Annotated in this window: 98 protein-coding genes (1 of these 98 only partly in view); 37 read left to right on the forward strand and 61 right to left on the reverse strand. The window is 64.5% G+C overall.

All coding sequences use genetic code 11. The annotated features are described in order from the left end of the window. On the reverse strand, positions 1–203 hold the start of the coding sequence (gene gcvA, locus EN852_RS19630; RefSeq protein ID WP_127876525.1) for a transcriptional regulator GcvA. It extends 718 nt beyond the left edge of the window; only the first 203 of its 921 coding nucleotides appear in the window; its start codon is at positions 201–203; its stop codon lies off the left edge, out of view. Between the two features lie 131 nt (positions 204–334). On the opposite strand from gcvA, the gene EN852_RS19635 reads away from it, so the two are divergent. Together EN852_RS19635 and EN852_RS19640 are read left to right on the forward strand one after the other, a co-directional pair. Next, positions 335–598: a hypothetical protein gene (locus tag EN852_RS19635; RefSeq protein WP_127876526.1), complete on the forward strand. Its 264-nt coding sequence runs from the start codon at positions 335–337 to the stop codon at positions 596–598. 76 nt (positions 599–674) lie between these two features. Further along, positions 675–1,073: a GFA family protein gene (locus EN852_RS19640; RefSeq protein WP_127876527.1), complete on the forward strand. Its 399-nt coding sequence runs from the start codon at positions 675–677 to the stop codon at positions 1,071–1,073. 63 nt (positions 1,074–1,136) lie between these two features. Here EN852_RS19640 and EN852_RS19645 read toward each other — a convergent pair whose 3' ends face one another. Beyond that, positions 1,137–1,670, reverse strand: a complete 534-nt coding sequence (locus tag EN852_RS19645) for a L,D-transpeptidase (RefSeq protein ID WP_246694331.1) — start codon at positions 1,668–1,670, stop codon at positions 1,137–1,139. A gap of 149 nt (positions 1,671–1,819) precedes the next feature. Here EN852_RS19645 and EN852_RS19650 point away from each other — a divergent pair, with 149 nt between their 5' ends. Next, positions 1,820–2,503, forward strand: coding sequence for a response regulator transcription factor (locus EN852_RS19650; protein WP_127876529.1), 684 nt, complete (start codon positions 1,820–1,822; stop codon positions 2,501–2,503). Positions 2,504–2,765: 262 nt separating this feature from the next. Next, on the forward strand, positions 2,766–3,221 hold the full coding sequence (locus tag EN852_RS19655) for a cyclic nucleotide-binding domain-containing protein (protein ID WP_127876530.1): 456 nt from the start codon (positions 2,766–2,768) through the stop codon (positions 3,219–3,221). A gap of 54 nt (positions 3,222–3,275) precedes the next feature. On the opposite strand, the gene xth is transcribed toward EN852_RS19655, so the two are convergent. The 6 genes from xth to tesB form a co-directional block, all read right to left on the reverse strand. After that, complete coding sequence (xth, locus tag EN852_RS19660) at positions 3,276–4,082, reverse strand: exodeoxyribonuclease III (RefSeq protein WP_127876531.1); 807 nt, start codon at positions 4,080–4,082, stop codon at positions 3,276–3,278. A gap of 217 nt (positions 4,083–4,299) precedes the next feature. Continuing rightward, positions 4,300–4,968, reverse strand: coding sequence for an outer membrane lipoprotein carrier protein LolA (locus tag EN852_RS19665; RefSeq protein ID WP_127876532.1), 669 nt, complete (start codon positions 4,966–4,968; stop codon positions 4,300–4,302). A gap of 174 nt (positions 4,969–5,142) precedes the next feature. Continuing rightward, entirely contained in the window at positions 5,143–7,830 is a 2,688-nt protein-coding gene (locus EN852_RS19670) for a DNA translocase FtsK (protein ID WP_127876533.1), read from the reverse strand. Positions 7,831–8,326: 496 nt separating this feature from the next. Beyond that, the gene (locus tag EN852_RS19675) at positions 8,327–9,679 is read right to left on the reverse strand and encodes an ammonium transporter (RefSeq protein WP_127876534.1); all 1,353 of its coding nucleotides are present in this window, start codon (positions 9,677–9,679) and stop codon (positions 8,327–8,329) included. Between the two features lie 31 nt (positions 9,680–9,710). After that, the gene (locus tag EN852_RS19680) at positions 9,711–10,049 is read right to left on the reverse strand and encodes a P-II family nitrogen regulator (protein ID WP_027169082.1); all 339 of its coding nucleotides are present in this window, start codon (positions 10,047–10,049) and stop codon (positions 9,711–9,713) included. A 249-nt stretch (positions 10,050–10,298) separates the two neighbouring features. After that, the gene (gene tesB / locus EN852_RS19685) at positions 10,299–11,162 is read right to left on the reverse strand and encodes an acyl-CoA thioesterase II (RefSeq protein ID WP_127876535.1); all 864 of its coding nucleotides are present in this window, start codon (positions 11,160–11,162) and stop codon (positions 10,299–10,301) included. A 104-nt stretch (positions 11,163–11,266) separates the two neighbouring features. Between tesB and EN852_RS19690 the strand changes: the two genes are divergently transcribed. Further along, positions 11,267–12,544, forward strand: coding sequence for a ubiquinone biosynthesis hydroxylase (locus tag EN852_RS19690; protein ID WP_127876605.1), 1,278 nt, complete (start codon positions 11,267–11,269; stop codon positions 12,542–12,544). On the opposite strand, the gene EN852_RS40890 is transcribed toward EN852_RS19690, so the two are convergent. The 4 genes from EN852_RS40890 to EN852_RS19705 form a co-directional block, all read right to left on the reverse strand. After that, entirely contained in the window at positions 12,524–12,688 is a 165-nt protein-coding gene (locus EN852_RS40890) for a hypothetical protein (protein ID WP_189546061.1), read from the reverse strand. The genes EN852_RS19690 and EN852_RS40890 overlap by 21 nt on opposite strands. A gap of 79 nt (positions 12,689–12,767) precedes the next feature. After that, positions 12,768–13,298, reverse strand: a complete 531-nt coding sequence (locus EN852_RS19695) for a hypothetical protein (RefSeq protein WP_127876536.1) — start codon at positions 13,296–13,298, stop codon at positions 12,768–12,770. Between the two features lie 134 nt (positions 13,299–13,432). Then, on the reverse strand, positions 13,433–13,789 hold the full coding sequence (locus EN852_RS19700) for a YciI family protein (RefSeq protein WP_127876537.1): 357 nt from the start codon (positions 13,787–13,789) through the stop codon (positions 13,433–13,435). Further along, positions 13,786–14,004, reverse strand: a complete 219-nt coding sequence (locus tag EN852_RS19705; RefSeq protein ID WP_127876538.1) for a hypothetical protein — start codon at positions 14,002–14,004, stop codon at positions 13,786–13,788. Before EN852_RS19705 ends, EN852_RS19700 begins: the two co-directional genes overlap by 4 nt. 341 nt (positions 14,005–14,345) lie before the next feature. Between EN852_RS19705 and EN852_RS19710 the strand changes: the two genes are divergently transcribed. Then, a complete protein-coding gene (locus EN852_RS19710; RefSeq protein WP_127876539.1) occupies positions 14,346–14,771 on the forward strand; it encodes an OsmC family protein in 426 nt (141 codons plus the stop codon). A gap of 209 nt (positions 14,772–14,980) precedes the next feature. Here the strand turns inward: EN852_RS19710 and EN852_RS19720 are convergent, their stop codons facing one another. From EN852_RS19720 to EN852_RS19750, 7 genes are all read right to left on the reverse strand, one after another. After that, positions 14,981–15,613 (reverse strand): DUF480 domain-containing protein, encoded by a 633-nt coding sequence (locus EN852_RS19720; protein WP_127876541.1) that lies wholly within the window; start codon positions 15,611–15,613, stop codon positions 14,981–14,983. 233 nt (positions 15,614–15,846) lie between these two features. Continuing rightward, positions 15,847–16,626, reverse strand: a complete 780-nt coding sequence (locus EN852_RS19725; RefSeq protein WP_127865993.1) for a succinate dehydrogenase iron-sulfur subunit — start codon at positions 16,624–16,626, stop codon at positions 15,847–15,849. Continuing rightward, entirely contained in the window at positions 16,626–17,060 is a 435-nt protein-coding gene (locus EN852_RS19730) for a DUF3052 family protein (RefSeq protein ID WP_127876606.1), read from the reverse strand. Before EN852_RS19730 ends, EN852_RS19725 begins: the two co-directional genes overlap by 1 nt. A gap of 2 nt (positions 17,061–17,062) precedes the next feature. Beyond that, positions 17,063–18,898 (reverse strand): succinate dehydrogenase flavoprotein subunit, encoded by a 1,836-nt coding sequence (gene sdhA, locus EN852_RS19735; RefSeq protein WP_127876542.1) that lies wholly within the window; start codon positions 18,896–18,898, stop codon positions 17,063–17,065. 4 nt (positions 18,899–18,902) lie between these two features. Then, positions 18,903–19,298: a succinate dehydrogenase, hydrophobic membrane anchor protein gene (gene sdhD / locus EN852_RS19740; RefSeq protein ID WP_127876543.1), complete on the reverse strand. Its 396-nt coding sequence runs from the start codon at positions 19,296–19,298 to the stop codon at positions 18,903–18,905. Then, entirely contained in the window at positions 19,298–19,720 is a 423-nt protein-coding gene (gene sdhC / locus EN852_RS19745) for a succinate dehydrogenase, cytochrome b556 subunit (RefSeq protein WP_127876544.1), read from the reverse strand. Before sdhC ends, sdhD begins: the two co-directional genes overlap by 1 nt. A gap of 227 nt (positions 19,721–19,947) precedes the next feature. Next, positions 19,948–20,481, reverse strand: a complete 534-nt coding sequence (locus tag EN852_RS19750; protein WP_246694332.1) for a hypothetical protein — start codon at positions 20,479–20,481, stop codon at positions 19,948–19,950. Positions 20,482–20,802: 321 nt separating this feature from the next. On the opposite strand from EN852_RS19750, the gene EN852_RS19755 reads away from it, so the two are divergent. Continuing rightward, on the forward strand, positions 20,803–21,159 hold the full coding sequence (locus EN852_RS19755) for a hypothetical protein (RefSeq protein WP_127876545.1): 357 nt from the start codon (positions 20,803–20,805) through the stop codon (positions 21,157–21,159). Here the strand turns inward: EN852_RS19755 and EN852_RS19760 are convergent. Together EN852_RS19760 and EN852_RS19765 are read right to left on the reverse strand one after the other, a co-directional pair. Then, the gene (locus tag EN852_RS19760) at positions 21,143–22,345 is read right to left on the reverse strand and encodes a GGDEF domain-containing protein (RefSeq protein WP_127876546.1); all 1,203 of its coding nucleotides are present in this window, start codon (positions 22,343–22,345) and stop codon (positions 21,143–21,145) included. The two genes, EN852_RS19755 and EN852_RS19760, sit on opposite strands and share 17 nt — an antisense overlap. 80 nt (positions 22,346–22,425) lie before the next feature. Continuing rightward, positions 22,426–23,622 carry a GGDEF domain-containing protein gene (locus tag EN852_RS19765; RefSeq protein WP_127876547.1) on the reverse strand — a complete coding sequence of 399 codons (1,197 nt, stop codon included), beginning with the start codon at positions 23,620–23,622 and terminating at the stop codon, positions 22,426–22,428. A 164-nt stretch (positions 23,623–23,786) separates the two neighbouring features. Here EN852_RS19765 and EN852_RS19770 point away from each other — a divergent pair, with 164 nt between their 5' ends. After that, positions 23,787–24,092 (forward strand): hypothetical protein, encoded by a 306-nt coding sequence (locus EN852_RS19770; RefSeq protein WP_127876548.1) that lies wholly within the window; start codon positions 23,787–23,789, stop codon positions 24,090–24,092. 335 nt (positions 24,093–24,427) lie between these two features. Here EN852_RS19770 and leuC read toward each other — a convergent pair whose 3' ends face one another. The 7 genes from leuC to rplS form a co-directional block, all read right to left on the reverse strand. After that, positions 24,428–25,837 carry a 3-isopropylmalate dehydratase large subunit gene (leuC, locus tag EN852_RS19775; protein WP_127876549.1) on the reverse strand — a complete coding sequence of 470 codons (1,410 nt, stop codon included), beginning with the start codon at positions 25,835–25,837 and terminating at the stop codon, positions 24,428–24,430. Between the two features lie 283 nt (positions 25,838–26,120). Further along, the gene (locus EN852_RS19785; protein ID WP_127876550.1) at positions 26,121–26,771 is read right to left on the reverse strand and encodes a class I SAM-dependent methyltransferase; all 651 of its coding nucleotides are present in this window, start codon (positions 26,769–26,771) and stop codon (positions 26,121–26,123) included. Positions 26,772–26,829: 58 nt separating this feature from the next. Next, on the reverse strand, positions 26,830–27,639 hold the full coding sequence (locus EN852_RS19790) for an amino acid ABC transporter permease (RefSeq protein WP_127876551.1): 810 nt from the start codon (positions 27,637–27,639) through the stop codon (positions 26,830–26,832). Positions 27,640–27,907: 268 nt separating this feature from the next. Then, complete coding sequence (locus EN852_RS19800; protein WP_127229062.1) at positions 27,908–28,705, reverse strand: transporter substrate-binding domain-containing protein; 798 nt, start codon at positions 28,703–28,705, stop codon at positions 27,908–27,910. 165 nt (positions 28,706–28,870) lie between these two features. Then, positions 28,871–29,371 carry a MarR family winged helix-turn-helix transcriptional regulator gene (locus EN852_RS19805; protein WP_127876552.1) on the reverse strand — a complete coding sequence of 167 codons (501 nt, stop codon included), beginning with the start codon at positions 29,369–29,371 and terminating at the stop codon, positions 28,871–28,873. After that, entirely contained in the window at positions 29,368–29,802 is a 435-nt protein-coding gene (locus EN852_RS19810; protein WP_127866007.1) for an organic hydroperoxide resistance protein, read from the reverse strand. Before EN852_RS19810 ends, EN852_RS19805 begins: the two co-directional genes overlap by 4 nt. Before the next feature lie 307 nt (positions 29,803–30,109). Further along, a complete protein-coding gene (gene rplS, locus EN852_RS19815) occupies positions 30,110–30,631 on the reverse strand; it encodes a 50S ribosomal protein L19 (RefSeq protein ID WP_042645484.1) in 522 nt (173 codons plus the stop codon). 367 nt (positions 30,632–30,998) lie between these two features. Between rplS and EN852_RS19820 the strand changes: the two genes are divergently transcribed. Beyond that, positions 30,999–31,751, forward strand: a complete 753-nt coding sequence (locus EN852_RS19820; protein WP_127876553.1) for a sulfite exporter TauE/SafE family protein — start codon at positions 30,999–31,001, stop codon at positions 31,749–31,751. Here EN852_RS19820 and trmD read toward each other — a convergent pair. Then, on the reverse strand, positions 31,733–32,437 hold the full coding sequence (gene trmD, locus EN852_RS19825; RefSeq protein ID WP_127876554.1) for a tRNA (guanosine(37)-N1)-methyltransferase TrmD: 705 nt from the start codon (positions 32,435–32,437) through the stop codon (positions 31,733–31,735). The genes EN852_RS19820 and trmD overlap by 19 nt on opposite strands. Then, positions 32,434–33,030: a ribosome maturation factor RimM gene (gene rimM / locus EN852_RS19830; RefSeq protein ID WP_127876555.1), complete on the reverse strand. Its 597-nt coding sequence runs from the start codon at positions 33,028–33,030 to the stop codon at positions 32,434–32,436. Before rimM ends, trmD begins: the two co-directional genes overlap by 4 nt. Before the next feature lie 97 nt (positions 33,031–33,127). On the opposite strand from rimM, the gene EN852_RS19835 reads away from it, so the two are divergent. Then, positions 33,128–34,066 carry a tyrosine recombinase XerC gene (locus tag EN852_RS19835; RefSeq protein WP_127876608.1) on the forward strand — a complete coding sequence of 313 codons (939 nt, stop codon included), beginning with the start codon at positions 33,128–33,130 and terminating at the stop codon, positions 34,064–34,066. A gap of 326 nt (positions 34,067–34,392) precedes the next feature. Then, a complete protein-coding gene (locus EN852_RS19840; protein ID WP_127876556.1) occupies positions 34,393–35,457 on the forward strand; it encodes a TraB/GumN family protein in 1,065 nt (354 codons plus the stop codon). Positions 35,458–36,071: 614 nt separating this feature from the next. Here EN852_RS19840 and EN852_RS19850 read toward each other — a convergent pair. The 15 genes from EN852_RS19850 to EN852_RS19920 all read right to left on the reverse strand — a co-directional run bounded on the left by EN852_RS19850 (position 36,072) and on the right by EN852_RS19920 (position 52,677). Then, complete coding sequence (locus tag EN852_RS19850; protein WP_127876558.1) at positions 36,072–37,730, reverse strand: acetolactate synthase large subunit; 1,659 nt, start codon at positions 37,728–37,730, stop codon at positions 36,072–36,074. 176 nt (positions 37,731–37,906) lie between these two features. Continuing rightward, a complete protein-coding gene (lpdA, locus tag EN852_RS19855; RefSeq protein WP_127876559.1) occupies positions 37,907–39,313 on the reverse strand; it encodes a dihydrolipoyl dehydrogenase in 1,407 nt (468 codons plus the stop codon). A 23-nt stretch (positions 39,314–39,336) separates the two neighbouring features. Then, entirely contained in the window at positions 39,337–40,092 is a 756-nt protein-coding gene (locus EN852_RS19860) for an SDR family oxidoreductase (RefSeq protein WP_127876560.1), read from the reverse strand. Then, positions 40,089–40,610: a hypothetical protein gene (locus EN852_RS19865; protein WP_127876561.1), complete on the reverse strand. Its 522-nt coding sequence runs from the start codon at positions 40,608–40,610 to the stop codon at positions 40,089–40,091. Before EN852_RS19865 ends, EN852_RS19860 begins: the two co-directional genes overlap by 4 nt. After that, entirely contained in the window at positions 40,610–41,014 is a 405-nt protein-coding gene (locus EN852_RS19870) for a hypothetical protein (protein ID WP_127876562.1), read from the reverse strand. The genes EN852_RS19865 and EN852_RS19870 overlap by 1 nt, the downstream gene beginning before the upstream one ends. Positions 41,015–41,198: 184 nt before the next feature. Further along, complete coding sequence (odhB, locus tag EN852_RS19875) at positions 41,199–42,473, reverse strand: 2-oxoglutarate dehydrogenase complex dihydrolipoyllysine-residue succinyltransferase (protein WP_127876563.1); 1,275 nt, start codon at positions 42,471–42,473, stop codon at positions 41,199–41,201. Between the two features lie 45 nt (positions 42,474–42,518). Then, positions 42,519–45,506, reverse strand: a complete 2,988-nt coding sequence (locus tag EN852_RS19880) for a 2-oxoglutarate dehydrogenase E1 component (protein WP_127876564.1) — start codon at positions 45,504–45,506, stop codon at positions 42,519–42,521. Positions 45,507–45,633: 127 nt separating this feature from the next. After that, positions 45,634–46,536 carry a succinate--CoA ligase subunit alpha gene (sucD, locus tag EN852_RS19885; protein ID WP_127229075.1) on the reverse strand — a complete coding sequence of 301 codons (903 nt, stop codon included), beginning with the start codon at positions 46,534–46,536 and terminating at the stop codon, positions 45,634–45,636. A gap of 12 nt (positions 46,537–46,548) precedes the next feature. Then, entirely contained in the window at positions 46,549–47,040 is a 492-nt protein-coding gene (locus EN852_RS19890) for a DUF1579 family protein (RefSeq protein ID WP_127876565.1), read from the reverse strand. A gap of 3 nt (positions 47,041–47,043) precedes the next feature. After that, a complete protein-coding gene (locus tag EN852_RS19895) occupies positions 47,044–47,415 on the reverse strand; it encodes a cupin domain-containing protein (RefSeq protein WP_127304088.1) in 372 nt (123 codons plus the stop codon). Between the two features lie 4 nt (positions 47,416–47,419). Continuing rightward, positions 47,420–48,613 (reverse strand): ADP-forming succinate--CoA ligase subunit beta, encoded by a 1,194-nt coding sequence (sucC, locus tag EN852_RS19900; RefSeq protein ID WP_127876566.1) that lies wholly within the window; start codon positions 48,611–48,613, stop codon positions 47,420–47,422. A 23-nt stretch (positions 48,614–48,636) separates the two neighbouring features. Beyond that, positions 48,637–49,605, reverse strand: coding sequence for a malate dehydrogenase (gene mdh, locus EN852_RS19905; protein WP_112128699.1), 969 nt, complete (start codon positions 49,603–49,605; stop codon positions 48,637–48,639). A gap of 489 nt (positions 49,606–50,094) precedes the next feature. Next, positions 50,095–51,297 (reverse strand): cell division protein ZapE, encoded by a 1,203-nt coding sequence (gene zapE / locus EN852_RS19910; protein ID WP_127876567.1) that lies wholly within the window; start codon positions 51,295–51,297, stop codon positions 50,095–50,097. Positions 51,298–51,484: 187 nt separating this feature from the next. Continuing rightward, positions 51,485–52,030 (reverse strand): protease inhibitor Inh/omp19 family protein, encoded by a 546-nt coding sequence (locus EN852_RS19915; protein ID WP_112129086.1) that lies wholly within the window; start codon positions 52,028–52,030, stop codon positions 51,485–51,487. Between the two features lie 209 nt (positions 52,031–52,239). Continuing rightward, positions 52,240–52,677: a VOC family protein gene (locus tag EN852_RS19920; protein ID WP_127876568.1), complete on the reverse strand. Its 438-nt coding sequence runs from the start codon at positions 52,675–52,677 to the stop codon at positions 52,240–52,242. A 126-nt stretch (positions 52,678–52,803) separates the two neighbouring features. On the opposite strand from EN852_RS19920, the gene EN852_RS19925 reads away from it, so the two are divergent. From EN852_RS19925 to EN852_RS19960, 8 genes are all read left to right on the forward strand, one after another. After that, positions 52,804–53,811 (forward strand): MBL fold metallo-hydrolase, encoded by a 1,008-nt coding sequence (locus EN852_RS19925; protein WP_127876569.1) that lies wholly within the window; start codon positions 52,804–52,806, stop codon positions 53,809–53,811. 61 nt (positions 53,812–53,872) lie between these two features. Next, positions 53,873–54,034 carry a DUF1328 family protein gene (locus tag EN852_RS19930; RefSeq protein ID WP_095820293.1) on the forward strand — a complete coding sequence of 54 codons (162 nt, stop codon included), beginning with the start codon at positions 53,873–53,875 and terminating at the stop codon, positions 54,032–54,034. 107 nt (positions 54,035–54,141) lie between these two features. Further along, positions 54,142–55,026, forward strand: coding sequence for a diaminopimelate epimerase (gene dapF / locus EN852_RS19935; protein WP_127876570.1), 885 nt, complete (start codon positions 54,142–54,144; stop codon positions 55,024–55,026). Further along, positions 55,026–56,351: a tRNA (N(6)-L-threonylcarbamoyladenosine(37)-C(2))-methylthiotransferase MtaB gene (mtaB, locus tag EN852_RS19940; RefSeq protein ID WP_127876571.1), complete on the forward strand. Its 1,326-nt coding sequence runs from the start codon at positions 55,026–55,028 to the stop codon at positions 56,349–56,351. The genes dapF and mtaB overlap by 1 nt, the downstream gene beginning before the upstream one ends. 15 nt (positions 56,352–56,366) lie before the next feature. Next, positions 56,367–58,277, forward strand: a complete 1,911-nt coding sequence (ftsY, locus tag EN852_RS19945) for a signal recognition particle-docking protein FtsY (RefSeq protein ID WP_127876572.1) — start codon at positions 56,367–56,369, stop codon at positions 58,275–58,277. Between the two features lie 63 nt (positions 58,278–58,340). Then, a complete protein-coding gene (locus EN852_RS19950; protein WP_127876573.1) occupies positions 58,341–58,997 on the forward strand; it encodes a septation protein A in 657 nt (218 codons plus the stop codon). 68 nt (positions 58,998–59,065) lie between these two features. Continuing rightward, positions 59,066–59,686 (forward strand): pyridoxamine 5'-phosphate oxidase family protein, encoded by a 621-nt coding sequence (locus tag EN852_RS19955; RefSeq protein WP_127876574.1) that lies wholly within the window; start codon positions 59,066–59,068, stop codon positions 59,684–59,686. 38 nt (positions 59,687–59,724) lie between these two features. After that, complete coding sequence (locus EN852_RS19960) at positions 59,725–60,273, forward strand: NADPH-dependent FMN reductase (protein WP_127876575.1); 549 nt, start codon at positions 59,725–59,727, stop codon at positions 60,271–60,273. Between the two features lie 215 nt (positions 60,274–60,488). On the opposite strand, the gene EN852_RS19965 is transcribed toward EN852_RS19960, so the two are convergent. Continuing rightward, on the reverse strand, positions 60,489–60,695 hold the full coding sequence (locus EN852_RS19965) for a 4-oxalocrotonate tautomerase family protein (protein WP_112128709.1): 207 nt from the start codon (positions 60,693–60,695) through the stop codon (positions 60,489–60,491). 159 nt (positions 60,696–60,854) lie between these two features. After that, positions 60,855–61,775, reverse strand: coding sequence for an SMP-30/gluconolactonase/LRE family protein (locus tag EN852_RS19970; RefSeq protein WP_127876576.1), 921 nt, complete (start codon positions 61,773–61,775; stop codon positions 60,855–60,857). Between the two features lie 293 nt (positions 61,776–62,068). Between EN852_RS19970 and EN852_RS19975 the strand changes: the two genes are divergently transcribed. Further along, entirely contained in the window at positions 62,069–62,233 is a 165-nt protein-coding gene (locus EN852_RS19975; RefSeq protein ID WP_245431577.1) for a hypothetical protein, read from the forward strand. A 219-nt stretch (positions 62,234–62,452) separates the two neighbouring features. Here EN852_RS19975 and EN852_RS19980 read toward each other — a convergent pair whose 3' ends face one another. From EN852_RS19980 to ccmA, 4 genes are all read right to left on the reverse strand, one after another. Then, positions 62,453–63,031 carry a DsbE family thiol:disulfide interchange protein gene (locus EN852_RS19980; protein ID WP_127876577.1) on the reverse strand — a complete coding sequence of 193 codons (579 nt, stop codon included), beginning with the start codon at positions 63,029–63,031 and terminating at the stop codon, positions 62,453–62,455. After that, a complete protein-coding gene (gene ccmD / locus EN852_RS19985) occupies positions 63,028–63,201 on the reverse strand; it encodes a heme exporter protein CcmD (protein ID WP_127866037.1) in 174 nt (57 codons plus the stop codon). Before ccmD ends, EN852_RS19980 begins: the two co-directional genes overlap by 4 nt. A 261-nt stretch (positions 63,202–63,462) precedes the next feature. Further along, positions 63,463–64,128 carry a heme exporter protein CcmB gene (ccmB, locus tag EN852_RS19990; protein ID WP_112128713.1) on the reverse strand — a complete coding sequence of 222 codons (666 nt, stop codon included), beginning with the start codon at positions 64,126–64,128 and terminating at the stop codon, positions 63,463–63,465. 193 nt (positions 64,129–64,321) lie between these two features. Continuing rightward, positions 64,322–64,930, reverse strand: coding sequence for a heme ABC exporter ATP-binding protein CcmA (gene ccmA / locus EN852_RS20000; protein ID WP_127876578.1), 609 nt, complete (start codon positions 64,928–64,930; stop codon positions 64,322–64,324). Between the two features lie 283 nt (positions 64,931–65,213). On the opposite strand from ccmA, the gene acnA reads away from it, so the two are divergent. Further along, the gene (gene acnA, locus EN852_RS20005) at positions 65,214–67,904 is read left to right on the forward strand and encodes an aconitate hydratase AcnA (RefSeq protein WP_127876579.1); all 2,691 of its coding nucleotides are present in this window, start codon (positions 65,214–65,216) and stop codon (positions 67,902–67,904) included. A 47-nt stretch (positions 67,905–67,951) separates the two neighbouring features. On the opposite strand, the gene EN852_RS20010 is transcribed toward acnA, so the two are convergent. After that, a complete protein-coding gene (locus EN852_RS20010; RefSeq protein WP_127876580.1) occupies positions 67,952–68,623 on the reverse strand; it encodes a ceramidase domain-containing protein in 672 nt (223 codons plus the stop codon). A 184-nt stretch (positions 68,624–68,807) separates the two neighbouring features. Here EN852_RS20010 and EN852_RS20015 point away from each other — a divergent pair, with 184 nt between their 5' ends. Together EN852_RS20015 and EN852_RS20020 are read left to right on the forward strand one after the other, a co-directional pair. Next, on the forward strand, positions 68,808–69,596 hold the full coding sequence (locus EN852_RS20015; protein WP_127876581.1) for a thioredoxin family protein: 789 nt from the start codon (positions 68,808–68,810) through the stop codon (positions 69,594–69,596). A 788-nt stretch (positions 69,597–70,384) separates the two neighbouring features. After that, complete coding sequence (locus EN852_RS20020; protein WP_040988010.1) at positions 70,385–70,771, forward strand: DUF2794 domain-containing protein; 387 nt, start codon at positions 70,385–70,387, stop codon at positions 70,769–70,771. Between the two features lie 94 nt (positions 70,772–70,865). On the opposite strand, the gene EN852_RS20025 is transcribed toward EN852_RS20020, so the two are convergent. The 4 genes from EN852_RS20025 to EN852_RS20040 form a co-directional block, all read right to left on the reverse strand. After that, complete coding sequence (locus tag EN852_RS20025) at positions 70,866–71,441, reverse strand: GNAT family N-acetyltransferase (RefSeq protein WP_127876582.1); 576 nt, start codon at positions 71,439–71,441, stop codon at positions 70,866–70,868. Between the two features lie 117 nt (positions 71,442–71,558). Then, positions 71,559–72,299: a Bax inhibitor-1/YccA family protein gene (locus EN852_RS20030; RefSeq protein WP_127876583.1), complete on the reverse strand. Its 741-nt coding sequence runs from the start codon at positions 72,297–72,299 to the stop codon at positions 71,559–71,561. Positions 72,300–72,539: 240 nt separating this feature from the next. After that, entirely contained in the window at positions 72,540–75,080 is a 2,541-nt protein-coding gene (locus EN852_RS20035) for an ABC transporter permease (protein ID WP_127876584.1), read from the reverse strand. Beyond that, a complete protein-coding gene (locus EN852_RS20040; protein ID WP_127876585.1) occupies positions 75,080–75,778 on the reverse strand; it encodes an ABC transporter ATP-binding protein in 699 nt (232 codons plus the stop codon). The genes EN852_RS20035 and EN852_RS20040 overlap by 1 nt, the downstream gene beginning before the upstream one ends. Before the next feature lie 82 nt (positions 75,779–75,860). On the opposite strand from EN852_RS20040, the gene EN852_RS20045 reads away from it, so the two are divergent. Both EN852_RS20045 and thpR read left to right on the forward strand, forming a co-directional pair. Further along, positions 75,861–76,523 carry an arylesterase gene (locus EN852_RS20045; protein ID WP_127876586.1) on the forward strand — a complete coding sequence of 221 codons (663 nt, stop codon included), beginning with the start codon at positions 75,861–75,863 and terminating at the stop codon, positions 76,521–76,523. Positions 76,524–76,641: 118 nt separating this feature from the next. Further along, the gene (gene thpR, locus EN852_RS20050) at positions 76,642–77,235 is read left to right on the forward strand and encodes an RNA 2',3'-cyclic phosphodiesterase (protein ID WP_127866048.1); all 594 of its coding nucleotides are present in this window, start codon (positions 76,642–76,644) and stop codon (positions 77,233–77,235) included. On the opposite strand, the gene EN852_RS20055 is transcribed toward thpR, so the two are convergent. Continuing rightward, a complete protein-coding gene (locus tag EN852_RS20055) occupies positions 77,142–77,657 on the reverse strand; it encodes a low molecular weight protein-tyrosine-phosphatase (RefSeq protein ID WP_127876587.1) in 516 nt (171 codons plus the stop codon). The two genes, thpR and EN852_RS20055, sit on opposite strands and share 94 nt — an antisense overlap. A 103-nt stretch (positions 77,658–77,760) precedes the next feature. Between EN852_RS20055 and EN852_RS20060 the strand changes: the two genes are divergently transcribed. The 4 genes from EN852_RS20060 (at position 77,761) to EN852_RS20075 (ending at position 79,704) form a co-directional block, all read left to right on the forward strand. Continuing rightward, positions 77,761–78,054 carry a 4a-hydroxytetrahydrobiopterin dehydratase gene (locus EN852_RS20060; protein ID WP_127876588.1) on the forward strand — a complete coding sequence of 98 codons (294 nt, stop codon included), beginning with the start codon at positions 77,761–77,763 and terminating at the stop codon, positions 78,052–78,054. A 267-nt stretch (positions 78,055–78,321) separates the two neighbouring features. Continuing rightward, a complete protein-coding gene (locus tag EN852_RS20065) occupies positions 78,322–78,684 on the forward strand; it encodes a YkvA family protein (protein ID WP_127876589.1) in 363 nt (120 codons plus the stop codon). 253 nt (positions 78,685–78,937) lie between these two features. Then, positions 78,938–79,444 carry an invasion associated locus B family protein gene (locus EN852_RS20070; RefSeq protein WP_127866051.1) on the forward strand — a complete coding sequence of 169 codons (507 nt, stop codon included), beginning with the start codon at positions 78,938–78,940 and terminating at the stop codon, positions 79,442–79,444. Between the two features lie 11 nt (positions 79,445–79,455). After that, on the forward strand, positions 79,456–79,704 hold the full coding sequence (locus EN852_RS20075; protein ID WP_127876590.1) for a hypothetical protein: 249 nt from the start codon (positions 79,456–79,458) through the stop codon (positions 79,702–79,704). 22 nt (positions 79,705–79,726) lie between these two features. On the opposite strand, the gene EN852_RS20080 is transcribed toward EN852_RS20075, so the two are convergent. Together EN852_RS20080 and EN852_RS20085 are read right to left on the reverse strand one after the other, a co-directional pair. Then, positions 79,727–81,073, reverse strand: coding sequence for a chloride channel protein (locus EN852_RS20080; protein WP_127876591.1), 1,347 nt, complete (start codon positions 81,071–81,073; stop codon positions 79,727–79,729). 185 nt (positions 81,074–81,258) lie between these two features. Beyond that, positions 81,259–81,558: a hypothetical protein gene (locus EN852_RS20085; RefSeq protein ID WP_127876592.1), complete on the reverse strand. Its 300-nt coding sequence runs from the start codon at positions 81,556–81,558 to the stop codon at positions 81,259–81,261. Positions 81,559–81,805: 247 nt separating this feature from the next. Between EN852_RS20085 and rlmN the strand changes: the two genes are divergently transcribed. The 4 genes from rlmN to EN852_RS20105 all read left to right on the forward strand — a co-directional run bounded on the left by rlmN (position 81,806) and on the right by EN852_RS20105 (position 85,457). Continuing rightward, a complete protein-coding gene (gene rlmN, locus EN852_RS20090) occupies positions 81,806–83,038 on the forward strand; it encodes a 23S rRNA (adenine(2503)-C(2))-methyltransferase RlmN (RefSeq protein ID WP_041003093.1) in 1,233 nt (410 codons plus the stop codon). A gap of 2 nt (positions 83,039–83,040) precedes the next feature. After that, positions 83,041–83,439, forward strand: a complete 399-nt coding sequence (locus tag EN852_RS20095; protein WP_127876593.1) for a hypothetical protein — start codon at positions 83,041–83,043, stop codon at positions 83,437–83,439. Between the two features lie 56 nt (positions 83,440–83,495). Further along, positions 83,496–83,963 carry a hypothetical protein gene (locus EN852_RS20100; protein WP_127876594.1) on the forward strand — a complete coding sequence of 156 codons (468 nt, stop codon included), beginning with the start codon at positions 83,496–83,498 and terminating at the stop codon, positions 83,961–83,963. A 249-nt stretch (positions 83,964–84,212) separates the two neighbouring features. Further along, a complete protein-coding gene (locus EN852_RS20105) occupies positions 84,213–85,457 on the forward strand; it encodes an MFS transporter (RefSeq protein WP_210238250.1) in 1,245 nt (414 codons plus the stop codon). 34 nt (positions 85,458–85,491) lie between these two features. Here EN852_RS20105 and EN852_RS20110 read toward each other — a convergent pair whose 3' ends face one another. After that, positions 85,492–86,133, reverse strand: a complete 642-nt coding sequence (locus EN852_RS20110; protein WP_127876595.1) for a LysE family translocator — start codon at positions 86,131–86,133, stop codon at positions 85,492–85,494. A gap of 179 nt (positions 86,134–86,312) precedes the next feature. Here EN852_RS20110 and EN852_RS20115 point away from each other — a divergent pair, with 179 nt between their 5' ends. Both EN852_RS20115 and EN852_RS20120 read left to right on the forward strand, forming a co-directional pair. Next, a complete protein-coding gene (locus EN852_RS20115; RefSeq protein ID WP_127876596.1) occupies positions 86,313–87,536 on the forward strand; it encodes an argininosuccinate synthase in 1,224 nt (407 codons plus the stop codon). A gap of 162 nt (positions 87,537–87,698) precedes the next feature. Beyond that, positions 87,699–88,286 (forward strand): hypothetical protein, encoded by a 588-nt coding sequence (locus tag EN852_RS20120; protein ID WP_189546066.1) that lies wholly within the window; start codon positions 87,699–87,701, stop codon positions 88,284–88,286. 109 nt (positions 88,287–88,395) lie between these two features. Here the strand turns inward: EN852_RS20120 and EN852_RS20125 are convergent, their stop codons facing one another. Beyond that, the gene (locus EN852_RS20125) at positions 88,396–89,193 is read right to left on the reverse strand and encodes a lytic transglycosylase domain-containing protein (protein WP_127876597.1); all 798 of its coding nucleotides are present in this window, start codon (positions 89,191–89,193) and stop codon (positions 88,396–88,398) included. 301 nt (positions 89,194–89,494) lie between these two features. On the opposite strand from EN852_RS20125, the gene EN852_RS20130 reads away from it, so the two are divergent. After that, positions 89,495–90,574, forward strand: a complete 1,080-nt coding sequence (locus EN852_RS20130; RefSeq protein ID WP_127876598.1) for a putative zinc-binding metallopeptidase — start codon at positions 89,495–89,497, stop codon at positions 90,572–90,574. A gap of 186 nt (positions 90,575–90,760) precedes the next feature. Beyond that, positions 90,761–91,366 carry a DUF1236 domain-containing protein gene (locus tag EN852_RS20135; protein ID WP_127866061.1) on the forward strand — a complete coding sequence of 202 codons (606 nt, stop codon included), beginning with the start codon at positions 90,761–90,763 and terminating at the stop codon, positions 91,364–91,366. Positions 91,367–91,670: the final 304 nt, after the last annotated feature.

Here is a 91,670-nt window from a genome sequence, read left to right on the forward strand (position 1 = left end):
AAGCTGCCCGCTTCGGTCAGCCGGATGGTGCGGCTGGTGCGCGTGAACAGCACCAGGTCGAGCTGATCCTCGATTTCCTTGATCTGGTGGCTGACGGCCGCCGGCGTCAGGCCAAGCTCGTCGGCGGCGCGGGTGAAGTTGAGGTGCCTGGCGGCCGCCTCGAATGTCCTCAGAGCGCGCGTCCCGGGCAGCAGCTTGGACATCCCATCTCCAAATAAAACTTGATGATCAGAAAAGAACTACTCGTTTCTCGTTTGTTTTTCAATCCGGCATGATGGCTTCATCGAAACACTATCAAACCGGATTTGATATCCGGAGAAACACGGATAGAGCCATGTCTGAGATCGCCCTGAAGCCCTGCACCACCCTGGAATCGCCTTCCGGCGTAGCCCTTTGGCTGCATTCGGCACGCGATTGGCTGCGCCAGGCCCGCGTCGCAGCCCGACTTTCGCAGGAGTCGGTCGAAGACCTCTCCGACAGCCAGTTGCGCGACATCGGCGCCGAACGCCGGGATATCTCCAAGAGAATGGACAGGGAGCTCGGCCGCATCGGCTTGCTGGACGCCGGCTGGCAGCGTCCGCGTCGGTCCCATCGCTAATGCATACACCGCTGGCGCTTTCACCGGCATGACGGGCTTTAGCGCCAGCGGGTCGATCAGCTGAAGGAGAATTCACATGCGTGGCCACTGCCTATGCGGCGCTATTGCTTTCGAAGTCGATGGTCCGCCACAGGCCTGCGTAGTCTGTCATTGTGAAAGTTGCCGGCGGCAATGTTCTGCGCCGATGACCGCCTACATCGGCGTCCTGGACGACCAATGGCGGTGGCTCGGCAAGCCGCCAAAGGTTTTCAATTCTTCTCCCGGCGTGGAAAGAACATTTTGCGATCACTGCGGCACGCCGCTGTCCTTCCGCTCGAAGAAGATGTCCGACGTCATGCATTTCTTTGCCGCGGCAATGGAGGAGCCGAAGAAGTTCGCGCCCACGCTGCATGTCGCTTTTGAAGAGAAGCTCCCCTGGTTGAAACTCGCCGACGGCCTGCCGACGCGTGTTGGGCCTGACTACACGAAAGGCTAGGCACCGGAGTCGCGAAGCGGCCAAACTCGGCGGCTTCCGAGACCGCCGTTTGCCGGCCTCACCCTACCTCACCACCTTCACCACCGTCCTGTCCGACAACAACGGAAGCAGCCTCGCCATGGTCCGCGCCGTCACCGCCACGCAGCCTTGGGTCGGCGTGAAGCCCGGCCGCGCCAGATGGAAGAAGATCGCGCTGCCGCGCCCGCGCAAGCGCGGCGCGATGTTCCAGTCGAGCACCAGGCAGAGATCGTAGAGCCGGTCGTCGCGCTTCATCCGCTCATGGCTCGCGCCATATGGGATCTTCACCGGGCGGTTGTAGTTGCGGTCGTCCGGCACCTCGCACCAGCCGAGATCCGGACCGATCGGCGCCATCGGCAGCCTCGTCCTGCGCCCGCCCGCGAAATGATCGCACCGAAAATAGCCTGACAGGATGCGCATCGACGCCAGCGGCGTCGCGCCATCCCCTTCATGCTTGTTGGCGGTAATCCCGCCGCGCCCCAGGGCGCAGGGAAACACCGTTTTGCCGGCTTGCAGGAAGCCCTGTGCGGGGTTGCCGGGCCTCGCGCGCACCACCAAAACGCGCAAGCCCTTCGGCAAAAATGCGCCCGCCTCATTGCGCGCGCGTTTTTTCTTGTATGATCGTGTCACGGAACAAATCACTGTGATCGGCTGTTGCGCCGGTGAGCTTCCGCATAAATGGGGGGAGGTCAACTGAATATTCTTTTTAAAACAACGGATTGATATCCATGACATCACGCACCATCCTGATCGTCGATGACGACGACGACCTGCGCTCCACCCTGGTCGAGCAGCTGGCGCTCTACGAGGAATTCGACGTCCAGCAGGAATCGACCGCCGCAAAAGGCGTTGCCGCCGCGCGCAGCGGCGTTGTCGACCTGCTCATCATGGATGTCGGCCTGCCCGACATGGATGGCCGTGAGGCGGTGAAGATCCTGCGCAAGGGCGGCTACAAGGCGCCGATCATCATGCTGACCGGCCACGACACCGATTCAGACACGATTCTGGGTCTCGAGGCCGGCGCCAACGATTATGTGACCAAGCCCTTCCGCTTCGCCGTGCTTTTGGCGCGCATTCGCGCCCAGCTTCGGCAGCATGAGCAGAGCGAGGACGCCACCTTCTCGGTCGGACCCTACACGTTCAAGCCCAGCCAGAAGCTGTTGGTCGATCCGCGCGGCGCCAAGGTGCGGCTGACCGAGAAGGAAGCCTCGATCATCAAATATCTCTACCGCGCCGACCAGAAGGTGGTGACGCGCGACGTGCTTTTGGAAGAGGTGTGGGGCTACAATTCCGGCGTCACCACGCACACGCTGGAGACCCATGTCTATCGGTTGCGCCAGAAGATCGAGCGCGATCCTTCCAATGCCGAAATTCTTGTGACAGAAAGCGGCGGCTACAAGCTGGTTCCTTAAACATTTCATGATCTAAGCAATTCCAGGAAAACTACGAAACGGTTGAGCTTGGCGGCTTCGCCGTAGCCTTCCGTCCGGAATTGAGCCAAAAGAGACAGAGCGGTCGGGCGGGACCGCCTCGGGTACGATCCTGGTGCTGGAGGGTGATGGATCGGCTCGTTGCAAGCATCGCACGATGCATGGCGGAGCGTTTTTCGCGTGCCCAGGAGGGCGCGCCGCTCCAAAGGAGGGACTGGACTGACCGCTCGGGGACACAGCTAGGATGGCGCTGGATGACGACATCCGCATCCTGTCCGGTGTGAAGCTTTTCCAGGGCTTCACGCAGGAACAGCTGCGCCTGCTCGCCTTCGGCGCCGAGACCACCGTGCTGCAGGCCGACCACAAGCTCTACCGCGAGGACGACGTCGCCGACTCTGCCTACATCGTGGTCAGCGGCTTGATCACGCTCTACCGGGAGCTAGGGGGCGAACGCGTCCCGATCGGCACTGCGGGTCCGGGCACCATGCTGAGCGAACTGGCGCTGATCGCCGACACCAACCGGCTGACCAGCGCCTCCGCCGCGGTCGATTCGGAAGTGATCCGGCTGAGCCGCAAGATGTTTCACCGAATCCTGGAAGAATATCCCGAGATCGCGGTCCTGTTGCATGAGCGCATCCTGGAAGAATTCCAGCAGATGATCGCCCGGATCGAGGAACTGGCGCCAAGGTTTACGGGGTAGCACGCGAGGAGCGGATCAGCGGCGGCCGCGAGGCAGGCGCCCCACCCGTCGTCGTCAATCCAAATCAAAACGCGCGATCACCGGCACATGATCCGACGGCTTCTCCCAGCCGCGCGCCGCCTGCAGGATCTCGTAGCCTTTGAAGCTCGGCACCAGATTTGCCGACGACCAGACATGGTCGAGGCGGCGGCCGCGGTTCGACGCCTCCCAGTCTTTCGCGCGATAGCTCCACCAGGTGTAGAGTTTCTGCTCGGCGGGCATGTTGAGCCGCATCAGGTCGACCCAGCCGCCGGCCTTGCGCATCGCTTCGAAATTTGTCGTCTCGACCGGCGTATGGCTGACGACGTTGAGCAATTGCTTGTGCGACCAGACGTCGTGCTCCAGCGGCGCGATGTTCAGGTCGCCGACCAGGATCGAGGCTGACGATTCGTCGCCGCTCGCCGGCACGGAGTTCATCTCGTAAACGAAGTCGAGCTTGTGACGGAATTTGCGGTTGATCTCCGGATCCGGCTCGTCGCCGCCGGCCGGCACATAGAAATTATGCACCAGCACCGATTTGCCGCCCGCCTGGACCCTGACCGAAAGGTGCCGGCTATCGTCGATTTCGCAGAAGCGCCGCTTCTCGACCAGCTCGATCGGCCGGCGCGCCACGGTGGCCACGCCGTGATAGCCCTTCTGGCCGTGGAACAGGATGTGCTCGTAGCCGGCCTTGCGGAATGCCTTCTCCGGAAAGAGCTCGTCCGGCACCTTGGTTTCCTGCAGGCAGAGCACGTCCGGCGCGTGCTCCTTCAGCAGCCGCTCGACGATCGGCATGCGCAGGCGCACGGAGTTGATGTTCCAGGTGGCGATGGTGAAAGGCATTCAGGCGGGTCCGGAAAGGAGTCGCCGAACTAGTGCCAGCCGCGCGCCGGAAAGACAAGCCAACCTTTGCGGCTGCGCTCGCTTCCATCAGCGACCCCGATTCAGGTCAGGCCGAGTCGAAAATGGTGGTCTCCGAGAACCGGAGCGGAGCGTACTTAAAGTACGTGAGCACCGGAAGCGCAGGAGACCGCCATTTGCAGGCCGGCCTCACCTGAATCTACCGCGTCTTCGTATTCAGCTCGCGGTTCGCCGTATAATCGATCGCGAACGTGTCGGGCGGGAAGCTGACGCCTTCCTTGGTGTTGAAGATCATCACCGTGGTGTCTTTCCCTTGAGCGTCGGTGATCGTCCACTGGCGCAGATCGTAGGTCTTCGGGTCGAACATCATGGTGATCATGGCATTGCCGAACACCGACTTGTCGGAAAGCTTGATCGTGGTGAGGTCGTCCTCTTCCTTGACGGCCTTGACGCGCCCGCCGGAGAGGTCGATCCGGTCGTCGAGCAGCAATTTCAGTGGCGTTTTCGACAGCGGGTAGAGGTCGGATGTGTTGAGCTTCTTATTGAGGATCACCACCGACTTGCCGTCGGAGATGACGCGGAAGTTCGACGAACCGTCATAGTTGAAGCGGATCTTGCCCGGACGCTCGAGAAAGAACTTGCCGCCCGTCTGCTCGCCTTTAGGACCGAACTGGACGAATTCGCCGCTCATCGACTTCACCGAGGAGAAATGATCGGCGATCTTCTGTGCCGCCGGCGGTACCGCCGCCTGCGCGGCTGCCACAAGCTGGTATCCAGGCACAAGGTTGAGAGCGGCAGCTCCGCCAAACATCAAGCCGAGGCCGAGGAGTTGGCGGCGGGTGATGGCGAATTCGGTCTGGGTCTTCATGCCGGTCACTTCCTGTGATTCGTGTCGTGGCAGTATCTGGACTCCCACTGGGGCCTAAGTTTGGCGGGTGCGCGACAACTTCGCACAAACGCGCCAGACGATTTCCGGTTGCCGGCTGACCCGGTTGGCACGTCGCCGGGCCAAGAGTTTGCCGATATTCAGGTCAGGCCGGCCTCACCTGAATGTCGACAAACCCTCGTCCTCGGTCGGCACCAGAATCTCGCGTTTGCCGGCATGGTTGGCCGGGCCGACAATGCCTTCCTTCTCCATCTTCTCGATGATCGAGGCGGCGCGGTTGTAGCCGATGCCGAGCCGCCGCTGGATGTAGCTGGTCGAAGCCTTGCCGTCGCGCAGCACCACCGCCACCGCCTGGTCGTAGGGATCGTCGGAATCCTCGAAATTGCCGCCCCCACCGCCGCCGGAACCGCCCTTGCCGGACGGACCGTCCTCGTCCTCTTCCTCGTCGTCCTCGGTGATGGCGTCGAGATATTCCGGCACGCCCTGCAGTTTGAGATGCGCGACGATCCGCTCAACCTCGTCGTCCGAGACGAACGGACCGTGGACGCGCTGGATGCGCCCGCCGCCGGCCATGTAGAGCATGTCGCCCATGCCGAGCAGCTGCTCGGCGCCCTGCTCGCCGAGGATGGTGCGGCTGTCGATCTTCGACGTCACCTGGAAGGAGATGCGGGTCGGGAAATTGGCCTTGATGGTGCCGGTGATGACGTCGACCGAGGGACGTTGCGTCGCCATGATGACATGGATGCCGGCGGCACGCGCCATCTGCGCCAGGCGCTGCACCGCGCCTTCGATATCCTTGCCGGCCACCATCATCAGGTCGGCCATCTCGTCGATGATGACCACGATATAGGGCATCGGCTCGAGATCGAGGTTCTCGGTCTCGTAGATCGCCTCGCCGGTCTGGCGGTCGAAGCCGGTCTGCACCGTGCGCGAGATCTTCTCGCCCTTTTTCTCCGCTTGCTGAACGCGTGCGTTGAAGCCGTCGATGTTGCGCACGCCGACCTTGGACATCTTGCGGTAGCGGTCCTCCATCTCGCGCACGGTCCATTTCAGCGCCACGACCGCCTTCTTCGGATCGGTGACGACCGGCGTCAAAAGATGCGGGATGCCGTCATAGACGGAAAGCTCGAGCATCTTGGGGTCGATCATGATCAGCCGGCATTCCTGCGGCGTCATCCGGTAGAGCAGCGACAGGATCATTGTGTTGATGGCGACCGACTTGCCCGAGCCGGTGGTGCCGGCGACCAGCACGTGCGGCATCTTGGCGATGTCGACGATAACCGCCTCGCCATTGATCGTCTTGCCGAGCGCCAGCGCCAGCTTTGCCTTCGTCGTCTCGAAGTCGCGGCTGGCCATGATCTCTCTGAGATAGACCGTCTCGCGCTTGGCGTTGGGCAGCTCGATACCGATGGCGTTGCGGCCGGGCACCACCGCGACGCGGCAGGCGATCGCGCTCATCGAGCGGGCGATGTCGTCGGACAGGCCGATGACGCGCGAGGACTTGATGCCTGGCGCCGGCTCCAGCTCGTAGAGCGTGACGACGGGACCGGGGCGGACATGGATGATCTCGCCCTTGACGCCGAAATCCTCCAGCACGCCCTCGAGGAGCCGCGCGTTCTGCTCCAGGGCGTCCTTCGACAGGCTTGGATCCTTGGCGACGTTCTTCGGCTCGGACAGGAAGTGCAGCGACGGCATCTCGAACGTGTCGGAACCGATCAGCGAGGTCTGCGCCTCGCGCTGGACACGGGCGCCCGGCACCGGCCGCGCCGCCGGCGCCTCGACGCGGGTCTCGGCATCGGAGCGGAAGTTCCGCACCCTGGGCGCCGCGCCGCGCCGCTGGGCAGGCGCCTCGTCGTCGAAGTCGTCGAGGTCGACGTCCTCGTCCTGCTCGTCGTCGAAAATATCCTGGTCCGCCGGATCGACCGAGACGCTGCGGTCATTGACCATGGCGGCGAAGAATTCCGGCTCGACACGGGCGCGGCCGCCCGGGCTCATCCGGCTTTCGGCGAATTCGGCCGATTCGACGCGCTCGGCGGCGCGCCGCCAGGCGCTGGCCTTGGGCTCCATCGGCGGCTCGAACTCGTCGCGCTCCCGCCTGCGGCGCGCGGCGCGGCGGTGCAGGAAGGCGCGGAACGACAGCCACCAATGGGTGACGGCGCCGAGCGCGAGTATTCCCTCATCGCCCTCGTCCTCATCCTCGTCGAACAGCATCTCGTCCTGCTCGCGCGGATCGGGCGCGGCGCTGCGCTCCATGACGGCGAAGCCGTTCTTGCGCGCGATCAGCGCCGACCCATAGGCAAACAGCCATAACATCGGCGCGGCGAGGACGACCGCGATGATGCTGGCGAAAAGCCCTTTCGGATAGCCGCCGACCGCGATACCGGGGATCTTCAGCACCATATCGCCGAAGACGCCGCCGAGTCCGGTCGGCAGCGGCCAGGTGTTGGGCGGCGTCACGCAGCCGGCGATAGCCGCGGCCAGAAGCGCGAAGCCGAACCAGGCGAAGCCGCGCTTCGGCAATTTATCGACGCCGCGCGCGGTGAAAAGCAGAAAGCCCCAGATCACCGCCGGCACCAGCCCGGCGACGGCGGCAAGGCCGAAGAACTGCATGGCAAGGTCGGAGAACACAGCACCCGCATAGCCCATGGCGTTGGTGACGACGTTGCTGGTGGCGTGCGAGAAGCTCGGGTCGGCAACGTTCCACGTGGCCAAGGCCGCGATGCCGAAGGCGGTGAACAGGAACAGCCCGGCGCCGATCAGCCGCCCGACCTGGCGCCGCGCGAATGCCTGGATGCCGTGCCCCGTATCGGTCAGCGCGAGCGGTGCTGAAGCGCCTGAACGCATGCCTCTTCCCCGTGATCGTTGCCTGGCCGGGCGCTTGGCGCACCCCGGCAGATTCGAACGCCAGACTATCGGGGGGAAGGTTAAGGCCGCATTAACCATGGCCTTTTACCGAACCTCATCTGCAACAAAGGATGGCGGGCTTGCGGCCCGCCATCCTTTGCGTAAACGGCGAAACGTCAGGCCCCACAGCAATTCCAGGAAAAGTGTGAGCGGTTAGGTTCGGCGCGTTCGCCATAGCCCTCCGTCCGGAATTGCGTAAAAGCAAAGGGATGGAGCGGATCGCCGTTTCCGTGAAACGGTGAAACGCTCTGGACAAAAAAGGAGGCCCGGAAGGGTGTTCCGGGCCTCAAGGCGTGAGCCCCTTTCGAGAGCGTCACGACGGGATCTTGGGAGGAATTCCGGGCCGGCGGGAGGAGGATCCGCCGGCCCGCGGGGCAATTCCAGGAAAAGTGTGAAACCTTCCGGAACTGCGCCCTGGTAAGGGGCAAAGGCAGCCTTACGGCACCACCTCGCCGTGCTGGGTGACGTCGAGACCTTCGACCTCTTCCTGGGTGGACGGACGCAGGCCGACCAGCGCCTTGACGATGTAGAGGATCACGAAGGTGGCGATCGCCGTCCACAGAATGGTGAAGATGATGCCGTAGATCTGCTTGCCGACCGAAGCATCCTTGCCGAGCGCGTTGATCGCCGGATCGGCGAGCGCGCCGGTGAGCAGGGCGCCGACGATACCGCCGATACCATGCACGCCGAAGGCATCGAGCGAGTCGTCATAGCCGAGCGCATGCTTGAGCTTGACCGCCGAGAGGTAGCAGATGACGCCGGCGACGATGCCGACGACGAAGGCGCCGGTCGGGTTGACGAAGCCGGAAGCCGGCGTCACCGCGACGAGGCCGGCGACGGCGCCCGAGATGATGCCGAGCACCGAAGGCTTCTTGGCGACGATCCATTCGGCGAACATCCAGGCCAGCGCTGCCGCAGCGGTGGCGACCTGCGTGTTCATCATCGCGGCGCCGGCGAGGCCGTCGGCGGCAAGTTCCGAACCGGCGTTGAAGCCGAACCAGCCGACCCACAGCAGCGAGGCGCCGATCACCGAATAGACGAGATTGTGCGGCGCCATGTTGGTGGTGCCGTAGCCTTCGCGCTTGCCCAGCACCAGCGCGCAGACCAGACCCGCGACACCGGCGTTGATGTGGACGACCGTGCCGCCGGCGAAGTCGAGCACCCCAGCGGCGCCGAGGAAGCCGCCGCCCCACACCCAGTGCGCGATCGGCGCGTAGACGAACACCAGCCACAGGCCCATGAAGAGCAGCAGCGCCGAGAATTTCATGCGCTCGGCGAAGGCGCCGGCGATCAGCGCCGGCGTGATGATTGCGAAGGTCATCTGGAACATCGAGAAGACGAATTCAGGAATGTTCGAGACGCCCGGCAGCCAAAGCGTCGAGACGGTGATGCCGTGGTGGAAGAAGCGCGAGAAGCCGCCGATATAGGCATTCATCGATGCCGATTCATTGGTGGTGAAGGCGAGCGAATAGCCGAACATGAACCACAGCACCGTCACCAGGCAGGTGATGGCGAAGCTCTGCATGATGGTGGCGAGCACGTTCTTCTTGCGCACCATGCCGCCGTAGAACAGCGCCAGGCCCGGAATGGTCATCATCAGCACCAGCGCCGTCGAGGTCAGCATCCAGGCGGTATTGCCGGTGTCGAGAACCGGGGTCGGCGCGGCGGGTGCCGCAGGCGCCGCCGCCGGAGCAGCCTCCTGCGCGAAGGCGGCGGCGGTGCTCAGCGCTACGAGAGCGAGCGAAGCGGCCGCGCGTCCCGTCGTCTTCAAGGTGGAAGGAATATTCATTGAACTCTCCGTTGGAATGGATGGTCGCCGCTCAGAGCGCATCGGTGTCTGTTTCGCCGGTACGGATGCGCACCGCCTGGTCGATGCCGAAGACAAAGATCTTGCCGTCGCCGATCTGGCCGGTCTTGGCGGCCGAGGTGATGGCTTCGACGGCCTTGTCGACCATGTCGGCGCCGACCGCGACCTCGATCTTGATCTTGGGCAGGAAGCTGACCGCGTATTCCGCGCCGCGATAGATTTCCGTGTGCCCCTTCTGACGCCCGTAGCCTTTGACTTCGGTGACGGTCAGGCCCTGGATGCCGACGGCGGTGAGCGCTTCGCGCACCTCGTCGAGCTTGAACGGCTTGATGATTGCCATCACGATTTTCATAAGGTTTCACCCTTTGCTGTTGCGGTCCCCCGCGATTGCACACCTACACCGATCCCGAGGAGAGCCGGAGAGTGCCCGACAGGATTCAAGCTCCGTGCCAATTGCCGAAGCAGGGTGTTAACCTGTTGTAAACAAAGGGGCAGAGCGGCCCGCGCACATCTTTTGTGCGCGGCCGCATCGGGCGTTACGATTAAAAAATAGGCAAAATTTCGAAAATGCCTACTTGGCGGGCATCAACCAGAAGCCGGCTCAGCGCTTGAGTCGGATCAGGCCTTCCTGGGCGACCGAAGCGATGAGCGTTCCGTCCCGCGCGAACAGCGAACCGCGCGTGAAGCCACGCGACCCTTGCGTCGACGGGCTGTCCTGATTGTAGAGGATCCAGTCGTCCAGCGAGTGGCTGCGGTGGAACCACATGGCATGGTCGAGGCTGGCCGCCTGGATGTCGCGGTCGAAGATGGCGCGGCCATGCGCGAAGGTCGAGGTGTCGAGCAGCGTCATGTCCGAAAGATAGGCAAGCACCGCCGCCTGTATCGCGCGGTTTTCGGGCACCGGGCCGGTGGTGCGGATCCAGATGTTCTGCTGCGGATCCAGCTTCTCGCGGCTGGTATAATGCTTTAGCATCACCGGCTTCATCTCGATCGGCCGGTCGCGCTCCCAGTAACGCCTGATGCCTTCCGGCACCGCCTCGCCGAATTTGCCGAGCAGCTCGCGCTGGGAGAGCAGCGTGTCGGGCGCCGGCACGTCGCGCGGCATCGGCATCTGGTGCTCCAGCCCGACCTCGTCCTGCTGGAACGAGGCCTCCAGCGAGAAGATCGCCTGGCCATGCTGGATCGCCACCACCCGGCGCGTTGTGAAGGAGCCGCCGTCGCGGATGCGGTCGACCTCGTAGACGATCGGCAGCTTGGTGTCGCCGGGCCGCATGAAATAGCCGTGCAGCGAATGCACATGGCGTTCCGGCTCCACGGTGCGCTGCGCGGCGACCAGCGCCTGCGCGATGGTCTGGCCGCCGAAGACGCGCTGCCAGTCGACCTTTGGGCTGCGACCACGATACAGATTGTGTTCGAGCTGCTCGAGGTCGAGAATGTCTAGAAGCTCGTCCATGGCCGCCGTCATGTCTGAAAATCCTTCAAGGATGCGCCATGGCCGGTTTCGGACAGGATGTGCGGCCAGTCAAGGCCGCAAGCGGCGGCCCGACGAAGCCGCGAAAGGATGATGCCATGGTCGACCGCAAGCCGGATGGAGCAAAGGCCGATGCTGACCGCGAAGCTCCGCTCGACGTGCTCATCGCCGGCGCGGCCTATGTCGGCCTCACCGCGGCCGTGTCGCTGAAGCAGGCGCGGCCGGGCCTCGCCATCGCCGTCGTCGACGCCGCGCCTGCAGGCGTCTGGCAGCGGGACGGCCGCGCCTCGGCCATCGCCGCGGCCGCCGGCCGCATGCTGGAGCAGCTCGGCGTCTGGGACGAGATCGCGCCGGAAGCGCAGGCGATCACCGAAATGATCATCACCGACTCGCGCGCCGCCGACCCGGTGCGCCCGGTGTTCCTGACCTTCGACGGCGAGGTGGCGCCGGGCGAGGCTTTCGCCCACATGGTCGCCAACCGCGACTTGAACGGCGCGCTGCGCCGCCGCGCCGAAAAGCTCGGCATCGATATCATCGAAGGCATCGCGGTCAGCGCCTTCGACGTCAACGGCGCCGGCATCACGGTGCACCTGGCCGACGGCGCGACGCTGAAGGCGCGGCTGCTGATCGCCGCCGACGGCGTCAACTCCAGGCTGCGCGACATGGCCGGCATCAAGACCGTCAAATGGGAATACGGTCAGTCCGGCATCGTCTGCACGGTGGCGCATGAGCGCCCGCACAACGGCCGCGCCGAGGAACATTTCCTCCCCGCGGGCCCCTTCGCCACGCTGCCGCTGAAGCCAGACAAGGATGGAACCAACCGTTCGTCGATCGTCTGGGTGGAGCGCACGCAGGACGCCAAGGCGCTGGTCGAGGGCGACGAGTTTGTCTTCGAGCACGATCTGGAGCAGCGCTTCGGCCTGAAGCTCGGCGAAATAAGGGTCGTCGACAAGCCGCGCGCCTGGCCGCTCGGCCTGACGCTGGCCCGCGCCTTCGTCGCGCCGCGCATCGCGCTCGCCGGCGACGCCGCGCACGGCATCCACCCGATCGCCGGCCAGGGTCTCAATCTCGGCTTCAAGGATGTCGCCGCGCTCGCGGAAGTCATTGTCGAGGCCGACCGTCTCGGCCAAGACATCGGCGCCCTCGACGTGCTCGAACGCTACCAGCAGTGGCGCCGCTTCGACACGCTGCAGATGGGCATCACCACCGACGTGCTCAACCGGCTGTTTTCCAACGACATCGGCCCGCTGCGCGCCATGCGCGATCTCGGCCTCGGTCTCGTGGAACGCATGCCCCGGCTGAAGGACTTCTTCATCCGCCAGGCCTCGGGCCTGTCCGGTGACACGCCAAGGCTATTAAAGGGCGAGGCGATCTAGCAGCCAAACGAGATAATAGAGGATTACGACTGCGAGTAGCATGCCGAGCACCAACTTGCCGGCCCTGGATTTGCGCAGCCAGTCGCCAAACAGCGTCTCAATCAGCTCGGCCAATCCGGCGGCTACGTAGGCAATCGCTTCCATCTGTCCTTTGACGGTTCGGTGCGCTCACTGCTGATGTAGGCACAACTGCCTCTCGTTCACAGATCGATGGCCGCCGGGATCAATTGACCTCAAACCCCAGCTTCTGCCGCAGCCTCAGCATCCGCTGGTCGGTGATCTTCAGGCTCTGCTCGCCGCCTTGCGCGACACGGTTCAGCATCCTGAGCAGATCGTCGCGCTCATGCGGGTCGAGGCGGCCACGCAGGAAGGGCGCCAGCTTGTCGATGACGATCGTCGTGTCGTCGACCTGCGCGGCAGCCCATTTTGCGTAGACGACCGCCTCGTCCGTCTTCTTCGGGCTTTCCGCGATCTGCGAGATGACGTCCCGGATGACGGCCTCGCGCTTAGGCAGCACCGGCCCTTGCTCGGCAACGATCGCGGTGATCAGCGTCGCGGCCGCCACCACCGGATCGTCGATCGCCGTCAGCGGCGAGAGCGCGGCCTGCTTGCGCAATTTCTTGCGCCGTATGTTGCCCTGAACGCGTCCGACGACGTCGGCGACTTCACGCGCGGCGTCACTCATATATTTCAGCCGGTACCACCAGATCGCGGCCGCCCCAAGCAGGCCAAGTATCGCGATAAGAATAGGCATGCCGAATTCCCCCGAAATCGCGGCGACGATAAGAGAGATGCGGCGTTGCTTCAACACGCAACGGTTGCGTCCGTGAAGAAACCCTGAACATGTTTCCCGCAAGAGACAGCTGCAACGCCGCGCCCACCTGGCGCCTATGATCCCGGTATGTCGTAGATTGCCCTGACCTCGACCGTGCCGAGCTCGGCCAGCGGGATGCCTTCCGCGATCTTCAGCGCCTCGGCAAGGTCGGCCGCCTCGACCATGACGAAGCCGAGCAGCTGCTCCTTGGTCTCGGCGAATGGCCCGTCGGTCACCAGCGCCTTGCCCTTGCGCCGCCTCAGCGATTTCGACGTCTTCACCGACTGCAGCGCCTGCGCGATGACCAGCTTGCCTTGCCGCTCGAGTTCCCTGTCATAGGCAAGCGAGTCGGCGTCGAGCCTGGCCGCCCGTTCCGGGGTAAGCGCGTAAAGGTCCTTCTCCTCGCCATAGACCAGCAGGACATATCTCATCTCGAGCTCCCTTCGGTGGCCTCGTTATAAGAGGCAGAGGCGGCGGTGTCAGTTCTGCTTGCCGTGGCCATGTGGTCGAGCAGGCATGCCGCGACACCGACAATAGCGATGGCCGCAGCCAGTCGACCGAGACCGGGCGCCGGCGGATCCAGCCAGAACTCTTCCGGTCGCCGGACCCCCGGCTTGCCCCAGATCGCAAGAAACAGATTGTCCATCTCAAATCTCCATCGGCCATGAGTGACCGCCCGCAGGACGGCCGGGCCGTTGGCAAGTCGACATTTTGCGCGGACATTTTTTGGGAATTGCCTACCCACCAACGTCGGCGGCGAAGGCGTGTTGAGATTCGGGTCAGGCCGAGCCGAAAATGGCGGTCTCCGAGAACCGGAGCGGAGCGTACTTAAAGTACGTGAGCACCGGAAGCGCAGGAGACCGCCATTTGCAGGCCGGCCTCACGCGAATCTCAGCATGCCGTGGATGGTCTTCCGCCGCGGCCGCGCTATAGTTCAGGAGAACGCCGGCAGCCGCCGGCGCTACCCCGACAGATCAGGAGGACTCCATGGACCGCACCGCAAACGCCGTCTGGAAAGGCAACCTGAAGGAAGGCAAGGGCACGCTAGACACCCAGAGCGGCACCTTGAAGGGCACGCCCTATTCGTTCAAGGTGCGCTTCGAGGACGAGAGCGGCAAATCGGGCACCAATCCGGAGGAGCTGATCGCGGCGGCGCATGCTGGTTGCTACGCCATGCAGCTCTCGCATTTCCTCGCCGAAAACGGCACGCCGGCCGCCGAGCTCGACGCCAAGGCGGTGGTGACGCTGGTGCCCGGCACCGGCATCACCGGCAGCGCCATCACCCTGGTCGGCAAGGTGCCGGGCATCGACGCGGCGAAATTCAAGGAGCTGGCCGAGAAGGCGAAGGCCGAATGCCCGGTGTCGAAGGCGCTGGGTGCGATCAAGGTGTCGCTGGATGCCAGGCTGGGGTGATTGGTTTTAGAAGGCGGCGATCCTTCGCCCCCCTCTCTGCCCTGCCGGGCATCTCCCCCTCAAGGGGGGAGATTGGCAGCTTCGCCGTTGGCGCTCCGCTTGCGGCGTTGGAGATTGGCGAAACCCGCCGTGACATCTGATCTCCCCCCTTGAGGGGGAGATGTCCGGCAGGACAGAGAGGGGGGCCTCGCACCAACGTTTCTGGTGAGCTACCCGCCCAGCGCCTCGATCTTCGCCCGCAATGCCGCGACTTCTTCCTCCAGCGCCTTGACCCGCGCTTCGAGATCAGCATCCGCAACCGACGCCGGCGGCTGCCAAGGCGCCGCGACCGCCGCCGCCTCCACCGGCCCGCTCAACAGATGCACATAGCGCTCCTCGCGCTGGCCCGGCGCCCGTTCGAGCAATTGGATCAACGGCGGCCGGCGCCCGATCATCAGGTCGAGATTGTCGCGCAGCTCCTCGATCGAGGCGAAGCGCGCCATCCGCTCGGAGCGGGCAAGCAATTCATGCGCCGTCTGCGCCCCGCGCAGCAGCAAAAGCCCGATCACCGCGATCTGCGGCGTGGTCAGCGAAAAGCGCTGCGCCATCAGGTGCTCGTAGCGCTCGACCCGCGAAGCGAAGGCCTGGCGCACCAGCCCCTTCTGCTCGAGCGAGCTCAGCGCTCGCCTGATCTCGGTCAGCTCCAGCGCCATGACAGGCTCGCGCGCTGTCTTCTGGTTGGCGGCCTGATGCGCGCCGTTGAGCGTCAGCGGATAGACGTCCGGCGTCAGCTCCTTCTTCTCGATCAGCGAGCCCAGCACACGCGCTTCGACAGGTGAGAGGATGGGGAGATCTTCGCTCATTGAGTTGCCTATCCTTTGAAGCTGGAGGGACAGCACCCCCTCTGGCCTGCCGGCCATCTCCCCCAAGGGGGAGATTGGCAGCTTCAGCGCCGTCGGTCAGTCTTGCTGCGCTGAAGATTAGCGAAAGCCGGAATGACAGCCAATCTCCCCCCTTGCGGGGGAGATGTCCGGCAGAACAGAGAGGGGTGTGAAGGAATGCTGCGTTGGGAATTGTCGCGGCGACCAGCCGAAGCTTAAACCCGTCTCTCAACCATCATCTTCTTGATCTCCGCGATCGCCTTGGCCGGGTTCAAGCCCTTCGGGCAGGTCTGCGCGCAGTTCATGATGGTGTGGCAGCGATAGAGCCGGAACGGGTCTTCGAGATTGTCGAGCCGTTCGCCGGTCGCCTCGTCGCGGCTATCGATCAGCCAGCGATAGGCCTGCAGCAGGGTGGCCGGGCCGAGATAGCGATCGCCGTTCCACCAGTAGCTCGGGCAGGAGGTCGAGCAGCAGGCGCACAGGATGCATTCGTAGAGCCCGTCGAGCTTCTCGCGATCCTCATGGCTCTGCAGCCATTCCTTGGCGGGCTCTGGCGAGACCGTCTTCAGCCACGGCTCGATCGAGGCGTGCTGGGCGTAGAAATTGGTGAGGTCGGGCACCAGGTCCTTGATCACGGGCATATGCGGCAGCGGATAGATCTTCACCGCACCGGAAATATCCTCGGCGCCCTTGGTGCAGGCGAGCGTGTTGGAACCGTCGATGTTCATGGCGCAGGAGCCGCAGATGCCTTCGCGGCAGGAGCGGCGAAGCGTCAGCGTCGGATCGATCTTGTTCTTGATCCACAACAGCGCGTCCAGCACCATTGGGCCGCAATCGTCCATGTCGACGAAATAGGTGTCCATGCGCGGGTTTCCGCCATCGTCCGGCGACCAGCGGTAGATGCGGTATTCGCGCAAATTGGTGGCGCCCTCCGGCTTCGGCCAGGTCTTGCCCTGCTGGACCTTGGAATTCTTGGGAAGCGTGAGTTCGACCATTACCTGCGGTCCTTTCGGATGACGAGCTTCAGCCCGGACCAGATTTCGTTGACGGCGGCGACCTTGACGTCGACCAGGTCGCGCTTCAGCGCCTCCGACCGGATCACGTCCTCGGTGACATCGGTCGGCACTTTCGAGGCCTTCTTCGGCCAGGACACCCAGACCATGCCGTCGCGCTTGATCGCCGCCTCGATGACGCCAAGGCCATCCTCGATCTCGGCGCGCTGCCGGGCGAAGGCATGCACGGCGTCGTATTTGCGGCTGCCCGAGATCGCCGACCATTTCGGCAGCCGATCGACCTTGGCGAAGGACACGGCTTCAGCCAGATCGTCGAGCTCCGGCGGCAGCGCGATGAAGGCGGCGACCATGCCGTCCTTCAGGCCGAGCTTGGCCGGAAGGGGCGTGCCGGAATATCCGGTGGCCGCGAGCGCCATGGTCAATACACCCGCGCCTTCGGCGCGATCTTGGCCGGGTTGATGCCGCCATCCTTTTCCGCCAGCAGCGTCTCGGTGTGCACCGGCCGGTAGGTGAGCGTCACCTTGCCGTCCTCGCTGACATGGGCCAGCGTGTGCTTGCGCCAGTTGGCGTCGTCGCGGGCCGAGAAATCCTCCCGCGCATGCGCGCCGCGGCTTTCCTTGCGCGCCGCGGCGCCATAGACAGTGGTGATGGCGTTGGCCATCAGGTTTTCCAGCTCCAGCGTCTCGACAAGGTCGGAATTCCAGATCATCGAGCGGTCGAAGACCTTGATGTCCTTGAGCTCGCCCCAGATCTCGGAAACGCGCTTGCAGCCATTGTCGAGCGATTCCTGGGTGCGGAACACCGCCGCGTCTTCCTGCATCGCCCGCTGCATCTTCTCCCGCAAGCTTGCCGTCGGCGTCGAGCCGTTGGCATGACGCAGCCTGTCGAAGCGGTCCATGATCTTCTCGACCGAGGCCGCGTTGGGCGAAGGGATGGGCGAATTGCGGTCGATCACCTCGCCGGCGCGGATGGCCGCGGCTCGGCCGAAGACGACAAGGTCGATCAGCGAGTTGGAGCCCAGCCGGTTGGCGCCGTGCACCGAGGCGCACGCGGCCTCGCCCACCGCCATCAGGCCGGGCAGCACGCGGTCGGGATTCTCGGCCGTCGGGTCGAGCACTTCGCCCCAATAATTGGTCGGCACACCGCCCATATTGTAGTGCACCGTCGGCAGCACCGGGATCGGCTCCTTGGTCAGGTCGACGCCGGCGAAGATCTTTGCCGATTCCGAAATACCGGGCAGCCGCTCATGCAGCACCGCCGGGTCGAGATGGTCGAGATGCAGGAAGATGTGATCCTTCTTCGGCCCGACGCCGCGGCCTTCACGGATCTCCATCGTCATGCAGCGCGAGACGACATCGCGCGAGGCAAGGTCCTTGGCCGACGGCGCATAGCGCTCCATGAAGCGCTCGCCCTCCGAATTGACGAGATAGCCGCCCTCGCCGCGCGCGCCTTCGGTGATCAGGCAGCCGGCGCCGTAGATGCCGGTGGGGTGGAACTGTACGAACTCCATGTCCTGCAGCGCGAGCCCGGCTCGAGCCGCCATGCCGCCGCCATCGCCGGTGCAGGTATGCGCCGAAGTGGCGGAGAAATAGGCGCGGCCGTAGCCGCCGGTCGCCAGCACCACCATCTTGGCCGAGAAGCGGTGGACAGTGCCGTCATCGAGGTTCCAGGCGACGACGCCTGTGCAGGTGCCATCCGGCTCGGTGATCAGGTCGAGCGCGAAATATTCGATGAAGAACTGCGCGTTGTTCTTCAGCGACTGGCCGTAGAGCGTGTGCAGCATGGCATGGCCGGTGCGGTCGGCGGCCGCGCAGGTGCGCTGCACCGGCGGGCCATCGCCGAAATTCATCATCATGCCGCCGAACGGCCGCTGGTAGATCTTTCCCTCTTCGGTGCGCGAGAACGGCACGCCGTAATGCTCGAGCTCGTAGACCGCCGCGGGCGCCTCCCGCACCATATATTCCTGCGCGTCGATGTCGCCCAGCCAGTCCGATCCTTTGACGGTGTCGAAGAGGTGCCACTGCCAGTTGTCGGGGCCCATATTGGCGAGCGAGGCGGCGATGCCGCCTTGCGCGGCGACCGTGTGCGAGCGGGTCGGGAAAACCTTGGTGATGCAGGCGGTGCGCAGCCCCTGCTCGGCCATGCCGAGCGTGGCGCGCAGGCCGGCGCCGCCGGCGCCGACGATCACCACATCGAATTTGTGATCGACAAAAGTGTAGGCTGAAGCCGTGCCGGCTGTATTTGCGTTGGCCAAGACGTCAGCCTCCGAATGCGAGTTTGAGCAGGGCAAACAGCGAAGCGACGCCGACTGCCACGCAGAAGAAGGTGTTGAGCGCGATCAGCGCCAGCTTCATGCCTTCGCCATGCACATAGTCCTCGATGATCACCTGCATGCCGATGCGCATGTGATAGAGCGGCGAGATCAGCACCAGCCCGAGAATGACCACCACAAACGGGTTCGCGAGCGCCGCCCGCACCTCGGCGTATCCATGGCCGTTGATCGCGATCAGGAAGCCGACGAAGAACAGGATCAAAGGAATGTTGGCGATCGCCGTCAGCCGCTGCCGCCAGAAATGCCCGGTGCCTTCGCGGGCCGAACCGAGGCCGCGGACCCTCGCCAACGGCGTGCGCATGTCCGAATTGTTCGCGCTCATCAGAAAGCCCCCCGCGCCGCATAGCCGGCTATCCAGATCAGGAGCGTCAGCACGATCGAGCCGGCGAGTGTCGCCCATGCGATCTTCGACGCGGTGTGCTTTTCGAGCCCCGCGCCGGTATCCCAGATGAGGTGGCGGAGCCCGCCCAGCATGTGGTGCATCAGCGCCCAGGTGTAGCCGAACAGAACCAGCCGGCCGAGCCACGAGCCGAAGGCCCAGTTGACCCAGTCGAAGGCGGCCTGCGAGCTCGAAGCGGCGATCAGCCACGCCGCCACCAGCAGCGTTCCGAAATACAGCGCGCCGCCGGTGATGCGATGGATGATCGACATCGTCATGGTGATCGGCGGCCGGTAGATCGTCAGATGCGGCGAGAGCGGTCGTTCACGTCTGGCAACTGCGCGGGTGGCTGGTGATTTGCTCATGGCTCCCCCAGTTCGGCATCCTTGAAGCCGGGATGGAAATGCGGCGTTTGCCGCCCCCTATATGGCTCCGGACAGGCGGTTTCTAATGCTCTTTTTGCACCGCGTCAAAGCCGGAAAATCGTTTTGGAAACATCATTTAGTCTGACAAACCGGTGGCCGGGCGCTTCAATCGATTAGCGGCTGTTTTGAAGCCGGCGCAAGGTCTCGTTGCAGTGCAGCAAAGAGCGCTATCTCCGACAAGTCTGCGGGGTGGACCCCCTCTTCATCACCAGCGCTTCGCGGCCGTCGATCACGATTGCGTCATGCGTGGCCGCTTCCTGGTAGCGGCTGCTCTGGTTGGCCGGCGAGGCGGCAAACTCCTCGGTCGAGCCGTCCGGCCGGACCACGCGCAACGAGGAGCCGAGATTCTGGATGGTGATCATGCCGCCATTGCCGCATCTGTAGGTGGCCGTGCCGATGCCGGATCGCGGCACGGTAAGGTCGGTGACGATCTTGGTTGCGGGCGCAGGCGTGGCAGGCGTCTTGGTCGTTGCCGGTGCCGGGGCCGTTGCAGGCAGCGGGGGCGTTGCTGCTGCCGGCGGCGCCACGGGTGCGGTGGACTGCGCGACCGGAGCAGGCGAGGCGGCGGGCGGCGCGGCACTCGCCGCCTTCGGCGCGCCATCCTGCGGCACGCAGGCCGCGGCTGCGAGAAGCAGCGGGATGGTGATCGACACCCGAACCGTGTGGCCAAAGCTCATGCGCTGCCCTTTCGTGCGCGGCACGCTACAGCAATTCCAGGAAAAGTGTGAAACGGTTTTCCGTCCGGAATTGCGTCAAAACAAAGAGATAGAGCGGTTTGTCGTTTCCGTTAAACGGCGAACCGCTCTAGCCGCGCGACGCATCAAGATCAAGTTCGACCAGAGTGAGCCGGCTGCATGCCCGTCCTGCGGCGGGCAAGAACCGGGCCTTCGAAAATTAACCATGTTCCTTAAGAACCGGCGCCGAAAGCCCCCTGCCTCTTAACAAAGGTTAAGAAAGGGTTAATTTCCGAATCAGACCGGGAATCCAGGCGCGATCCGTGGCGCCGATCAAGGGAGAGCGACATGCGTTCGAATTCAGTGCGGGCAAGCCTTGCCGCAGCAGTGCTGGCGGGGCTGGTCTTGGCGATCGCCGTACCGGCCGAAGCCGGATTGCGTCACCATGACCGCGTCTACGCCGATTCCTTCGGCAATCTCGTCATCGACAGCGCCGCCGGCTACAAGCGCATCATCGTCGGCGAGGGCAGGCATGCCAAGGAGCTCTCCAACTTTACCGGTGCCGGCCAGCCGGATGTCGCCTATGACGATGCGGACGAGCCCGGCGCGCCCGGCTGCTACCAGCCGCCGGTGCTGGTGAAGGGCCGCTCCTATATGTACGGGCTTTCCGATGGCGAGATGCCCAATCTCAGCCCTTGCCGTTGACGACCGCCGGCGATTGGCGGCGCCACGCCGCACCTGACACGCGCACGCAGTCGCGGCCGGCATTCTTGGCTTCATAGAGCGCGGCGTCGGCGCGCCGGAGGAGATCGGCAAAACCCTCGTCGATGGTCAGCTCCGCCACGCCGAAGCTCGCGCTGCAGCGATGGTCGGCCGGCAATCCCTCGATCGGCAAGGCGCCGAAGGCGCTGCGCGCGCCCTCGGCAAACAGCCGCGCCGCGGCAAGATTGGTGCCCGGCAGGATGATGGCGAATTCCTCGCCGCCGATACGGCCGGCGACATGGTGCTCGGCGGCGGCCTCGCGCAGGAAGCCCGCGAAGCTCTCGATCACGCGGTCGCCGCAGGCATGGCCGTAGCTGTCGTTGATGCTCTTGAAGTAATCCAGATCGGCGATCACCAGCGCCACCGGCACGCCGCGCCGGACGGCATCCCGCATGGCAAGGTCCGCGTGGCGCTCGAAACCGCCGCGGTTGAACAGCCGCGACAATGTATCCGTTTCCGATTTCGAGGTCGCCTCGTTGAGCGCGTCACGCACCAGGACGGCCAGGGCAAGCAGCGCCAGCGCCAGCCCGAACACGGTGCCGAGTGATTGCGACACAAGCGCGTAAGCCGTCTGGACATAGGCCTGCGGATTGGCGCCCCAGCCGCCCAGCGCGCCGGCGATGAATGGCTTGGAGGCGAATTGCACGGCGCTGGCGCCAAGCACCAGCGCGAGCACATGGTCCAGCCGTGCAAGCCTCTGCCGGGAGGACAGCACGATACCGAGCGCCGCGAACTGCATGGCGGCATAAGGAAGCTGGTAGGCCATCATCCGCGTGAGCGACTGGCGCGGCAGGTCCTGCACCAGATAGACGGCGGCCGAGGCGACGACCAGGAAGCACAGCATCGGCGCCCACGGCGGCCGCACGCCATATTTATGGGCCAGCCCGCCATTGAAGGCGATGGTCGCGCCGAGGAACACGGCAAAGGCGGCAACGACCGGCAACTGGGCGTCCGCGAAGGCGGGGATGCTGAATTCGATGGCGAAATAAGCCATGCCGAGCAGGTAGCTGAAGGCAAGCCAGCGCGCCGACACGCGCCCGGTGCCGTAGACGGCAACCGCCATGAACGCCGCCGCCAGCAGCCCGGCGACGAGGATGTTGATCATCAGTATGAAATCGGCGCTGCCCATGTCTTCCTTCGTCGGACGTTCCGGGCAGAAAAGCATCGACGGGCGAAAATCGCGTTAACGTCGGGCGCGGGTGGCCTGCTTCACCCGATGGCGAGCCGCTCGGCGACGAACGTCGTTTCCGGCCTCTCATAGGACAGCCGCACGCTGTCGCGGCCGTTCCTTTTGGCCTTGTAGAGCGCTTCGTCGGCGCGCCGCATCAACGGCATCAGCCCTTCCCTGCCGGAGCGCGCGGCGACGCCGAAGCTGGCGGTGACCCTGGTGCCGGGCGGCAGGCCGTCGATAGCGCCGGCCGAATAGAAGGTACGGATCGCCTCGGCGAAGAGCCTTGCCGCAGCGAGATCGCTGAGCGGCAGAAGCACGGCGAACTCCTCGCCGCCGATGCGGCCGGCGGCTCCGCGCGCGCCGGTGGCGGAACTGAGCTTGGCGGCGAAGTCAGCGATCACCCGGTCGCCGGCCTCATGCCCGTGCCGATCGTTCAGCGCCTTGAAGTGATCGAGATCGGCCAGCACCAGGGCGACGGGAAAGCCGGCCTTGCCGCACTGATCGAGCAGCTGGATCGCCCGCTCCTCGAAGCCGCGGCGGTTGAGGATGCCGGAGAGCGGATCGGTGTGGGTCTCGGCCTTCAATGTCCTCACCACGTCGAGCGCCGCGGCCGTGAACAGGCTAAGCGCGGTCAGAAGCGACAAAAGCGCGTGCGAAAGCAGCGCCGTCGTCCAATAGGACGAGCCGTAGAAACCGTCATAGCTGGGGAACGGCCCGTGCGCGATGACGACGACCAGCGTGCGGACGATGAAGTTCAGCCCCGACAACAGCGACAGCGCGAACAGGATCTTTTCGGTCGGCCCGTTGTTGCGCACCGTTCTGAGTTCCGCCGCGACCAGCAGGCTGAGCCCGCCGAAGCCGAAATTCATGACGAGCACGCGCCAGGTGAGGTCCGGTTGGACGAACATGAACCACAGGAAGGCGGCGAGCCCACCGCCGGTCATGACGGCGATGCCGACAAAAGGCACGCGCCGCCCGTAGCGCGCGATGATCGCGCTGGAAAGGCAGCAGGCCGCGATCGTGAAGCAGATGTTGGAAACGAGCTTGGTCAGCGCCAGGCCGATCGGCAACGTGAAATATTGCAGCAGGAACCCCGGCGCCGACAGGCAGTAGCTGGCGCCGAGCACCGCCAGATACGGCCGGTGGCGCTGATAGCACCACAGCACGAGGAACGCAGCGCCAAGCGCCAGCGCTATCGTCGGATTGAGCAGCGCTATGAGCAGACCGGTGTCCAAAGGACTGCGACTTTCCCCAACTTACCCAAGGGGAGATACTAGGACGCAAGCCCAAACAAGCGGTTAAGCCCTCCGACAGATACGTCGCGAAACCATGCGGAACCGGGCTTGCCGGAGCGGCGTTGTCCGGCCAGACTGGAGACGCCTGACAGGAGACGATTGCGATGGCCGACACGATCACTTTGACCGATCACGATGAAATCCGCTCCTGGGCGGCGGCGCGGGCCGGCTTTCCGGCCATTGTCGACATATCGCCGGAGCCTGGCACGCAGGCCATGCTTCGTCTGGTGTTCGACCAGCAGGCCTATGAGGACGAGGACCGGCCGGAACGCCCACCCAATGCCGGCGGCTACGAGTTGGTCGAATGGGACGAATGGTTCAAGATCTTCGACGACCGCCAGCTGGCATTGGTCGTCGCCGCCGACGAGCCCGGCCGGCGCGAGGAGTTTCACCAGATCGTTCGCAGGTAAGTTCCCGGCACGGAAATTTCGGCCTGTCGGATATGCTGCGTTGCATGCCTTGGCGATTGGCCGGAACGCCCATCGCAATCGTCATCCACGGGCGAAGCAAGGAGCGAAGCGACGCGGCGCAGACCCGAGGATCCATGCCGTAACCTCAAGGCGCTGCAACAGTGCAGAATTCTGCTCCGCTGCACCCTTCGATCGAGGTAACGGCATGGATTCCAGGGTCTCCGCGACGGAGCTTACGCTCCTGCTTCGCCCTGGAATGACGACGTTGGGGAGGCTTCGGCTAATCCCCAGCGCTTGCGCTGATTCCGACCCTTCCTGCTTTCCAAGCTAGGCGCTTACTTCCAGTCGCGGATGTCGACGAAATGGCCGGCGATCGCGGCGGCCGCGGCCATAGCCGGCGACACCAGATGGGTGCGACCCTTGAAGCCCTGGCGACCCTCGAAGTTGCGGTTCGAGGTCGAGGCGCAGCGTTCATGCGGCTTCAGCCGGTCGTCGTTCATGGCCAGGCACATCGAGCAGCCCGGCTCGCGCCAGTCGAAGCCCGCGGCGACGAAGATCTTGTCCAGTCCTTCGGCCTCGGCCTGTTCCTTCACCAGGCCGGAGCCCGGCACGATCATGGCGTTGACGCGCGGATTGACCTTCTTGCCCTCGACCACCTTGGCGGCGGCGCGCAGATCCTCGATGCGGCCATTGGTGCAGGAACCGATGAAGACGCGGTCGAGCGCGATGTCGGTGATCTTGGTCCCAGGCGTCAGGCCCATATATTCCAGTGCCCGATGCTTGGAGGAACGCTTGGTCTCGTCCGTGATGTCCTCGGGGTTCGGCACGATGCCCTGCACTGAGACGACGTCCTCCGGCGAGGAGCCCCAGGAGACGATCGGCGGCAGCTTCGCCGCGTCGAGCACGATCACCTTGTCGAAATGCGCGCCTTCGTCCGACTTGAGCGTCTTCCAGTAGGCAAGCGCCGCATCCCACGCCGCGCCCTTGGGCGCACGCGGCTTGTCCTTGACATAGGCGAAGGTCGTCTCGTCCGGCGCGATCAGGCCGGCGCGCGCGCCAGCCTCGATCGACATGTTGCAGATCGTCATGCGGCCTTCCATCGACAGCGAGCGGATCGCTTCGCCCGCATATTCGATGACGTAGCCGGTGCCGCCGGCCGTGCCGATCTCGCCGATGATGGCCAGGATGATGTCCTTCGCGGTGACGCCTTCAGGCAGCTCTCCGTCGACGCGCACCAGCATATTCTTGGCCTTGCGCTGGATCAGCGTCTGGGTGGCAAGCACATGCTCGACCTCAGACGTGCCGATGCCATGCGCGAGCGCGCCGAAGGCGCCATGCGTCGAGGTATGGCTGTCGCCGCAGACGATGGTCATGCCGGGCAGGGTGAAGCCTTGCTCCGGCCCGATGATGTGGACGATGCCCTGGCGGACATCGTTCTCGGAGTAGTATTCGATGCCGAAATCCTTGGCATTCTTGGCCAGCGCCTCGACCTGGATGCGGCTTTCCTCGTTCTTGATGCCGAACTTGCGCTCCGGCGAGGTCGACACGTTGTGGTCGACCACGGCCAGCGTCTTTTCCGGATGGCGAACCTTGCGGTTCGACATGCGCAGGCCTTCGAAGGCCTGCGGGCTGGTGACCTCATGCACGAGATGGCGGTCGATATAGAGCAGGCAGGTACCGTCGTCCTGGCGGTCGACGACGTGGTCGTCGAAGATCTTGTCGTAGAGGGTGCGCGGTGCGCTCATGTGCGTAAATCCGTCGAGATGAGAATGGGAAAAGCACGCCGGCCATCCGGCGCGACGACTGCGATCGGTCGGGTCAGTTAAGTCGGCTGGTCAGCGCGCCGCAAACGCGCGCGGAGAAACGCGACGGCAGGCGCTTCCTGTCCTGCAGCACGAAACCCTTATAGGCCGGATCGCTGAAAAGCTTTTCCATGGCGGCGTAGATAGCAATGTTTTGGCTTTTCGGCAATTGCGGCGGGGATCTGGTTCCTCGCCCCACGGGGGCGAGGAACTGGCGCCCAGCTATTCACACCACCTCGAACACAAACGTCTTCACCAGCGCTTCTGGGTCGCCGATCGCATAGCAGCGGAACCACTGGCTCTGCTCGACCAGCCGCCATCTCCCTGCCCGCGTAAGCTCGTCGAACACGGCCTGGAAGCCGCCGCTTTCGAAGACCTGGTCGCGCACGGTGAAGATGGCGTGGCCGCCGCTTTTGGTGATGCGCACCAGCTCGTGCAGGCCGGCGGCCGGCGCGTGGCCGATGGTGAAGACGCCGGTCGAGAAGAAGGCGCGAAAATGCCGGTCGGGCCAGGGCAGCGGGCCGCCGAGCATCGCCTTCTTCAGCTCGCTATAGGCCGGCTTGCTGTCGGCCTGGCGGCTGCCGGCGATCTTCAGCATGTCGTCGGAGAGGTCGAGCCCGGCGATCTCGTCATAGCCCAGCGCCTTCAGCGACGGCCCCGACAGGCCCGTGCCGCAGCCGGCGTCGAGCAGCGGACCTTCGCCGGCCGGCACATGCCGCGCCACCCAGGCCGTGATCAGGAACGGCAGAAGGTAGCCGAGCGAGGCGGTCTCGCTGTCATAGGTCGCGGCCCAGTCGGCATAGGCCTTGGCAAGCCCTTCCGGCGAGTCGGCCGAATAGACGGAATCCAGCGCCGCATTGGCCTTGTCGAAATTCATGGGGCGTCTCCTCCGCGATGATGAGCGGAGGGATCGTAACGCGGACTTTTGCTGCCGGCTATTCCCCGTGTTGCCGGCGCAGGCGCTGCTCCAGCGCCCGCAGCGCCAGCGACAGGCCGACGGTCAGGATCAGGTAGATATAGGCGACGATCGAATAGGTCTCGAAGAAGCGGAACGAGCCGGCGGCATAGACCTTGCCCATCTGGGTGATGTCGGCGACGCCGAGCACCGAGACCAGAGAAGAATCCTTGACCATGGCGACGAAGTCGTTGCCGAGCGGCGGCAGGATCATGCGGATCGCCTGCGGGAACACGATCAGCCGGAAGCGCTGCGCCCGGCTGAGCCCGAGCGCCTTGGCGGCTTCGATCTGGCCTTTCTCGACCGATTGGATGCCGGCGCGGAACACCTCCGAGATGAAGGCCGAGTAGCCGATGGTCAGCGCCATGATGGCGCGCCAGAGCAGCGACACGTCGCGCACCAGGAGTTCGCCGATCAGCCCGGCGCTCTGCAGTGGCGCGGTCAGCGCATTCCAGGCGGCGACGAGGGCCGGCGCGCCGGCAAAGGCGATCCAGAACAACAGCACCAGGATCGGCACGCCGCGGATGATCTCGACATAGAAGCGCGCGATCTGACGCAGCCACTGCGATCCCGACAGCGCCATCAGCGCGATGCCGAGCCCGAGCGCGGAGGCTAAGGCAAAGGCGACCGCGGTGACGAAGACGGTGATGCCGATGCCCTTGGCGACGGTGGCGAAGACCTCGGCATAGAGGTCACTGGAGGCGATGGCGAGGGCGGCGGCCAGTGCGAGGACGAGCGCGGCGGCAAGCCACCACGGGAATTCGGATTTGGCGGTGGTGGAAGCGGGCATTAAGCGGCGGCGCCCGCAAGACAGTTACAAAGGTCGCGTTCCGGCACACCCCCCTCTGCCCTACCGGGCATCTCCCCCGCAAGGGGGGAGATTGGCAACTTCACTGCCGGCGCATTTCCTTCAACGTTGGAGATTGGCGAAAGCCGACGCGACATCCGATCTCCCCCCTTGCGGGGGAGATGTCCGGCAGGACAGAGGGGGGTGTGAAGGAATGAGGCCTTTGCGGACTTCGGCCCGCCACTGTCGCGCGTCACTGGCTGCAAAAGAGCTACTGCCCCATCTTGTAATCGAGGAACCACTTCTTGTTGAGCTTGTCCAACGTGCCGTCGGCCTTGAGCGAGGCGATGGCGGCGTTGACCGGCTTCACAAGGTCCGAGCCCTTCGGGAAGATAAACCCGAAGTCCTCGGTGCCGAGCGGACCGCCGATCAGCTTCAGCTTGCCTTCGGAAGCATCGACATAGCCCTTGCCGGCGGTGCCGTCGGTGAGCACGACGTCGACGTCGCCCGCCTTCAGCGCCTGCACGGTCGCGCCGAAGGTCTCGAACAGCTTGATGCGCGGGTTCTGCTCATTGCCGTCGAGCACGCTGTAGACGGCGGTGTAGAAGGGCGTGGTGCCGGGTTGGGCGCCGATCAGCCCGTCCTTGAAGGCGCCAAAACTCTTGGCGTCGGTGAAGCGGCTTTCGTCGCCGCGCACCAGCATGAACTGCTCCGAGCGCATATAGGGGTCGGAGAAGTCGACCTTCTCCTTGCGGTCGTCCTTGATGGTAATGCCGGTCATGCCGATGTTGTACTGGTTGTCCGAAACCGCCTGGATCATCGCGTCCCAGGAGGTGTTCTGGTACTCGACCTTGAAGTTCAGCCGCTTGGCGATCTCGTCCATCGCGTCATATTCCCAGCCGATCTGCTTGCCGGTCTTCTTGTCGATGAACTGCAGCGGCGGATAAGCGTTTTCCGTCACCACCACGACCTTCTTGCCGCCGAGGTCGGGCAGATTGTCGGCGAGCGCGGCGACAGGCGCGAGAAGGCAGGCCACCATGGCGGCCAGCAGCAATTTCGACTTGGTCATGACAAATCTCCGAAGGTGCGACCGCTGCAATTTCGCGGCCTGAGAAAATCCGGCGCCGACTTTAGCTTGCCGCAAGCGCCTTGCAAGCCGGTCTGCTGCGACGTTGCGCGCTATACGCAAATCCAATGCTCTTCGGAAATGGTTTTGTGGATGGGCGTTGCCGGATCAGTCCTGATCGGCCGTGGCCTCGCGCAACCCGGCGACCAGACGCGTCAGCGTTCCGTGCAGGGCCTTCAGCTCGGCCCGCTCCAGCGGCATGCCGCAGTTTAGCCCTTCCTGCACGTCCTTCATCTTCGCCCGCAGCGCCTGGCCCTTGGCGGTCGGTTCGACCAGCACCCGACGCTCGTCGGCGGCGTCGCGCCGGCGTGTCACGAAGCCGCCCGCTTCCATGCGCTTGATCAGCGGCGTCAGCGTCGCCGAATCGAGACCAAGTGCCGCGCCGAGCTCGCCGATCGTGCTCGGCGAATGCTGCCACAGCGCCAGCATCGCCAGATATTGCGGATAGGTGAGGCCGAGCGGATCAAGCAGCGGCCGGTAGAGCTTGGTCATCAGCCCGCTCGCCGAATAGAGCGCGAAGCAGAGCTGCTGGTCGAGGCGCGGCACGGCGATAGCCCCGGCGTCCTGCGCCGGGGCTTGCTTGGCCATGGTTTCGTTTGTCGTCGTCATGCCGCCTTTGCCGGAAGCGCCGTGGTGGACAGCGCCACATCGATATTGCCCCGGATGGCGTTGGAATAGGGGCAGATCTTGTGCGCTTCCGATACAAGCGCCTCGGCACCTGCCTGATCAAGCCCCTTTATCTCCGCCGCCAGCGCGACGCCGAGCTTGAAGCCGCCCTGGTCGTTCGGATGGAGACTCACTGTGGACGTGACCGAAGCGTCCTGCAGCGGCAGCTTCTGCTGGCGCGCAACGAAGCGCACCGCGCTCTCGAAGCAGGCGGCGTAGCCGACCGCGAAAAGCTGTTCCGGATTGGTGGCGCCGCCCTTGCCGCCGAGCTCCTTCGGCATCGCAAGGTCGACCTTGAGCAGGCCGTCGCTGGTTTCGCCGTGACCGTTGCGGCCGCCGCTGACGTGAGCCTGAGCGGTGTAGAGTGCAGACATCTTCATCTCCATTTGATTTGTACGCGATTATTTAGTGTACAAGATAATTGGATGTCAACCCCGTTTTCGTCGTCCACGGGCGGAGCGCCGCGCAGCGGCGCGCAGACCCGAGGATCCATGCCGTGACGTCGACGCGCCGCAGCGATGCGGAATTCTGCTTCGCTGCACTCTACGCTCGAGATCACGGCATGGATTCCAGGGTCTTCGCGACGGAGCTTCGCTCCTGCTCCGCCCTGGAATGACGATGTATTGCCAAAACGAAAAAGGCGGCCGAAGCCGCCTTTCCGGAACCTGTTACGCAGAAGCCTTATTCGGCCGAAGCAGCCTCGGCGGCGGCCTTCTTCTCGGCGGCTTCCTTGGCGGCCGTCTCGGCGGCCAGCGCCTGGGCGGCGGCGACCTTCTCGGCCTCGATGCGGGCGCGCTCGGCGTTCAGCGCATCACGTTCTTCGTCGTTCAGCTTGCGGGCGCGCACGCCGGTGTTTTCCGAAATGCGGGCCGACTTGCCGCGACGGTCACGCAGGTAATAGAGCTTGGCGCGGCGCACCTTGCCGCGGCGCACGATCTCGACACCCTCGACCATCGGCGAGTAGACCGGGAAAACGCGCTCGACGCCTTCGCCGTAGGAAATCTTGCGGACGGTGAAATTCTCCTGGAAGCCGGAGCCGGAGCGGGCGATGACGACGCCCTCATAGGCCTGGACGCGGGTGCGGCTGCCTTCGGTGACGCGCACCTGGACGCGCACGGTGTCGCCCGGCTGGAATTCGGGCAGCTTGCGCTTGGCTTCGATCTTGGCGGCCTGTTCGGCCTCGAGCTGACGGATGAGATCCATCTCAAAAATCCACTTCTTGTTCTTCCGACAGTCAGAGCGTCCTCGACTCGCCTTGCAGTGCCAACGACCGCTCGGCTATGCCCTTTGTCGAAACATCGGGCAGGGACGGCTACACCGTCATTTGTTGACGGGTCCAGAAGATCGTTCTTCCGGTTCGGGCGGCGACATACAGCTATTTCGGCGCTTTGTCACGTCCAAATGCATGTCGCCCAGAAGTGTGCGCGGTTCTGGGGCGACGACATGCATCAAAAAAGGACTTTGAGGCATATTTTTTGCGCCGCTGGCACCATCTTATTGCCTCCTGCCGGGTTGCGCGAGCACGCCAAGCTTTCTAAGCCGGAAAAGTGTATTCTCGGGCCTTCCCTCCATGACGTTCTCCGATGCCGTCCTGCTCTTTCTTGCGGGCTTTGCCTCCGGCGCCGCCAATGCGGTCGCCGGCGGCGGCACTTTCCTCACCTTTGGCGCCATGACGCTGGTCGGCCTGCCGCCGATCGTCGCCAATGCCACCTCCTCGGTGACGCAGCTGCCGGGCTACATCACCTCGACGCTCGCCTATTGGACCGATATCCGGCATTTCTGGCGCGGCGCCCTGCTGCTTTGTCTGATCTCGGCTCTCGGCGCGCTGGCCGGCTCGCTCATCCTGCTCGCTCTCTCCAATCCGTCCTTCCGCGCCCTCGTGCCCTGGCTGCTGATCGCCGCGACCGCGCTGTTCGCCGCCGGGCCATGGCTGAAGCCGGCGGCGGGGCCGGAGCACCAGGCCTCGGTCGGCTCGCTCGCCGGTTCGATCGCGCAATTCGCCACCGCGGTCTATGGCGGCTTCTTCGGCGCCGGCATGGGCGTGATGATGCTGGCCACCCTTGGCCTCACCCAAGCCGGCGATTACCACCGGCTCAATGCGCTGAAGAACATGCTGTCCATCGTGATCGCGGTCGTCGCCATCCTGGTCTTCGTTTCCGGCGGAGTCGTCGCCTGGCCGCAGGCGATCGTCATGATCCCGGGCGTGGCGCTCGGCGGCTATGCCGGTGTGTGGATCGCCAAGCGCGTGCCGCAAGGCGTGGTGCGCGGCTTCGTCGTCGCGGTCGGCCTGCTTCTGGCCTTCTACTATTTCACCAAGGGCTGAGGCGTACCGCCAAGCAGGTCAGGCCGCCGCTCCCGCGTCAGCTTCTCCGCCTCCGCGCGCCGCCATTCGGCGATCTTCTTGTGGTTGCCGGAAATCAGCACGTCAGGGATTTGCCTGCCCTCGAACTCCTGCGGCCGCGTGTAGTGCGGATGCTCGAGCAGGCCATTCTCGAAACTTTCTTCCTCGCCCGACACCGCATTGCCCATGACGCCAGGCAGGAGCCGCACGACGGCGTCGAGCAGCACAAGCGCCGCCGGCTCGCCGCCCGACAGAATGAAATCGCCGATCGAGACTTCCTCGAGCCCGCGCGCCTCGATCAGGCGCTGGTCGACGCCTTCGAAGCGGCCGCACAGGATGACCGCGCCCGGCCCGGCGGCGAGCTCCCGCACGCGGGCTTGGGTCAGCGGTTTTCCGCGCGGGCTCATCAGCAGCCTTGGACGCTCATCGCCCGGCGGCGAAGCGTGGTTGATGGCGCGCGCCAGCACGTCGGCGCGCATCACCATGCCGGCGCCGCCGCCGGCCGGCGTATCGTCGACGGTACGGTGCCTGTCGGTGGCGAAGTCGCGGATCTGGATCGCCTCCAGCGACCATGTGCCGGCTTCCAGCGCGCGGCCGGCCAGCGAGAGGCCGAGCGCGCCCGGGAACATTTCCGGATAGAGCGTGAGCACCGATGCGGCAAAGCTCACCGGTTGCCCCCGGCATCCTTCGGTCCACGCGGCCTGCCCTTCGGGTCGAAGCCGGACCGGCCCGGCGCCTCGTTTTCCTCGTCATCGACCAGTCCGGCCGCCAGCGGATCGACCTCGACGAAACCGTCGGCGATCGCGACATGCGGCACCGCTGCCTGCGTGAAGGGGATCAGCACGCCCTTGCGGCCGCCAAGCGTGACGTCGAGTATGTCGCCGCCACCGAAATTGTGCACGGCGACGACCTTGCCGATGACGCCGGTATCGTCGCGGACGTCGAGGCCGATGAGATCGGCATGATAGAACTCGTCTTCCTCGCCGTCGTCCGGCAGCACCGAACGGTCGACGAAAAGCTCGGTGCCGGCCAAAGTCTCGGCGGCGTTGCGGTCGTTGACGCCCTTGAAGCGCACCACCACCACAGTCCCGGCAGGCCTGATATCGGTAATCTGGAAGGCGCGGCCATCCCTGGCATAGAGCGGGCCGTAATCGGCCAGCGCCAGCGGATCGCCGGTGAAGGTTTTCACCCTGACTTCGCCCTTGATGCCGTGCGCGGCACCGATGACGGCCATCTGTACGGGGTTTTCGAGCTTCGACATGGCGGCACTTCCTTTGCCTTGCTCTAGCCCTCTGACGCCATCATTTCAATGAGGCCCTCTTCACCGCTTCCTAACCCGCATGCATGACAATGCCGCCATGCAGGAATTCCTCATCCCAGCCAAACCCGACCTCCAGGCGGCGCGCGAGGCCTGGCTGAAGACACTGGCGCATGAGCGCCGGCTGTCGCCGGAGACGGTCGAGGCCTATGAACGCGACACGCGCCAGTTCCTGCATTTTCTCACCGGACATTGCGGCGGCCCGCCGGGCATTTCCGACATCGCCGACCTGCGCCCCGCCGATCTGCGCGGCTTCCTCGCCAAGCGCCGCAACGAAGGCGCCGGCGCACGCACGCTGGGGAGGGGCCTTGCCGGCATCCGCTCGCTGCTGCGCTTTCTCGAAAAACGCGGCCTCGTCAACGCTGCGGGTGCCATCGCTCTGCGCGCGCCGCGCCAGCCGAAATCGCTGCCCAAGCCGCTGACGTCAAGCGACGCCAGAAAGGTCGTGGCGATGGAGGGCCAACTCGCGGAAGAACCTTGGATCGCGGCGCGCAATGCCGCCGTGCTGACGCTGCTCTACGGCTCCGGCCTGCGCATCTCCGAAGCGCTCGGCCTGACGGGCGCCGATCTGGCGACGGAAGCCGACACCGTGCTCCGCGTCACCGGCAAGGGCGGCAAGACGCGGCTGGTGCCGGTGCTGCCGGTGGCCCGCAAGGCGGTCGCCGAATACCGCCGGCTCTGCCCCTTCCACATCGGCCCCGACGGCCTTTTGTTCCGCGGCACCCGCGGCGGGCCGCTCAACCCAGCCATCGTCCAACGCGAGATGGCGAAGCTGCGCTCGGCGCTGAACCTGCCCGACACGGCGACGCCGCATGCACTGCGGCATTCCTTTGCCACCCATCTGCTCGGCCGCGGCGGCGATCTGCGCACCATCCAGGAACTGCTCGGCCACGCCAGCCTGTCGACCACGCAGGTCTACACCGGCGTCGACGCCGCAAGGCTGCTCGATATTTACGAGAAGGCGCATCCGAGGGCGTGACCCCTGACTTCGTCATACTAGGGCGGAGCAGGAGCGAAGCTCCGTCGCGGAGACCCTAGTATCCATGCCGTGACCCCGGTGCTCCGCAGCGGTGCAGAATTCTGCATCGCCGCATTCCTCGGCCCAGGTAACGGAATGGATCCTCGGGTCTGCGCGCGTCGCTCCGCTCCTTGCTCCGCCCGTGGATGACGACGCGATGGGCGTTTCAGCCAATCGCCAAGCTATTCGATCGACAACCCGAGCGAACGTCAAAGCTCACCGCACCTCAAACAATTTCCCTCCGCCGATTAACCGTTTTGCCGCTTTTCAGCGCTAAGACGCTTCGCATGAAACGCGTCATCGCCATTGCCGACCGCGCGGCCCTTGTCTCGTTGAAGCTGCTTGCGGCGCTCAACCTGCTGTTTTTCCTGTCCTTTATCGTCGTTCTGCTGCTCGCCAGCCGGGCGCATGCCGAAGCCCCCAATTGCGCCGGCACCGATCTGTTGACCGCGCTGCAAAAGAGCGATCCTGCCGCCTTCCAGAAGGTCGAGGCCGAGGCGGCGGCCGTTCCGAACGGCAAGGGCCTGTTGTGGAAGCTGGAGAAGCCGGGCGAAAAACCGTCCTATCTGTTCGGCACCATGCACATGACCGACACGCGCGTCACCACCCTGCCGGCCGCCGCGCAGAAAGCCTATGACGGCGCCGGCACCATCATCATCGAAACCACCGATGCGATGGACAAGGCCAAGATGATGGCGACGATGGCCAGCGAACCCGGCCTGATGATGTTCACCGACAACACCACGCTGTCGTCGCTTTTGTCGCCGGACGATGCGGCGGCGCTGAACAAGGGGCTCGACGCCCGCGGCATCCCGCCGGCAACGGTCGCCAAGATGAAGCCGTGGATCCTGTCGGCGATGATGGCATTGCCGGCCTGCGAGGTGGCGCGCCAGTCCGCCGGAGAACCCGTGCTGGACGTCAAGCTCGCTTCGGGCGCCAAGGCCGAGGGAAAGGACGTCGAAGGGCTCGAGACCGCCGTCGATCAGCTGCGCGCCATGGCCTCGCTGCCGATCGAATTCCATATGAAGAGCCTGGTCGAGACGATGAAGCTCGGCGACAAGGTCAACGACGTCAACGAAACGATGATCGTGCTCTACCAGCGCGGCGAGGTCGGCATGTTCTGGCCGCTGTTCAAAGCAGTGCTGCCCGAGACCGCCGACGACCAGGCCGGCTATGCCGCCTTCGAGCAGACCATGATCACCAGCCGCAACAAGGTGATGGCAGCGCATGCCGGGCCGATTTTGGCCAAGGGCAACGTCTTCATGGCCGTTGGCGCCATGCATCTGCCCGGTCCGGAAGGACTGGTCGAGGATTTTCGCAAGGCAGGGTATAGTGTTACCGCCGTCAACTGAGTCGTCTGGCGGCTGGCGGACCTGAAAACGCCGGTTTTTCAGCGCTTTCCGTCCGTTCGCGTGAAACCCGATGCGGGATCAGCGCGTTGATGGCTGTTATTTTGATGACTTTCATCCAAGGAGGACACGTTTCATGGCGAACCCTAACGACCCCTTCACCCCTTCGAGCCCGCCTCCCAGATCGGGTGGCGGCGGCAGCGGGTGGCTGATCGCCCTTGTTGTCATTATCCTGGCCATTGTTGCGTATTATGTCTTTGGCAGAAGCGGCGGCGAGCATGCCCCGGCCCCGGCTGAACCGCCGGCGGCCAGCACGCCAGCCCCGGCGCCTGCAACGCCTGCTCCGGCTCCAGAGCCGGCACCCGCGCCCGCCCCGGCTCCTGCACCTGCACCTGCGCCGGCCCCTGCGCCAGCCCCGGCTCCGGCACCGGCTCCGGCTCAGTAATCGGACTGCAGCCTGAAAACGAACGGCTCGCCGAAAGGCGGGCCGTTTTGTTTTTTGGCGCTGTCACCAGCGTCGGAAAACGCCGTCGCACTATCCAGAATTGCTCTGGAGCATGATGCCGAAAAGCGTGAAGCGGTGAATTCAGCTCGATACGACCTGAATTCAGCCGCTTCTATTCATCCGCCATGGGACTGGCCGGCCAGGGCAGCCGATGGCGCAGCTCTTCGACCAGGACCCGCTCATTCTCCGAATAGTCGATCGGAACAACGACGAGATTGACGCCGCCCGCGGCAAAGGCCTGCTCCAGGGCTGGTCTCAACTCGGCGATGGCGCTTACCCTGGTGCCCTTGGCGCCGTAGGCTTCGGCATAACGAACGAAATCGGGATTGCCGAAGGTCATACCGAAATCGGGAAAGTCGTCGACCGCCTGTTTCCAGCGGATCATGCCGAAGGCATGGTCCTCAATGATCAGGACCACGAGGTTGAGCTTCAGCCTGACGGCGGTTTCCAGCTCCTGGCTGTTCATCATGAAGCCGCCGTCGCCGCAAACCGCCATGACGCGGCGTTCCGGAAAAAGCATCGCCGCCATCATCGCCGACGGCAGGCCGGCGCCCATCGTAGCCAGCGCATTGTCGAGCAGCAGCGTGTTGGCGACGCGCGTGCGGTAGTTGCGCGCGAACCAGATCTTGTACATGCCGTTGTCGAGCGCCAGGATGCCGTCGGCCGGCATCACCGCGCGCACGTCGTGCACCAGGCGCTGCGGCGTGAAGCGGTCCTCGGTGTCGCGCGCCGCGATGCGGCCCAATATCCCCTCGCGCAGCGGCAGCAATGCCTGTGCGTTGGGAATTTTGCCCTCCAGGCGGTCGGCCAGCAGCCTGAGCGACGCGCCGATATCGCCGATCACCTCGGTTTGCGGGAAATAAACCTGTTCGACAGTGGCCGGCTGGTAGCCGACATGGATGACCTTCGGCCCGTCGGCGCCCATGATGAAGGGTGGCTTCTCGACCGTGTCGTGGCCGATCGTGATGATGAGATCCGCCCGCTCGATCGCCTCATGCACGTAGTCGCGCTCGGACAGCGCGGCCGTGCCCATATAGAGCTCGGTGCCGCCCGGCACCGTGCCCTTGCCCATCTGGGTGGTGAAATAGGGAATGCCGGTCCGCAGAACGAACTGGGCGAGGTCCGAGGTCGAGCGCGGCCGCGAGGCGGCGGCGCCCATCATCGCCAGCGGCCGCTCGGCCTCGATGATCATCCGCGCGGCGCGGTCGAGCGCAAGCGGGCTCGCCAGCGGCAGCTCGACCGGATGCGGCGGAATCGGCGCCAACGCGTCGCATTCCTCGGCGGCGATGTCCTCTGGCAGCTCCAGATGCACCGGTCCCGGGCGCTCCTCGCCGGCCACGCGGAAAGCCTCGCGCACCACGCCTGGGATCATCCTGGACGAGACGATCTGACGCGAAAGCTTGGTCAAGGGTTTCATCGCCGCGACGACGTCGACGATCTGGAACCGGGCCTGCCTGGACGACCTGACGCCCTTTTGCCCGGTGATCATGACCATGGGCATGGCCCCGAGCAGCGCGTAGGCCGCGCCTGTCGTCAGGTTCAAGGCGCCCGGGCCAAGCGTGGTGATGCAGACGCCGGGCCTGCCGGTGAGCCGGCCGTGGGTGGCGGCCATGAACGCCGCCGCTTGCTCATGACGGGTCAGGATCAGCTCGATCGAGGATTTGCGAATGGATTCGACGACGTCGAGATTCTCCTCGCCCGGTATGCCGAAGATACGGTCCACGCCTTCATTCTCAAGGGCGGCAACAAGCAGATCGGAGCCTTTGGACACGAGGGTATCTCCTAGAGCATGTCTCCCGAAAGTGGGAACCGGTTTCGGGATAAAGACATGCGTAGAACCAAGAACCTAAAGCGCATGGAGCGAACCTGAAAGATCGCGACGCGCTTTAGGCGAACCGTGCGAGACGGGCCATGCCGAACGCTGACGCGCGTATTCGGGATGACGCCCTAGATATGAATCGGCTTGAAGAATGTCGCCAGCGCCGCTTCCTTCACCGCTTCCGACATCGTCGGATGCGCGTGGCAGGTGCGGGCGAGGTCTTCAGACGAGCCGCCGAACTCCATCAGCACCGCGGCCTCGTGGATCATCTCGCCGGCGCCGAAGCCGACGATGTGGACGCCGAGCACGCGGTCGCTGGCCTTGTCGGCCAGGATTTTCACGAAGCCGTCGGTGTGCAGCATGGCGCGCGCGCGGCCATTGGCGCTGAACGGGAATTTGCCGACCTTGTAGTCGACGCCGGCCTTCTTCAGTTCCTCCTCGGTCTTGCCTACCGAGGCGATCTCCGGACTGGTGTAAACGACGCTCGGGATGACGTCATAATTCACGTGCCCGGCCTGGCCGGCAATGGTCTCGGCCACTGCCACGCCCTCGTCCTCGGCCTTGTGCGCCAGCATCGGCCCGGCGATCACGTCGCCGATGGCATAGATGCCGGGCACGTTGGTCCTGAGATGCCCGTCGGTCTTGACCCTGCCGCGCTCGTCGACTTCGACGCCGGCTTCCTTCAGCCCGAGGCTGTCGGCATAGGGGCGGCGACCGGTGGCGACCAGCACCACATCCGCCTCGATCGTCTCAGCGGCACCGCCCTTGACCGGCTCGAAGGTGACGGCGGCCCCCTTCTTGGCCTTGGCGACGCCGGTGACCTTGGCGCCGAGCTTGAACTCGAAGCCCTGTTTGGAGAGCAGCCGCTGGAACTGCTTCGACACCTCGCCGTCCATGCCGCCAAGGATGGTGTCGAGGAACTCGACGACGGTGACCTTGGCGCCGAGCCTCGCCCAGACCGAGCCGAGCTCCAGCCCGATGACGCCGCCTCCGACCACCACGAGACGCTCCGGCACCTTGGCCAGCGACAGCGCGCCGGTGGAGGACACGATCACCTTCTCGTCGAAATCGACCTTGACGCCCGGAATGCCGGCGACATCAGAGCCGGTGGCGATGACGATGTTCTTCGTCTCGATCTCCTCGACCTTGCCGTCCTCGCCGGTCACCGACACCTTGCCGGCGCCGACCACCTTGCCGGTGCCGCGGAAGGAATCGATCTTGTTCTTCTTGAACAGGAAGGCGACGCCGTTGACGTTAGACGCCACCGTGGTGTCCTTATGCGTCATCATCTTCTTCAGATTGAGCTTCGGCGCCGGGATCTCGACGCCCAGCGTATCGAAGGCATGGCCGGCCTCGGCAAACATCTCGGAGGCGTAGAGCAGCGCCTTCGACGGGATGCAGCCGATGTTGAGGCAGGTGCCGCCGAAGGTGGCGTTCTTCTCGACCACCGCCGTCTTCAGCCCGAGCTGCGCCGCCTTGATGGCGCAGACATAGCCGCCCGGCCCCGATCCGATGATAACGACGTCATAAGCCATGATCTTATCCCTTTTGCTGGCGCCTAGCGGCCGCCGCTCACATTGAGGATCGCGCCCGTTATATAGGAGGCCGCGTCCGACAGAAGATAGAGGACCGCGCTGGCGACTTCGTCCGCCGTGCCGGCGCGTTTCATCGGCAGCAGATCCTGCATCCGCGCCACGCGGTCCGGCTGGCCGCCGGAAGCATGGATTTCAGTCTCGGTGATGCCGGGGCTGACCGCGTTGACGCGGACGCCTTCCAGCGCGACTTCACGCGCGAGCCCGATGGTCATCGTGTCGATCGCGCCTTTGGACGCGGCGTAGTCGACATATTCGCCGGCCGAGCCGAGCCTGGCGGCAGCGGACGAGATGTTGACGATGGCGCCACCCTTGCCGCCATGCCGCGTCGACATGCGCTTCACCGCCTCGCGGGCGCACAGGAACGAGCCGACGACATTGATGCGCATCATGCGCTCCAGACGCTCGGCACTCATCTCGTCGACACGCGCCTTGAGGTCGACGATGCCGGCATTGTTGACGAAAGCGTCGAGCTGGCCGAAGACCCGGTCCACGGCTTCGAACATCGCCGTGACATCGGCTTCGTTGCCGACGTCGCCCTTCACTGCGAAGGCATCTCCACCCGCGGCCTTGAGCTCGGCGACCAGCGCATCCGCTGCGGCCTGGTTGGACACGTAATTCACCGCCACCCGGTAGCCGGCCCGGTTGGCCTGCCGGCAGATGGCCGCCCCGATGCCGCGGCTGCCGCCGGTGATCAGCAGCGTCTTTTTCTCGGCGCTCATTCCTGGCAGCCTTTCAGCACGAAGATATCCCACGGCACCTTGGAGAAGCCGGCGGGACCATAAGCCGCCGACATTTCGAGTGACGGCCCGAGATCGGGAAAGATCAGGCTTTTCGGCGCGTCGACGCCCTCCGCCGGCAGCAGGCCGACGCCACCCTTCTCGTCGGCGGTGTAAATGACGCCTTCCCACACCGTGCATGCGGCGAGCTCCTCGCCGGTGACGTCGCCGGTCGGGCATTTGTACATCAGCGAGCCATGCGGCCGCGCGGCCGATCCTTCGGTCCACATGGCGATGCCGTCCAGCACGACATTGTTGTCGAGGATCATGCGGAAGGCATTGGTGATCGTCGCCGAAGTGCCGGCCGGGGCGAAGTCGATCTCGGCGCCGCTCTGCGCCTCGCCATAGACGGCGAGCTGGATCGGGCAGGCGGCCTGGGCTGCGTTATCGGCCAGAACACCGACCGAAATCGAAACAAGACCGCAAATCACCTTCCATAGATTGCAGGTGCCCGACATCATCAGAGGACACGCTCTATAGCCGCTGCGATCTCTCTGGCTCGCCGTTCGCCACCCTGATACGAAGGATGCTGGGCGCCAACATAGTCGATGTCGCTCAACTGGCAGGCCTTTTGAGCCGCGCCGCCAAGCGCGACCGGCGTGCGACCGCCCAGCTCATGTCTCAAGACCCTGTCGACCGAGGTGCGATAGACCTCGAAAGCAACCGACGAACCCATAGTTGCCGGAGGAAGGAAGACACATGCCTGCGTTATGTAGATGTCCTGCCGTGTCATTCCCAGAATTTCCAGCGCTCGATCAAGCCATCGGTTAGTTGGGATATCCGGCAAATAGCCAAGTTTCCTGACAAAGGTCAGGCGCGCGGGGCTGAGTGACTCAAGCTCCTGCCAACCAAACCAGTTATTCAAGAGTATGAGGGGTCCACTGAGCGACCGTGAACTACGCTGGTTCGGAACTACATAGTTGCCGTCCCAACCGGCCTCGCTCAACGTTCTCATTTTAGCGGAGGCTGCCGCGAAACAGTCTTCGACGGCCAGAGCTCGCCTTGCTCTAATGGCTAGGCGATATTGCTCTTCCGTCAAAGCCATCTGATTACAGGTCCAGCACCAGGCGCTCGGGATCCTCCAGGCTTTCCTTCACGCGCACCAGGAAGGTCACGGCTTCCTTGCCATCGACGATGCGGTGGTCGTAGCTGAGCGCCAGATACATCATCGGGCGGATGACGATCTGGCCGGCGACCACCACCGGCCGGTCCTGGATCTTGTGCATGCCGAGGATGCCCGACTGCGGCGCGTTCAGGATCGGCGTCGACATCAGCGATCCATAGACGCCGCCATTGGAGATGGTGAAGGTACCGCCCTGCATGTCGGCGACCGACAGCTTGCCGTCGCGCGCGGCGAGGCCCAGCCTGCCGATCTCCTTCTCGATCTCGGCGATGGACATCTGGTCGGCGTCGCGCACCACCGGCACCACCAGGCCCTTGTCGGTGCCGACGGCAACGCCGACATGGGCGAAGTTCTTGTAGATGATGTCGGTCCCGTCGATCTCGGCATTGACCGCCGGGATCTCCTTCAGCGCATGCGTCACCGATTTGGTGAAGAAGCCCATGAAGCCGAGCTTCACGCCATGCTTCTTCTCGAACACGTCCTTGTACTTGGCCCTCAGCGCCATAACCGCGCTCATATCCACCTCGTTGAAGGTGGTGAGCATGGCGGCGGTCGACTGCGCTTCCTTCAAGCGGCGCGCGATGGTCTGGCGCAGCTTGGTCATGCGCACGCGCTCCTCGCGCGGTGCATCCTCGGCCGCGGACGGCGCACGGGCAACGACCGGCGCGGGTGCCGCCTTCGGCGTCTCGGCCGGCTGCGAGGGCGCGCCCTTGGCGATGGCGTCGAGCACGTCGCCCTTCAGCACCTGACCGCGCTTGCCAGAACCGGAGAGCTGGTCGACCGAGAGATTGTGCTCCGCGATAAGCTTCGCGGCAGCCGGCGCCGGCGGCATGGTGCGCGGCTCGATCGGGCCGGCGTCGCCGGCGACCTTGGCGGTCTCGGCGGCGGCCTGCTTGGTGGTGGACGCGGCATCCGGGCTGGAGGCCTGCGCCACCGCCTGCGGCTTGGTGGCCGGGGCCGCGCCGCCCGCCGAAATCGAGCCGAGCAGCGCGCCGACATTGACCGTCTCGCCTTCCTTGACGGTGATCTCGGAGAGCGTCCCGGCGCCCGCGGCGGGCACTTCCACCGTCACCTTGTCGGTTTCGAGTTCAACCAAGGGCTCATCGGCGGCGATCGCGTCGCCGACCTTCTTGAACCACTTGCCGACGGTCGCCTCGGTGACGGATTCACCCAGAGTGGGGACGCGGATTTCGGTAGCCATTGTGCCTGTCCGTTCTCTTGTCTTCTTGAGGTCTGTTTCGTCAGATTATTCGCCGAGAGCGTCGTCGAGCAGCGCCGCCAGCTGGCTGAGATGCTTCGACATCAGGCCGGTTGCCGGCGAGGCCGAAGCCGGCCGCCCGGTGTAGCGCACCCGCTGATGCTTGGCGTCGATATGCGCCAGCACCCATTCGAGATAGGGGTCGATGAACGACCAGGCGCCCATGTTCTTGGGCTCCTCCTGGCACCACACCATCTCGGCATTGCGGAAGCGCGACAGTTCGGTGATCAGCGCCTTGGCCGGGAACGGATAGAGCTGTTCGACGCGCAGCAGATAGATGTCATTGATGCCGCGCTTCTCGCGCTCCTCGTAGAGGTCGTAATAGACCTTGCCTGAGCACAGCACGACGCGGCGGATCTTGGAGTCCTTGACCAGCTTTATCGGCTGGTCGGCCAGGAGCTGCGCATCGTCCCACAGCAGGCGATGGAACGAGCTCTCGCCCGACATTTCCGGCAGCGTCGACACCGCCCGCTTGTGGCGCAGCAGCGACTTCGGCGTCATCAGGATCAGCGGCTTGCGGAAGTCGCGCTTCAGCTGCCGGCGCAGGATGTGGAAATAGTTGGCCGGCGTGGTGACGTTGGCGACCTGCATGTTGTCTTCCGCGCAGAGCTGCAGGAAGCGCTCCAACCTGGCCGACGAATGCTCCGGCCCCTGGCCCTCATAGCCATGCGGCAACAGGCAGACGAGGCCCGACATGCGCAACCACTTGCGCTCGCCGCTGGAGATGAACTGGTCGAACACCACTTGGGCGCCGTTGGCGAAGTCGCCGAACTGCGCTTCCCAGAGCGTCAGCGCCTTGGGCTCGGCCAGGCTGTAGCCATATTCGAAGCCGAGCACCGCCTCTTCCGACAGCATCGAGTTGATGACTTCATAGCCGGCCTGCGCCGCCGACAGATTGTTGAGCGGGATGTAGCGGGTCTCGTCGCGCTGGTCGTAAAGCACCGAATGGCGCTGCGAGAAGGTGCCGCGCTCCGAATCCTGACCGGAGAGCCGGATCGGATTGCCGTCGAGCAGGATCGCGCCGAAGGCGAGCGCCTCGGCCGTCGACCAGTCGATACCTTCGCCGGACTCGATCGCCTGGCGGCGGTTCTCGAGGAAGCGCAGGATCGTCTTGTGCGCCTCGAAATCCTTCGGCACCTCGGTCAGCTTCTTGCCGATCTCCTTCAGCGTGCGCACCGGCACAGCGGTCTTGCCGCGCCGTTGTTCATCCTGGTTGTCGGCGGTGCGCAGGCCGGACCACGCGCCGTCCAGCCAGTCGGCCTTGTTTGGCTTGTAGGACTGGCCGACTTCCCATTCGGCTTCCAGATGCGCGCGCCAGTCGGCCCGCATCTTGTCGACCTCGGCCTGGGTGACGTGGCCTTCCGCGATCAGCCGGTCGGCATAGATCTGCACCACCGTCTTGTGGGTGCGGATGTTGCGGTACATGATCGGCTGGGTGAAGGCCGGCTCGTCGCCCTCATTGTGGCCGAAGCGGCGGTAGCAGAACATGTCCACCACCACCGGCTTGTGGAACTTCATGCGGAACTCGGTCGCGACCTTGGCGGCATGCACCACCGCCTCCGGGTCGTCGCCATTGACGTGGAAGATCGGCGCCTCGATCATCTTGGCCACATCCGACGGATAGGGCGAGGAGCGCGAGAAGCGCGGATTGGTGGTGAAGCCGATCTGGTTGTTGATGATGACGTGCAGCGTGCCGGCGACGCGATGGCCGCGCAGGCCGGACAGGCCGAGGATCTCGGCGATCACGCCCTGGCCGGCGAAGGCCGCGTCGCCATGCAGCAGCAGCGGCATCACCTTGGCGCGCTCCGACAGCGGCACGACCTCGCCACGCTCGCGGCCGGCGAACTGGTCCTGCTTGGCGCGCGCCTTGCCCATCACCACCGGATCGACGATTTCCAGATGCGAGGGGTTGGCCGTCAGCGACAGATGCACCTTGTTGCCGTCGAACTCGCGGTCCGACGAGGCGCCGAGATGGTACTTCACGTCGCCCGAACCTTCGACTTCGTCAGGCGCGGCCGAGCCGCCCTTGAATTCGTGGAAGATGGCGCGGTGCGGCTTCGCCATCACCTGGGAAAGCACGTTGAGGCGGCCGCGATGCGCCATGCCGAGCACGATTTCCTTGAGACCGAGCTGGCCGCCGCGCTTGACGATCTGCTCCAGCGCCGGGATCAGCGACTCGCCGCCGTCGAGGCCGAAGCGCTTGGTGCCCTTGTACTTGACGTCGATATACTGCTCGAAGCCCTCGGCCTCGATCAGCTTCGACAGGATCGCCTTCTTGCCGGTTGCGGTGAAGGTGATCTCCTTGTCGGCGCCTTCGATGCGCGCCTGGATCCACGCCTTCTCTTCCGGATCGGAAATGTGCATGAACTCGACGCCCAGCGTCGAGCAATAGGTGCGGGTCAGGATGTCCAGCATCTGCCGTATCGTGCCGAATTCGAGGCCCAGCACATTGTCGAGGAAGATCGGCCGGTCGTAATCGGCCTCGCTGAAGCCGTAATTCTCCGGCGATAGCTCGTTATAGTCCTCCAGCGGCTTGGCGATGCCGAGCGGATCGAGATTGGCGTGCAGATGGCCGCGCATGCGGTAGGCGCGGATCATCATGATGGCGCGGACCGAATCGCGCGTCGCCTGATGCACGTCGGCGTCGGAAAGCACGGCGCCGTTGACGACCGCCTTTTCCTTGACCTTCTTTTCGATCGTCTTTTCGACCAGGCCCCAATTGCCGTCGAGCGCCGAGACCAGCTCGCCATTGGCCGTCATCGGCCAGGAGGGCTTCGCCCAGGAGGCGCCCTTGGCGTTCTTGCGCACATCGCCCGCGTCGTCCTTCAGCGCAGCGAAGAAATCCTGCCATTCCGGATCGACCGAAGCCGGATTGTCCTCATAGGCCGCGTAGAGCGCGTCGATATAGTCGGCATTGCCGCCATAGAGGAACGAGGTGAGCGAGAATTGGTCGTTGGCCTGATCTTGTCTTGCCATTTTTCGTCTGCGGAGCCTGGCTCCGTCTCCTTTTCAGAGCGAATAGGGAGTAGCGAATAGCGAGTAGGGTGACCCAGTCGCTGCGTTACTTTGTTTCCCTATTCGCTATTCACTATTCGCTACTCACTTAACCCTTGATCGCCTCGACCAGCGTCGTGCCAAGCCTTGCTGGCGACGGCGAAACCTTGATGCCGGCCGATTCCATGGCCGCGATCTTGTCTTCCGCGCCGCCCTTGCCGCCCGAGATCACCGCGCCCGCATGGCCCATGGTGCGGCCGGCCGGCGCGGTACGCCCGGCGATGAAGCCCGCCATGGGTTTCTTGCGGCCGCGCTTGGCTTCGTCCTTGAGGAACTGCGCGGCGTCTTCCTCGGCCGAGCCGCCGATCTCGCCGATCATGATGATCGACTTGGTCTCGTCGTCGGCGAGGAACATCTCCAGCACATCGATGAACTCGGTGCCCTTGACTGGGTCGCCGCCGATGCCAACCGCCGTGGTCTGGCCGAGCCCGACATTGGTGGTCTGGAAGACTGCCTCATAGGTAAGTGTTCCCGAGCGGGAAACAACGCCGACCGAGCCCTTGCGGAAGATGTTGCCGGGCATGATGCCGATCTTGCACTCGTCCGGCGTCAGTACGCCCGGGCAATTCGGGCCGATCAGCCGCGAGGTCGAGCGGTCGAGCCGCGCCTTGACCTTGACCATGTCCATCACCGGGATGCCCTCGGTGATACAGACGATCAGCGGGATCTCGGCCTCGATCGCCTCGATGATCGCCTCGCCGGCGCCCGCCGGCGGCACATAGATGACCGAGGCGTTGGCGCCGGTCTTGGCCTTGCCTTCGGCGACGGTGGCGAAGATCGGCAGGCTTTCGCCCTTCGAGCCGGTCCAGGTCTCGCCGCCCTTCTTCGGATGGATGCCGCCCACCATCTTGGTGCCGTGATAGGCCAGCGCCTGCTCGGTGTGGAATGTGCCGGTCTTGCCGGTCAGACCCTGCACCAGCACCTTGGTATTCTTGTCGATGAGAATGGACATGGCGGCCCTTTTCTAAAAACCGTTGATCGTGGAAGGCGAGACGCGCCGGTAGAGGCCGCTCACCATGTCTTGCCAGGCATCGCTGCCTGCGGGTCTGAACTCAAGTTTCATGCGGTAGGCGTCGGTGCCGTCAAAACCATACGTCACGCGGGCGGCGCCGCGCGGCGACGAGCGTTCGAGCATGAGCTCGCTGCCGTTCCAGAGGCCGGTGGCGGGTGATGCCGGCACGAACCCCATCGAGTCGAACTGATGCATGGTGACGACGCTGTTCTGCTGGTCGAAGCCGAACACATTATGCGCGCCGAACGAAACCGTGCCGTCGCGGCGCTGGCGGTAGCGCTGCATCACGAACAGGCCGCCGAACTCAGCCTCGGCCTGAACTTCCGAAGTCGCCGTGCCGGCATCGGTCCATTGCGTCGCCGCGACCTCTTCCTCGCCGCGCCATGCGCCGACCAGCGCCTGCAGGCGTTGGTGACCATCCGACAAGGAGGAGAACGCGTTCATGGCTCAGAGCCGCTTCAGGTCGGTGACGGTGAGGTCACTCCGGGCATTGCCGGTGTTCAAGGTCGTCGCCGGCTCGAACATCAGTACCACGGGCTCCTTGGTCAGCGAGCGCGGCCGGTGCTCGACGCCGCGCGGCACGACGATGAAATCGCCCTCGCCGAGCTCGACCGGCCCGTCGCGGAAATCGATGGCGATCCTGCCGCGCAGCACGAGGAAAGCCTCGTCCTCATTGTCATGCGCGTGCCAGTCGAAAACCTCGCCGAACTTGGCGACCTTGGCCTGGCTGTCATTGACGTCGCCGGCGATGTGCGGATCGAAGACCTTGGCGATCTTCTGATCCGCCGCCTCGACCAGGTTTATCTTGCGCGGAGGCATCCGCTCAGCCCTTCACCGCCTTGACGATCTTCTTGGCCGCATCATCCAAGTCATCGGCCGAGACGACATTCAAGCCGCTGTCGTTGATGATCTTCTTGCCGAGCTCGGCATTGGTGCCTTCCAGACGCACGACCAGCGGCACCTTGAGGCCCACTTCCTTGACAGCCGCGATCACCCCCTCGGCGATGACATCGCATTTCATGATGCCGCCGAAGATGTTGATCAGGATGCCCTCGACCGCCGGATCCTTGGTGATGATCTTGAACGCCGCCGTGACCTTTTCCTTCGAGGCGCCGCCGCCGACATCGAGGAAGTTAGCCGGCTCAGCGCCATAGAGCTTAATGATGTCCATCGTCGCCATGGCAAGGCCGGCGCCGTTGACCATGCAGCCGATATTGCCGTCGAGCGCGACATAGGCGAGGTCGTATTTCGACGCCTCGATCTCCTTCTCGTCCTCTTCCGTGGTGTCGCGCAGTTCCATCACGTCGGGGTGGCGGAACAATGCGTTGTTGTCGAACGACACTTTGGCGTCGAGCACGCGCAGATGGCCGTCCTTCATGACGATCAGCGGGTTGACCTCGAGCAGGCTCATGTCCTTCTCGACAAAGGCCTTGTAGAGGATCGGGAACAGCGAGGCGCCGTCCTTCGCCGCATCGCCGTCGAGCTTCAGCGCCGCGTTGAGCGTCTTCACGTCATCGGCCGTGACGCCCTTTTCCGGATCGATGGCGACGGTGACGATCTTTTCCGGCGTGTCATGCGCGACCGTCTCGATGTCCATGCCGCCTTCGGTCGAGACGACGAAGGCGATGCGGCCGACGGAGCGGTCGACCAGGATCGAAAGATAGAGCTCGCGCTCGATGTCGGCGCCGTCCTCGATATAAAGGCGGTTGACCTGCTTGCCGGCCGGACCGGTCTGCTTGGTGACCAGCGTGTGGCCGAGCATCTCGTTGGTGTTGGCGACCACTTCGGCCGCCGACTTCGCCAGCCGCACGCCGCCCTTGGCGTCGGGGCCGAGCTCCTTGAACTTGCCCTTGCCGCGACCGCCGGCATGGATCTGGCTTTTCACGACATAAAGCGGGCCGGGCAGCGCCTTGGCGGCGGCTTCCGCCTCGCTTGCCTTGAACACCGGAACGCCGCTTGCCACCGGCGCGCCGAACGTCTTCAGCAGCGCCTTGGCCTGATACTCATGGATGTTCATGCGCTTGATCTCCGGGAGGACGATTATTTGCCGGCGAGATGCGGGGCGATCTTGGTGCAGGCCTCGGTCAGGCCCTGGACGGCCGCGACCGAATTGTCGAACATCTTCTGCTCGGCCTTCGACAGGTCGATCTCGATGACGCGCTCGACGCCGCCGGCGCCGATCACCACGGGAACGCCGACATAGGTTCCCTTGACGCCATACTGTCCGGACAGATGCGCGGCGCAGGGCAGCACGCGCTTCTTGTCCTTGAGGTAGGATTCGGCCATGGCGATCGCCGAGGCCGCCGGCGCGTAATAGGCCGAACCGGTCTTCAGCAGGCCGACGATCTCAGCGCCGCCGTCTCGGGTGCGCTGCACGATCTGGTCGAGCTTCTCCTTCGAGGTCCAGCCCATCTTGACGAGGTCGGGCAGCGGGATGCCGGCAACCGTGGAATAGCGGATCATCGGTACCATCGAGTCGCCATGGCCGCCGAGCACGAAAGCGGTGACGTCCTCGACCGAGACTTTGAACTCCTCGGCCAGGAAATAGCGGAAGCGGGCGCTGTCGAGCACGCCGGCCATGCCGACGACATGGCTGGTCGGCAGGCCTGAGAACTTCTGCAGCGCCCAGACCATCGCGTCGAGCGGGTTGGTGATGCAGATGACAAAGGCCTTCGGCGCATATTTCTTCAGGCCGGCGCCGACCTGTTCCATGACCTTGAGGTTGATGCCCAGAAGATCGTCGCGGCTCATGCCCGGCTTGCGCGGCACGCCAGCGGTCACGATGCAGACATCCGCGCCCTCGATGCCGGCATAGTCGTTGACGCCGGTGAGCCGGGAGTCGAAGCCGTCGACCGGCGACGACTGCGCGATGTCGAGACCCTTGCCCTGCGGAATGCCCTCGGCGATATCGAACAGCACCACGTCGCCGAGATCCTTGAGGCCGATCATATGGGCGAGCGTGCCGCCGATCATGCCCGAGCCGATGAGCGCTATCTTGTTGCGTGCCATGTGAGGATGTTTTCCCTTTGTCTGTGACGAGGTCGTGACGGGGCCGGGAGGCCGAAAGAATGCGGGAAGCCGCGGGATTTGGCCGCATCGAATAGCGCCGGCCAAGGAAAAATTCAAACGATTATTTTGAAGCCAGTGTTTTCAATCGGTTAGATGCTTTGGGAATTACGTAAACGTCAAAGTTTGTGAGCCGACTGAGGAGAATTTACACAGTGAAGGTCGAAATCAGAAGGCTTCATCCCGGCGATGACGCCCTTGTGACTTAAGCGCGGCATTGTTCAACGCTGGCGGGACAGCGCCCCCTGGCCTGCCGGCCATCTCCCCCACAAGGGGGAGATCGACGTCACGCAAGCTTTCGCCAATCTCGAACGTTGCAGGAATGAGGGCGGCGCCGAAGCTGCCAATCTCCCCCCTTGTGGGGGAGATGTCCGGCAGGACAGAGGGCGCGCGAAGGATCGCTGCTCGCGGTTCTTGATGCGAAGGCCGGCTCTACCCCTGCGCCAGCCTTGCCTCCGCAGGCCGTGCCTCATCCTTCCGCCGCCCCGCCCAATCCTCCAGCCAGTCGCGGCTCTGCATCTCGACAAGGCGCGAGGCGGTGCGCTCGAATTCGAACACTTCCGTGCCGCGTTTGGCCGTGTAGAGCCCTTCCGGCGCCGCAGCGGCGCTCATCACCAGCCGCATGCGATGGTCGTAGAGCGTGTCGATCAAAAGGATGAAGCGCTTGGCTTCGTTGCGCTTGCCTTCGCCCAGCACCGGCACATGGTCGATGAAGATCGTCGAAAACCGGTCGGCGATCGCCAGATAATCGCGCGCGCCGAGCGGCTTTTCGCAGAGGTCGGCAAAGGAAAAGCGCGCCGCGTCGCCGGCCGCGCGCGGCACGACCAGATGGCGGCCCTTGAGCGTCAGAATGACCTCGCCGGTCGGCTGGCCATGCGTCATCGCCTTCCAGGCCTCGTCCAGCGCGCGCTCGGCCGTGGCGTCGTCAGGCGTCACGTAAACCGGCTGCCGGTTGAGCTTTTCCTGCCGGTAGTCCTTGTCGGCATCGAGCGTCATCACATGGGCATTGCGCTCGAGCAACGAGATGAACGGCAGGAAGAGCTGGCGGTTCAGCCCGTCGCGATAGAGGTTCTCCGGCGCGACATTGGAGGTGGCGACCAGCACCACGCCATTGGCAAACAGCGCCGAGAACAGGCGCGACAGGATCATCGCGTCGGCGATGTCGGTGACCGAGAATTCGTCGAAGCACAGCACCCAGGCTTCCTCGGCGAGCGCCCGGGCGACCGGCGGGATCGGGTCGTCCTCCTTGACCGTGCCTTCCTTGCGCGCCTGCCGGTGTTTTTGGATCCGGTCCTGCACATCGGCCATGAAATCGTTGAAATGCACGCGGCGCTTGCGGCGGACCGGCAAGAGCTCGAAGAACATGTCCATCAGCATGGTCTTGCCGCGACCGACGCTGCCATGGATGTAGAGCCCTTTCACCGGGGTGCGCGGCTGCCGCTTGGCCGCGAACAGCCAGCCCAGCGCGCTCGATTTCTGCGCCAGTCTTTTGGCCGAGATCTCGTCGATCAACCGGTCGAGCGCGGCGACGATGCGCTCCTGCGCCGGATCGCGCTCGACCGCGCCGCTCTGGACGAGATGGTCGTAGCGCTGCCTGACGGTCGCATGGGTCTGGAGGCCGTCGCGCAGATGCATGGGTTCACGTCATTTGCTTTGAGCAGAATGATCCAAGGAGGCGCCGGGCTATGTTGAGATTCAGGTCAGGTCGAGCCGAGAAGGGTGGCTTCCGAGAACCGGAGCGGAGCGTACTTTTCGTACGTGAGCACCGGAAGCGCAGGAAGCCGCCATTCGCAGGCCGGCCTCACCTGAATATCAGCATAGCCTATCTTGTAAGCGAGATGGGCTGCCCATTGGAAGTCTGGCCGTCGAACTTTTCGCCGCCTGACGAGTAGAGCCTGGCCAGCGTGCCGCCATTTTCGTCGTAGAGCGTCAGCTGCTTGCCGGCGACATTCCACGACTTGATGCCGTCGATCGGCGCCGGACAGTGCAGCGGACCGGCGCGGTAGCCGGCGCCGAACTTGGTCTGCGGCGTCGCCACCTTGCAGCTCTGCCCGGAGACATTGACGTTCCACACGCCGGCGACGCTGGCCGCGGTGAGATCGGTGGCGCCGGCGGGCGCGGTGCCGTCCGGCGGCAGCGAAGCGACCTGGGTGTTCTTCGGCGCGGTCGGGAATTGAGACGGATCGGTGGTGCCGGGAGCGGCCGGCGGCGGCAGCTGATTCTGCGTCACCGTGCCGGACGGCGCCGGCGTCAGCGGCGCCGGCTGCTGGTCGTCCATCGACGAGAAGCGCGAGGTCGAGCAGCCGCTCGCAACCAGCGCGGCCAGCGAGATGGCCATGAGGCCGCTCCGCGAAAAGGGGCGGGTCATCGAAAAATTCATCAAAACCTCCGTCGGATCCGGCCGGGGGGAGCCATCCGCGTAATCTCCGCTCCACCAAGATGGCGAAGGTGGCAGAATTTCAACCCGATATGGTTAAAATAGGGTTTTCGAGCCGGATGTTGCAAATTTATCGCAGCAAGCGGACGGCGCGGGAAAGCCGCCCCGGGGAATTCGCCTAAGCCGTTGAGATATCGGTATTAAATCCGGGCGCTTGGCACGAACACATAGCCGTCCGGGCCGACGATGTAGCATTCGCGCAGGCCATGCGGCTTGTCGATGGAGCCGGCCAGCACGATGTGGCCGAGCGCCGCCGCCTTTTTCTCGACCGCATCCGGATCGGCGCCGTAAAGGCGCAGCTCTATGCCGGCGCCGCGTGTCTCGGCGCCCGAAGTGACCCCGGTCATCGGATTGTCGAGATAGGAATGGTCGGCATGGAGCATGAAGATCGAGCCCAAAAGCTCGATCGCCGCGAAATCCTCGTCGGCATAGATAATGCGGGCGCCGATCACGTCGCGGCAGAAAGCCTCCATCGCCGCCATGTCGGTGACCAGCAGGTTGACGCCGACCCCAAGCGGCAGCGAGCGGCCGAAATCCTCGGCCTTCATCCACGGTGTCCTGGTTCGCTTCATGACCATGACGGTCGCCCCCTCGCTCCCGATCCTAGATGAACCGGGTTCCGACGATTGGCATTCGCCAGCAAAATGCTTGCGCCAGGCAGGGGTCTCCTTATCTCAGGAGGGGACCGAGCCGGCGGAGTGAGAATGGCCGCGAGAAAAAGAACCGCCAATCGCTACTACAACGGCCCGCGCAGCGATCATTTCGACGGCGCCTTGTTCTTCAACCCCGGCGGCAAGCCGCCGGGGCGCTTCAGCGATCTCCTTAGATGGCAATTCAGCGGCGGACGGGCGAAATGGCCTGCCGCCGTTCCGAGCCCCCATCCGCCAGCAAAACCGGACGGGCTGCTGGATGTTGGCGCGCTTCGGGTCACCATGGTCGGCCATGCCTCGCTTCTCATCCAGACGGCCGGGCTGAACATCCTGACCGATCCGGTCTGGTCGGAGCGCGCCTCACCCTTCGCCTTCGCCGGCCCCAGAAGGGTCAATGCGCCAGGGATCGCTTTTGCCGACCTGCCGCCGATTGACCTGGTCCTTGTCAGCCACAACCACTACGACCATCTCGACCTCGCCACGCTGAGGCGGCTGAAGGAGAGCCACGACGCACGCGTCATCACGCCGCTCGGCAACGATGCCATCATCCGCCGCGCCGTGCCCGGCATGCGGCTCAGCGTGCATGATTGGGGCGACAGGATCGACGCCGGGGCGGCCGCCATTCATGTCGAGCCGGCGCATCATTGGTCGGCGCGCGGCGGGCGCGACCGCCGCATGGCGCTTTGGGCTGGCTTCGTCATCGAAACGGTGGGCGGCAACATCTATTTCGCCGGCGATACCGGCTTCCATGACGGCATCAACTACCGGCTGATGGCAAAAAAGCATGGCGGCTTTCGCCTCGCTATCCTGCCGATCGGCGCCTATGAGCCGCGCTGGTTCATGGCGCCGCAGCACCAGAATCCGGAGGAGGCCGTTCTCGGCATGAAACTGTGCAATGCGGCTCACGCCGCAGGCTGCCACTGGGGCACATTCCACCTCACCGACGAGCCGGTCGAGGAGCCGGCGCAGAAGCTGGCCGAGGCGCTCGAGGCGCACGGCCTGCCGCCGGAGCGTTTCCGCGCCATGCGTCCTGGTGAAGTCTGGGACATACCGCCCATCTGACAAGGAACACAAACCGGCGAAACGCGTTGGGTTTCACGACGCAATTTCGCCGGAGCTTCCCATGATCAGGTGGATCATCATTCTTCTCATCATTGCCGCCGCCGCCAGCCTGCTCGGCATGCCGGCCTTGGCCGGTGCCGCTGCCATGGGCGCGCGGGTGCTGATCGGCATCGTGCTGATCCTCTTCCTGCTGCTCGTGCTCGGCGTCTTTGCGGTAACATAGGCGCGACCGCCAGGTCGTCGCGGGGCGTTGTCGCCACACGGGTCGCACTGGTAATTCTCGCCCGTTTCCGCCATATAGCGGCCAAACGGATTGGAATGACCGGTTAGATGGCAGGCACGGCCCCCTTCGCCAAGATGAACGGCATCGGCAACGAGATCATCGTTGCCGATATGCGCGGCCGTGCCGACAGGGTCACGCCGGCGGCGGCGATCGCGCTGAACGCCGACGCGGCGACCAAGTTCGACCAGATCATGGCGATCCACGATGCGCGCAAGCCGGGCACCGCTTATTACATCGACATCCTGAACTCGGACGGATCCGGGGCGCAGGCCTGCGGCAACGGCACACGCTGCGTCGTCCAGGCTCTGGCCGCCGAGACCGGCCAGAAGAGCTTCACCTTCGAGACCCGCGCGGGCATCCTGAATGCGCAGGAGCATGCCGACGGCACAATCTCCGTCGACATGGGCAAGCCGCGTTTCGGCTGGCAGGAGATCCCGTTGGCGGAAGAGTTCCGCGACACCCGCATGATCGAGCTCCAGATCGGCCCGATCGACGCGCCGGTGCTGCATTCGCCCTCGGCGGTGTCGATGGGCAACCCGCATGCCATCTTCTGGGTCGACAACGACGTCTGGTCCTACGAGCTCGACCGTTTCGGCCCGCTGCTCGAGAACCATCCGATCTTTCCCGAGCGCGCCAACATCACCATTGCCCAGGTGACGTCGCCTGAAACGATGATCATCCGCACCTGGGAGCGCGGCGCCGGTCTGACCAAGGCTTGCGGCTCGGCAGCCTGCGCCGCCGTGGTTGCCGCCGCCCGCACCAAGCGCACCGGCCGCAGTGTGACGCTGATGACGCCCGGCGGCGGCGAGCTGCATGTCGAATGGCGCGACGACGACCACGTCATCCTGACCGGCGCGGCCGAATGGGAATTTTCCGGCAGCTTCGATCCCTCGACCGGCGCCTGGGCCCGCGACACCGAAAGCGCCGCCTGATGTCCGCCTTTGAAAAAGGCGTGACCCAAGCCCCCACCGGCAAGGGCATCGACGTCGTCACCTTCGGCTGCCGCCTCAACACCTATGAATCGGAAGTGATGCGCCGCGAGGCGGAGAGCGCCGGCCTCGGCGCACTCCAGGGCGGCGCCGTGATCTTCAACACCTGCGCGGTCACGGCCGAAGCGGTGCGCCAGGCCAAGCAGGCGATCCGCAAGGCGCGGCGTGAAAACCCTTCAGCCCGCATCATCGTCACCGGCTGCGCGGCGCAGACCGAGCCGCAGAATTTCGCCGCCATGGACGAGGTCGACCTCGTGCTTGGCAATGAGGAGAAGCTCAGGGCGAACTCATATCGCGCGCTGCCCGATTTCGGCGTCAACGACACCGAGAAGGCGCGCGTCAACGACATCTTTTCGGTGCGCGAGACGGCAGGCCACATGGTCGACGCCATCGAAGGCCGCGCGCGCGCCTTCGTGCAGGTGCAGAATGGCTGCGACCATCGCTGCACCTTCTGTATCATCCCTTACGGACGCGGCAATTCGCGCTCGGTGCCGATGGGCGCCGTGGTCGAGCAGGTGAAACGCCTTGCCGGCAACGGCTATGCCGAGATCGTGCTTTCCGGCGTAGACATGACCAGCTTCGGCGCCGACCTGCCGGGCAGCCCGAAGCTTGGAAAGCTGGTGAAGACCATTCTGCGCCAGGTACCGGATGTTAAGCGGCTCAGGCTCTCCTCGATCGATTCCATCGAGGCCGACGACGACCTGCTCGATGCCATCGCTACTGAACAGAGGCTGATGCCGCATCTGCATCTGTCGCTGCAATCGGGCGACGACATGATCCTGAAGCGCATGAAGCGGCGCCATCTGCGTGACCAGTCGATCCGCTTCTGCGAGGACGTGCGCAAGCTGCGGCCCGGCATCGTCTTCGGCGCCGACATTATCGCCGGCTTCCCGACCGAAACCGAGGCGATGTTCGAGAACTCGGAGAAAATCGTCGAGGAATGCGGCCTGACGCATCTCCACGTCTTTCCGTTCAGCCCGCGCGAAGGCACGCCCGCCGCGCGCATGCCGCAGGTCCGCCGCGAGGTGGTGAAGGCGCGCGCCGCGAGGCTGCGCGCCGCCGGCGAGGCCGCCTATCACCGTCATCTGACCTCGCTCCCCGGCACGCGGCAGTCGATCCTGATCGAGCGTGACGGGCTCGGCCGCACCGAGGGTTTTACCCTGGCCGCGATCGACGCCGGCGCGCCCGGCGAGATCGTCGAAGCCATCATCACCGGCCATGACGGCGCCCGACTGATTGCGGCCCCGCTTGCCGCGCAAGCCGCCTGAGAAACTGCGAGACGCATGGCTGGTTTTTTCAAGAAGATATTTTCGTTCGGCAAGAAAGAGGTCGTCGAGGAGCGCGTCGACGAGGCGGCCCCGCTGCCGCCGATCAAATGGGATCAGCTGGACGCGCTGAAGCCGGAGGCCGATCAGGCAACGCCCTACCCTCCCCTCGATGGGGAGGGTCGCCACGAAGTGGCGGGGCGAGGTGACGGCGCCGACGCTGGCGGCAGTCACCCCCACCCCCGAGCTGCGCTCGGGACCTCCCCCATCGAGGGAGAGGTAGGGGCCGCGCCACAACCGCCCCCTGAAGAGCCGAAGCCCGAGCCTGCGCCGGGCATCCCGCCTGCGCCGGAGCCCATTATCCCCGCCGAGCCGGAACCGCTGCCGCAGCCTGAGCCAGAGGAAGAGCCGCAACCGGCGCCCGAGAAGCCCGAGCCGCCGTCGCCCGAGGAAGTGCCGCCGGCACAGCCCGAGCCCTTGCCCGCGCCGGCACCGGCGCCTGAACCCGCGCCGCAGGAAGTGCCCGTCCCTGAGCCGGCTCAGCCGGACATCGAGCCTTCGCGTCCGGAACCGCGGCCCGAGCCGGCGCCGGTCGAAGTGCCGACGCCGCCGAGCGAGGTTCCGGCTGAAACGCCGGCGCCCATCGAGGTTCCGCCAGCCGCGCCGCCTTCCGTCGAGCCAACCGCCGAGGCCGACGCGGAAATCGCGCCTCCCATTCGACAGCCGGTGCCCGTCGAGCCGCAACCGATCCACGCCGAGATCGCGCCTGAACCCGAAGCCGCGCCAACGCCCCACCCTCCCCTTGATGGGGAGGGTCGCCACGAAGTGGCGGGGCGGGGTGACAGCGCCGACGCTGGCGCTAGTCACCCCCATCCCCGAGCTGTGCTCGGGACCTCCCCCATCGAGGGGGAGGTAGGGGCACCGCCGCCATCGCCCTCCGCCGGCAAGGTTACAGTCGCCAAAAAGGTCGAGCAGAAGGCCGAGCCGGTGAAAGCGCCGGAGCCGGCGCCGCGACGCTCGTGGTTCCAGCGCATGCGCGACGGGCTGGCCCGCTCCTCGCGCGAGCTCACCGGCAACATCGCCGGCGTCTTCACCAAGCGCAAGCTGGACGACGACACGCTGCAGGACCTGGAGGACGTGCTGATCCGCGCCGATCTTGGGCTGGAAACGGCGCTGCGCGTCACCGATTCGCTCGCTTCCAGCCGCTACGGCCGCGACGTCTCCGACTCTGAGGTCCGCGCCGTGATGGCGGCCGAGGTGGAGAAGGTGCTGATGCCGGTGGCAAAACCGCTCGAGCTCGATCTCAGCCATAAGCCGCATGTCATCCTGGTCGTCGGCGTCAACGGCACCGGCAAGACCACCACCATCGGCAAGCTTGCCGCCAAGCTCACCGATGGCGGCCTAAAGGTGATGCTGGCGGCCGGCGACACGTTCCGCGCCGCCGCGATCGAGCAGCTGAAAATCTGGGGCGAGCGGACGAAATCGCCCGTCATCGCCACCAAGCTCGGCGCCGACGCGGCGGGCCTCGCCTACGACGCCTTCGAAAAGGCGAAGGAGGCCGGCTCCGACGTTTTGATCATAGACACGGCAGGCCGGCTTCAGAACAAGACGGAGCTGATGGCGGAGCTGGAGAAGATCGTGCGCGTGCTCGGAAAGCTCGATCCGGAAGCGCCGCACACGGTGCTGCAGACGGTCGACGCCACCACCGGCCAAAATGCGCTGAACCAGGTCGAGATCTTCCGCAACGTCGCCGGCGTCAACGGCCTGGTGATGACCAAGCTGGACGGCACGGCGCGCGGCGGTATTCTGGTGGCGATCGCCGCCAGGCACCGGCTGCCTGTCTATTTCATCGGTGTCGGCGAGCAGGTCGACGACCTCGAACCATTTTCCGCCAGCGAATTCGCCAGGGCGATCGCCGGCGTGGCGTGAACAATGGCGTGATCTTGGAAGGCCGCCTGCTTTTCGGCCAGATCATGCGCAAGAAGGGTTTTTATGAACATCATCGAACGCGACCCGTCCGATCCACGCCGCAAGCCGATCAACCCCGGCTTGAAGTTCCTGCTCGAACTGGGGCCAGGCCTGGTGTTCTTTTTCGTCAACATCCGCGGCGAATGGCTGGCCCAGAAATTCCCGGTGCTGACCCATCTCGGCGATCCGATTCTGATCGCCACCGCCTTCTTCATGGTCGCGACCGCGATTTCGCTCATCGTCTCCTGGCTGCTGATGCGCAGCCTGCCGCTGATGCCGCTGGTCTCCGGGGCCGTCGTGTTCGGATTCGGCGCCTTGGCGCTCTATCTGCAGGACAAGACCTTCGCCTTCATGAAGCCAACCATCATCAATTCGCTGTTCGGCATCGCCCTGCTCGGAGGGCTCGCTTTCGGCCGGTCGCTGCTCGGCTATGTCTTCGACACCGCCTTCCAGCTCGATGCCGAGGGCTGGCGCAAGCTCAGCTTCCGCTGGGGGTTGTTCTTCCTGTTCCTGGCCGTGCTCAACGAGGTCGTTTGGCGTAACTTCTCCGAGGCGACTTGGGTTTACTTTAAGTTCTGGGGCACGATCCCGATCACCTTGCTATTCACCTTCAGCCAGATGCCGCTGATCATGCGTCATTCGCTCGAGGAAAAGCCCAAGGAAGAGAAGGCCGGGAACTAAAGCAATTCCAGGAGAAGTGTGACGCGGTTTTCCGTCCGGAATTGCGCCAGAATAAGAAGGGGGGCGACATGGAATTCCTCACCACGCATGACGAGCTGAGGACGATCTACAAGACGCCCCGGCCGACTGACGGCTCGATCCGCAAGGAACTCAAAGCCCTCGACGGCCATTGCCGCTCCTTTATCGGCAAGAGTCCCTTCGTGCTGATCGGTTCCTCCGACGGCGCCGGCAATGCCGACGTCACACCCAAGGGCGACAAGCCCGGCTTCACCGCCATCCTCGACAACAACACCATCGCCATCCCCGACCGCCCCGGCAACAACCGTCTGGACACGCTGGAAAACATCATCCGCAATCCGTCGGTCGGGCTGCTCTTCCTCATCCCCGGCATGAACGAGACGCTGCGCGTCAATGGCGATGCCCGCATCACCGTCGACCCTATCTTGCGCGAACGCCTTGCCGTCGACGGCAAGGAACCGCAGAGTGTGATCGTGGTGACGGTCAAGGCCGCCTACATGCACTGCGCCAAGGCCTTCATGCGCTCCGACCTCTGGAAGCCGGAGACCTGGTACGACCGCGCCACCTTGCCGACGCTCGGCCAGATCATCCGCGACCAGCTGGCGCTGTCAGAAAGCGCCGGCGAGATCGACCGTGAGCTGGACGACGATTACCGGCAGACCATGTGGTAGACTTCCAGGACGACTCGCTCTTTCGTCCGGCCCTCCCCTTGATCGAGATCATCGCCATATCGGGCAGCCTGCGCGCCGCCTCGACCAACTCGGCCCTGCTGGCGGCACTGGCCGCCAATGCCCCCGACGACTGTCGCGTCCAGGTCTATGACGGACTCGGCCGGCTGCCGATCTTCAATCCCGACGACGAAGGCGAGCGCACGCCGCCGGAAGCGGCGGGCCTGATCGAGATGATCACCCGCGCCGACGGCGTCATCGTCTCCTGCCCGGAATATGCGCATGGCGTGCCCGGCGGCATGAAGAACGCTCTGGACTGGCTGGTGTCGCGCGACGCCGCGGTGGGCAAGCCGGCGATGCTGGTCCACGCCTCGCCCCGCTCGCTCTACGCGCGGGAAGCGCTCGCCGAGGTGATGCGGACGATGTCGTTTGCGCTGTACGAAGAAAGGGCGCTGGAGATCGCGCTGCTGGGCAAGAAGCCGGCGGAAATGGAGGCTATCCTGGCGGAGGATGCGAACCGGCAGGCAATGCGTGAGGCGGTGCAGGGTTTTGCAAGGTTTATAGGCGCCAACATGGCCTCGTCATTCTAGGGCGGAGCAAGGAGCGAAGCGACGCGCGCAGACCCTAGAATCCATGCCGTGACCCTAAGGCGTTGCAACGATTACAGAATTCTGCGCCGTTGCACTCAACGTCGAAGTCACGGAATGGATCCTCGGGTCAAGCCCGAGGATGACGAACGGAGGGGGAGCGCCCATACCCCGCCTTCGCCCAAAGGACCGCGCAGGCACTCGAACCTGCGACACCACTACCCCTTCCGTAGGGTTTCGACATCGGTCTTGCCGACATACCAGTCGCGGGCATTGACCTCCTCGAACACCACCCAGACATCGTTGTTGCCAAGCCCGGTGGCGTCCATGATGGCCGACGTCACTTTCCTGGCGATGTCAGCCTTCTTGCCGGCCGGATCGGCGGCGATCACTTCCTTGACGATGCGGATGTTGACGAATGGCATGATGTCCTCCCCTTGGGTTCTGCCGGTTGACGTCAGGCGACGGTTTCGCAATTCGCTCCGGCAAAGCGGATGGCGGTGGTTGCGGGAACCGCAGCGCAGCCGGCGCTGCGGGGATGCGCAAGAAGGCCAGCAAGGGCCAGAGAAGCGCCTTGAAGAGCTTCAATATGTCTTCGCCCCGTTCACCATCAGCCGCACCACATAGAGCGAGGTGGTGCCGGCGATGTAGAGGCAGTTGAGCTTGTTGCCGCCGAACACGCAGTTGGCGGTCACTTCCGGCACCTTGACCTTGCCGATCAGCGTGCCGTCCGGATCGTAGCAATGGATGCCGTCGGCAGCACTTGTCCAGATGCGGCCGTCGGCATCGAGCCGGAAGCCGTCGAACAGGCCGGCGGTGCAGTCGGCGAACACCTTGCCGCCGGAAACCTTCTTGCCGTGCTTGCCGACATTGAAGACACGTATATGCGCGGGGTTCTTCTCGCCATGCGTGCGGCCGGTGTCGGCGACATAGAGCAGGCTTTCGTCCAGTGAGAAGGCGAGCCCGTTGGGCCGCACCATGTCGGTGATGACGGCCTCGATATCGCCCGTGTCCGGATCGACGCGATAGACGTTGCAGTTGCCGATCTCGCTCTCGGCCTTGTCACCCTCATAGTCGGTGTCGATGCCGTAGCTCGGATCGGTGAACCAGATCGAGCCGTCGGAACGCACCACCACGTCGTTGGGCGAGTTCAGCCGCTTGCCTTTCCATTTGTCGACGATGGTGGTGACCGAGCCGTCGAATTCGGTGCGGCTGACGCGGCGGCCGGAATGCTCGCAGGTCACCAGCCGGCCCTGCCGGTCGACCGTGTTGCCGTTGGAATTGCCGGACGGCTGCCGGAACACGCTGACGCTGCCGTCGGTCTCGTCATAGCGCAGCATGCGGTTGTTCGGGATGTCGGACCAGACGACATAGCGGCCGGCCGCGAACCAGGCCGGTCCTTCCGCCCAGCGGCATCCGGTGAACAGCTTTTCCACCTGCGCGCTGCCGTTGAACAGGCGCGCGAAGCGCGGATCGAGAATTTCGTAATAGTCAGCGGCCGCCATGCGTTTCCTCCCGGCATCAGGTGACGGGCGGATCAAGCCAGCCCGCAGCCATTCTGGCAAGACGGCAGGCCTGTAATTTGTATGACAAAACGGATGAGAAACGCGTGAAGCGCGCGCCACAGGCCGCCATGCAGGATGCAGGGACCCGTTAGCCCGCGGTTAACCGGCTATGCGCTGGTTGCAATGGTGCATTGCAACATCTTTCTTTTGCAACGCACCATTCCTATGTCATGCTCGCAATCGTCAGGGAGGAACAACCGGCCGCACCAGTGCGGCATGAAAGGAACCCTGTCATGTTCGACAATCTTGTCTCCCGCGCTCGCGCCAGCATCGCCAAGCGCCGCCAGTACAACCGCCTCGTCGCCGAAATCGAGAACCTGTCCGGCCGCGATCTCGCCGATCTGCGCGCCGACCGGTCGGAAATGCTCTACCAGATCCGCAAGCAGATTTACGGCTGAGCTGCCACGCCTCGTCATCCTCGGGCTTGACCCGAGGATCCATGCCGTGACTTGCGAGCGCCGCCGCGGTGCAGACACACGCGCCAACAAGCGCCAATTCTGGACCGCGGTGTTCTACGATCAGCGTCACGGAATGGATTCTAGGGTCTGCGCTGCGTCGCTTCGCTCCTTGCTTCGCCCTAGAATGACGACGTTAAAGGGCCTCAGCCCAGCGCCATGTCAACCCGGCGCCGCCAGCGCTTTATCGATCTGCGGCAACAGCAGGTCGCGAGCAGACTCAGGCGTCAGCGGCCCGACATGCTTGTAGGCGATCTTGCCGTCCTTGCCGATGACGAAGGTCTCCGGCACGCCATAGACGCCCCAGTCGATCGCCGCACGTCCGGCCGGATCGACGCCGATCGCCTGGTACGGATTGCCGAGTTCGCCGAGGAAGCGGCGGGCATTCTCCGGCTGGTCCTTGTAATTCAGCGCCGCAAGCGTGAAGCGCTTGTCCTGCGACAGGCCGAGCAGCACCGGATGTTCTTCGCGGCACGGCGCGCACCAGGACGCGAACACATTGACCAGCGTCACCCTGCCGGCAAAGCTTTTGGACTCGAGCCCCGGCAGGTCCATCCCTTCCAGCGGCGGCAGGCTGGTCTGCGGCGCCGGCAGGCCGATCAGCGCCGAGGGGATTTCGGAAGTGTCGCGGCCCGACAGAAGCTGCGACAGGAACAACCCCGTCAGCCCCAAAAATACCAGAAGCGGCAAAAGTACGAACAGGCGGCGGCGCGGCGCCGGAGCTTCGGTTTCGTTACTCACGATTTTGCCGCCCCGGATTTGTCGGAACGCCTGCGCACACCGGCTGCTTCCAGCGCCGCGAGCTCGCGCTTGCGCGCCCGCTGGTCGAGCAGGATCCAGCCGATCAGCACGGCCAGCACGATCGCCGTGATGGCATAGGCGGCGGTGACGAAGAGGGCGTGCGCGCTCACCGCGACCGCTCCCTGCTCCTGGCCATGTCAACCGTTCCGATCATAGCTTTCCATAACCTCGCACCAGCCGGTCCGCAATTCGCCGCGGTGCCGCAGTGAGGAAACGTCTTCGTCGCCCCCGGGTCTGTTGAGATTCAGGTCAGGCCGAGCCGAAAATGGTGGATTCCGAGAACCGGAGCGGAGCGTACTTCAGGTACGTGAGCACCGGAAGCGCAGGAAGCCGCCATTTGCAGGCCGGCCTCACCTGAATCTCAACAGACCCTAATCCGTCCCATGCCGCAATGCGAGCGCCGCAGCCAGGGGCCCGACCACGGCAAGAAACAGCGTCAGCGCGGCAAGAATGAGGAAGGGCTGCAGGAACGGCGCCGGATCAGCGACGGCGCCATAGCTTGCCGAAACGCCGAAGATCAGCACCGGGATTGTAAGCGGCAGCACCAGTACAGAAATCAGCAGCCCGCCGCGCGGCAGCGCCACCGCCACCGCCGCACCCGCGGCGCCGATGAAGGTGATGGCCGGCGTGCCGATGAGAAGCGTCAGCGCCGTGGCGCCGATGCCCAGCGGCTCCATGTTCATGAACAGACCGAGCAAGGGTGCGGCAACCACCAGCGGCAGCACGCTGCCGGTCCAATGCGCGAGGCATTTCGTCAGCACCGTCAGCGCCAGCATATGACGGTCGCCGTTGAGCACCAGGAGGTCGAGCGAGCCGTCCTCGCGGTCGGCCTGGAACAGCCGGTCGAGGCCGAGCAGGCAGGCAAGCAGGGCCGCGATCCACAGAATTGCAGGGCCGATGCGCGACAGAAGGTTGAGGTCGGGTCCGACGCCGAACGGGATGGTGACGATGACGGCGAGGAAGAAGATGACGCCGACCAGCGCCCCGCCGCCGGCGCGAATGGAGAGGCGGATGTCGCGGAGGAAGAGGGCTAGCATGGTTTGAGATGCCTGCGCCCAGGCCCCCCTCTCTGGCCTGCCGGCCATCTCCCCCTCAAGGGGGGAGAATGGATGTCACCGCGGCCTTCGCCAATCTTCAACGTAGAGAGGTTGGCGGGGCGCCCGAACTGCCGATCTCCCCCCTTGAGGGGGAGATGCCCGGCAGGGCAGAGAGGGGGGCTTGGCGCAAACATCAACCGGCTACCCTCATTTGCAGCTCGCGCGCCCCCTCCAGCCCCAGCGGCAGATGCGTCGCCGCCACCACAATCCCTCCATCCTCGAGATGCCCCCGCATCAGCCCCGCAAATCGTTCCTCAGAGGCCTTGTCCAGCCCCGCCGTCGGCTCGTCCAGCAGCCAGATCGGCCGCCTGCTGACCAGAAGCTTGGCGATCGACACCCGTCGCCTTTGCCCGGTCGACAGATAGCCGAAGGGCAGATGCCCGAGGCCGCCGAGCGCCACCGTCTCCAGCGCCTCGTCGACGCTCAACGCCGGTTCGCCCTGGAAAGCCCGCCAGAAGCCGAGATTCTCCTCGACACTGAGCGCCGTCTTCATCGCGTTGAGATGACCGAGATAATGCGAGGCGGAGGCGACCGTCGGGAAAGCTTCGCCGCCGCCTTCGACAAGCACCTTGCCCCGGGCAACCGGCAGCAGACCGGCGACGATTCTCAGCAGCGTCGATTTGCCCGAGCCGTTCGGGCCGGTGACGATGAGCGCTTCGCCCTGGCCGAGCGCAAAGCCGATATTGGAGAAAACCGCCTCGCCGCCGCGCTCGCCGCCCAAATTTTCGGCGATCAGCCGCATTCTTGCCCGTCCCGAAAGCACCGTTCCGCGGCCGTCGCCGGCTCACGCAAATTCGTCTTTCGACTGTCTAGAACTATTCCAGGAAATTCTCTATATGCGGATCATCCGTGCCAGCGGTCGGCGCGGGATCAGGATTAGCGCCGAACCAGCGCACGCGCCGCCTTGAACGGCTCGGGTTGCTTGGGAGCGGACAGCGGAAATGGCCGTACCCGCACCTTTGCGCGTGATTGCATGCCAACGGCGTCCGTTCCCTTTCAGGCTGAACAGACAAGGACGGATCGCCGTGACGAAATCCCTCGACAGTTTCAATTGCCGCCGCACCCTGACCGCAGGTGGCGCGGACTATGTTTATTTCGACCTCGTTGAGGCCGAGAAGAACGGCCTCACCGGCATCGCCAAGCTGCCCTATTCGATGAAGGTGCTGCTGGAAAACCTGCTGCGCAACGAGGATGGCCGCTCGGTCACCAAGGAATCGATCCAGGCGGTCGCCGCCTGGCTGGCCGACAAGGGCACCGCCGGCGTCGAGATCGCCTATCGCCCTGCACGCGTGCTGATGCAGGATTTCACAGGCGTGCCGGCCGTGGTGGACCTCGCGGCCATGCGCGACGGCATCAAGGCGCTTGGCGGCGATCCTGAAAAGATCAATCCGCTGGTGCCGGTCGACCTCGTCATCGACCACTCCGTCATCGTCGACGAGTTCGGCACGCCGATGGCTTTCGCCCGCAATGTCGAGCTCGAATATGAGCGCAACGAGGAGCGCTACAAGTTCCTGAAATGGGGCCAGCAGGCCTTCCGCAACTTCCGCGTCGTGCCGCCCGGCACCGGCATCTGCCATCAGGTCAATCTCGAATATCTGGGACAGGTCGTGTGGACCAACAGTGAGGACGGCGAGACCGTCGCCTATCCGGACACCTGCGTCGGCACCGATTCGCACACCACCATGATCAATGGCCTCGGCGTGCTCGGCTGGGGCGTCGGCGGCATCGAGGCCGAAGCCGCGATGCTCGGCCAGCCGGTCTCCATGCTTCTGCCGGAGGTCATCGGCTTCCGCCTCACCGGCAAGCTCAAGGAAGGCGTCACCGCCACCGACCTCGTGCTCACCGTCACCCAGATGCTGCGCAAGAAGGGCGTCGTCGGCAAATTCGTCGAGTTCTTCGGCCCCGGCCTCTCCAACATGACGCTGGCCGACCGCGCCACCATCGGCAACATGGCGCCGGAATATGGCGCGACCTGCGGCTTCTTTCCGGTCGACTCGGAAACCATCCGCTACCTCACCATGTCCGGCCGCGAGGAAGGCCGCATCGCGCTGGTCGAGGCCTATTCCAAGGCGCAAGGCATGTGGCGCGATGCCGGCTCGGCCGATCCGGTCTTCACCGATCTGCTCGAGCTCGATCTCGGCGACGTCGTGCCGTCGATGGCCGGGCCGAAGCGCCCCGAAGGCCGCGTCGCCCTGCAGGACGTTCCGGCCGGCTTCGCCAAGGCGATGGAGACCGAATACAAGAAGGCCGCCGAGATCTCGAAGCGTTATGCGGTCGAGGGCACCGGCCATGATCTTGGTCATGGCGACGTCGTCATCGCCGCCATCACGTCCTGCACCAACACCTCCAACCCGAGCGTGCTGATCGGCGCCGGCCTTTTGGCCCGCAATGCCAACCGCGTCGGCCTGAAGCAGAAGCCGTGGGTGAAAACCTCGCTCGCCCCCGGCAGCCAGGTGGTGGCCGAGTATCTGGAAAAGTCCGGCCTGCAGAAGGAGCTCGACCAGATCGGCTTCAATCTGGTCGGCTTCGGCTGTACCACCTGCATCGGCAATTCCGGCCCGCTGCCGGCGCCGATCTCCAAGACCATCAACGATAAGGGCCTGATCGCCGCCGCGGTCTTGTCCGGCAACCGCAACTTCGAAGGCCGCGTCTCGCCGGATGTGCAGGCCAACTACCTCGCCTCGCCGCCGCTGGTGGTGGCGCATGCGCTGGCCGGCACGGTGACCAAGGACCTGACCACCGAACCGCTCGGCGAGGGCAGCGACGGCAAGCCTGTCTATCTCAGGGACATCTGGCCGACCTCGGCCGAGATCCAGGAGTTCATCGAGAAGAACGTCACCCGCGAGCTTTTCGCCCGCAAATATGCCGACGTCTTCAAGGGCGACGCCTACTGGCAGAAGGTCAAGGCGCCGGAAGGCCAGACCTATGCCTGGGACGACCACTCGACCTATGTGCAGAATCCGCCCTATTTCGCCGGCATGGGCCGCGCCTTCGGCAAGGTCGGCGACATCAAGGGCGCGCGCGTGCTCGGCCTCTTCGGCGACAAGATCACCACCGACCACATCTCGCCGGCGGGTTCGATCAAGGCCGCTTCGCCGGCAGGCAAGTACCTCACCGAGCACGGCGTCGGCGTCGCCGATTTCAACCAGTACGGCACGCGGCGCGGCAACCACGAAGTGATGATGCGCGGCACCTTCGCCAACATCCGCATCCGCAACCACATGCTGGGCGAGAACGGCCGCGAGGGCGGCTACACGATCCACTATCCTTCCAAGGAGGAGATGTCGATCTACGACGCGGCGATGGAGTACAAGAAGGACGGCGTGCCGCTGGTGATCTTCGCCGGCGTCGAATACGGCAACGGCTCGTCGCGCGACTGGGCGGCCAAGGGGACGAACCTCCTCGGTGTCCGCGCGGTCATCGCCCAGTCCTTCGAGCGCATCCACCGCTCGAACCTGGTCGGCATGGGCGTCATCCCCTTCGTCTTCGAGGAGGGCACCTCATGGGCTTCGCTGAACCTCAAGGGCGACGAGCTGGTCGAGATCGACGGGCTGGACGCGATCAAGCCGCGCCAGAAGATGGTCGCCAAGGTGACCTATGGCGACGGCACGGTGAAGAATGTGCCGATCATCTGCCGCATCGATACGCTGGACGAGCTCGACTACTTCAAGAACGGCGGCATCCTGCAGTACGTGCTGCGCGATCTGGCCGCGTAAAATAGGGAGTAGTGAGTAGGGGAGCAAGCATCGCTACTCACTACTCACTACTCACTAACTCCCATCTTCCCAAACCTCGCCGTCGCCGCCAACAATACCGCCAGCATCAGCCCGTTGAGGGCGTGCCACAGGAAATGCGTGCCGAGCGGGAAGCTGGCGCAGACCAGCGGGTCGATCACGCGGCAAATGACAGAGGCGACGAAGATCGCCGATCCCGCCAGATTGTACCAGCCGGCCCGGTTGCCGATGGCCGCCGCCCACGCCCCGAAGAAGGCGAGCGCCAGGAAGGGCGGCAGATAGCTGGTGGTGCCGTTGGAGGCCATGCGCAGCCAGTCCGGCACGGCAAAGGTGATCAGCCCGGCCACGACATAGAAGGCGACGAAGACCAGGATCGCCTTGCTCCATGACATGCCGAGGAAACGGCGCAGGTTGAACAGCGTGTAGGCCAGCGTGAAGCCGGCGATCGGCAGGATGTCGGCCCAGATCGTGCCTTTGCTGGCGAAGGTGTGGAACACGGTCGAGCCGATGCCGATCGCCACCACCCACCAGGCCAGCACTTCGGCAAAGGTGCCGGTTCTGTATCGCCGCACCTGCCGGACGCCCCACAGTCCCGCGGCAATAAAAGCCAGGTTGCTCAAAGCATTAGCCGGCTCGGCCCAAAGTCCTGGACCGGTGCGTTCGCAATAGAGATCGACGGGGGTCAGGAGAGTTTGCCACATGGTGAGGATGCTGCTCCCGAATCGAACCGCGCCGTGAAATGCAAGGGCTTCTCCTATTGCCCCCTTACCTGCGGTTGCAACAGCAAAATTTCACCGCAACGTGACTTCCCGTTGACTGGCGCTTCTGCCACATATTTTAGCAATCAGAACAAGGCCGGCGTCACCGGCGGGAATTGGAAAAGTCATGGCATTTCGAGGACGATTGCGGCTTGCGGCAGTGGCGCTGGCCTTTACGGCGTTGGGCGGCGGGGCCTTCGCAGCCGAGCCTGAGAAGGCCGCGACCGACAGGCCCCAAACCGACAGACCCTTGGGCGTGGTCGAATTGTTCACCAGCCAGGGCTGCAGTTCCTGTCCGCCGGCCGACGAGCTCTTCGCCGAGCTCGCCGGCAAGGACAACATCGTCGCGCTCGCCTACCACGTCAATTACTGGGACTATCTCGGCTGGCAGGACACGCTGAGCACCAAGGAGAACACCGAGCGCCAGTATGACTACATGCGCGCCTTCGGCAACCGTTCGGTCTATACGCCGCAAGCCGTCATCAACGGCCGCAGCCATGTCAACGGCGCCAGCCGCAAGGATGTCGACGGCGCCTTGGCCCGCATGGACAGGACCGGCGAGGGCATGCGGGTCGCCATCAAGGTGAGTCGCACCAGCGACCGCGTCATGATCGACGCGGGCGAAGCCGGCGGCGGTCCGGCGGACGCCCATGTGGTGATCGTCTATTTCGACCCGCCGCAGATGGTGAAGATCGGCCAGGGCGAGAACAGCGGCCGCAACCTGACCTACTGGAACGCCGTTTCCGACATCCAGACCGCCGGCATGTGGCACGGCAAGGCGCAGCGTTACGAATTGCCGATGACCGAGATCACCAAGAAGGGCGGTTGCGCCGTGCTGCTGCAGTCGGTCGGCAAGGACGGCATGCCCGGCCCGATACTCGGCGCCGCCTTCATCCACAAGCCCGATCGGCTTTAGCTCCCGCCTTCTAGCAATTGGCTTCTCGTCCGCTAGCGCGGACTGTTTCTCACCACAAGGCAGGGCAATCTTTAGGAGTTCGGATAGCCGGCATGCCTTGATCGGCGTGACTGATCGGGCCTCGGCTTGATTGCCAAGTGGTTCCCCCAATCCGTCGCTGCTTCGCAGCGCCACCTTTCCCCCCTCCGGAGGGAAAGGAAGGGAGCGTTGCTGGACGAGCGCTGACGGCAAAAAGCTTGGCGCCTTCCTCTACCCCGTCGATCGAGGGAGAGGTGGCTCGGCGAAGCCGAGACGGAGTGGGGGTCGACCAGCGCCGCATAAGACGATGCACGCGCCAAGCTGCCATGCACGCTATCGCCAAAGACCAGATGCTCGGAAATGTGTGCATGCCGCAGACAAGGGGAGAAGGGAAATAAAAAACCGGCGTCAGCTTGCTTCTGACGCCGGTCATTCAGGTTTTGGGATCGTCGCACCTGATTTTTCCAAGGAAAAACCGAGGTTGGTTCGATCCGACGCTGACCCGTGGGCGGGGGGCTTGGGGTTTACGAGCCGGTGCCGGACCGAACCGTCTCAGGCAACGCCGGTAAACTCGTCGGACATTGGGGCATGAGCGCGGATTATTTGTGGCGAGATTGTGGCGGGGCATCACCAATTCCAACATGTGTTTCGCAAACGTGACTGGACGTTTGGGAAACCGCGCGACCGTGCGCATGCCTGGCTGGCCCTTGCAATTCGATCCTGAAAGCGCGAACCTTGGCCGGCGCATGATTCAATCGAAGGATCGAGGCATGACCGATCACAGCAGCGGGACGGAGGATGGGGAAGCATCCGGAATATTGATCCCGTTGCACGAGGCGCGCAACGCACGCCTCGACCAGCCGGTGCGATTCGACCGGCGCGAGCTCGACCAGATCTTGAGGCTTTACGGACGCATGGTGGCGGCCAACGAATGGCGCGACTATGCCATCGACCATCTTACTGATCGCGCTGTCTTTTCCGTCTTCCGCCGGGCGAGCGAGGTGCCGCTGTTCCAGATCGTCAAGGACCCCAAGCTGGCGCGTCGGCAAGGCGCATTCGCCGTCATCGCTGCCGGCGGCCGCATCCTCAAGCGCGGCCAGGAACTCGGCCGCGTGCTCGGCGTGTTCGATGCCAAGCTGAAGGTGGTTGAGGCCTGAAGAGGAACTGGAGAATTGAAGAACTGAAGAACTGAGAAAAAAGGGCGCTTGGCGCGCCCTCTGTCTTTCTTCAGTTCCTCAGTTCTCCAGTTCCTCAGTTCCCCGCCCCGCCGCGGAACCGCCGCTCCGGCAGCGAATCCGGATCCGGCGGCAGCTCGGCACCGCCATTCAGCGACAGCTGCATGAACACCGTGTCCAGCCAGCGTCCGTGCTTGTAGCCGGATCCTTCCAGGCGCCCGGAATGACGGAAGCCGAGCTTCTCGTGCAGCCGCACCGAGGCGCTGTCGGCATGGCCGTCGCCGATCACCGCGATGATCTGGCGGAAGCCCGCCGCGCGTGCCGTTTCGATCAGCGCCCGCATCAGCAGCGAGCCCACGCCCTGCCCCTTGGCCTCGGGCGCGACGTAGACCGAATCCTCGATGACGAATCGGTAGGCGGGGCGCGGCCGGAACGGTCCGGCATAGGCATAGCCGAGCACGGCGCCGTCCTTTTCCGCCACGAGATAGGGAAAGCCGCCCGCCGTGAGATTGTCGAATCGATCGCCCATTTCGGCGCGGCTGGGCGGCTCCAGCTCATAACTTGCCGTACCGTGGACGACCGCATCGGCATAGATTTCGGTGATCCGGTCGAGGTCGGCCACGGTGGCGGCCCTGATCGCAATATCGCTCATGATCTATGCGGTTTATTTTCCTGCCTCGATAACAGCAGAGGCATGCGCAAAAGGAAAGGGCGGCCGTTGGGCCGCCCTTTCGCAACTCTATGGTCCAGCGAGACCGGGGAACCGCCCTTAGCGGCGGTCGCCCATGAACTGCAGCAGGAACATGAACAGGTTGATGAAGTCGAGATAAAGGCGCAGCGCGCCCATAATCGCCTTGCGGCCGGCGACGTCGGCGACGTCACCCTCGAAATACATCTCCTTGATCTTCTGCGTGTCGTAGGCCGTGAGGCCGGCGAAGATCAGCACGCCGATCGCCGAGATGGCGAAGGCGAGCGCCGACGACTGCAGGAAGATGTTGATCAGCATCGCGATCAGCAGGCCGATCACGCCCATGATCAGGAACGAGCCGAACGCCGACAGGTCGCGCCTGGTCGTGTAGCCGTAGAGCGACAGACCGCCGAAGGCTGCGGCCGTGGCGAAGAAGGTCTGGGTGATGCTGGTGCCGGTGTAGACGAGGAAGATCGTCGACAGCGACAGGCCGACAAGGCCGGCATAGACCCAGAACGTGGTCTGCGCCGCCGCCACGCTCATCGACTGAATGCGGAACGACAGGAACATCACCGCGGCGAGCGGCGCCAGGATGACGACCCAGCGGAAGGCGCTGGCATAGATGAGCTGGCCGAAACCGGTCAACTGGCCGTCGCCGGTGACGGCGAGATGGAAGGCGCCCCAGGCGGCAAGGCCGGTAATGAGCAGGCCAAGCCCCATGAGGTTGTAGACTTTGATCATATAGGCGCGCAGGCCCTGATCGATATCGACGCGCGCGCCGGGGGCGGCGGACGTCTGGTAGTTGCGAATGGGATCAGCCATTGGAAATCCTCTGTTGCTTCTGCCCCGTCCGGTGACAGGTCCGCTCGGATTGATCCCTGGACCAGGCGCCGCTGGCGGGGCTCCAGCATGCCTGCCGCGAAATATGATGGTTCTTGACGTCAAGAACAAGACGGTAACGGGCCGTAACGCTTTGTGAGAATGCGAAAGGCCGGTTTTTGGGCCTTCCGCCGGGCATTCTTACAAAGATTTAATCGGGCGGGCACTTGGAGCCGCGCTCGGTCAGAGGTTGCGCAGCACCGGCGCCGCCTTGTGGCCGAGTACCCGCCAGGTGCCGGCAAGGCCGATGCCGACGGTGACCGTCAGCGAAACCAGGATCGTCGCCACCGCCACCTCCGGCATGAAATGCGACGGCAGCGTCATGATATGCGCGACCACGAACCAGGCGGCGATGCCGCCGGCGGCAAGCGCGAACAGCGCCGTCGCAAGGCCGATCAGCACATATTCCAGCGAGAAGGCGGCGATCAGCGTCCGCCTTGTCGCGCCGAGCGTCTTCAGCACCACGGCGTCATGGATGCGCGCCCGGTTGCCGGCGGCCAAGGCGCCTGAGAGCACCAGCACCGAGGCGATCAGCGCCACGCCGGCAGCAGCGCGGATGGCCGTGCCCAGTTGCGCGACCAGCCGGTTGACGATGTCGAGCGCATCCTTGACGCGCACCGTGGTCACCGCCGGAAAGGCGCGGGTGACGGCGTTGAGCAGCCTCGCGTCGTCGGTCGTGGTGGCTTGCTTGTCGGTCAGCGTCGCCAGCCAGCCATGCGGCGCCCCGGCAAAGCTATTGGGCGAGAACACCATGACGAAGTTGATGCCCATCGTCTCCCATTGCACCTGGCGGAAACTGGCGATCTTCGCCGTGACGTTGCGTCCCAGCACATTGACGGTGACGGTGTCGCCTAGCTTCAGCCCGATCGCCTTGCCCTCCTCGGCCGAGAACGACACCAGCGGCTCGCCGGAATAGTCCTGCGGCCACCATGCGCCTTCGGTCAGCGTCGCGTTCTCCGGCTGCCTGGCGTCATAGGTCAGGCCGCGGTCGCCGCGCAGTACCCAGGCGCCGTCGGCCGGGATCTTCACCTTGTCGACGTCGACGCCGTTGAGCGCCATGATGCGGCCGCGCAGCATCGGCACCTTGACCAGCGTTCCACGAGGCGACTCCTTGCCGACAAGGCTGGCGAAGGCGTCGACATCGCTGCTCTGGATGTCGACGAAGAAGAAGTTCGGCGCCCGCTCAGGCAGGCTGCCGGAGATCTGCTGCCTGAGATTCCCGTCGATCAGCGCCAGCGTCACCAGAAGCGTCAGCCCGAGCCCGAGCGACAGCACCACCGAAGGCGTCAGCGCGCCGGGCCGGTGGATGTTGCCGAGCGCCAGCCTCAATGAGACCGAGCGCACGCGCGGGCTCTTTTTTGCGGCCCATTGCACCAGCACCGCCACCAGCCGCAGCACCAGAAAGGCGAAGACGGTGGCGCCGACGAAGATCGAGGCGATGCGATAGTCGTTGGCCGTAAGGATCGCTAGTGTCGCCAGCGCAACGACGATCGCGAGCGCCGCGCCCGTATAGGGCAGGCGCGGCAGGCCGCGGCTCTCGAAGCCCATTTCGCGGAACAGCGCGGTTGCCGGCACGTCGCGGGCGCGGCCGAGCGGCAGAAGCGCGAAAGCCAGCGTCACCAGCAGGCCGAACAGCGCCGCCATGGCGAGCGCGCCGGGATAAAAGCCGCCTTGCGCCGGCACCGGGATGACGGATTGCAGGAGGGCGCTCGCCACGAACGGCATCGCGGCGCCGAGGATCAGCCCAAGCACGATGCCGAGGCCCGCAATCAAAAGGATCTGCACCAGATAGACGGTGAAGACGAAGCCGCCCGAGGCGCCGAGGCTCTTGAAGGTAGCGATGACGCCGCGCTTGCCGTCGAGATAGGCGCGCACGGCGTTCGCCACGCCGACGCCGCCGACCACCAGCGCCGTCAGCCCGACCAGGGTCAGGAATTGCGAGAAACGCTCGATATTGGCCGACAGCGCGGGCGCGGCGTTGCTGCGCGTGCGGATCGACCAGCCGGCTTGCGGGAAATCCTTCGCGGCTTGAGCCTGGATATCCTTGATCCGCGTCTCGGACGTCCCGTCGGGCAGCCGCACCTTATAGGCGTTCTCGACCAGGCTGCCGGGCTGCACCAGGCCGGATGCGGCGAGGCCCTCGCGCGACATCATCAGCCGCGGCGCGAAGCCGAAACCGTCGGAGACCGCATCCGGCTCGCTGACCAGCCTGGCTCGCAACTCGAAAACGGCGCTGCCGAGCTTCAGCCGGTCGCCGATATACAGGTTGAGCCGCTCGAACAACAGGTCGGGCGCGGCGGCGCCGAACACGCCGGACCTTTCGCCGAACAATTGCTCCTTCGGCAGCGCCGGATCGGTCCCCAGCGCGCCGTAGAGCGGATAGGCGTCGTCGACCGCCTTGGCCTCGACCAACGCCTGGTCGGAGCCGTCCTCCAGCCGCGCCATCGAGCGCATGCCGGAATTGAGCGAAACCGCGCCGAGGCTCCGGATGAAGCCAAGCTCGGCATCCGAAGCGTTGCGCTGGTTGACCTGGAAACGCAGATCGCCGCCAAGCAGCGTCTGGCCCTGGTTGGCGACGCCGGCGCTGATCGCCTGCGCCACCGAATTGACGCCGCCGATCGCCGCGACGCCGAGCGCGATGCAGGCGAGAAAGATCATGAAGCCGGACAAGCCTCCGCGCATCTCGCGCAGCGAGAAGCGGATGGCGAGCTTCAATGTCCGCATCAGGCGGGTACCTTCACGGCTTTCGGCGCGTCCTCGATCCGCCCGGAGCGCATCGAGACCTGGCGCGCGCAGCGCGCGGCGAGCGCCGGATCATGCGTGACCAGCACCAGCGTCATGCCGCGTTCGGCCGCCTTGGCGAAGAGAAGATCGGCGATCTGCTTGCCCGTCGCCTGGTCGAGATTGCCGGTCGGCTCGTCGGCGATGAGGATGCGCGGCGACGGCGCCAGCGCCCGGGCGATCGCCACGCGCTGCTGCTCGCCGCCGGAAAGCTCGCCCGGATAATGCGTCACACGATCGCTCAGGCCGACCGCCGCGAGCTCGCGCGCGGCCACCCCGAACGGATCGGCATGGCCGGCGAGCTCGAGCGGCACCGCGACATTCTCCAGCGCCGTCATGTTGGGGATGAGATGGAAGGACTGGAACACGATGCCGATGTTTCGCCCCCGAAACGAAGCAATCTGGTCCTCGCTTTTGCCGTTGATCAGCTCGCCGGCGATCCGGACCGTGCCCGAATCGACCCGCTCCAGGCCGGCCAAAACCATCAGCAGCGTGGACTTGCCGGAACCCGAAGGGCCGACAATGCCTGTGGCTTGCCCGGCCACCACGTCGAGGCTCACGCCCTTCAGCACATGGACGGAGGACGCGCCCTCGCCGAGCGTCAGCGATACGTCCCTCAGCGCGATGACGGCTTCTGTCACAATAAAAGCGCCCTATATGTGGAAAAAGGAGACGGCCCGTGTCTCCTTGCTTGGGTTGTTTCGGTCATATGGGGCTCGCCGCATGGCATTCAAACATCGTTTTGCCGCAGCCCCCGTTGTTTTCGCAGCCCTCATCCTTTTCCTTGGCCTTTGCGGCGCCATTTCGTCGGCGCGCGCCGCCACCTTCACCATCGTCGGCTTCGGCGACAGCCTGATGGCGGGCTACAGCCTTGGCCCTGGCCAGGGTTTCACCGACAGGCTGCAGGCAGCCTTGAAGGCGAAGGGCCTTGATGTCACCGTGGCCAATGCCGGCGTGTCGGGCGACACCTCGAGCGGCGGGCTGGCGCGGCTCGACTGGTCGGTGCCGGACGGCACAAGGCTGGTTATCCTCGAGCTCGGCGCCAACGACATGCTGCGCGGCCTTTCACCCGACATCGCCGAGAAGAACCTCGACGCCATGCTTGGCAAGCTGAGAGAGCGCAAGATCGCGGTGCTGCTCGCCGGCATGCGTGCCGCGCCCAATCTCGGCGCCGACTACCAGAAGACGTTCGACGCCATCTATCCGCGGCTCGCCGAAAAATACGGCGTTCCGCTCTATCCGTTCTTCCTCGACGGCGTCGCCGGCCACGCCGATCTGCAGCTGGAAGACGGCCTGCATCCCAATCCGAAGGGGGTCGACATCATGGTCGACCGCATCCTCCCGGTGGTCGAGAAGGCCATCGCGGACAATGGCGGTGCGTCGTGAGACCGAAAAGTCACGCTTTCCGCTGGGGAAACTTTGTGGACAACAAACCGCTTGCCCCGCGCCTGCATCGATGATTCGCTAGGGCCGAGAGTTTCGATTCGAGGACAGGAGGCTTCACATGCCACGTCTTTTCACCGCCCTCGAAATTCCGCGTGATGCCGCTCTCTCCTTGTCCCTGCTCCGGGGCGGGCTGCCCGGAGCGCGCTGGATCGATGTCGAAAACTACCATCTGACGCTGCGCTTCATCGGCGATGTCGAAGGTCATGTCGCCGACGAGATCGCCAACGCCCTCGACAGGGTTGACCGCCCCTCTTTCCAGATGACGCTCTCCGGCGTCGGCGCCTTCGGCGGCAAGAAACCGCATGCGGTGTGGGCCGGCGTGTCCGCCTCGCCGGACCTTGTCGCGCTGCAGGGGGAAATCGACCGCATCTGCCAGCGGCTCGGCCTGCCGGCGGATCCACGCAAATTCTCGCCGCATGTGACGCTGGCGCGCCTGCGCAATGCGAGCCCGCTCGATGTCGCGCAATATCTTTCGGCGCGCGGCAATTTCGCCGCACTTCCCTTCCGCGTCGGCCGCTTCGTCCTGATGTCGTCGCGCGATTCGGTCGGCGGCGGCCCCTACATCGTCGAGGAAGCCTGGCCGCTGGTCGGCGAAACGCTGGCCTCGAGCCGCTTCGCCAGCGCCTCCGACGCCTCGCGGATCATGCGGTAGACCGCGGCGAAGGCCTCGGCGCCGTCATAATAGGGATCCGGCACGTCCGCGGCCTTTCCCGTGGCGAAGTCCAGATAAAGATGAATCCGGTCTCGCGCGGCCGACGGCGCCAGCGCCTTGAGGTCGCGCGCATTGGCCCGGTCCATGCCGAGGATCAGGTCGAAGCGCGCAAAATCCTCCGGCAGCACCTTGCGCGCCCTCTGCCCCGAAATGTCGACGCCATGCCTTGCGGCAACCGCGATCGAGCGCCGGTCCGGCTCTTGGCCGGCATGCCAGCCGCCGGTCCCGGCCGAATCGAGCAGCATAACGCGGCCCCGGCCGCGCTCGGCCCAGACGGTGCGAAACACGCCCTCGGCCAGCGGCGAGCGGCAGATGTTGCCGAGACAGACGAACAGAACGGAATTTATGGGCTTTATGCTCATGCGATATGCGCCGTTTGTGCATTTGGAAGCCCAAAACGCAAAGCAGCTTTGGGCGACTTGCATTATGGTGAGGGCCAAATTCGAGATAGCACGGGAAGTCATCATGACGAGAGAAAAACTCAGCAAGGAGGCGATCGCCGCCGCTCTGGCCGAGCTCGGCGGCTGGTCGCTCGCCGCCGACGGCGCCTCGATCAAGCGCAGCTTCGTCTTCAAGAATTTTTCCGAGGCCTTCGCCTTCATGACGCGCGTGGCACTGGCCGCGGAAAAGATGGACCATCATCCGGATTGGTCCAATGTCTACAAGACCGTAGACGTGACGCTGAACACCCATGACGCCGGCGGCGTGACGGCGCTCGACATCGAGCTTGCCAAGCGGATGAACCGGTATTTCGGGTAGGTCGTCGGGAGGCCGCCTCGACTCCGTAGCGTTGGTGGAGATGCCTTGAAATGGCGATTGGCGAAAGTCGGCGTGACGTCTGACCTCCCCCCTTGTGGGGGAGATGGCCGGCAGGCCAGAGGGGGGCGCGAAGGATCACGACCGATCTCACGGGAGTCCGATTTTCTGAGTCCAAACCCTGCCAACTCTTGCAGCGCCATGTCGCTTCCCCCACATCTTTCGCGGCGGATCGGCACGCATGGGTTGCGCGCCGCCAAGGAGCGATTGATGACGCAAGGTTCCGGTTTCGATTTCTTCGGCTTCGGCGGCAAGCTTGCCGGCGAAGGCGAGGTCCGTGAGAAGTTCTGGCGCACCGCCAAGAAGGCGGCGCGGCAGATTCCGTTCATGGACGAAGTGGTCGCCGCCTATTATTGCGCCATGGACAAGGACACGCCGCTGCGCGCCAAGGCCACCCTGCTCGGCGCGCTCGGCTATTTCGTCCTGCCGTTCGATTTCATTCCCGATTTCGTCGTCGGCCTCGGCTATACCGACGACCTTGCCGTGCTCACCGCCGCGATCGCAGCCGTCAGCGCGCATATCACGCCTGCCCACAGGCAGGCCGCCAGGGACGCGCTGGCTGATCGGAGCTGAACCCCGCTCGCTTCACGACCGAAAATCAGTGCGTGCGAAAAGACAAACTCTTGCCGTTTTCGTGGCCTCCAACTCCGCGCCGGGACAACGCGCTGACAACCACAGGCGGCAGCGCGAAAGTGGCGGTTTCCTGGGGTGAGCTCCTTTTCTTCGAGGACAATTCACCGTTTGGTAACCCTGATTAAATCAAAATGAAGCGACGGCAGGACGCCAGGCGGCCCGCCTCCGCACCATTTGGAATACGGAAAGAACGATGCGCGGATTGATTGCTACAGTTTCCAGCCTGGTCCTGGTGGCCGCCTTTGCCGCGCCGGCGCTGGCGCAGCAGGCGACCAAGATCGGCCAGCACAACGCCTGGGGCACCTACAGCTATCAGTCGCAGGCCGGCAAGGTCTGCTATGTGCTGACCGTGCCGACCGACAAGCAGCCGCCGTCGCTCGACCATGGCGACATGTTCTTCTTCGTCAGCCAGCGTCCGGGGCAGCAGGTGTCCTACGAGCCGCAGTTCATCGCCGGCTACAATTTCCAGGAAGGCTCGAAGGCCACCGTCACCATCGACAAGAAGACCTTCTCGATGTTCACCCGCGGCAAGTCGGCCTGGGTCGAGAACGCTGCCGAGGAGCCGGTGCTGATCGCCGCCATGAAGACCGGCACCGACATGAAGGTGCAGGCGAAGTCGGGCCGCGGCAACCCCACCTCCTACGTCTTTTCGCTGAAGGGCATCTCGGCCGCGCTGGCCTCGATCGCCAAGTGCAAATAGGCTGAGGCCCGTTGGCGACGGACAGCAGCATCGACCACGCCATCATGCAAATGGTGATGGACCGTTGGCAGAAAACCGCCATGGTCATCGCTAAGACCGACGAAGCGCTTCGCAAAGAAGGAGAGCAGGTCTCCTGGGATAAGATCGCTGAGCAAATAGAAGCTCTCGATGCGCGAGGTGATATCGAAAGCCAGGGAGACCTCTCCCAGTGGCGCCACAGTGAAGTTCGCCTGCCTCAAGCCAAAGCGAAAGCCCGCTGACTTTTCAAACTGGGCCTGCGCATCAGCCCTGCGCGGGAACCTCCGCCCTGCGCCGCCGGATCGCCTCGGCGATGAAGACGCGCGACAGCGCGTGGTAGAGCGGTTCGTTGGAGATGAGCCGCGCCGTGCCGTAACCCAGCATCGCCGCGCACATCAGCGCGATGACATTGTCGTGGTTGCCGGTCATTTCGAGGATGATGACGAAGGCCGTCATCGGCGCCTGCACGACGCCGGCGAAATAGCCGGCCATGCCGAGTAGCGCCGCCGTGCCGGTGGCCGTCCCAAAGACCAGGCCGAGCGTGCTGCCCAGCCCCGCGCCCACCGCCAGCGACGGCGCGAAGAGGCCGCCCGGAATGCCCGACACCATCGATAGCAGGCCGGCGGCGAATTTTTCCACGAAGAAGAAGGCCGGCAGCGGCGTGCCTTCGATCGCGCCGCGCGCCTGCGCATAGCCGGTGCCGAAGGTCAGCCCGCCGGACGCGATGCCGATCATCGCCACGGCGAGCCCGCAGATGGCCGCCACGACCAGGGCTCGCGGCAGCGGCTGCAGCGCGTTCCAGCGCCGGATGCGGCGCATGACCTTCAGCGCCAAGAGCGAGAACAGCGCGCCGACACCGCCGCCGATGATGCCGCAGGCCAGCACCAGCGGCCAGTCCGTGGCAAACGCCACCGTGTCCCTGGCGACGCCGAAATAGGTGTAGTTGCCGAGCAGCCCGAGCGAGGCGAGGCCGGCCAGGATCACCGCCGTCAGCACCAGCCCGTTGGTGCGCGCCTCATAGGCGCGGCCCATCTCCTCGATGGCGAAGACGATGCCGGCGAGCGGTGTGTTGAAGGCGGCGGCGATGCCGGCTGCGGAGCCGGCCAGGATCAGCCCGCGCGCCTGCGCCATGCCGCCCCAGCGCGCCGCCTGCAGCATCAGCGAGGCGCCGACCTGCACAGTCGGGCCCTCGCGGCCGATCGAGGCGCCGCAGGCGAGGCCGACGACGGTGAGCGCGATCTTGCCCACCACCAGCCTGAGCGACAGGATGCGGCTGCGGTCGTCCTCGTCGCGCAGATGCCGCGCCGCGATCGCCTGCGGAATGCCGCTGCCTTGCGATCCCGGAAAGAAGGAATGCGCCAGCCAGGCGCAGAGCACGAACCCAAGCGGTGTCATGACCAGGGGCAGATAGAAACGCCAGCCGTCCTCGGTCCCCGTCATGACATGGAACAGGGCTTGCGCCCGGTCGGCAAGCAGGGCGAACAGGACGCTGATCAGGCCGATCGAGATGGCACCGGCCCAGAAGACCAGGCGCGGCTGCCAGACGCGCCGCGACACCCACATGGCGTGGGAACGCCGCAGCAAACGGTACTTTCGGGATATGCCGGCCATGACGAGCCTCTTGGTGGTAGGCCCGGCCTAGCACAATGACGGAGCCGATCAACCCGCGAGGGCGAGCCTGACGCTATGCCGGCAACGTCCAGGAACGGCGCTCAAGCAGATGTGATCGGGGAGATTTGATCGGATGGCCCGCCGGCGTACCGGCCGGCGGGAGGCGGCAAGTAGGATCGGCGACGTCACATCGCCATTTTTTCACATTCGGTCTGGGCCTTCTTGGTCGTGGTGTCGATCATATAGGCCTTGCCCTTGGCGTCGGTGATCATCATCATGCAATGCTTGATCGGTTTGGCCATCTTCATCATTTCGGCGCTCATCTTGGCGTCCGGCATCATGGTGCCCATGTGACCGTCCGGCATGATCGCGGTGACCTGGCCACCCTTCATCATCGTCATGGCGCCCATCGTGTCTTCGGCGAAGGCCTGCGAGGCGCAAAGACCGGCGAGGCCGGCAATGAGTGCGAACTTGATCGAGTGCATCTGAACAACTCCCATTGTTGAGGGGCATGGTCGCCCACTTCCGGTTCGCCGACGCAGCGCGAATGGTTACGCCAACACGAATATGTGATCGGGTTTCATGGCGGCAGCCGGCCGCGTCGCGGCGACCTTCCCCCACAAGGGGGAGGAAGGCCAGCCGCATGACTCCGCCGCCAAGCTGTGCTATGCGCCGCGCTTCCTGTCCGGCCGATGCTGAAATCGGCCGCAAATCGCTTATATTGGCGCCACCATGACCGTTTCGCTTGATCTTACCGCCGAAGGCGCCCGTGACGCCTTGCGCCGCGCAGCACCGGCCGAGAAGCCGTCGCTGATCGGCCTGACCCGGGCCGAACTCGGCGAAGCCCTTGTCGGCGCCGGCATCGTGCCCGAGCGCCAGGCAAAAATGCGCGCCCAGCAGCTCTGGCACTGGATGTATGTGCGCGGCGTCTCCGACTTCGCGCATATGTTCAACATCTCCAAGGACCTGCGCGCCGAGCTCGACAAGCATTTCACCGTCGCCCGGCCGGAGATCGTTGAGGAGCAGATTTCTTCCGACGGCACGCGCAAATGGCTGTTCCGCTTTCCACCGCGCGGCGCCGGACGCCCGGTCGAGATCGAGACCGTCTACATCCCCGAGGAAGGCCGCGGCACGCTCTGCATCTCCTCGCAGGTCGGCTGCACGCTGACCTGCTCCTTCTGCCACACCGGCACGCAGAAGCTGGTGCGCAACCTCACCACCGAAGAGATTCTGGCGCAGCTGCTCACCGCGCGCGACCGCCTCGGCGACTTCCCCGACCGCGACACGCCGGACGGCGCCATCGTGCCGGCCGAGGGCCGCAAGGTGTCCAACATCGTCATGATGGGCATGGGCGAGCCGCTCTACAATTTCGAGGCGGTGAAGAAGGCGCTGCTGATCGCCTCCGACGGCGACGGCCTTTCCCTGTCGAAGCGCCGCATCACGCTGTCGACCTCCGGCGTGGTGCCCGAGATCGCCCGCACCGGCGAGGAGATCGGCGTCATGCTGGCGATCTCGCTACACGCCACCAATGACGATTTGCGCGACCTGCTGGTGCCGATCAACAAGAAATTCCCGCTCAAGGAGCTGATCGCCGCCTGCAAGGCCTATCCCGGCCTCTCCAACGCCAAGCGCATCACCTTCGAATATGTGATGCTGAAGGACGTCAACGATTCCCTCGACGACGCCAAGGCGCTGGTGAAGCTCTTGAAGGGCATTCCCGCCAAGATCAACCTGATCCCATTCAACCCCTGGCCCGGCACCAACTACCAGTGCTCGGACTGGGAGACGATCGAGAAGTTTGCCGACTACATAAACAATGCCGGCTATGCCTCGCCGATCCGCACGCCGCGCGGCCGCGACATCCTCGCCGCCTGCGGCCAGCTCAAGTCGGAATCCGAGCGCATGCGGAAAGTGGACCGGCTGGCGCTCGAAGCGATGATGATCGCGGGGCACGGCGAGGCGTGACGTTGGTACGGCACATTGGCAGGATCCTTCTCGGATTTGCTGCTGCAGTGTGTGCTACCACCATCATCGTCATGACTATCCTGAATTCCATCTTCGGTGCCGAATTCGTGTACGGCTCAAATGGAGCGTGGGGCTTTCTTGTAGTTGCCATGGTCGTTGCCGCGCTTGCTCTTCCGTGGGCCATGGTGGTCGTTTTGGCCGAAGCATATGCGCTGAAGCGATGGTATTTTTTCGCTCTCGCCGGCGGAGTTACCGCATTGCTTAACCCTTTTGGCTACTCGGGCTCGGTGCCACTTAAGCTCGAGCTTTTGGTCGTCGGGCTGTTGGGAGGAACCGTTTACTGGGCCGTCGCTGGGCGTTTCTCAGGCACCTGGCGCGCTAGACTCCTATCCGCCACCTGAACAGCGCCTTGGCCATTGACGATGCGGCGGCCGAACCCAGCGAAGCGAACTCCGCAATGAGGCGCATCATCGCCTATCTCGTCCGCTTCGCCGTCATCCTGTTCGGCTATATCGTCGGCTCGCTGGCGGCGAGCGCCTTCCTCAACGCGCTTTTCCTCGGCCATTTCGGCTATGCGCTGGAGCCCGGGCATCCGACGATCGCGCCGGCGCTTTATTTCTCGGTTCCCTTCGTGGCGCTGTTCGTCGCCTATTTCGCCTTCATGCCGGCGGCGGTCGTCATTTTGGTTGCCGAGGTGCTCGGCCGGCGCGACTGGCTGTTTTACGCGCTGGGCGGCGCGGTCGTCGCCGTCGTCTTCCTCGGCTTCGCGCACAGGATTGGCGATAGCGACTTCGACGTCACCGACAACAGCGTGAGGCTGGCGCTGATCGGTTCCGGCATGGTCGGCGGCATCTTCTACTGGCTCTTCGCCGGCCGCTGGGCCGGAAGCTGGCGCCGCGAGCCGTTGCCCGACGCGGAATCCTGAACCGATGACGAAAAATTGCGGACCGTTCCGCGGCAGATCATGCCAAAACCCACCCGGTTGAACGGGCTGCGCGTATCGAGTTCGCCCGCCACGCCGGAGCGTTTCACTGTTCCATGGAAAAGGCGAACCGCTCTATCCCTTTGTTTTTACGCAATTCCGGGCGGAAGGTTACGGCGCAGACGCCGAACTTAACCGCTCACACCTTTCCGGGAATTGCTCTGACAGAACCGTATCGACAGGAGCAGGGCCATGGCGGAAGGCGAAATGAATGGCGGCTCGGCCGCCGCCGTGACCGAACGGCTCGATCAACCGGCCGAGCGCAGTCCTTCCGGCCTCGGTGCCGGCCTGCTGTTCATCCTGTCTGTTGCCTGCGGCGTTAGCGTTGCCACCATTTACTTCCCGCAGGCGATAACGCTGCTGATTGCGTCCGATCTCAGCGTTTCCGCCGACGCGGCGGCCCTGGTCGTCACCACCGCCCAACTTGGCTATGCGCTCGGCCTTCTGCTGCTGGTGCCGCTGGGCGACCGGCTGCCGCATCGTCCGCTTGTCGCAACCTTGCTGACGCTGACGGCCGCCGCGCTTCTGATCGCCAGCCAGGCGCCGACGCTGCCGGTGCTGGCGCTCGCAAGCATGGCGACGGGCATCACCACCGTAGTGCCGCAGATCCTGCTGCCGATGGCGGCCGGGCTGGTGCCGCCGGAGCGGCGCGGGGCGGTCACCGGCACGCTGCTCAGCGGATTGCTGGCCGGCATTCTTTTGGCCCGCACTTTCGGCGGCTTTCTCGGTGAGCATCTCGGCTGGCGCGGACCCTATTTCGTCGCCGCGGCGGCGCTGTTCGTGTTCGCCGTTCTGCTCGGTCTGGTGCTGCCGAAGACGGCGCCGACATCGTCGCAGCGTTATCCTTCGCTGGTCGCGGCAGCCTTCATTCTCTTCCGCGACGAGCCGGAGCTGCGCCGCTCCTGCCTTTACCAGGCGCTCATGTTCGGCGGCTTCACCGCCGCCTGGACAAGCCTGGCCCTGCTGCTCGGCGGATCGTTATACCATCTCGGCGGCCAGGCGGTCGGACTGATCGCGCTGGTCGGCGCGGCCAGCGTGTTCTGCACGCCGATCGTCGGCCGGCTGATCGACCGCAAGGGTCCCGATTTCGTCAGCCCGCTCGCCTTTTTCACCGGCATCGCGGCAGCGATCGTCCTGCTCGGCGGCGCGCTTGGAGGAATAACAGGCCTGCTGGCGCTCACAGCGGGCATGCTGCTTCTCGATATCGCCGTGCAAAGCGGTCAAACCGCCAACCAGGCGCGTGTCTTCGCCATCCGGCCCGACGCCCGCAGCAGGCTCAACACGGCCTATATGACGTGCGTTTTCCTCGGCGGCAGCGCCGGCTCGTGGATCGGCGTCAAGATCTACGGCCATTGGGGATGGCCGGGCGTCTGCGCGCTCATCGCCGTCTCCGCGACGATCGCTCTGGCCCGGCATGCGGTGAAGTTATATCGCTGAGGCCTAGCCGACTGCCGCAAGCGCTGAGCGACAGCTACTTCGCCTGCGCGGTCAGGATCTTGAGCGCGAAGGCCGAGAACACGCCACCGAACAGATAGTCGAAGACGCGCGTGATGCGCGGACTGGCCTTCATCGCCGCCGAGAACTTCTCCGCCGCCAGCACCATCGGTACCGTCACCGGGGTCGAAAGCACGACGAACATCACGCCGAGGAAGAACAGTTTTCCCGACGCGTTGGGATCATGCGCGGAGACGAATTGCGGCAGGAAGGTCATGAAGAACAGAATGATCTTCGGGTTGAGCAGGTTGATGCCGAGCCCTGCCACCCAGCTGCGGAACAGCGAGACCTGCGGTCCCGTGCTCTTCTGCGGAGAGAACGCCGACCCCTTCGTGACCGCCTGAAAGGCCAGGAACACCAGATAGCCGGCGCCGAAAATCTTGAGCACGAAGAAGGCCATCGGCGAAGCCACGATCAGCGCCGAGATGCCGACCACCACCAGCGTGGTGTGGATCAGCGTGCCGCAGAGCGCGCCGGCCAAGGAAGCGAAGCCGGTGGCGCGGCCCTGGCTCAGCGTGCGCGAGACGAACAGCGTCATGTCCGGCCCCGGCGTGATCGCCAGGATGATGGTGGCGATGGCGAACTGGATGAGGGTTGAAGCGTCGGGGATGAAGGACATTGGTCGGCTCGGGTGGGATCGCGCAGCCCTATAACGCGGCGCTTTCCACCGCGCCAGCGTCTGTCCGGGCAAACATCTGGCCCAGCCTGCGCCATGGCCCTGCGCCCCTTCGTCTCTTGCGCCGCCCGGAACGGCCGTGATACCTCGCCCGCGAAACTTTTCCCTGCGGAACCGCCAAAATGTCCAAGATCAAGAACGTCAAGAAAGTCGTGCTCGCCTATTCCGGCGGCCTCGACACCTCCATCATCCTGAAATGGCTGCAGACCGAGCTCGGCGCCGAGGTCGTCACCTTCACGGCCGATCTCGGCCAGGGTGGCGAGCTGGAGCCGGCGCGCCGCAAGGCCGAGATGATGGGCATCAAGGACATCCGCATCGTCGATGTGCGCGAGGAGTTCGTTGCCGACTTCGTCTTCCCGATGTTCCGCGCCAACGCCGTTTATGAAGGCACCTATCTGCTTGGCACCTCGATCGCCCGGCCGCTGATCTCCAAGCATCTGGTCGAGATCGCCAGGGAAACCGGCGCCGACGCGATCGCGCATGGCGCCACCGGCAAGGGCAACGACCAGGTCCGCTTCGAGCTTTCCGCCTATGCGCTGAACCCCGATATCAAGGTCATCGCGCCGTGGCGCGACTGGTCATTCAAGTCACGCACCGATCTTTTGAACTTCGCCGAGCAGCACCAGATCCCGGTGCCGAAGGACAAGCGCGGCGACGCCCCCTTCTCGGTCGACGCCAACCTTCTGCACTCCTCCTCCGAGGGAAAGGTGCTGGAGGATCCGTGGAGCGAGCCGCCGGAATTCGTGCATCAGCGCACCGTCTCGCCGATGGACGCGCCCGATGTCGTCACCGAGATCGAGATCGAGTTCCTGAAGGGCGATCCGGTCGCGCTCAACGGCAAGAAGCTGTCGCCGGCCACGATGCTGGCGGCGCTCAACGACCTCGGCCGCGACAACGGCATCGGCCGCCTCGACCTCGTCGAGAACCGTTTCGTCGGCATGAAGTCGCGCGGCGTCTACGAGACCCCCGGCGGCAGCATCCTGATCGCCGCCCACCGGGCGATCGAGTCGATCACGCTCGACCGGGGCGCCGCGCACCTCAAGGACGAGTTCATGCCGCGCTATGCCGAGCTCATCTATAACGGCTTCTGGTTCTCGCCCGAGCGCGTCATGCTGCAGGCCATGATCGACAAGAGCCAGGAAGACGTCGAAGGCACGGTGCGGCTGAAGCTCTACAAGGGCAATGTCATCGTCACCGGCCGCAAGTCGAAGAAGACGCTTTACTCGGATGCGCTGGTCACCTTCGAAGACGACCGCGGCGCCTACGACCAGAAGGACGCCGAAGGCTTTATCCGGCTGAACGGATTGAGGCTCAGGACGCTGGCGGCAAGGAATCGCAAGGGCTGATATTTCGCCGATACGGCAGCGATCAAACGACCCGGCGGAAACGCCGGGTTTTTATTTCACAGATCTAATATAAGAAGAGTCCAGACCACTTCAGAGAAATTATCGTTTGACCTTTCCGCCGCTCTAATTAAGTTCGAGAGCGGGATGCGGGGAGTTTTGACAGTGAAAAATAGTATTTCTCTTCTGGTTGCGGCGGCACTGACCTTGATGACGTGCGGGTCCTCGCAAGCAGGCGCGAAGCAGGCGCCTGAGGCTAATTTGGACGGGTGCATCTCCGCTGTCCATTTATGGAGCATCACGTTCAAGCACGAAATCGCCTCTTTCATGGGCGTCTCGCAAGAGCGCATGCCGACCCTGTTCTGCCAGCGCATAGCCGAGGGGGTACGCGGCGGGCGGATCAGCTACTCCGACATAAACAGGCTGCAGCTCGACCAACCGACCGAAATCTGGTTGGTCATCAAGGGCAAGTCAAAGGCGGCGGCTGCGGCCACACCGCCGCCGCGGAACCCTAGATTCCGTACCTGCTCAAGTGTTTTCAGCGGCTCCTTCGAGGTTTCCGCTTCCGAGAGATGCCCTTTGGGCGGCAGCTACTCGCAATCTGCCGGAGTCCCGACAGTGATCGAGGGTAAGGCAAAGGTGGCTGCTCCAGCGCCGCGGAACTCCAAATTCCGTACCTGCAACGGCACTACCGGTACCTTCCAGATTCCCGCTTCCCGGAAATGTGCATTGAGCGGCTACGCGAATGATTGAGACTTGATGAGATCGGACCTGGTCGTTCCGGTCGTTGGTTTTGACCCTTGTCCAATCGCAAAAAGCCCGGCTCGAACCGGGCTTTTCGTTGGAATAGGCGTAAATTCAATCAGTCGGCGTCAATCGCCTCGGCGATGCGGGCGATGGCCTGCTGATAGACGCTTGCCGAGTTCCAGCCGGCGATCGCGCCCATATTGGCCTCGTAGCTCGCGCCGGCCTGCCAGCCATGACCCTTGAGGAAATTGGCGGTGGACGCCAGCGCCGTGTTGCGGTCGCGCAGGTTTCCGCTGCCCACGCCGTATTTCAGCACGTTTCCGGGCAGGAACTGGGTGTGGCCGATCTCGCCATGCATGGCGCCGACGGAGGAGGCGCTGAGCGCGCCGCGATCGACAAGCTTCAGCGCGGCGATGGCATGCGGCCTGAAATAATCCGGGCGGCGGCAGTCATAGGCCAACGTCACGATCGCCGAAACCGTGTTCTGGTTCCCCATGGACGCGCCGAAGCCGGTTTCCATGCCCCATATGGCGAGCAGCACGCCCGGCGGCACGCCATAGGTGCGCTCGATATTGGCGAACATAGCCGCGTTTGCTTTCTTCAGCGCGCGGCCCCGGGAGATGATCGCCGATGCGCCACGGCGCTGCATGAAGCTTTCCACCGAGCCGCTGAATGCCTTGTGGATCGCCCGGTCGGCGGCGATCGTCCTGGTGGCGTAGGTGGCGCCCGCCAGCGCGGACAGGCCCCTCTGACCGACACCCTCGGCTCTGGCCTCGCCGGCAAAATCCTGTTTCCAGGCGTCAAAGCCGGCGCCGTTCTTGCCACAGCTCGGAGCCGCTTCGGCGCCCGCCGCCAGCGCCAGCGTCGCCACCACCGCCGCCGCGAAAATCCTTCCCTTGGCAAAAAATGCCATGTCCTTCTCCTAGTTGCCTGAATCACGTCCCGGTTGCGAATTTGCCAGCGAAACGCCGGGTTGTCACCGCCCGCCCTGGGGACGTGGCACCCGACACCGGCGAAAGAAAGGCAATCCGCTGCGATCGGCCGTCAGGTGTGGCGGGCTTGCCTCATGAAAGAGGTTCACGTCATGATCATTGGCGCCGGTTCGAAAGCTTGTCGCAGCAAAGAGCGGGCGAAATAGCGGTGGAACGCCGGATGTCTGCCGGCGTTAGAGCCCGAGTCCACCTCCACGTTCTGACCCTGCAGGTTGATCACGCATGAAGCTGTTCGACTGTCCCAATTGCGGCCATCGCCTCTATTTCGAGAATGCCCAGTGTCTGAACTGTTCCAGTCTGGTGCTCTACGACCCAGAGCAGGCGAAGTTCGTGCTCAGCGGCGAAGGCGGCGTCCTTGCATGTGGCAATGCCGATGAATGCGCGTGCAACTGGCGCGCCGAGAACGGGCGGGCGTTCTGCCGCGCCTGCGCTCTCAACCAGGTCATTCCCGACCTTTCCATCGATGGCAACCGTCGGCGCTGGATACGGGTCGAGGCGGCGAAGAAGCGGGCCGTCTACTCTCTGCTCGCCTTTGGCCTGCCAGTCGCGCCCAAGGCGGATGCGAATGACGAAACCGGCCTGGCCTTCGACTTTCTCGCCGACCCGATCGGCGCCGGTCCGGGTGGCGAGCGCATCCTGACCGGCCATGACAACGGCCTGATAACGCTCAATGTGGCCGAGGCCGATTCCGCCGAGCGCGAAAGGCGGCGCGCCGAGATGGGGGAGAATTATCGCACCCTGCTTGGCCATTTCCGCCACGAGCTCGGCCACTACTACTGGGATCGGCTGATCCGCGACGACCCCGCTCGCCTTTCAGCCTTCCGCGCCCTCTTCGGCGACGAGCAGGCCGATTACGAGCAGGCCCTGAAAGCATACTACGCCAACGGCGCCCCGCCGGATTGGCAGCAGCGCCACATCTCCGCCTATGCCGCATCCCATCCCTGGGAGGACTGGGCAGAGACCTGGGCGCATCATCTCCACATAACCGACACGCTGGAGATGGTTCACGCCCTGAATTTTCCGCTTGGCCGTCTGGAGACCGTGGATGCCGATGCCATACCCCGCGGCGACACCGGCGGCCGCCTGCAGCCGGCGCCCGCCGATCCCGACCTGGCTCCGGAACCATTTGAAAAGATCCTGGCCCGCTGGCTGGTGTTGTCGGAGGCGTCCAACTCGATTAACCGCTGCATGGGTCTGCCAGACCTCTACCCCTTCGTGATTTCCGATGTGGCGGCGCGCAAGCTCGCCTTCGTGCACGATCTTTTGACAGGCCAGCCGAAAAAGGCCTGGAACAATTCGTGAGCACGCGAAAAGCATTTAGCCGGAACGCATAAGCCTTTGTTTCGTTTCCGAGCCTCAGAGCATGATGCTGAAAAGTGGAAACCGGTTTTCGGAAAAGATCATGCTCCAACAAAGGAGCTGGATCAGGATGACGTTTCAAGGAGACTTCATCCTGATCCAGGGAGCGTTGAAAACGGAGAGAAAACCATGAAACGCCTATTGCTTCCGACCCTTGCCGGTGCGCTGCTCACGATCTCGGGCGTCGCTTTCGCCGATACCCCCGTCAAGGCGGTGACAGACTTGAACGTCCGCGCTGGCCCCGGTCCGCAATATCCGGTCATCGGCGTACTCGCCGCCGGCCAGTCGACCACGCTCAATGGCTGTATCCAAGGCAGCAAATGGTGCACGATTGCCGAGGCTGACGGCAAAGGCTGGGTCTATTCCGACTATGTGACGGGCGATTTCGGCGGCAGCCGTGTCGTCGTGACCCGCCGCCCGGCCAATGCCGAGATCGCCGTCGTCTCCCCGCCGACCGATGATCTCTACACCACAGGCAGCTACACCGGCACCATCGTCTCCAACGATGACGCCATCGAATCCATCGGCAGACCGCCGGCCGAGGTCGGCACCTATGTCACCACGCACCGGGTCGATCCAGTCTATCTCGAAGGCGAAGTGGTGACCGGCGCCACGTTGCCCGACACCGTCGAGCTGCGCGAAATCCCGGATTACCGGTATCGCTACGTCTATGTGAACAACCAGCCGGCGCTGGTCGATCCGGGCACGAGGCGCATTGTCTATGTGATGCGCTGATCGGGGCTTGATCACTGTCAGAACAGCGGCCGCCAGCGATGGCGGCCGTTTTTGTTTGCGTGGTGGTGGCTCACGCTTACGTCTGTACAATACCGTACGTTCGGGATTGGCGGAACCCTCCGAACTTCGTCGCGAAGACCCTAGGATCCTGTGTGTTGGTTTCGGTGTATGGTTGAAGTGGGAAGGAGACCGAGTGGATCCTGGTCGTCCTTTCGGACAGGCCGTGGCATGGCCCGGTCCCTTCCCACCGGTGAACCATCAACCTGAACAGTTGCACGGGGCTGTTCGAAGCAGACCCCGCACC

The organism is Mesorhizobium sp. M2E.F.Ca.ET.209.01.1.1, assembly GCF_004010375.2.
Lineage (GTDB): Bacteria > Pseudomonadota > Alphaproteobacteria > Rhizobiales > Rhizobiaceae > Mesorhizobium.

Coding starts and splice junctions, on each gene's coding strand:
- EN852_RS19865 (WP_127876561.1), bottom strand. CDS start 40,610: ATGATGTCGGGCACCTGCAATCTATGGAAGGTGATTTGCGGTCTTGTT.
- EN852_RS19670 (WP_127876533.1), bottom strand. CDS start 7,830: ATGCGTTCAGGCGCTTCAGCACCGCTCGCGCTGACCGATACGGGGCAC.
- sdhD (WP_127876543.1), bottom strand. CDS start 19,298: ATGAGCGCGAACAATTCGGACATGCGCACGCCGTTGGCGAGGGTCCGC.
- EN852_RS19665 (WP_127876532.1), bottom strand. CDS start 4,968: ATGAAGACCCAGACCGAATTCGCCATCACCCGCCGCCAACTCCTCGGC.
- EN852_RS19950 (WP_127876573.1), top strand. CDS start 58,341: ATGAACATCATCGAACGCGACCCGTCCGATCCACGCCGCAAGCCGATC.
- ccmB (WP_112128713.1), bottom strand. CDS start 64,128: ATGCTAGCCCTCTTCCTCCGCGACATCCGCCTCTCCATTCGCGCCGGC.
- EN852_RS19705 (WP_127876538.1), bottom strand. CDS start 14,004: ATGGACAATCTGTTTCTTGCGATCTGGGGCAAGCCGGGGGTCCGGCGA.
- EN852_RS20045 (WP_127876586.1), top strand. CDS start 75,861: ATGGCATTCAAACATCGTTTTGCCGCAGCCCCCGTTGTTTTCGCAGCC.
- EN852_RS19700 (WP_127876537.1), bottom strand. CDS start 13,789: ATGAGATATGTCCTGCTGGTCTATGGCGAGGAGAAGGACCTTTACGCG.
- EN852_RS19770 (WP_127876548.1), top strand. CDS start 23,787: ATGGCCGACACGATCACTTTGACCGATCACGATGAAATCCGCTCCTGG.
- EN852_RS19955 (WP_127876574.1), top strand. CDS start 59,066: ATGGAATTCCTCACCACGCATGACGAGCTGAGGACGATCTACAAGACG.
- EN852_RS19655 (WP_127876530.1), top strand. CDS start 2,766: ATGGCGCTGGATGACGACATCCGCATCCTGTCCGGTGTGAAGCTTTTC.
- EN852_RS19890 (WP_127876565.1), bottom strand. CDS start 47,040: ATGAACGCGTTCTCCTCCTTGTCGGATGGTCACCAACGCCTGCAGGCG.
- EN852_RS19790 (WP_127876551.1), bottom strand. CDS start 27,639: ATGCCCGCTTCCACCACCGCCAAATCCGAATTCCCGTGGTGGCTTGCC.
- EN852_RS19720 (WP_127876541.1), bottom strand. CDS start 15,613: ATGAGCGAAGATCTCCCCATCCTCTCACCTGTCGAAGCGCGTGTGCTG.
- EN852_RS20110 (WP_127876595.1), bottom strand. CDS start 86,133: ATGTCCTTCATCCCCGACGCTTCAACCCTCATCCAGTTCGCCATCGCC.
- ccmA (WP_127876578.1), bottom strand. CDS start 64,930: ATGCGGCTGATCGCCGAAAATTTGGGCGGCGAGCGCGGCGGCGAGGCG.
- EN852_RS19710 (WP_127876539.1), top strand. CDS start 14,346: ATGGACCGCACCGCAAACGCCGTCTGGAAAGGCAACCTGAAGGAAGGC.
- rplS (WP_042645484.1), bottom strand. CDS start 30,631: ATGGATCTCATCCGTCAGCTCGAGGCCGAACAGGCCGCCAAGATCGAA.
- leuC (WP_127876549.1), bottom strand. CDS start 25,837: ATGAGCGCACCGCGCACCCTCTACGACAAGATCTTCGACGACCACGTC.
- ftsY (WP_127876572.1), top strand. CDS start 56,367: ATGGCTGGTTTTTTCAAGAAGATATTTTCGTTCGGCAAGAAAGAGGTC.
- zapE (WP_127876567.1), bottom strand. CDS start 51,297: ATGCATCTGCGCGACGGCCTCCAGACCCATGCGACCGTCAGGCAGCGC.
- EN852_RS20030 (WP_127876583.1), bottom strand. CDS start 72,299: ATGGCTGATCCCATTCGCAACTACCAGACGTCCGCCGCCCCCGGCGCG.
- EN852_RS20015 (WP_127876581.1), top strand. CDS start 68,808: ATGGCATTTCGAGGACGATTGCGGCTTGCGGCAGTGGCGCTGGCCTTT.
- EN852_RS20065 (WP_127876589.1), top strand. CDS start 78,322: ATGACGCAAGGTTCCGGTTTCGATTTCTTCGGCTTCGGCGGCAAGCTT.
- mtaB (WP_127876571.1), top strand. CDS start 55,026: ATGTCCGCCTTTGAAAAAGGCGTGACCCAAGCCCCCACCGGCAAGGGC.
- EN852_RS40890 (WP_189546061.1), bottom strand. CDS start 12,688: ATGGAAGCGATTGCCTACGTAGCCGCCGGATTGGCCGAGCTGATTGAG.
- thpR (WP_127866048.1), top strand. CDS start 76,642: ATGCCACGTCTTTTCACCGCCCTCGAAATTCCGCGTGATGCCGCTCTC.
- EN852_RS19820 (WP_127876553.1), top strand. CDS start 30,999: ATGACGTTCTCCGATGCCGTCCTGCTCTTTCTTGCGGGCTTTGCCTCC.
- odhB (WP_127876563.1), bottom strand. CDS start 42,473: ATGGCTACCGAAATCCGCGTCCCCACTCTGGGTGAATCCGTCACCGAG.
- EN852_RS19810 (WP_127866007.1), bottom strand. CDS start 29,802: ATGTCTGCACTCTACACCGCTCAGGCTCACGTCAGCGGCGGCCGCAAC.
- EN852_RS20130 (WP_127876598.1), top strand. CDS start 89,495: ATGAAGCTGTTCGACTGTCCCAATTGCGGCCATCGCCTCTATTTCGAG.
- EN852_RS19695 (WP_127876536.1), bottom strand. CDS start 13,298: ATGCCTATTCTTATCGCGATACTTGGCCTGCTTGGGGCGGCCGCGATC.
- sucC (WP_127876566.1), bottom strand. CDS start 48,613: ATGAACATCCATGAGTATCAGGCCAAGGCGCTGCTGAAGACGTTCGGC.
- xth (WP_127876531.1), bottom strand. CDS start 4,082: ATGCCTTTCACCATCGCCACCTGGAACATCAACTCCGTGCGCCTGCGC.
- EN852_RS20070 (WP_127866051.1), top strand. CDS start 78,938: ATGCGCGGATTGATTGCTACAGTTTCCAGCCTGGTCCTGGTGGCCGCC.
- EN852_RS19835 (WP_127876608.1), top strand. CDS start 33,128: ATGCAGGAATTCCTCATCCCAGCCAAACCCGACCTCCAGGCGGCGCGC.
- EN852_RS19840 (WP_127876556.1), top strand. CDS start 34,393: ATGAAACGCGTCATCGCCATTGCCGACCGCGCGGCCCTTGTCTCGTTG.
- dapF (WP_127876570.1), top strand. CDS start 54,142: ATGGCAGGCACGGCCCCCTTCGCCAAGATGAACGGCATCGGCAACGAG.
- mdh (WP_112128699.1), bottom strand. CDS start 49,605: ATGGCACGCAACAAGATAGCGCTCATCGGCTCGGGCATGATCGGCGGC.
- EN852_RS19930 (WP_095820293.1), top strand. CDS start 53,873: ATGATCAGGTGGATCATCATTCTTCTCATCATTGCCGCCGCCGCCAGC.
- EN852_RS20080 (WP_127876591.1), bottom strand. CDS start 81,073: ATGGCCGGCATATCCCGAAAGTACCGTTTGCTGCGGCGTTCCCACGCC.
- sucD (WP_127229075.1), bottom strand. CDS start 46,536: ATGTCCATTCTCATCGACAAGAATACCAAGGTGCTGGTGCAGGGTCTG.
- EN852_RS19640 (WP_127876527.1), top strand. CDS start 675: ATGCGTGGCCACTGCCTATGCGGCGCTATTGCTTTCGAAGTCGATGGT.
- rlmN (WP_041003093.1), top strand. CDS start 81,806: ATGACCGTTTCGCTTGATCTTACCGCCGAAGGCGCCCGTGACGCCTTG.
- tesB (WP_127876535.1), bottom strand. CDS start 11,162: ATGACGGCGGCCATGGACGAGCTTCTAGACATTCTCGACCTCGAGCAG.
- EN852_RS19785 (WP_127876550.1), bottom strand. CDS start 26,771: ATGAATTTCGACAAGGCCAATGCGGCGCTGGATTCCGTCTATTCGGCC.
- EN852_RS19970 (WP_127876576.1), bottom strand. CDS start 61,775: ATGGCGGCCGCTGACTATTACGAAATTCTCGATCCGCGCTTCGCGCGC.
- EN852_RS19895 (WP_127304088.1), bottom strand. CDS start 47,415: ATGCCTCCGCGCAAGATAAACCTGGTCGAGGCGGCGGATCAGAAGATC.
- EN852_RS19965 (WP_112128709.1), bottom strand. CDS start 60,695: ATGCCATTCGTCAACATCCGCATCGTCAAGGAAGTGATCGCCGCCGAT.
- EN852_RS19975 (WP_245431577.1), top strand. CDS start 62,069: ATGTTCGACAATCTTGTCTCCCGCGCTCGCGCCAGCATCGCCAAGCGC.
- EN852_RS20135 (WP_127866061.1), top strand. CDS start 90,761: ATGAAACGCCTATTGCTTCCGACCCTTGCCGGTGCGCTGCTCACGATC.
- EN852_RS19880 (WP_127876564.1), bottom strand. CDS start 45,506: ATGGCAAGACAAGATCAGGCCAACGACCAATTCTCGCTCACCTCGTTC.
- EN852_RS19755 (WP_127876545.1), top strand. CDS start 20,803: ATGCGTTCGAATTCAGTGCGGGCAAGCCTTGCCGCAGCAGTGCTGGCG.
- EN852_RS19860 (WP_127876560.1), bottom strand. CDS start 40,092: ATGAGCGCCGAGAAAAAGACGCTGCTGATCACCGGCGGCAGCCGCGGC.
- EN852_RS20020 (WP_040988010.1), top strand. CDS start 70,385: ATGACCGATCACAGCAGCGGGACGGAGGATGGGGAAGCATCCGGAATA.
- EN852_RS19675 (WP_127876534.1), bottom strand. CDS start 9,679: ATGAATATTCCTTCCACCTTGAAGACGACGGGACGCGCGGCCGCTTCG.
- EN852_RS20105 (WP_210238250.1), top strand. CDS start 84,213: ATGGCGGAAGGCGAAATGAATGGCGGCTCGGCCGCCGCCGTGACCGAA.
- EN852_RS19800 (WP_127229062.1), bottom strand. CDS start 28,705: ATGACCAAGTCGAAATTGCTGCTGGCCGCCATGGTGGCCTGCCTTCTC.
- EN852_RS20035 (WP_127876584.1), bottom strand. CDS start 75,080: ATGCGGACATTGAAGCTCGCCATCCGCTTCTCGCTGCGCGAGATGCGC.
- EN852_RS20100 (WP_127876594.1), top strand. CDS start 83,496: ATGAGGCGCATCATCGCCTATCTCGTCCGCTTCGCCGTCATCCTGTTC.
- EN852_RS19920 (WP_127876568.1), bottom strand. CDS start 52,677: ATGGTCATGAAGCGAACCAGGACACCGTGGATGAAGGCCGAGGATTTC.
- EN852_RS20060 (WP_127876588.1), top strand. CDS start 77,761: ATGACGAGAGAAAAACTCAGCAAGGAGGCGATCGCCGCCGCTCTGGCC.
- rimM (WP_127876555.1), bottom strand. CDS start 33,030: ATGTCGAAGCTCGAAAACCCCGTACAGATGGCCGTCATCGGTGCCGCG.
- sdhC (WP_127876544.1), bottom strand. CDS start 19,720: ATGAGCAAATCACCAGCCACCCGCGCAGTTGCCAGACGTGAACGACCG.
- EN852_RS19915 (WP_112129086.1), bottom strand. CDS start 52,030: ATGACCCGCCCCTTTTCGCGGAGCGGCCTCATGGCCATCTCGCTGGCC.
- EN852_RS19730 (WP_127876606.1), bottom strand. CDS start 17,060: ATGGCGCTCGCGGCCACCGGATATTCCGGCACGCCCCTTCCGGCCAAG.
- EN852_RS20085 (WP_127876592.1), bottom strand. CDS start 81,558: ATGCACTCGATCAAGTTCGCACTCATTGCCGGCCTCGCCGGTCTTTGC.
- EN852_RS19725 (WP_127865993.1), bottom strand. CDS start 16,626: ATGGTCGAACTCACGCTTCCCAAGAATTCCAAGGTCCAGCAGGGCAAG.
- EN852_RS19760 (WP_127876546.1), bottom strand. CDS start 22,345: ATGGGCAGCGCCGATTTCATACTGATGATCAACATCCTCGTCGCCGGG.
- EN852_RS20055 (WP_127876587.1), bottom strand. CDS start 77,657: ATGAGCATAAAGCCCATAAATTCCGTTCTGTTCGTCTGTCTCGGCAAC.
- EN852_RS19680 (WP_027169082.1), bottom strand. CDS start 10,049: ATGAAAATCGTGATGGCAATCATCAAGCCGTTCAAGCTCGACGAGGTG.
- EN852_RS20010 (WP_127876580.1), bottom strand. CDS start 68,623: ATGTGGCAAACTCTCCTGACCCCCGTCGATCTCTATTGCGAACGCACC.
- EN852_RS20025 (WP_127876582.1), bottom strand. CDS start 71,441: ATGAGCGATATTGCGATCAGGGCCGCCACCGTGGCCGACCTCGACCGG.
- EN852_RS19805 (WP_127876552.1), bottom strand. CDS start 29,371: ATGACGACGACAAACGAAACCATGGCCAAGCAAGCCCCGGCGCAGGAC.
- EN852_RS19650 (WP_127876529.1), top strand. CDS start 1,820: ATGACATCACGCACCATCCTGATCGTCGATGACGACGACGACCTGCGC.
- EN852_RS19690 (WP_127876605.1), top strand. CDS start 11,267: ATGGTCGACCGCAAGCCGGATGGAGCAAAGGCCGATGCTGACCGCGAA.
- EN852_RS19635 (WP_127876526.1), top strand. CDS start 335: ATGTCTGAGATCGCCCTGAAGCCCTGCACCACCCTGGAATCGCCTTCC.
- EN852_RS20115 (WP_127876596.1), top strand. CDS start 86,313: ATGTCCAAGATCAAGAACGTCAAGAAAGTCGTGCTCGCCTATTCCGGC.
- EN852_RS19925 (WP_127876569.1), top strand. CDS start 52,804: ATGGCCGCGAGAAAAAGAACCGCCAATCGCTACTACAACGGCCCGCGC.
- EN852_RS20125 (WP_127876597.1), bottom strand. CDS start 89,193: ATGGCATTTTTTGCCAAGGGAAGGATTTTCGCGGCGGCGGTGGTGGCG.
- lpdA (WP_127876559.1), bottom strand. CDS start 39,313: ATGGCTTATGACGTCGTTATCATCGGATCGGGGCCGGGCGGCTATGTC.